The sequence below is a fragment of the Streptomyces sp. TE5632 genome, assembly GCF_054061295.1.
This window is the reverse complement of sequence record NZ_JBSSEA010000002.1, coordinates 344,689-457,485: the sequence shown is the minus strand read 5'-3', so window position 1 is coordinate 457,485 and position 112,797 is coordinate 344,689. Positions and strand designations below refer to the sequence as shown.

The 112,797-nt window shown below is 71.0% G+C and carries 103 protein-coding genes and 8 pseudogenes (2 of these 111 cut by a window edge); 55 read left to right on the top strand and 56 right to left on the bottom strand.

Annotation, left to right across the window (positions count from 1 at the left end; translation table 11 throughout):
• Positions 1–819 carry the 5' portion of a SchA/CurD-like domain-containing protein gene (locus ACVW19_RS04180; RefSeq protein ID WP_457456665.1) on the bottom strand. Its footprint begins 339 nt before the window's first position, so only the first 819 of its 1,158 coding nucleotides appear in the window; its start codon is at positions 817–819; its stop codon lies beyond the left edge, outside the window.
• Positions 820–1,066: 247 nt separating this feature from the next.
• On the opposite strand from ACVW19_RS04180, the gene ACVW19_RS04175 reads away from it, so the two are divergent.
• Complete coding sequence (locus ACVW19_RS04175) at positions 1,067–2,722, top strand: FAD-dependent oxidoreductase (protein ID WP_457456663.1); 1,656 nt, start codon at positions 1,067–1,069, stop codon at positions 2,720–2,722.
• A gap of 21 nt (positions 2,723–2,743) precedes the next feature.
• Here the strand turns inward: ACVW19_RS04175 and ACVW19_RS04170 are convergent, their stop codons facing one another.
• Complete coding sequence (locus ACVW19_RS04170; RefSeq protein ID WP_457456661.1) at positions 2,744–3,718, bottom strand: hypothetical protein; 975 nt, start codon at positions 3,716–3,718, stop codon at positions 2,744–2,746.
• Between the two features lie 181 nt (positions 3,719–3,899).
• Positions 3,900–5,345 carry a glyceraldehyde-3-phosphate dehydrogenase gene (locus ACVW19_RS04165; RefSeq protein ID WP_457456659.1) on the bottom strand — a complete coding sequence of 482 codons (1,446 nt, stop codon included), beginning with the start codon at positions 5,343–5,345 and terminating at the stop codon, positions 3,900–3,902.
• Between the two features lie 197 nt (positions 5,346–5,542).
• Here ACVW19_RS04165 and ACVW19_RS04160 point away from each other — a divergent pair, with 197 nt between their 5' ends.
• Positions 5,543–5,947 (top strand): SseB family protein, encoded by a 405-nt coding sequence (locus ACVW19_RS04160; RefSeq protein WP_109382194.1) that lies wholly within the window; start codon positions 5,543–5,545, stop codon positions 5,945–5,947.
• 20 nt (positions 5,948–5,967) lie between these two features.
• Here the strand turns inward: ACVW19_RS04160 and ACVW19_RS04155 are convergent.
• The 4 genes and pseudogenes from ACVW19_RS04155 to ACVW19_RS04140 all read right to left on the bottom strand — a co-directional run bounded on the left by ACVW19_RS04155 (position 5,968) and on the right by ACVW19_RS04140 (position 11,091).
• Positions 5,968–6,840 (bottom strand): annotated as a pseudogene (locus ACVW19_RS04155) (IS982 family transposase).
• A 61-nt stretch (positions 6,841–6,901) separates the two neighbouring features.
• Positions 6,902–7,198 carry an ArsR/SmtB family transcription factor gene (locus ACVW19_RS04150; RefSeq protein ID WP_457456657.1) on the bottom strand — a complete coding sequence of 99 codons (297 nt, stop codon included), beginning with the start codon at positions 7,196–7,198 and terminating at the stop codon, positions 6,902–6,904.
• 200 nt (positions 7,199–7,398) lie between these two features.
• Positions 7,399–8,958 (bottom strand): glycoside hydrolase family 53 protein, encoded by a 1,560-nt coding sequence (locus ACVW19_RS04145; RefSeq protein WP_457456655.1) that lies wholly within the window; start codon positions 8,956–8,958, stop codon positions 7,399–7,401.
• A gap of 111 nt (positions 8,959–9,069) precedes the next feature.
• Positions 9,070–11,091, bottom strand: coding sequence for a beta-galactosidase (locus tag ACVW19_RS04140; protein WP_457456653.1), 2,022 nt, complete (start codon positions 11,089–11,091; stop codon positions 9,070–9,072).
• Between the two features lie 217 nt (positions 11,092–11,308).
• On the opposite strand from ACVW19_RS04140, the gene ACVW19_RS04135 reads away from it, so the two are divergent.
• From ACVW19_RS04135 to crcB, 8 genes and pseudogenes are all read left to right on the top strand, one after another.
• Positions 11,309–12,631, top strand: coding sequence for an ABC transporter substrate-binding protein (locus ACVW19_RS04135; protein WP_457456651.1), 1,323 nt, complete (start codon positions 11,309–11,311; stop codon positions 12,629–12,631).
• Positions 12,628–13,605, top strand: coding sequence for a carbohydrate ABC transporter permease (locus ACVW19_RS04130; RefSeq protein ID WP_457456649.1), 978 nt, complete (start codon positions 12,628–12,630; stop codon positions 13,603–13,605). Before ACVW19_RS04135 ends, ACVW19_RS04130 begins: the two co-directional genes overlap by 4 nt.
• Positions 13,602–14,507 carry a carbohydrate ABC transporter permease gene (locus ACVW19_RS04125; RefSeq protein WP_457456647.1) on the top strand — a complete coding sequence of 302 codons (906 nt, stop codon included), beginning with the start codon at positions 13,602–13,604 and terminating at the stop codon, positions 14,505–14,507. Before ACVW19_RS04130 ends, ACVW19_RS04125 begins: the two co-directional genes overlap by 4 nt.
• A complete protein-coding gene (locus ACVW19_RS04120) occupies positions 14,504–15,535 on the top strand; it encodes a LacI family DNA-binding transcriptional regulator (protein ID WP_457456645.1) in 1,032 nt (343 codons plus the stop codon). The genes ACVW19_RS04125 and ACVW19_RS04120 overlap by 4 nt, the downstream gene beginning before the upstream one ends.
• A gap of 69 nt (positions 15,536–15,604) precedes the next feature.
• Positions 15,605–15,994: a MarR family winged helix-turn-helix transcriptional regulator gene (locus ACVW19_RS04115; RefSeq protein WP_457456643.1), complete on the top strand. Its 390-nt coding sequence runs from the start codon at positions 15,605–15,607 to the stop codon at positions 15,992–15,994.
• A 166-nt stretch (positions 15,995–16,160) separates the two neighbouring features.
• Positions 16,161–16,600, top strand: a pseudogene (locus ACVW19_RS04110) (FluC/FEX family fluoride channel).
• Entirely contained in the window at positions 16,597–16,983 is a 387-nt protein-coding gene (locus tag ACVW19_RS04105) for a DUF190 domain-containing protein (RefSeq protein ID WP_457456641.1), read from the top strand. The pseudogene ACVW19_RS04110 and the gene ACVW19_RS04105 overlap by 4 nt, the downstream one beginning before the upstream one ends.
• Positions 16,980–17,348, top strand: a complete 369-nt coding sequence (gene crcB / locus ACVW19_RS04100) for a fluoride efflux transporter CrcB (RefSeq protein WP_457456639.1) — start codon at positions 16,980–16,982, stop codon at positions 17,346–17,348. Before ACVW19_RS04105 ends, crcB begins: the two co-directional genes overlap by 4 nt.
• Before the next feature lie 51 nt (positions 17,349–17,399).
• On the opposite strand, the gene ACVW19_RS04095 is transcribed toward crcB, so the two are convergent.
• Positions 17,400–18,446, bottom strand: coding sequence for a fatty acid desaturase family protein (locus ACVW19_RS04095; RefSeq protein WP_457456637.1), 1,047 nt, complete (start codon positions 18,444–18,446; stop codon positions 17,400–17,402).
• Between the two features lie 135 nt (positions 18,447–18,581).
• Between ACVW19_RS04095 and ACVW19_RS04090 the strand changes: the two genes are divergently transcribed.
• Together ACVW19_RS04090 and ACVW19_RS04085 are read left to right on the top strand one after the other, a co-directional pair.
• The gene (locus tag ACVW19_RS04090) at positions 18,582–19,319 is read left to right on the top strand and encodes a FadR/GntR family transcriptional regulator (RefSeq protein WP_457456636.1); all 738 of its coding nucleotides are present in this window, start codon (positions 18,582–18,584) and stop codon (positions 19,317–19,319) included.
• Complete coding sequence (locus ACVW19_RS04085; protein WP_457456634.1) at positions 19,319–20,335, top strand: asparaginase; 1,017 nt, start codon at positions 19,319–19,321, stop codon at positions 20,333–20,335. The genes ACVW19_RS04090 and ACVW19_RS04085 overlap by 1 nt, the downstream gene beginning before the upstream one ends.
• A gap of 21 nt (positions 20,336–20,356) precedes the next feature.
• Here ACVW19_RS04085 and ACVW19_RS04080 read toward each other — a convergent pair whose 3' ends face one another.
• The 3 genes from ACVW19_RS04080 to ACVW19_RS04070 all read right to left on the bottom strand — a co-directional run bounded on the left by ACVW19_RS04080 (position 20,357) and on the right by ACVW19_RS04070 (position 23,748).
• Positions 20,357–21,544, bottom strand: coding sequence for a D-alanyl-D-alanine carboxypeptidase family protein (locus ACVW19_RS04080; protein WP_457456632.1), 1,188 nt, complete (start codon positions 21,542–21,544; stop codon positions 20,357–20,359).
• An 83-nt stretch (positions 21,545–21,627) separates the two neighbouring features.
• Positions 21,628–22,779 (bottom strand): transcription termination factor Rho, encoded by a 1,152-nt coding sequence (rho, locus tag ACVW19_RS04075; protein ID WP_457456630.1) that lies wholly within the window; start codon positions 22,777–22,779, stop codon positions 21,628–21,630.
• Between the two features lie 570 nt (positions 22,780–23,349).
• On the bottom strand, positions 23,350–23,748 hold the full coding sequence (locus tag ACVW19_RS04070; RefSeq protein ID WP_279337423.1) for a nuclear transport factor 2 family protein: 399 nt from the start codon (positions 23,746–23,748) through the stop codon (positions 23,350–23,352).
• Positions 23,749–23,828: 80 nt separating this feature from the next.
• Between ACVW19_RS04070 and ACVW19_RS04065 the strand changes: the two genes are divergently transcribed.
• Both ACVW19_RS04065 and ACVW19_RS04060 read left to right on the top strand, forming a co-directional pair.
• Positions 23,829–24,557 carry a class I SAM-dependent methyltransferase gene (locus ACVW19_RS04065; protein WP_457456628.1) on the top strand — a complete coding sequence of 243 codons (729 nt, stop codon included), beginning with the start codon at positions 23,829–23,831 and terminating at the stop codon, positions 24,555–24,557.
• Positions 24,558–24,917: 360 nt separating this feature from the next.
• Positions 24,918–26,609, top strand: a complete 1,692-nt coding sequence (locus ACVW19_RS04060) for a multicopper oxidase family protein (protein WP_457456626.1) — start codon at positions 24,918–24,920, stop codon at positions 26,607–26,609.
• Positions 26,610–26,825: 216 nt separating this feature from the next.
• Here the strand turns inward: ACVW19_RS04060 and ACVW19_RS04055 are convergent, their stop codons facing one another.
• From ACVW19_RS04055 to ACVW19_RS04040, 4 genes are all read right to left on the bottom strand, one after another.
• Positions 26,826–27,893, bottom strand: coding sequence for a right-handed parallel beta-helix repeat-containing protein (locus tag ACVW19_RS04055; protein ID WP_457456624.1), 1,068 nt, complete (start codon positions 27,891–27,893; stop codon positions 26,826–26,828).
• Between the two features lie 136 nt (positions 27,894–28,029).
• Positions 28,030–28,998: an acetylxylan esterase gene (locus ACVW19_RS04050; RefSeq protein WP_457456622.1), complete on the bottom strand. Its 969-nt coding sequence runs from the start codon at positions 28,996–28,998 to the stop codon at positions 28,030–28,032.
• A gap of 190 nt (positions 28,999–29,188) precedes the next feature.
• Positions 29,189–29,908, bottom strand: a complete 720-nt coding sequence (locus ACVW19_RS04045) for a ferredoxin reductase (protein WP_457456967.1) — start codon at positions 29,906–29,908, stop codon at positions 29,189–29,191.
• Positions 29,909–29,981: 73 nt separating this feature from the next.
• On the bottom strand, positions 29,982–30,587 hold the full coding sequence (locus tag ACVW19_RS04040) for a sulfite oxidase-like oxidoreductase (protein WP_457456620.1): 606 nt from the start codon (positions 30,585–30,587) through the stop codon (positions 29,982–29,984).
• Between the two features lie 379 nt (positions 30,588–30,966).
• On the opposite strand from ACVW19_RS04040, the gene ACVW19_RS04035 reads away from it, so the two are divergent.
• Complete coding sequence (locus tag ACVW19_RS04035; RefSeq protein ID WP_457456618.1) at positions 30,967–31,866, top strand: putative protein N(5)-glutamine methyltransferase; 900 nt, start codon at positions 30,967–30,969, stop codon at positions 31,864–31,866.
• On the opposite strand, the gene ACVW19_RS04030 is transcribed toward ACVW19_RS04035, so the two are convergent.
• Complete coding sequence (locus tag ACVW19_RS04030) at positions 31,856–33,970, bottom strand: SpoIIE family protein phosphatase (protein WP_457456616.1); 2,115 nt, start codon at positions 33,968–33,970, stop codon at positions 31,856–31,858. The two genes, ACVW19_RS04035 and ACVW19_RS04030, sit on opposite strands and share 11 nt — an antisense overlap.
• 244 nt (positions 33,971–34,214) lie before the next feature.
• Here ACVW19_RS04030 and ACVW19_RS04025 point away from each other — a divergent pair, with 244 nt between their 5' ends.
• From ACVW19_RS04025 to ACVW19_RS04015, 3 genes and pseudogenes are all read left to right on the top strand, one after another.
• Positions 34,215–34,586 carry a hypothetical protein gene (locus tag ACVW19_RS04025; RefSeq protein ID WP_457456614.1) on the top strand — a complete coding sequence of 124 codons (372 nt, stop codon included), beginning with the start codon at positions 34,215–34,217 and terminating at the stop codon, positions 34,584–34,586.
• Positions 34,587–34,735: 149 nt separating this feature from the next.
• The gene (locus tag ACVW19_RS04020; protein WP_457456612.1) at positions 34,736–36,751 is read left to right on the top strand and encodes an FAD-dependent oxidoreductase; all 2,016 of its coding nucleotides are present in this window, start codon (positions 34,736–34,738) and stop codon (positions 36,749–36,751) included.
• A 31-nt stretch (positions 36,752–36,782) separates the two neighbouring features.
• Positions 36,783–37,328: pseudogene (locus tag ACVW19_RS04015) on the top strand (PadR family transcriptional regulator); the annotation flags it as partial.
• Between the two features lie 171 nt (positions 37,329–37,499).
• On the opposite strand, the gene ACVW19_RS04010 reads toward ACVW19_RS04015, so the two are convergent.
• Together ACVW19_RS04010 and ACVW19_RS04005 are read right to left on the bottom strand one after the other, a co-directional pair.
• On the bottom strand, positions 37,500–38,039 hold the full coding sequence (locus tag ACVW19_RS04010; protein WP_457456610.1) for a hypothetical protein: 540 nt from the start codon (positions 38,037–38,039) through the stop codon (positions 37,500–37,502).
• A gap of 164 nt (positions 38,040–38,203) precedes the next feature.
• Entirely contained in the window at positions 38,204–39,235 is a 1,032-nt protein-coding gene (locus tag ACVW19_RS04005) for a fibronectin type III domain-containing protein (RefSeq protein ID WP_457456608.1), read from the bottom strand.
• 298 nt (positions 39,236–39,533) lie between these two features.
• On the opposite strand from ACVW19_RS04005, the pseudogene ACVW19_RS04000 reads away from it, so the two are divergent.
• Positions 39,534–40,168 (top strand): annotated as a pseudogene (locus ACVW19_RS04000) (glycoside hydrolase family 75 protein).
• A gap of 26 nt (positions 40,169–40,194) precedes the next feature.
• Here ACVW19_RS04000 and ACVW19_RS03995 read toward each other — a convergent pair.
• Genes ACVW19_RS03995 through dhaK form a run of 3 tightly spaced genes read right to left on the bottom strand, consistent with a single transcriptional unit; the run spans position 40,195 to position 42,265 of the window.
• Positions 40,195–40,605 (bottom strand): PTS-dependent dihydroxyacetone kinase phosphotransferase subunit DhaM, encoded by a 411-nt coding sequence (locus tag ACVW19_RS03995; protein WP_457456606.1) that lies wholly within the window; start codon positions 40,603–40,605, stop codon positions 40,195–40,197.
• Entirely contained in the window at positions 40,598–41,224 is a 627-nt protein-coding gene (dhaL, locus tag ACVW19_RS03990) for a dihydroxyacetone kinase subunit DhaL (RefSeq protein WP_457456604.1), read from the bottom strand. Before dhaL ends, ACVW19_RS03995 begins: the two co-directional genes overlap by 8 nt.
• Before the next feature lie 48 nt (positions 41,225–41,272).
• The gene (dhaK, locus tag ACVW19_RS03985) at positions 41,273–42,265 is read right to left on the bottom strand and encodes a dihydroxyacetone kinase subunit DhaK (protein ID WP_457456602.1); all 993 of its coding nucleotides are present in this window, start codon (positions 42,263–42,265) and stop codon (positions 41,273–41,275) included.
• Between the two features lie 657 nt (positions 42,266–42,922).
• Between dhaK and istA the strand changes: the two genes are divergently transcribed.
• Together istA and istB are read left to right on the top strand one after the other, a co-directional pair.
• On the top strand, positions 42,923–44,422 hold the full coding sequence (gene istA, locus ACVW19_RS03980; protein WP_457456966.1) for an IS21 family transposase: 1,500 nt from the start codon (positions 42,923–42,925) through the stop codon (positions 44,420–44,422).
• Entirely contained in the window at positions 44,419–45,180 is a 762-nt protein-coding gene (gene istB, locus ACVW19_RS03975) for an IS21-like element helper ATPase IstB (RefSeq protein WP_457456600.1), read from the top strand. Before istA ends, istB begins: the two co-directional genes overlap by 4 nt.
• A 71-nt stretch (positions 45,181–45,251) precedes the next feature.
• Here istB and ACVW19_RS03970 read toward each other — a convergent pair whose 3' ends face one another.
• The 6 genes from ACVW19_RS03970 to ACVW19_RS03945 all read right to left on the bottom strand — a co-directional run bounded on the left by ACVW19_RS03970 (position 45,252) and on the right by ACVW19_RS03945 (position 49,893).
• On the bottom strand, positions 45,252–45,962 hold the full coding sequence (locus ACVW19_RS03970; RefSeq protein ID WP_457456598.1) for a hypothetical protein: 711 nt from the start codon (positions 45,960–45,962) through the stop codon (positions 45,252–45,254).
• A 172-nt stretch (positions 45,963–46,134) separates the two neighbouring features.
• Entirely contained in the window at positions 46,135–46,482 is a 348-nt protein-coding gene (locus ACVW19_RS03965; RefSeq protein WP_457456596.1) for a hypothetical protein, read from the bottom strand.
• A 55-nt stretch (positions 46,483–46,537) separates the two neighbouring features.
• Complete coding sequence (locus ACVW19_RS03960) at positions 46,538–47,203, bottom strand: hypothetical protein (RefSeq protein WP_457456594.1); 666 nt, start codon at positions 47,201–47,203, stop codon at positions 46,538–46,540.
• On the bottom strand, positions 47,200–47,664 hold the full coding sequence (locus ACVW19_RS03955) for a DUF2199 domain-containing protein (RefSeq protein WP_457456964.1): 465 nt from the start codon (positions 47,662–47,664) through the stop codon (positions 47,200–47,202). The genes ACVW19_RS03960 and ACVW19_RS03955 overlap by 4 nt, the downstream gene beginning before the upstream one ends.
• Before the next feature lie 181 nt (positions 47,665–47,845).
• Positions 47,846–48,844 carry a hypothetical protein gene (locus tag ACVW19_RS03950; protein ID WP_457456592.1) on the bottom strand — a complete coding sequence of 333 codons (999 nt, stop codon included), beginning with the start codon at positions 48,842–48,844 and terminating at the stop codon, positions 47,846–47,848.
• A gap of 314 nt (positions 48,845–49,158) precedes the next feature.
• Positions 49,159–49,893: a dienelactone hydrolase family protein gene (locus ACVW19_RS03945; protein ID WP_457456590.1), complete on the bottom strand. Its 735-nt coding sequence runs from the start codon at positions 49,891–49,893 to the stop codon at positions 49,159–49,161.
• 358 nt (positions 49,894–50,251) lie between these two features.
• Here ACVW19_RS03945 and ACVW19_RS03940 point away from each other — a divergent pair.
• A pseudogene (locus tag ACVW19_RS03940) lies at positions 50,252–50,857 on the top strand (transposase family protein); the annotation flags it as partial.
• Between the two features lie 29 nt (positions 50,858–50,886).
• Here the strand turns inward: ACVW19_RS03940 and ACVW19_RS03935 are convergent.
• Positions 50,887–51,030: pseudogene (locus tag ACVW19_RS03935) on the bottom strand (IS5/IS1182 family transposase); the annotation flags it as partial.
• A gap of 68 nt (positions 51,031–51,098) precedes the next feature.
• Between ACVW19_RS03935 and ACVW19_RS03930 the strand changes: the two are divergent.
• The gene (locus ACVW19_RS03930; RefSeq protein WP_457456588.1) at positions 51,099–51,545 is read left to right on the top strand and encodes a hypothetical protein; all 447 of its coding nucleotides are present in this window, start codon (positions 51,099–51,101) and stop codon (positions 51,543–51,545) included.
• Positions 51,546–51,683: 138 nt separating this feature from the next.
• Positions 51,684–51,869: a hypothetical protein gene (locus ACVW19_RS03925; RefSeq protein WP_457456586.1), complete on the top strand. Its 186-nt coding sequence runs from the start codon at positions 51,684–51,686 to the stop codon at positions 51,867–51,869.
• 71 nt (positions 51,870–51,940) lie between these two features.
• Here ACVW19_RS03925 and ACVW19_RS03920 read toward each other — a convergent pair whose 3' ends face one another.
• From ACVW19_RS03920 to ACVW19_RS03910, 3 genes are all read right to left on the bottom strand, one after another.
• Positions 51,941–52,375 (bottom strand): SRPBCC family protein, encoded by a 435-nt coding sequence (locus tag ACVW19_RS03920; protein WP_457456585.1) that lies wholly within the window; start codon positions 52,373–52,375, stop codon positions 51,941–51,943.
• Between the two features lie 193 nt (positions 52,376–52,568).
• A complete protein-coding gene (locus ACVW19_RS03915) occupies positions 52,569–53,669 on the bottom strand; it encodes an ISAs1 family transposase (protein WP_457456584.1) in 1,101 nt (366 codons plus the stop codon).
• 377 nt (positions 53,670–54,046) lie between these two features.
• Positions 54,047–55,396, bottom strand: a complete 1,350-nt coding sequence (locus ACVW19_RS03910; RefSeq protein WP_457455537.1) for an IS30 family transposase — start codon at positions 55,394–55,396, stop codon at positions 54,047–54,049.
• 69 nt (positions 55,397–55,465) lie between these two features.
• On the opposite strand from ACVW19_RS03910, the gene ACVW19_RS03905 reads away from it, so the two are divergent.
• Positions 55,466–55,795 (top strand): contact-dependent growth inhibition system immunity protein, encoded by a 330-nt coding sequence (locus ACVW19_RS03905; RefSeq protein WP_457456582.1) that lies wholly within the window; start codon positions 55,466–55,468, stop codon positions 55,793–55,795.
• 508 nt (positions 55,796–56,303) lie between these two features.
• On the opposite strand, the gene ACVW19_RS03900 is transcribed toward ACVW19_RS03905, so the two are convergent.
• Positions 56,304–57,398 carry a hypothetical protein gene (locus ACVW19_RS03900; RefSeq protein WP_457456580.1) on the bottom strand — a complete coding sequence of 365 codons (1,095 nt, stop codon included), beginning with the start codon at positions 57,396–57,398 and terminating at the stop codon, positions 56,304–56,306.
• Positions 57,395–59,062 carry a M48 family metallopeptidase gene (locus ACVW19_RS03895; RefSeq protein ID WP_457456578.1) on the bottom strand — a complete coding sequence of 556 codons (1,668 nt, stop codon included), beginning with the start codon at positions 59,060–59,062 and terminating at the stop codon, positions 57,395–57,397. The genes ACVW19_RS03900 and ACVW19_RS03895 overlap by 4 nt, the downstream gene beginning before the upstream one ends.
• Positions 59,063–59,268: 206 nt before the next feature.
• Here ACVW19_RS03895 and ACVW19_RS03890 point away from each other — a divergent pair, with 206 nt between their 5' ends.
• Positions 59,269–59,403, top strand: a complete 135-nt coding sequence (locus ACVW19_RS03890) for a hypothetical protein (protein ID WP_457456576.1) — start codon at positions 59,269–59,271, stop codon at positions 59,401–59,403.
• A 37-nt stretch (positions 59,404–59,440) separates the two neighbouring features.
• Here the strand turns inward: ACVW19_RS03890 and ACVW19_RS03885 are convergent, their stop codons facing one another.
• Positions 59,441–59,950 carry a transposase family protein gene (locus ACVW19_RS03885; RefSeq protein WP_457456575.1) on the bottom strand — a complete coding sequence of 170 codons (510 nt, stop codon included), beginning with the start codon at positions 59,948–59,950 and terminating at the stop codon, positions 59,441–59,443.
• On the opposite strand from ACVW19_RS03885, the gene ACVW19_RS03880 reads away from it, so the two are divergent.
• Positions 59,944–60,147, top strand: a complete 204-nt coding sequence (locus ACVW19_RS03880) for a hypothetical protein (RefSeq protein ID WP_457456989.1) — start codon at positions 59,944–59,946, stop codon at positions 60,145–60,147. The two genes, ACVW19_RS03885 and ACVW19_RS03880, sit on opposite strands and share 7 nt — an antisense overlap.
• A gap of 9 nt (positions 60,148–60,156) precedes the next feature.
• Here ACVW19_RS03880 and ACVW19_RS03875 read toward each other — a convergent pair.
• Positions 60,157–61,342: pseudogene (locus ACVW19_RS03875) on the bottom strand (IS3 family transposase).
• Between ACVW19_RS03875 and ACVW19_RS03870 the strand changes: the two are divergent.
• The 3 genes and pseudogenes from ACVW19_RS03870 to ACVW19_RS03860 all read left to right on the top strand — a co-directional run bounded on the left by ACVW19_RS03870 (position 61,235) and on the right by ACVW19_RS03860 (position 65,509).
• A complete protein-coding gene (locus ACVW19_RS03870; RefSeq protein ID WP_457456573.1) occupies positions 61,235–63,385 on the top strand; it encodes an RHS repeat-associated core domain-containing protein in 2,151 nt (716 codons plus the stop codon). The pseudogene ACVW19_RS03875 and the gene ACVW19_RS03870 overlap by 108 nt on opposite strands.
• Before the next feature lie 5 nt (positions 63,386–63,390).
• Complete coding sequence (locus tag ACVW19_RS03865; protein ID WP_457456571.1) at positions 63,391–63,861, top strand: hypothetical protein; 471 nt, start codon at positions 63,391–63,393, stop codon at positions 63,859–63,861.
• 132 nt (positions 63,862–63,993) lie between these two features.
• A pseudogene (locus ACVW19_RS03860) lies at positions 63,994–65,509 on the top strand (ISL3 family transposase).
• Between the two features lie 12 nt (positions 65,510–65,521).
• On the opposite strand, the gene ACVW19_RS03855 reads toward ACVW19_RS03860, so the two are convergent.
• Positions 65,522–65,779: a transposase gene (locus ACVW19_RS03855; protein WP_457456569.1), complete on the bottom strand. Its 258-nt coding sequence runs from the start codon at positions 65,777–65,779 to the stop codon at positions 65,522–65,524.
• A gap of 99 nt (positions 65,780–65,878) precedes the next feature.
• On the opposite strand from ACVW19_RS03855, the gene ACVW19_RS03850 reads away from it, so the two are divergent.
• A protein-coding gene (locus tag ACVW19_RS03850) for an IS5 family transposase (protein ID WP_457456963.1) occupies positions 65,879–66,678 on the top strand; the annotation gives its coding sequence in 2 pieces (ribosomal slippage) (positions 65,879–66,214 and positions 66,217–66,678; 798 coding nt in all).
• Between the two features lie 9 nt (positions 66,679–66,687).
• Here ACVW19_RS03850 and ACVW19_RS03845 read toward each other — a convergent pair.
• A complete protein-coding gene (locus ACVW19_RS03845; protein ID WP_457456567.1) occupies positions 66,688–67,311 on the bottom strand; it encodes an Lsr2 family DNA-binding protein in 624 nt (207 codons plus the stop codon).
• A gap of 856 nt (positions 67,312–68,167) precedes the next feature.
• A complete protein-coding gene (locus ACVW19_RS03840) occupies positions 68,168–68,470 on the bottom strand; it encodes a hypothetical protein (protein ID WP_457456565.1) in 303 nt (100 codons plus the stop codon).
• Between the two features lie 44 nt (positions 68,471–68,514).
• Here ACVW19_RS03840 and ACVW19_RS03835 point away from each other — a divergent pair, with 44 nt between their 5' ends.
• Together ACVW19_RS03835 and ACVW19_RS03830 are read left to right on the top strand one after the other, a co-directional pair.
• The gene (locus tag ACVW19_RS03835; RefSeq protein WP_457456563.1) at positions 68,515–68,742 is read left to right on the top strand and encodes a hypothetical protein; all 228 of its coding nucleotides are present in this window, start codon (positions 68,515–68,517) and stop codon (positions 68,740–68,742) included.
• 61 nt (positions 68,743–68,803) lie between these two features.
• Positions 68,804–70,657, top strand: a complete 1,854-nt coding sequence (locus ACVW19_RS03830; protein WP_457456562.1) for a peroxidase family protein — start codon at positions 68,804–68,806, stop codon at positions 70,655–70,657.
• A 71-nt stretch (positions 70,658–70,728) separates the two neighbouring features.
• Here the strand turns inward: ACVW19_RS03830 and ACVW19_RS03825 are convergent, their stop codons facing one another.
• The 4 genes from ACVW19_RS03825 to ACVW19_RS03810 all read right to left on the bottom strand — a co-directional run bounded on the left by ACVW19_RS03825 (position 70,729) and on the right by ACVW19_RS03810 (position 75,023).
• Complete coding sequence (locus tag ACVW19_RS03825; RefSeq protein ID WP_457456560.1) at positions 70,729–70,989, bottom strand: hypothetical protein; 261 nt, start codon at positions 70,987–70,989, stop codon at positions 70,729–70,731.
• A gap of 162 nt (positions 70,990–71,151) precedes the next feature.
• On the bottom strand, positions 71,152–71,457 hold the full coding sequence (locus ACVW19_RS03820; RefSeq protein ID WP_457456558.1) for a transposase: 306 nt from the start codon (positions 71,455–71,457) through the stop codon (positions 71,152–71,154).
• 142 nt (positions 71,458–71,599) lie between these two features.
• Complete coding sequence (locus ACVW19_RS03815; RefSeq protein WP_457456556.1) at positions 71,600–72,991, bottom strand: cytochrome P450; 1,392 nt, start codon at positions 72,989–72,991, stop codon at positions 71,600–71,602.
• A gap of 439 nt (positions 72,992–73,430) precedes the next feature.
• Positions 73,431–75,023, bottom strand: coding sequence for a Na+/H+ antiporter (locus ACVW19_RS03810; protein ID WP_457456554.1), 1,593 nt, complete (start codon positions 75,021–75,023; stop codon positions 73,431–73,433).
• 60 nt (positions 75,024–75,083) lie between these two features.
• On the opposite strand from ACVW19_RS03810, the gene ACVW19_RS03805 reads away from it, so the two are divergent.
• Positions 75,084–75,344: a UBP-type zinc finger domain-containing protein gene (locus ACVW19_RS03805; protein ID WP_457456553.1), complete on the top strand. Its 261-nt coding sequence runs from the start codon at positions 75,084–75,086 to the stop codon at positions 75,342–75,344.
• 181 nt (positions 75,345–75,525) lie between these two features.
• Here the strand turns inward: ACVW19_RS03805 and ACVW19_RS03800 are convergent, their stop codons facing one another.
• Complete coding sequence (locus tag ACVW19_RS03800) at positions 75,526–76,389, bottom strand: RecB family exonuclease (RefSeq protein WP_457456551.1); 864 nt, start codon at positions 76,387–76,389, stop codon at positions 75,526–75,528.
• Positions 76,390–76,759: 370 nt separating this feature from the next.
• Between ACVW19_RS03800 and ACVW19_RS03795 the strand changes: the two genes are divergently transcribed.
• From ACVW19_RS03795 to recA, 8 genes are all read left to right on the top strand, one after another.
• Positions 76,760–77,335, top strand: coding sequence for a crossover junction endodeoxyribonuclease RuvC (locus ACVW19_RS03795; RefSeq protein ID WP_457456549.1), 576 nt, complete (start codon positions 76,760–76,762; stop codon positions 77,333–77,335).
• Positions 77,332–77,958 carry a Holliday junction branch migration protein RuvA gene (ruvA, locus tag ACVW19_RS03790; RefSeq protein WP_457456547.1) on the top strand — a complete coding sequence of 209 codons (627 nt, stop codon included), beginning with the start codon at positions 77,332–77,334 and terminating at the stop codon, positions 77,956–77,958. The genes ACVW19_RS03795 and ruvA overlap by 4 nt, the downstream gene beginning before the upstream one ends.
• A 14-nt stretch (positions 77,959–77,972) precedes the next feature.
• Entirely contained in the window at positions 77,973–79,064 is a 1,092-nt protein-coding gene (gene ruvB / locus ACVW19_RS03785) for a Holliday junction branch migration DNA helicase RuvB (protein WP_457456545.1), read from the top strand.
• Between the two features lie 397 nt (positions 79,065–79,461).
• Positions 79,462–80,409: an ATP-binding protein gene (locus ACVW19_RS03780; protein WP_457456543.1), complete on the top strand. Its 948-nt coding sequence runs from the start codon at positions 79,462–79,464 to the stop codon at positions 80,407–80,409.
• A complete protein-coding gene (locus ACVW19_RS03775) occupies positions 80,406–80,918 on the top strand; it encodes a hypothetical protein (protein ID WP_457456541.1) in 513 nt (170 codons plus the stop codon). The genes ACVW19_RS03780 and ACVW19_RS03775 overlap by 4 nt, the downstream gene beginning before the upstream one ends.
• Before the next feature lie 224 nt (positions 80,919–81,142).
• Complete coding sequence (locus ACVW19_RS03770; protein ID WP_457456539.1) at positions 81,143–81,847, top strand: zinc finger domain-containing protein; 705 nt, start codon at positions 81,143–81,145, stop codon at positions 81,845–81,847.
• Between the two features lie 11 nt (positions 81,848–81,858).
• The gene (locus ACVW19_RS03765) at positions 81,859–82,347 is read left to right on the top strand and encodes a single-stranded DNA-binding protein (protein WP_457456537.1); all 489 of its coding nucleotides are present in this window, start codon (positions 81,859–81,861) and stop codon (positions 82,345–82,347) included.
• A 339-nt stretch (positions 82,348–82,686) separates the two neighbouring features.
• The gene (gene recA / locus ACVW19_RS03760; protein ID WP_457456536.1) at positions 82,687–83,793 is read left to right on the top strand and encodes a recombinase RecA; all 1,107 of its coding nucleotides are present in this window, start codon (positions 82,687–82,689) and stop codon (positions 83,791–83,793) included.
• Here recA and ACVW19_RS03755 read toward each other — a convergent pair.
• Positions 83,765–84,094, bottom strand: a complete 330-nt coding sequence (locus ACVW19_RS03755; protein ID WP_457456534.1) for a hypothetical protein — start codon at positions 84,092–84,094, stop codon at positions 83,765–83,767. The genes recA and ACVW19_RS03755 overlap by 29 nt on opposite strands.
• Positions 84,095–84,403: 309 nt before the next feature.
• Here ACVW19_RS03755 and ACVW19_RS03750 point away from each other — a divergent pair, with 309 nt between their 5' ends.
• Positions 84,404–85,660, top strand: a complete 1,257-nt coding sequence (locus ACVW19_RS03750; protein WP_457456962.1) for a M20 family metallopeptidase — start codon at positions 84,404–84,406, stop codon at positions 85,658–85,660.
• A gap of 4 nt (positions 85,661–85,664) precedes the next feature.
• On the opposite strand, the gene ACVW19_RS03745 is transcribed toward ACVW19_RS03750, so the two are convergent.
• The gene (locus tag ACVW19_RS03745; protein WP_457456960.1) at positions 85,665–86,024 is read right to left on the bottom strand and encodes a DUF6479 family protein; all 360 of its coding nucleotides are present in this window, start codon (positions 86,022–86,024) and stop codon (positions 85,665–85,667) included.
• Between the two features lie 160 nt (positions 86,025–86,184).
• Here ACVW19_RS03745 and ACVW19_RS03740 point away from each other — a divergent pair, with 160 nt between their 5' ends.
• The 4 genes from ACVW19_RS03740 (at position 86,185) to ACVW19_RS03725 (ending at position 91,157) form a co-directional block, all read left to right on the top strand.
• Positions 86,185–86,556: a ferredoxin gene (locus ACVW19_RS03740; RefSeq protein ID WP_457456532.1), complete on the top strand. Its 372-nt coding sequence runs from the start codon at positions 86,185–86,187 to the stop codon at positions 86,554–86,556.
• Positions 86,557–86,728: 172 nt separating this feature from the next.
• Entirely contained in the window at positions 86,729–86,980 is a 252-nt protein-coding gene (locus ACVW19_RS03735) for a hypothetical protein (protein WP_457456530.1), read from the top strand.
• Between the two features lie 236 nt (positions 86,981–87,216).
• Positions 87,217–89,511, top strand: coding sequence for a tetratricopeptide repeat protein (locus tag ACVW19_RS03730; RefSeq protein ID WP_457456528.1), 2,295 nt, complete (start codon positions 87,217–87,219; stop codon positions 89,509–89,511).
• A gap of 83 nt (positions 89,512–89,594) precedes the next feature.
• Positions 89,595–91,157 carry a phytoene desaturase family protein gene (locus tag ACVW19_RS03725; RefSeq protein ID WP_457456526.1) on the top strand — a complete coding sequence of 521 codons (1,563 nt, stop codon included), beginning with the start codon at positions 89,595–89,597 and terminating at the stop codon, positions 91,155–91,157.
• 43 nt (positions 91,158–91,200) lie between these two features.
• Here ACVW19_RS03725 and ACVW19_RS03720 read toward each other — a convergent pair whose 3' ends face one another.
• A complete protein-coding gene (locus ACVW19_RS03720) occupies positions 91,201–92,988 on the bottom strand; it encodes a serine hydrolase (RefSeq protein ID WP_457456525.1) in 1,788 nt (595 codons plus the stop codon).
• A gap of 171 nt (positions 92,989–93,159) precedes the next feature.
• Here ACVW19_RS03720 and ACVW19_RS03715 point away from each other — a divergent pair, with 171 nt between their 5' ends.
• Positions 93,160–94,656, top strand: a complete 1,497-nt coding sequence (locus tag ACVW19_RS03715; RefSeq protein WP_457456523.1) for an acyl-CoA synthetase — start codon at positions 93,160–93,162, stop codon at positions 94,654–94,656.
• A 46-nt stretch (positions 94,657–94,702) separates the two neighbouring features.
• Here the strand turns inward: ACVW19_RS03715 and ACVW19_RS03710 are convergent, their stop codons facing one another.
• Positions 94,703–96,523, bottom strand: coding sequence for a sulfatase (locus ACVW19_RS03710; protein ID WP_457456521.1), 1,821 nt, complete (start codon positions 96,521–96,523; stop codon positions 94,703–94,705).
• A 248-nt stretch (positions 96,524–96,771) separates the two neighbouring features.
• On the opposite strand from ACVW19_RS03710, the gene ACVW19_RS03705 reads away from it, so the two are divergent.
• The 3 genes from ACVW19_RS03705 to ACVW19_RS03695 all read left to right on the top strand — a co-directional run bounded on the left by ACVW19_RS03705 (position 96,772) and on the right by ACVW19_RS03695 (position 98,669).
• Entirely contained in the window at positions 96,772–97,014 is a 243-nt protein-coding gene (locus tag ACVW19_RS03705) for a DUF397 domain-containing protein (protein WP_202280582.1), read from the top strand.
• A gap of 158 nt (positions 97,015–97,172) precedes the next feature.
• Complete coding sequence (locus ACVW19_RS03700; protein WP_457456518.1) at positions 97,173–98,090, top strand: universal stress protein; 918 nt, start codon at positions 97,173–97,175, stop codon at positions 98,088–98,090.
• 81 nt (positions 98,091–98,171) lie between these two features.
• Entirely contained in the window at positions 98,172–98,669 is a 498-nt protein-coding gene (locus tag ACVW19_RS03695; RefSeq protein ID WP_457456517.1) for a hypothetical protein, read from the top strand.
• A 65-nt stretch (positions 98,670–98,734) separates the two neighbouring features.
• Here the strand turns inward: ACVW19_RS03695 and ACVW19_RS03690 are convergent, their stop codons facing one another.
• Together ACVW19_RS03690 and ACVW19_RS03685 are read right to left on the bottom strand one after the other, a co-directional pair.
• The gene (locus tag ACVW19_RS03690) at positions 98,735–100,744 is read right to left on the bottom strand and encodes an N-acetylmuramoyl-L-alanine amidase (protein WP_457456516.1); all 2,010 of its coding nucleotides are present in this window, start codon (positions 100,742–100,744) and stop codon (positions 98,735–98,737) included.
• 257 nt (positions 100,745–101,001) lie between these two features.
• The gene (locus ACVW19_RS03685; RefSeq protein WP_457456514.1) at positions 101,002–102,126 is read right to left on the bottom strand and encodes an aminoglycoside phosphotransferase family protein; all 1,125 of its coding nucleotides are present in this window, start codon (positions 102,124–102,126) and stop codon (positions 101,002–101,004) included.
• A gap of 235 nt (positions 102,127–102,361) precedes the next feature.
• Here ACVW19_RS03685 and ACVW19_RS03680 point away from each other — a divergent pair, with 235 nt between their 5' ends.
• On the top strand, positions 102,362–103,858 hold the full coding sequence (locus ACVW19_RS03680) for a DNA-binding protein NsdB (RefSeq protein WP_457456512.1): 1,497 nt from the start codon (positions 102,362–102,364) through the stop codon (positions 103,856–103,858).
• A 20-nt stretch (positions 103,859–103,878) separates the two neighbouring features.
• Here the strand turns inward: ACVW19_RS03680 and ACVW19_RS03675 are convergent, their stop codons facing one another.
• The 4 genes from ACVW19_RS03675 to ACVW19_RS03660 all read right to left on the bottom strand — a co-directional run bounded on the left by ACVW19_RS03675 (position 103,879) and on the right by ACVW19_RS03660 (position 109,037).
• Entirely contained in the window at positions 103,879–105,285 is a 1,407-nt protein-coding gene (locus ACVW19_RS03675; RefSeq protein ID WP_457456511.1) for a PP2C family protein-serine/threonine phosphatase, read from the bottom strand.
• A 272-nt stretch (positions 105,286–105,557) separates the two neighbouring features.
• On the bottom strand, positions 105,558–106,652 hold the full coding sequence (locus ACVW19_RS03670; RefSeq protein ID WP_457456510.1) for a baeRF3 domain-containing protein: 1,095 nt from the start codon (positions 106,650–106,652) through the stop codon (positions 105,558–105,560).
• 72 nt (positions 106,653–106,724) lie between these two features.
• Positions 106,725–108,299 (bottom strand): alpha/beta hydrolase, encoded by a 1,575-nt coding sequence (locus tag ACVW19_RS03665; protein ID WP_457456508.1) that lies wholly within the window; start codon positions 108,297–108,299, stop codon positions 106,725–106,727.
• Between the two features lie 252 nt (positions 108,300–108,551).
• Positions 108,552–109,037 carry a nucleoside deaminase gene (locus ACVW19_RS03660; protein WP_457456507.1) on the bottom strand — a complete coding sequence of 162 codons (486 nt, stop codon included), beginning with the start codon at positions 109,035–109,037 and terminating at the stop codon, positions 108,552–108,554.
• Between the two features lie 140 nt (positions 109,038–109,177).
• Between ACVW19_RS03660 and ACVW19_RS03655 the strand changes: the two genes are divergently transcribed.
• A complete protein-coding gene (locus ACVW19_RS03655) occupies positions 109,178–109,963 on the top strand; it encodes a GNAT family N-acetyltransferase (protein ID WP_457456505.1) in 786 nt (261 codons plus the stop codon).
• Positions 109,964–110,110: 147 nt separating this feature from the next.
• On the opposite strand, the gene ACVW19_RS03650 is transcribed toward ACVW19_RS03655, so the two are convergent.
• The 3 genes from ACVW19_RS03650 to ACVW19_RS03640 all read right to left on the bottom strand — a co-directional run bounded on the left by ACVW19_RS03650 (position 110,111) and on the right by ACVW19_RS03640 (position 112,036).
• On the bottom strand, positions 110,111–110,374 hold the full coding sequence (locus tag ACVW19_RS03650) for a GlsB/YeaQ/YmgE family stress response membrane protein (RefSeq protein WP_457456503.1): 264 nt from the start codon (positions 110,372–110,374) through the stop codon (positions 110,111–110,113).
• A gap of 156 nt (positions 110,375–110,530) precedes the next feature.
• Positions 110,531–110,971: an SPW repeat protein gene (locus ACVW19_RS03645; protein WP_457456502.1), complete on the bottom strand. Its 441-nt coding sequence runs from the start codon at positions 110,969–110,971 to the stop codon at positions 110,531–110,533.
• Positions 110,972–111,037: 66 nt separating this feature from the next.
• On the bottom strand, positions 111,038–112,036 hold the full coding sequence (locus ACVW19_RS03640) for a LysR family transcriptional regulator (protein WP_457456500.1): 999 nt from the start codon (positions 112,034–112,036) through the stop codon (positions 111,038–111,040).
• A gap of 137 nt (positions 112,037–112,173) precedes the next feature.
• On the opposite strand from ACVW19_RS03640, the gene ACVW19_RS03635 reads away from it, so the two are divergent.
• Positions 112,174–112,257, top strand: a complete 84-nt coding sequence (locus tag ACVW19_RS03635; RefSeq protein ID WP_367869752.1) for a putative leader peptide — start codon at positions 112,174–112,176, stop codon at positions 112,255–112,257.
• 201 nt (positions 112,258–112,458) lie between these two features.
• A protein-coding gene (sfnG, locus tag ACVW19_RS03630) for a dimethylsulfone monooxygenase SfnG (protein ID WP_457456498.1) crosses the window boundary here: on the top strand, positions 112,459–112,797 show its 5' portion. 780 nt of this gene lie beyond the right edge of the window; only the first 339 of its 1,119 coding nucleotides appear in the window; it begins with the start codon at positions 112,459–112,461; its stop codon lies beyond the right edge, outside the window.

Genomic DNA, 112,797 nt, shown 5'->3' with positions numbered 1-112,797 from the left:
GTACAGCGCGTGCCGCCGCAGGTCCGCGGGCCGGGGCCCGTCCCTGTCGACGTGGTGCACGGCGGGGAGCGCGGCCCTGGTGAAGAACACCCGCATGGAGCCGGGATCGCTGAGATCCCGGGCATCCTCCAGAGAGGGGTTGATGGCCTCTTCGGCCGCTTGGGTCTCGGGCTGGTCGGCCACGTGGCGCAGCGCCGTGGCCAGGTCGCCCTCCACCTCCATGGCCCGCACCACGCGGTTGCCGTGCATGAACACGGAGGTGCGGCGCAACCGCGTGGTACCGTCCAGCGCGACCTTGGGGGACGCGTACCCGGCCAGGTGCTCCGCGACCTTGGACTCGGTGCCCGGCTTGACGGTGAAGGTGAGGGCGTGCCGGGCCACGCCCTCACCGACGCGGGCCTGCGCCTGGAAGTCCGCGGCGGCCTTCCCGGTGAGCGGCCGGCCCTCCCGCATCTCGCGCAGGACGCTGTAGCGCATCGACCGGGTGTTGCGGACGCAACTGTGCAGTGGGCGGACGGTCTCGATGTGCTCCTCGCTGTTCACCCAGGCGAGGAAGGGCGGGGCACTCTCCCACTCGCTGGTGATGAGCCACTGCGAGGGGTTCTCGATCGACTGGCAGAGTTGGTCACTGATGTGACCGGGGACGGACGCGATCATGCTGCTCATGTGCTCGTACGCGTCGAGGAACTGCTCCTGGGCCCCGTCGTACAGGTCGAGCATCAGGATCACCCGCAGCCTGGAGCCGTCGAACGCCGACTGCGGTATGCGTCCCGCCATACGGCCCGTCGTGCGGTCCGTCGTGCGTCCCGTGGTGGTCATCCGGCGCACCTCTCCTCTTCTTCACGGAAGGTTTTTCACTGGAGGTCGGGAACGGCCGCCGCATCCGAAGGTCCGGGGTCGCCCTGCACCGATCGTCGGCGTGCCCCGTGATGTGCGCGAGCGCCACGGGGCAGGTGGGTGAACCCCGCGTCAACCGGGTGCCTCCAGGACGCGGAACGGCCCGCACCGGGCATGGATCCGGCGTCCTTTTCCACCGCCCGTCGCGGGCGAGGCTGGAGGCAGTCCAATGAACCGTTCGGAAACGGCCGACGAGATCGGCCACCGCACGCCCGTCCTGATCGTCGGCGGCTCCCTGGTGGGCCTGTCCATGTCCGTGTTCCTGGGGCGTCTGGGCGTGCCGCACACGCTTGTCGAACGTCACCCGGGAACGTCGATCCACCCGCGCGGGCGCGGGAACAACGTGCGCACCATGGAGCTGTACCGGGTGGCCGGAGTCGAGCAGCAGATCAGGGAGGTCGCGTCGGTCCTCGCGGACAACCACGGGATCATGCAGACGCCGAGCCTGGTGGAGGGTGACGGCGAGTGGCTCTTCAAGGAGATCGACCCCGGCGGCGGACTGGCCCGGTTCAGCCCCGGCGGGTGGTGCCAGTGCAGTCAGAACGACCTCGAACCGGTGCTCCTCGAGCACGCCCGTGAACTCGGCGGCGACCTGCGCTTCGCGACCGAGATGATGTCGTTCGACCAGGACGGCGACGGTGTGACGGCGCGGGTCAAGAGCCGGGAGACCGGCGAGCACACCATCATCCGGGCGGACTACCTGGTCGCCGCGGACGGCCCGCGCAGCCCTGTCCGGGAGCGTCTCGGCATCGGACAGAACGGACCGGGCGACCTGTTCCACAACGTGAGCGTCACCTTCTCCTCCCGCGACCTCGCGGACATCGTCGGCGACCGGCGGTTCATCCTCTGCTACCTCACCAATCCGGAGGCCGACGGGGCGCTGCTCCCGGTCGACAACGCCGAGAACTGGGTGTTCCACGCCCCCTGGCACCCCGAACACGGCGAAACCTTCGAGGAGTTCACCGACGAGCGGTGCGTCGCCCACATCCGGCGGGCGATCGGGGCCCCCGACCTCGACGTCAAGATCACCGGCCGGGCCGCGTGGCACGCCGCCGAACGGGTCGCCGAACGCTACGCCGACGGCCGGGTGTTCCTCGCCGGCGACTCGGCCCACGAGATGTCGCCCACCGGGGCGTTCGGTTCCAACACCGGCATCCAGGACGCGCACAACCTGGCCTGGAAACTGGCCGCTGTCCTCGGCGGCTGGGCGGGACCCGGACTGCTGGACTCCTACGACGCCGAGCGCCGTCCGGTCGCGGAGGCGACCAGCGCCCGCGCCTCGAACCGCTCGGTCGAGCACAGCCACCCCGGCTACACACCCGCGGCGGACGCCGGAAGCAAGGGCCCGAAGGGCGGAATCCTCAACGTGGCGCTGGGTTACCGCTATCCGCGGGGCGCGGTCCTCGGCAGTGACCCGGCGGCGCCGGTCGTCCCCGGCGGCCTGCAGCTGGCGGGGGAGCCCGGCAGCCGGGCCCCCCACCTGTGGCTGGACCGCGCCGGCACCCGCGTCTCCACCATCGACCTCTACGAGCGGTCACTGGTGCTGCTCAGCTCCGAGGACGGCGCCTGGCACACCGCCGCGGAGCAGGTGGCGAAGCGCCTGCCGGCGCCGCTCGACTCGTACCGGATCGGCAGCGGTCCGACCGCGGACCTGACGCCGGACGCCGATGTGAACTGGGCGCAGGCCCACGGCGTCACCGAGGACGGCGCGGTCCTGGTCCGCCCCGACGGGTTCGTGGCGTGGCGCTCCGAAGGGGCCGTTCCGGACGCCGCGACGGCGCTGCACGACGCCGTCGCGGCCGTCCTGGCCCGGCGCCGGGGCTGACGAGACGCGTGGAGCGGGGCGTCAGGCTCCTCCGAAGCCGCCCTGCCGCCCCCGCTCCGCCTTGGCCTGGTGCTGTTCGAACCGCTGGACCGCCGGCCCGTCGTCGTTCCACGGCCACGGGGTCACCGTGCCCTGGAGCGCCTGGAACACCGGGTACGCGTCGGCGGCCCGGCCGGCCGCGCACAGCGCGTACGCCAGCACGTTCAGATCCGCCTGGGCCGCCGCGTGCTGGAAGAATCCCGGCTTCGCCCAGAGGGAGGCGGCCTGCTCCAGTGAGGCCGCGATCTGTCCGCCCCCCCACAGCTGGCCTGCCGTCATGGCCCGGACGCCGCCCTGCGCCACCAGTCCCTGGTACTGCCGCACGGCCGCGGTCACCTCGACCGCGGCGCACGGCGCGTTGGCCGGTATACGGGCGCGCACCACGTCGATGAAGTCGAGGACGGCCGCACTCGAACCGCCTTCCTCCGGCGACAGGTGGGCGAGCATCTGCAGATACGCCTCGCGGTGCCAGCGGTCGCGTCCGGTGGCCTCCCGCCAGATGGCGTTGACCTCGCTCTGCGCGTACCGCTCGATCCGGGCCATGCCGAGCAGGGTCACCCAGGGCAACGGATCCGCCGGATTCAGCTCCGCGGCCCGATGGCACTGGGTCACCAACCGCCCCGCGTCCTCCAGGTGCCTGTCCCGCAGGCCGCGGGCCAGGCCGACCCTGGAGTGGAACATCAGCGCGTCGGGGTTCTCCGGCTCCTTGGCCAGCCAGGCGGACGCCAGATCCGACCCCGATTCGACCGTGGAGTCGGCCAGTACGGAGACACGGTGGCCGCGTCGGTCCCAGTCGCCCCCGGTCTCCTCGAGAAGCGTGGCGACGAGTGTCACCTCCGCCTGCTTGACGCTTCCCCCGCGCTTGTTCAACTGCTTGAGGACGCGCGTGAGGTCGGCGTCGTCGAGGGCGGGGACGATTCGGGGACGTTTACTGGTACGGCTGCTGAAGAGGGACATGCCCGCAGACTAGGAACTTTACCGGGCCGGGCAACCGGTACGAGACGATCGTTACCGATCCGGCCCTTTGGGTCACGTTGTGCGTCCACCAGGTCGGCACATGGGGTCCGAGCAGGGCGAACACCGGCGGGGGCGGGGCCGGACCGCTTGCCGGTCCCGCCCCGCCCTGTCTGTCCGTCCGTCAGGGAGCCGGTGCCGGGAAGGTCGGGTACTCCACGCCGGAGACGTACTGGACGACCCGGACGACCTGGCAGGAGTAGCCGAACTCGTTGTCGTACCAGAGGTAGAGGATCGCGTTGTCGCCCTCGACCTTGAGGGCGCCGGCGTCGACGATCGACGCGTGCCGCGAGCCGATGAAGTCGCTGGAGACCGCGTCGGGGGCGCTGATGAAGTCGATCTGACGCTTCAGCGGTGAGGTGAGCGACACGTCGCGGAGGTGGTCGAGGACCTCGTCGCGGTCGGTCGCGCGGCCCAGCTGGAGGTTGAGGATCGCGATGGACACGTTCGGTACGGGGACCCGGATCGAGCTGCCGGTGATCGTCGCCTCGAGGTCGGGCAGCGCCTTGGCGACGGCGGAGGCGGCACCGGTCTCGGTGATCACCATGTTCATCGGTGCGGAGCGGCCCCGGCGCTCGGACTTGTGGTAGTTGTCCAGCAGGTTCTGGTCGTTGGTGAACGAGTGGACGGTCTCCACGTGGCCGCGCAGCACGCCGTACTCGTCCGCCATCGCCTTCAGCGGCGGGACGATCGCGTTGGTGGTGCAGGACGCGCAGGACAGGATCTGCTCGTCCGGCTTGAGGGTGTCGTGGTTGACGCCGTGCACGATGTTGGGCACGTCGCCCTTGCCGGGGGCGGTCAGCACGACCTTGTCGATACCCGGGCGCAGGTGCTGCGAGAGGCCCTCGCGGTCGCGCCACTTGCCGGTGTTGTCGATGAGGATGGCGTTCTTGATGCCGTACGCCGTGTAGTCCACCTGCGCCGGGTCGTCGGCGTAGATCATCTTGATCGTGTTGCCGTTGGCGACGATCGTGCCGGCCGCCTCGTCGACGGTGATCGTGCCCTGGAACTGGCCGTGCACCGAGTCGCGGCGCAGCAGCGAGGCCCGCTTGACGATGTCCTGCTCACCGCCCCGGCGGACCACGACGGCACGGAGCCTGAGGCCGTTGCCCGAGCCCGACTTCTCGATGAGCAGGCGGGCGAGGAGACGGCCGATGCGGCCGAAACCGTAGAGGACGACGTCGCGCGGCTCACGGCGGTCGATCTTGTTGGCGCCGGTGGCGCCTGCCACGGCCTCGGCGGTGAACTCCGCCACCGACAGTCCCCGGTCGTCGGTCCGGTAGGTCGCGGCGAGCAGGCCGAGGTCGATCTGGGACGGACCGAGGTCGAGCGTGGTGAGGGCCTGGAGGAACGGCAGCGTCTCGGTGACCGAGAGTTCCTGGCCGGCGATCTGGCGGGCGAAGCGGTGGGTCTTGAGGATGGAGACCACCGACTTGTTCACCAAGGAGCGGCTGTGCAGCAGGACGGTGACGTCCCGCTCGCGGTGCAGCTTCCCGATGATCGGGATCATCGACTCCGCGATTTCCTCGCGGTGCTTCCAGTTGGTGAACGAGTCTTCGTTGACAGTCACAGGATTATCTTTCGAGCTAGGCGGCGCTCATATGATAACCATGCGGGTCAAGGGGGCTCTCAGGGGGTGTCCTTCCGGCAGGGTTGCGCCCCGCGCGATCGGGTACGCGTGCAGGACCGTGCCCGAAGCGGATCTTGTTCCGATCACCGATCCGGTCCGGAGCGGTCCGTACGACCACCGCTACGAGGGAAACAGCCATGGAGACACCCGCGCACGAGAACAACGGACCCACGCCCGCCCAGCGGGCTCTGGACGCTCTCTCGGAGAACACCGAGGACACGGCGGCTCTGGACGCCCTCGCCAACAGTGACGTACTGATCCCCGTGCCCGACGACACGGGCGACGAGACGGCCGCCGACCCCGGCGCCGTCGCGCTGCCGGTGATGGAACAGCCGGACGGCATCCAGGTGGTGCCCGTGTTCACCTCGGAACTGGAGATGTCGGGACTGCTCCCGTTCGTCTCCCGCTACCGTCTGGTACCGCTCGGCGCCCTGGCCGCGCAGTGGCCGGCCGACGAGCTGTCCCTCACCATCGACGGCAGCTCCGAACACCGCCTCACGCTGACGTCCGAGGGGGTCCGCACCCTGCTGGCCCGCCCCTGAACGAGTCTTTCCGAACGCGTTCAGGGGTCGTAGGCGGTCAGTGAGCGGCTGACCGCCTGCCCGGTCCGGAAGCCGCGCCAGAGCACGGCGGCCGGCGCCAGGACGCGCCGCGCGCGGCCACGCCCGCACAGCCGCGACCGCCGCAACGTTCCAGGTCGAGCCGGCCCTTGAGGCTGTCGTTCACCGACTCGATCGGCCGGCGGACCTCCTGGGGCACCGGCCCTCCGGGGCGGGCGGCCCCGCGTTGCAGCGACGGCCGCGGGAGCGTGCGGCCCTGCTCGCCCAGCGACCGCGCAAAGACCCTGGACGCACACCCCTGCCGGTGACCGGCAGCAGGCCGGGCCGCTCCCGCACGAACTGGGCGGCCCTCCCGCATCGCCGCCAGGACCGCACGCCCCTCGGGCCCCGGGCCGGCCGGGGCCCGAGGGACCGGCACGCCCGACGAGGGTGCACGCCGGAAACGGCCGCGGCCCCCGGCAGAACCGTGAAGGTGGCGAGCAGCCGCCGCCGGGCCGCCTCGGACCGCTTCACCGTGGGCCGTGACATCCCGCAGGGCACCGGCGCGAAGTCGCCGAGCCACACGGTGTCGTGCCGGAAGCCGGTGTCCCCGGCGAGGCCCCGCAGCAGGCGTTCGCCCCGCGGCAGCGCGGCCCGTGGGCGCCTGCGGCAGCCGGCGTGCTGCGGGGCGTGCGAGCATGCCGCGGTGGCGGGCGCGTGCCTGCCGCAGCCGGCGGGCCCCGCTGCGAAAGCCGGGCAGGGCCCGCATGACGGCCGGGCACGGCGACTCGGAGGGATTCTCGCGGTGGCCCGCCCGGCAGCCGGGCGATCCCGGCCCGGTCGTCGCCGGCCTTCACACACGGCGCGGTCACGGGGGTGGTCGAGCTCGCCGTCACAAACGGATCTTGAGCACCCTCACTCCGTGCCCGCAGGCACCCAAAAAGACTCGCCCAGGGGTCACTGCACGCTGCCGTGGTCGTCGCGCGGTGGCGTGCGCCGCCAGCCCTTCTCGAACACCGCCGCGACCGCGGCGATCCGTACCTCGTCGCGCCGGTAGTACCGGCGTCCGGCGACGTGGCTGGTGCGCAGCAGGCCGATGGCCGTGAGCAGCCGGAGGTGGGTGAGGGCCACGGGGTGGGGCATGCCGAACCGGGCGGCGACGGCTTCCGCGGTGACGCCGTGTGCGGCGTGGCCGGGTTCTCTCAGCCACGTCAGGATGTGCAGTCGGGTCCCGTCGGCGGGAGTCCTCAGCATGCCGTCCACCTCCGCCCCGGCGTCCTCTCCGGGCACGTCCACTGTCCCGCGACCGGAGCCCTCGTGTCATGTGCTCCGGCACCTTGTCCGAGAGTCGGCCCACCCTGGCCACAAGGTGGTCGAACAGCCGTCGCCTCGAGGGACGGGCCCGGCCGCACAGGTACCGTGCGTGCGGCCGGGCCCCGCCGCGGCTCAGGAACTCACCGGTGGCGGAACCACGCCGTCGCGGGCAGCGCCCGGTCGTCGTAGCCGAACAGCGCCTGGTTCTCCCAGCCGTTGCCGGAGGCCGGGTCGGCCGGGTCCCAGCCGTTGCCGGTGCGGGCGGTCCAGGTCGCCTCCCAGTAGAAGACGCCGAGGCCGCGTCCGTTCGGGACGGCCTCGACGATGCTCGCCACGTCGTTCATCCACCGGGTCTGCCCCGCCGGGGACGCCGGGTAGCCGGGGACGAGTTCCTCGGCGAGGTCGATGATGTTCTCGAGGCCGTCCTCGCTGTCCAGGCGGAACGGGTAGGCCGTCTCGGCGACGAAGACCGGCTTGCCGTAACGGGCGGCCGCGTCGTCCAGGGTGGTCTGGAAGTCGTGCAAGGTGCCGTGCCAGTAGCCGTAGTACGACAGGCCGATGGTGTCGAACCGGACGCCGTGGGAAACGGCGTTGTCGAACCACCAGCGGGTGCCCTCGAGGTCACCGCCCTCGGCGAGGTGCAGCGCGACGGCGGTGGCCGGGGCGACCGCCTTCACCGCGTCGTAGCCGGAGTTGAGCAGGCCCGCGAGCTGCGTCCAGTTGCCGGTGGCCCCCTCGTTCCACAGCATGCCGCCGTTGATCTCGTTGCCGACCTGGACCATGTCCGCCGTGGTGCCCTGCGCCTTAAGGGCGCCCAGGACGTCGTACGTGTGCCGGTACACGTCCGTCTTCAACTGACCGTAGGAGTGCCCCGACCAGGCTGCGGGCTTGGTCTGCTTGCCCGGATCGGCCCACGTGTCCGAGTAGTGGAAGTCGACCAGCAGTTTCATGCCCTGGGCCTTGACGCGCTTCGCCATGGCGAGGACGCGCGCCTTGTTGTTGTAGCCGTCGGCCGGGTCGACCCAGACCTTCAGGCGGGCGTAGTTCATTCCGGCGGACTTCAGGATGGCGACGCCGTCACCGGCGACGCCGGAGGCGGTCCGGTAGACGCCGCCCCTGTCCTCGCTCTTGGGCAGGGACGAGATGTCGGAGCCCTTGATCGTCAGGCCGGAGGTGCCCGGAGTGAAGGTCAGGTCGTCGACGTTGATCCAGTTGCCCGCGTTCGCGTCGCTGGTGACGCTGATCGTGCACTGGTTGTTCGTCACCTTGACGGGCACGACGATCCGTATCCAGTCGCTCGTGGACACCGGCAGATCGGTGCGCTGTTCGGTGCCGCCGCAGTTCTTCAGGGCGAGGTGGGCGGCGTTCTGGCCGCCGCCGGAGCGCACCCAGGCGGTCAGCTCGTAGGCGCCGTTGGTCAGCCCGGACAGGTACTGGTACGTCTCCGCCCGGTAGGCCGAGGACGACCAGTGGGACAGGCGGTGACCGCCGTCGCGGCCGCCGGGCTCGGTGTACGAGGCGCCGGTGTCACCGTACTCGGACCAGCCGTCGGGGCCGGCCGCGCCTGAACCGTCGGCCTCGAAGCCGCCGTTGGTGAGCGTGCTCGCCGCGGTCGCGGTCTGGGCGGGGAGCGCGGTGAGGGAGAGTCCCGCGGCGAGCGGCAGCAGCAGTGCCCGGAGTGTGCGTCTGGGATGGAACATGGGTGTTCGTCGTCCCTTCGACGTGGGGAGGGGGCGCCCCGGCCCGGCGGGGGCCGGTGCCCCCTCCGCCCGCGGTGTGCGCTGTTCACGCGGGCGGAGGGGAGTCGTGGCTCAGCCGTCGAGTCGGACGACCCGGACGGCTCCGGCCGGGACCGCCAGGCGGCCCGCGGCGCGTTCACCCGTCAGCAGTTCGGTGCCGGGGGTGTCGAGCGGCACCTTGGTGTCGGTGCCGGTGTGGTTGACGGCGAACAGGAAGGTGCCCGACTCCCCGGTGCGGCGGACCACTTCCACGTCACGGGGCAGGTCGTCGCGCGGGGTGATCCGGGTGTCCTCGACGGCCCGGCCGAGCAGTGTGTCCAGGCCCTCGGCGCCCAGGCGGGTGGAGACGTACCAGGCGCTGCCCTCGCCGAGGCGGTGCCGGGTGACGGCGGGGCGGCCCGCGGTGAGGCCGTCGGCGTAGGTCCAGACGGTCTCGGCGCCGCGCGGCACCACGAACTCGGTCCACACGTCGGCACCGAGTTCCAAGCCGTCGGGGCCGGTGAGGCGGACCCGTCCGCCGGCCGGGAGCGGTGAGAACTCCTCGACGGTCAGGCCGAGGACGTCCCGCAGGGCACCCGGGTACGGGCCCTGGTGCACGGCGTCGTGCTGGTCGACGATGCCGGAGAAGTACGACACGACGAGGGTGCCGCCGTTCTCCACGTACTGCCTGAGGTTGTTCCCGGCCGCCTCGGTCATCAGGTACAGGGCCGGCACGACGACCAGGGGGTACGTCGAGAGGTCGGCTTCCGGGTGGGCGAAGTCGACGGTGAGATGGCGGTCGTAGAGCGCCTCGTAGAAGGCGTCGGCGCGCTCGCGGGCGTCGTGGTCCTCGCTGGGGCGCCAGTCGAGGTTCTGCGCCCACCAGGATTGCCAGTCCCACAGCACGGCGACGTCGGCCTCGGTGCGGGTGCCCCGGATGGGTGCCAACGCGTCGACGGAGGCGCCGAGTTCGACCACCTCGCGCCATACGCGGGTGTCGGTCCCGCCGTGCGGCAGCATCGCCGAGTGGAACTTCTCCGCGCCGCGCCGGGACTGGCGCCACTGGAAGAACATGGCGCCCTCGGAGCCGCGGGCCACGTGGGCGAGGGAGTTGCGGGCCATCTGGCCGGGAGCCTTGGCGGGGTTGCGGGGCTGCCAGTTGATGCCCGAGGTGGAGTGTTCCAGAAGCAGCCAGGGCGCGCCCCCGGCGACGGAGCGGGTGAGGTCGGCGGACATCGCCAGGTTGACGTGGGTGCGGCGGCCGTCGGTGATGAGGTAGTGGTCGTTGGTGACGAGGTCGACCTCGCGGCCCCAGGCCCAGTAGTCCATGGAGTCGCACTGGCTCAGGGCGGTCATGAAGTTGGTCGTGACCGGGATGCCGGGTGCGAGGCGGTGCAGGATGTCCCGCTCGGCGACGAAGTTCTCCCGCACGGTGGCGTCGGCGAACCGCCGGTAGTCCAGTGCCTGGGCGGGGTTGCCGACCGTCGGGGTGGCCCGCGGCGGGTTGATCTGCTCGAAGTCGGTGTAGTGCTGGCCCCAGAAGGCGGTGCCCCAGGCTTCGTTGACGGCGTCGACACTTCCGTGGGTCCGGGCGAGCCAGCGGCGGAAGTGGGCGGCGCATCCGTCGCAGTAGCAGGCGGAGACGGGGACGCCGTACTCGTTGTGGACGTGCCACATCGCGAGCGCGGGATGGTCGCCGTAGCGCTCGGCGAGCCGGGTGGTGATGTCCGCGGCGGCGGCGCGGTAGTCGGCGTTGCTGTGGCAGATGGCGCCGCGGGAGCCGAACTCGTAGCGCACCCCGTCCGCGGTGACCGGCAGCGCGTCCGGGTGGGCGCGGTAGAACCAGACGGGCGGCACCACGGTGGGCGTGCCGAGGTCGACGCGGATGCCGTTCTCGTGCAGCAGGTCCAGCACGCGGTCGAGCCAGCCGAAGTCGTGGACGCCGGGCGAGGGCTCCAGCAGGGCCCAGGAGAAGATCCCGACGCTCACCATGGTGACGCCGGCCTCCCGCATCAGCCGGACGTCCTCGGCCCAGACGCCTTCCGGCCACTGCTCGGGGTTGTAGTCCCCACCGAAGGCGAGCCCGGTGAGGCCCGTGGGGGTGGTCTCCGGCATGGATTCTCTCCCGGTATGTCGAGATGCTGGGAACGTGCACACACATTTTCGGCGGTACGGACCCAACATAACCGCACAGCAACAACCATTGACAAGCGTCCGGGGCGCTTCTCTACTGTGAACGCTCACAGAGCACCGCGAGCCGCGGTACGAACCGTGCAGTGCTTGGGCAGCAGGCCTTCGCGAGAGGCGGGGGCCCAGGTCAGGGGAGAGTTCGATGCCATACACGAAGCGCCGCCGCCTCGTGAGTTCCGCCGTCGCCCTCACACTCGGCGCCACCGCGCTGGCCGCCTGCGGCTCGTCGTCGGACGACGACGGCGGGACCCGGTCCGGCCCGGTCTCACTGACGTACTGGACCTGGACCCCCGGCATGGACAAGGTCGTGGATCTGTGGAACGAGGGGCCGGGCAAGAAGGAGCAGATCAAGGTCACGGTGAAGAAGCAGGCGTCCGGCGACACGCTGGTCACCAAGATCCTCACGGCGCACAAGGCCGGCAAGGCGCCCGACCTGGTGCAGGCCGAATACCAGGCGCTGCCCACCCTGGTCAGCAATGACGCGCTCGCCGACATGGGCGAGGACGTGGGCGACGCGAAGAGCAAGTTCGCCGACGGCGTCTGGCAGCAGACCACGCTCGGCACCGACGCGGTGTACGCGGTGCCGCAGGACATCGGTCCGATGATGTTCTACTACCGCGAGGACCTGTTCGAGAAGTACGGCCTGACGGTCCCGAGGACCTGGGACGAGTTCGCGGACACCGCGCGGAAGCTGAAGAAGGCCTCGCCCGAGACGGATCTGACCACCTTCTCCGCCAACGACTCCGGCCTGTTCGCGGGCCTCGCCCAGCAGGCCGGCGCACAGTGGTGGACCACCTCCGGTGACCGGTGGAAGGTCGGCATCGACGACGAAGCGACCAAGAAGGTCGCCGAGTTCTGGGGCGGCCTGGTCAAGGAGGGCGCCATCGACAACCAGCCGATGTACACCCCGGCCTGGAACAAGGCGCTCAACACCGGCAAGCAGATCGCATGGGTCAGCGCCGTGTGGGCGCCGGGCACGCTGACCACGGCCGCACCCGACACCCGGGGCAAGTGGGCCATGGCCCCGCTCCCCCAGTGGACCGGCCAGGAGAACCGCACCGGCAGCTGGGGCGGTTCCTCCACCGGCGTCACCACGGACTCGAAGAACAAGGAGGCCGCCGCGAAGTTCGCCACCTGGCTGAACACCGACGGCGAGGCCCTCAACGCGCTGGCGAAGGAGGGCGGCATCTACCCTGCCTCCACCTCGGCCCAGCTCAGCGGCGCCTTCACCACCCCGCCGGAGTACTTCTCCAACCAGCCGGACTTCTACCGGAAGGCCGCCGAGATCGCGCGGACCACCGTGCCGCCCGCCTGGGGCCCGAATGTGAACGTCGCGTACACGACGTTCAAGGACGCCTTCGGCGCCGCCGCGAAGAACAAGTCCGGCTTCGTCGCCGCCGTGGACGCCATGCAGCAGGACACGGTCGCCGACCTGAAGAAGCAGGGCTTCGAGGTCGCTCCGTGAAGTCCCCGGCACGTGGGAGGGGGTACGGGGCCGAGCGGGGCCCGTACCCCCTCCCGTCCCGCACCTCTGCGCTCAGGCGCACGCGAAGCGCCCCCTTCTTCTTCCTGATCCCCGCGACGCTCCTGTTCCTGCTCTTCTTCGCGCTGCCCATCGGGTACGCGGTCTGGCTCAGCTTCCGCAAGGTGCGGGTGTCGGGCCTGGGCCTGGGCCCGGGCGCCCGTGAGGAGGTCTGGGCCGGCCTGGAGAACTACACCGCCGCCCTCACCGACGGCGAGTTGCTGGACGGCGCGCTGCGCGTGCTCGGCTACGGCTGCATCGTGGTACCGGTGATGCTGGGACTCGCCCTGCTGTTCGCGCTGATGCTGGACTCCGAGAAGGCGCGGCTCGCCCCCTTCACCCGGCTCGCGATCTTCCTGCCGTACGCCGTCCCGGGCGTGATCGCGGCTCTGCTGTGGGGCTTCCTGTACCTGCCGGACGTGAGTCCGTTCCACTTCGTGCTCGACCGGCTCGGCCTGCCCCGGCCGGATCTGCTGGACGGCGGTCCGCTGTACCTCGCCCTGTCGAACATCGCGGTGTGGGGCGGCACCGGCTTCAACATGATCGTCATCTACACCGCGTTGCGGGCCGTCCCGGCCGAGGTGTACGAGGCGGCGAAGCTGGACGGCGCCGGCCCATTGCAGATCGCGCTGCGGATCAAGATCCCGATGGTGGCGCCGTCGCTGGTGCTCACCTTCTTCTTCTCGATCATCGCGACGCTCCAGGTGTTCAACGAACCGACCACCCTCAAGCCGCTCACCAACTCCGTCTCCACCACCTGGAGTCCGCTGATGAAGGTGTACCAGGACGCCTTCGGCAACGGTGACATCCACGCGGCCGCCGCGCAGGCGGCCCTGATCGCGCTCGCCACCCTGGTGCTGTCCTTCGGCTTCCTGCGGGCCGCGAACCGACGAAACAAGCAGGAGGCGGCCCGATGAGCTCTCTGGCCCTGCACAAGGCCGAGCCCGCGGCCGGCTCCACCCCCCGAACCGCCCAGGGCCCGGGGCGCCGCCGTCGGACCGCACTGATCCCCACCCTGACGCTGCTGCTCGGCGCGCTGTACTGCCTGCTTCCGGTCGCCTGGGTGGTCATCGCGTCGACCAAGTCCGGCAGTGAGCTGTTCTCCACGTTCACGTTCTGGCCGGGCACCGGTTTCACCGAGAACCTGTCCGACCTCAGCGCGTACCGCGACGGCGTCTACTGGCAGTGGATGGGCAACTCCGCCCTGTACGCCGGGCTCGGCGCCCTGCTGTCGACGTGCGTGTCGGCGGTCAGCGGCTACGCACTGGCGGTCTACCGCTTCCGGGGCCGCGAGACGCTGTTCAACGTGCTGCTCGCGGGTGTGCTGATGCCGCCGGTGATCCTCGCCGTTCCGCAGTACCTGCTGCTGGCCCGGGCGGATCTCACGGACTCCTATCTGTCCGTGCTGCTGCCGCAGATCCTCTCCCCGTACGGCGTCTACCTCGCGCGGATCTACGCCGCGGCGGCGGTGCCGTCCGACATCGTGGAGGCCGGGCGGATGGACGGGGCGGGCGAGTGGCGGATCTTCACCCGGGTCGCGCTGCCGATGATGGCGCCCGGTCTGGTGACGGTGTTCCTGTTCCAGTTCGTGGCGATCTGGAACAACTTCCTGCTGCCCTGCGTCATGCTCAGCGACGACGAGAAGTTCCCGATCACGCTCGGTCTGTACACGCTCCTCGAGCAGGGAGCCAACACCCCGGCGCTGTACACCCTGGTGGTCACGGGTGCGTTCCTGGCGGTGTTCCCGCTGGTCGCGCTCTTCCTGGTCATTCAGCGGTTCTGGAGCCTGGACCTGCTGTCCGGGGCCGTAAAGTCATGACCATGAGCGACACGGGGGGCAGGCGCAAGCCGCCGACGATCCACGACGTGGCGCGTGAGGCAGGTGTCTCGCGCGGCACCGTCTCACGCGTGCTCAACGGCGGCCACTACGTCAGCCCGGCCGCCGCGGAAGCGGTCAACGCCGCGATCCGCAGAACCGGATACGTGGTGAACCGGCACGCCCGCTCACTGATCACCGGCCGGTCGGACTCGGTGGGCTTCCTGCTGACGGAACCGCAGGAGCGGTTCTTCGAGGACCCCAACTTCAACGTCCTGCTGCGGGGTTGCACGCAGGCACTGGCCGCGCACGACATTCCGCTGCTGCTGATGATCGCCGGGACGCAGGACGAACGGCGGCGCATCGTGCGGTACATCACCGCGGGGCACGTCGACGGGGTGCTGCTGGTCTCCAGTCACTCGGGCGATCCGGTGGCCGAGGAGCTGCGGGCGGCGGGCGTGCCGCTGGTCGCGTGCGGCAAGCCGATCGGGTTGGGCTCCAAGGTGAGTTACGTGGCCGCGGACGACCGGGACGGCGCCCGTGACATGGTGCGCCATCTGCTGGCCCTGGGCCGGCGCAGGGTGGGCGTGGTGACGGGACCGCTCGACACCCCGGGCGGGGTGGAGCGCCTCGCCGGGTACCAGGAGGTGCTCGCCGAGGCCGGCCTCGAGGCCGACGAGCGGCTCGTCGTCTCCGGTGACTACAGCAGGGCCAGCGGTGAGGCGGGCGCGGAGCGGCTGCTGGCCCGCGCGCCGGACATGGACGCCGTGTTCGTCGCCTCCGACCTGATGGCACAGGGGGTGCTGACGGCGCTGCACCGCGCGGGACGCCGGGTACCGGAGGACGTGGCGGTCGGCGGCTTCGACGACTCCCCGGCCGCCGTCGCCGCCAGTCCCGGCCTCACCACGATCCGCCAGCCCTGGGACCGCATCAGCGCCGAGATGGTGCGGGTCCTGCTCGCCCAGATCGGCGGCGAGGACCCGGCCGCGGTGATCCTCCCGACGGAACTGGTGAAGCGCGAGTCGACGTAGCGCGCCGGCCCGGCCGCCGGTGGGAACGCACACGGTCGTTGAAAAACCAACGAGTGCTACCGTTCACCTATGGCAGCTGAGGCGGTGGACTCGCGGCTCGAGGAGCGGTGGCGGGAGATCCTGTCGGTGCACGCGCGCACCCTCGGCGAGATCGACCGCGCGCTGCATCCGTACGGTCTGGGGGCCTCCGACTTCGAGGTGCTCGACATCCTGGCGACCTCCCCGCCCGCGGAGGGCGAGCAGTGCAGAGTGCAGAACCTGGCCGGGCGGATCCACCTCAGTCAGAGCGCGCTGTCCCGTCTCATCGCCCGGTTGGAGAAGGACGGCCTGGCCGTCCGGAGCGTCTGCGCGGAGGACCGGCGGGGCGTGTATGTGACGCTCACCCGAAAGGGCCGCGACCTGCACGCCGAGGTACTGCCGCTGCAGCGCGCGGCCCTCACCCGCGCGCTGGGCGGATAACCCTCTCGCGCCCCGGGCGTTGGGGTGGCCTTCGGCCACGAGCACGTCTCGTGGCGCGGCGGTGGGGCCCGCCGTACCCGAACCGCGGCACGCCGCCAACGGTCCCTGCTTGTGGAGGCGCGCGCCCGCACGTGCGGGCCGCTCGACGAGTGGGAGACGCGCGCCCGTGACAGCCCCGCCCACCGAGGTTCTCCGCGCACACCGCCCCGCCCGGCGTGCCACCGCTCCCGTCGTCGCCGTGGTCGCCCTCGGCGGGGGAGCGGGCGCCACCGCCCGGTACGCGGCCGCCCTGTGGTGGCCGACACCGGCGGACGGGTTCCCCTGGACGACCCTGGGGGTCAACATCACCGGCTGCGCCGTGATCGGCGTGTTCATGGTGATCATCACCGAGGTCCGTACCGCCCACCCCCTGGTCCGCCCGTTCTTCGGCACCGGTGTCCTCGGCGGTTTCACGACCTTCTCGACCTACGCCGTCGACGGCCGGAACCTGTTCGACGGCGGCAGCCACGGCCTCGCCCTCACCTACCTCGCCGTCACCCCGCTCGCGGCGCCGTGTGGGCGGCCGCGTCCGCGACCCGTGGTGTTCTGAACAGGAGGCAGCCATGACAGGGCTGACCGGCAGTGCGCTGCGCCTGACCGTGTTCATCGGCGAGAACGACACCTGGCACCACCGGCCGCTCTACTCGGAGATCGTCCACCGGGCCCACGCGGCGGGACTGGCGGGCGCCAGCGTCTTCCGCGGCATCGAGGGATTCGGCGCCTCCTCGCTCGTCCACACCTCCCGGCTGCTCTCCCTGAGCGAGGACCTGCCGGTGGCGGTCGTCGTCGTCGACACCGAAGAGCGGGTACGGGCCTTCCTGCCCGAGCTCGACACGCTCGTCACCGAGGGCCTGGTGACCCTCGACGCCTGCGAGGCGGTCCGGCACCCGGGCCACGAACGCCCTCCCGGCCCTCCCGCCGCTCCCGGGACGAAGGGCGGAAGGCCGTGAACCGGCTGCTGGTCGTCCTCGGCGCCACCATCGGGGCACCCCTGCGCCACCTCACCGACCGCGCGGTGCAGTCCCGGTACGACCCGGTGTTCCCCTGGGGGACCTTCACGGTGAACGTGGCCGGCTGCCTGACGCTCGGCCTGCTCACCGGCGCGGCGGCGGCCGGCGCCGCGAGTTCGCACCTCCAGCTGCTGCTCGGAACAGGTCTGTGCGGCGCCCTGACCACGTACTCCACCTTCTCCTACGAGACCCTCCGCCTCGCCGAGGCGGGGGCCGTCCGCCATGCCGCCGCGAACGTCGTGGCGAGCGTCGCGGCCGGCCTGGGCGCGGCGTTCGCCGGCGCGGCCCTGGCCGGCGCGCTGTGAGCGTGACGGACGTCCCGGGCGCTTCCGCCGCCGCGTGCGAGTCGCCGTCCGTCAGCGGGCCTCGCGCAGTGGTTCCCCCACGCTCCTGAGGTGGCGCAGCGCCGTGCCGTACGAGGCGAACAGCCCTGTCCGGCAGTACGGGATGCCCAGCTCCGCGCAGTACCGCTCGGTGATGACCTGGGCCCGGCCGAGGGCGGGCGTGGGCATACTGGGGAAGAGATGGTGCTCGATCTGGTGGTTCAGCCCGCCCATGAAGACGTCGACGAACACACCACCCCTGACGTTGCGGGAGGTGAGCACCTGACGGCGCAGGAAGTCCAGGCGCGTCCCCTCCTCGATCATCGGCATGCCCTTGTGGTTGGGGGCGAACACCGAGCCGAGGTAGATCCCGAACAGACCCTGGTGGACGGCGAGGAAAGCGAGCGCCTTGCCGGGGGAGAGCACCGTGAACAGCCCGCCGAAGTACACGGCGAAGTGGGCGACGAGCAGCGTCCCCTCCAGCACCGGCCGCTTCACCGACGGGCCGCGCAACGCCTTGAAGCTGCTGAAACTCAGATTGAGGCCCTCCAGCGTCAGCATCGGAAGGAACAGCGCCGCCTGGTGCTTTCCGATGAACCGCGCGATGCCCTGGGCCCGGCTCGCCTGGCGTCGTGACCAGACCAGGAGGTCGGGGGCGACATCCGGGTCCTTCTGCTCGTGGTTGGGATTCGCGTGGTGGCGGGTGTGCTTGTTCATCCACCAGCCGTAGCTCATGCCCAGCAGTACGTCGGCCACCAGCAGACCGCCGGCTTCGCTGGGGCGCCGACGGGAGAACACCTGGCGGTGCGCCAGGTCGTGCGCGGCGAGTGCGAGCTGACCGAAGACCACGGACAAGGCTGCCGCGACGAGCAGTTGGCTCCAGCTGTCGCCCAGGACGAGGAAGGCGGTCACCCCTCCCGCGAGTGCGAGGGCCAGGGCCCCGAAGCGCAGGGTGTAGTAGAGCGGGCGGCGCCTGAGCAGCCCCTCGGCGGTGATGCGCCGCGACAGTTCGGCGAAGTCGCTCCCCCTCTCGCGGTCACATGTGGGCGGGGTTCCGGTGAGTACCGTCGGATTGGCCATGCACCTGAGTATGTGAACGGCTTCCCGGCCGCAGAATGACGTTGACCCCCAGAACGAGGGGGTGGTAGCCCCACCGCGCACACCGGGCCGCCCCCCCGCTTGACAGTCCCCGCGTTCGCCCGCACGATCACTTCCGTGAACCTGTCAGACAGCCAGACAGGTGGGTCGGGGCCGCGGCGCGTGAGCGCGATGGAAGCGGTTCTCTCCCACCTGCGCGACGCCATCGAGCGGGGCGTGTACGCGATCGGCGATAAACTCCCCTCCGAGGCGGAGCTGTGCCGCACCCTCGGGGTCTCCCGGCCGGTGCTGCGCGAGGCCCTGCGGGCACTGCAGACCATGGGCCTGACCGTGTCCAGGACCGGCAAGGGCACCTTCGTCGTGGCCGATGTGGTGGGAGAGCCCACATTCGGCGACTACGCGGCCGGTGACCTGCTGGAAGTGCGCCGCCACGTCGAGCTCCCGGTCGCCCGGTACGCGGCCCGGCGGCGAACCCCCGAGAACCTCGACCTGCTGAACCACCTGCTGGACCGGATGGACCGGGAGACCGACACCACCGCGTGGGTCGCCATGGACACCCTCTTCCACCTCGCCGTGGCCGAGGCCACCCAGAATCCCGTGTTCCGCCGGGTCATCGAGGAGATCCGGGACGCGCTGGCCCGTCAGTCCGCCTTCCTGAACCAGCTGGGGGACCGGCGCGAGCAGTCCAACCACGAGCACCGGGCGATCGTGGAGGCACTGACCGACGGCTCCGAGGACGACGCCCTCGCGGCGATGTCCCACCATCTCGACCGCGTCGAGACGACTCTCGCCGCCATCGTCCGCCCGCCGGGCGCGCACACTCCCACGGACACCACCACGGAAGACCGATCCTGATGAACATCCCTTCCCCCGCGGCCGCACCCCCGGTCCGTGAACCCCTCCACGCCCCCGTCGCCCACCTCGTCCGCGGCGGGGTCGTCGAAGGCGTCCACTACGGTTCCGTCGTCGCCCTCGGCGCCGACGGCGAGGTCAGGCTCCGGCTCGGCGACATCGAGGCCGCCTGCTACCCGCGTTCCGCGCTCAAGCCCGTCCAGACCGTCGCCATGGTGCGCGCCGGGCTGCCGCTCGACGGCGAACTGCTCTCCCTCGCCGCGGCCAGCCACTCCGGCGAGGAACGCCACCTCGCCGGTGTCCGGCGCGTCCTCGCGGGCGCCGGACTCACCGAGGACCACCTGCGCAACGTCCCGGACCTGCCGCTCGGCCCGGCCGTGCGGGACGCCTGGGTGCGCGACGGCCGCCCGCCCTCCCGGCTCGCCCAGAACTGCTCCGGCAAGCACGCCGCCATGCTGCTCACCGCGAAGCTCAACGGCTGGTCCCTCGACGACTACCTCGACCCCGCTCATCCCCTCCAGCGGGCGATCGCCGCGAGCGTCGAGGACCTCACCGGGCAGCGCGTCGCCCGGGTGACCGTCGACGGCTGCGGCGCGCCCCTGTTCGCCGTCTCCCTGCACGGACTCGCCCGTGCCGCCGCCCGCGTCGTCACCGCCGCGCCCGGCACCCCCGAGACCCGGGTCGCCGACGCGATGCGGGAACACCCCGAGATGGCCTCCGGCTCCGGCCGGGACGTCGCCTCCCTGATGCGGGCCGTCCCCGGGCTGCTCGCCAAGGACGGCTTCGAGGGCGTTCAGATCGCCGCCCTGCCCGACGGCCGCGCCGTGGCCGTGAAGATCTCCGACGGCGCGGGCCGGGCGCGTGTCCCGGTGACCGCCGCCGCCCTCGCCCGGTCCGGTGTCGACCCGGCCCTGCTCACCGGATTCGCGGGCGAACCGCTGCTCGGCGGCGGCCGCCCGGTCGGGGACGTCCGCCCCGCACCCGTGCTCGCCCCGCTCGACCGGTCCGGCGCGCGGTAGGAGATCCGTGCGGGCGGGGAATCACCCCGACACGGCCGGACCCCACCTGAGCCGCAGGAAAAGTGCCACGCCCGCCGCGCCCAGCAGCGCGGTGCACGTGACCGTCCACGCCACCGGCCGCTCCGGCTCGGCGTCCTGCACCGCGGGGGCCGAAGCCGGGGCCGGACCGGCCGCGGACCGGCCCCGGGGCCCCGGCATCGACGTGGTCCGCAGGGCGTCCAGCGACCCCACCGGATCGACCCGGCCGGACGCCTCGAACCCCCAGTCAAGCAGCGCGCGTGCCTCCTCGTACACGGCGTGCCCGCCCGACCGGGGGTTGAGGACCGTGACCACGAGGGTGTGCCCGTCCCTGCGGGCGGCCGCCACGAGGGTGTTGCCGGCGTTGCTGGTGTAGCCGTTCTTGACCCCGACGAGGCCCGGGTAGCGATCCACACCGTTGGCTCCGGTGAGCAGCCGGTTGGTGTTGAGGATTCCGTACGATCCACCGTCACGGCCGGGGAACGTCGCTTCCGCACGGGAGCAGTACCGCACGAAGTCGGGGTTGTGCAGTCCCGCCCGGCCGAAGACCGCCAGGTCGAACGCCGAGGACACCTGTCCGGGAGCGTCGTAGCCGTCGGGCGACTTCACCCAGGTGTCGTGGGCGCCCAGGGAGCGGGCCTTTTCCTGCATCCGCTCGGCGGTGGTTTGCCAGCCGCCGTTGAGCGCGGCCAGGACGTGCACGGCGTCGTTGCCGGAGCTGAGGAAGACCCCGTTCCACAGGTCGGAGATCCGGTAGGTGTGCTCCTCGGCGACCCCCACGAGGCTGCTGCCGGGGCCGATGTCCGCAAGTTCCTCCGCACTGACGGTGTGCCGGAGGCCGCCCGGCAGGACGGGCAGCACGGTGAGGGCGAACAGGGTCTTCAGCGTGCTGGCGGGCGGCAGCCTGCGGTGCGCGTCGTGCGCCGCGAGCACCTCACCGGAGTCGGCGTCGGCCACCAGCCAGGACCGGGCGGACAGCTCCGGGACCTCGGGTGCTTCGGCGCGGGGGCGCACCTGTGTGCCGGAGCGGTACAGCAGTGAGTCCGGCGCGGCGCGTGATCCGGAGCCGGCCGGCGGTGCGGGGTTCGGACGCGTACCGGCGGTCGCCGCGGCGGGCGCGAGCGCCAGCAGGCCTGCCGTGCAGAGGGCACAGGTGGACACGGCAGCCCGTGAAGCAAATCCGATAGCCATACCGCAAACGTAGGAAGGGAACCCCGGAGGGCCGTGATGACCGGGCCGGGGGCCCTTCGCGAGCACCCGGATGCCGCACGCCGTTACGTCGGTCGGCCATCGGGCAGGGTCGGCCGGACGCTCCGGAGGAAGGTCGCGTTGTCGGGGGTCTCCCGCATCCGCTCCAACAGGGTTTCCAGGCCGGCCACCTGCCCGTCCCGGGGCCGCAGAACCCGCCGCAGGCCGTGTACGGCGGTCAACTCCGCGGGGGTGAGCAGCAGTTCCTCGCGACGGGTGCCGGACGGAACGATGTCGACGGCCGGGAAAAGCCGGCGGGAGGCCGCTTCACGGCTCAGCCGGAGCTCCATGTTGCCGGTGCTCTTGAGCTCCTCGAAGTAGAACTCGTCGGCGCGGGAACCGGTCTCCACCAGGGCCGAGGCGAGAATCGTGAGCGAGCCGCCTTCCTCCGCCTTGCGGGCGGCGCCGAAGAACCGCTTCGGCCCGATCAGCGCGGACGTGTCGACACCGCCGCTCATGGTGCGGCCACCGGAGGGTGCGGCGTTGTTGTACGCCCGGCAGAGCCGGGTCAGCGAGTCGAGCAGGATGACGACGTCCTCGCCCGCCTCGACCAGCCGCTTGGCCCGCTCGATCACCAGCTCGGCAAGAGCGATGTGCTGTTTCGCGGGCCGGTCGAAGGTCGAGGCGTACACCTCGCCGCGCACCGAGCGCCGCATGTCGGTGACCTCCTCGGGACGCTCGTCGAGCAGTACGACCATCAGCCGGCACTCGGGGTGGTTGCCCGCCACGGCAGCCGCGAGCTGCTGGATCAGAACGGTCTTGCCGGTCTTCGGCGGGGCGACGAGCAGACCGCGCTGCCCCTTGCCGACGGGCGCGAGCAGATCGACGAGGCGCCCGGCCGGACCGGACGCGGGATGCTCCAGGCGCAGCCGCTCCCGTGGGTGAAGCGGCGTCAGGTCCCCGAAGTGCGGCCGGTGGCGCAGCGCGTCGGGCGTCCGGCCGTTGACCCGGGCGACCTCGGTGAGGCCGTGCCGGTCGTCGCGCAGCCCCTCGACGTGATCCCCCTTGCGCAGGCCGTGCCGGCGGACCAGCGCGAGGGAGACGGCGAGGTCGGACGGGGAGGGCAGGCAGGTGCCGGCCCGCAGCCGCGCCTTCCCGGCCGCATCGATGTCGACAACACCGCTGACGGCCTGGGGCTGCTGGTGGACGGAGGGGCGGGGGAGCGTGGTGGTGGTCACGGAGCTCGGACCTTTCGTGGACGACGGGGGAAGAGCATGCGGCGGAACGGACGTACGAAGGGAAGGGGGAGCCGTGCCGGAGGGTGCGTCTGCGCCCCTGGGCCGCGGGAAACAGCACCTCGGCCGTGGCGATGAAGCCCTGCTCACGAGGTGGTGGGGAAAGCCGGACGGCCGGTCGGAAACGACGGGCGGATCGGTGAACCGATGAACCGGTGAAAAGCGAGAGGAGAAAGAGAAGAAACGGCACCGAGGCCTGCGATGTGCACGGAGGCGCTGAACGAGTGCTGCCGCCAGGGTACCACGGGGCGCGCGAGCGCGGTCGAGGGCAACGGTGTACGAGCCGGAGAAGGGCCCGCCGGGACGGCCGGGCAGACCCTGGAGCCAGGGCCTGCCCGGCGGATCAAGCCGGAGGGTGCCGGCGGCGCCTTGCCGGGCATGGGTGAGCGAGGACTGGTGAGTGCAACTGCAAGGCGGAGGAGGGCGTGCATGCCCCGCGTCTTTGGCATGATCCGCCGGCAGGCCCTGAGCAGGTCGGGCGATCGAGCGGTGCTCCGCCGTTCCCGAGTGCGCTCAGGCCGAGCGGTCCCGCTCCTCACGCGCGATTTTCTCGAACTGCGCGCCCATGGCGGCCGCGAGTGCCTGCGCGCCGGACAAAGGGCGCACCATCACGGTGAATTCGTCGATACGGCCGTCGTCGTCGACATGGATGAAGTCGCAGCCCTCGATCTCGCGGTCGCCCACCCGCGCGGAGAAGACGAGCGCGTGGTCGCGGCCGTTCACGTCGTTGATCTCCCGCAGATACCGGAAGTCCTCGAAGACCTCCGCCACCGCGCGCAGGATCGCCGCCGTGATCGGCTTGCCGGTGTAGGGCTTGAAGACGACCGGGCTGGTGAAGACGACGTCCTCGGCCAGCAGCGCTTCGGCGGCGTCCATGTCGTGCGCCTCGACAGCCTCGCGGAATGCCCGCATCACAGCTCCTCACATCAACGGTTCGCACAGGTGTGCACGAGGCTAGCCCCTCGGGCGACGCCTGGGTCTAGGCTGATCCGATGTTCAGCCCCGAAGGCCCGCGTCTGCGGGAACTCGCCGTCCAGGCGCTGTCGTCCGTGGAGCGCGGCTACGACCTCCTCGCGCCGAAGTTCGACCAGACCCCCTTCCGTACGCCCGGCTCGGTGCTCGACGCCACCGCCGGGGCGCTGCGGAGGCTGGGGCCGTTCGACACCGGACTCGATCTGTGCTGTGGCACCGGTGCGGGCATGGACGTACTGGCGCGGGTATGCCGTCGAAGCGTCACCGGCGTCGACTTCAGCGCGGGCATGCTCGCCGTCGCGCGCGGGCGGACCCGGCCCGGGGGACCGCCGGCCGGTCATGTGCGGGCGGACGCGCGGGCGCTGCCGTTCGGGCCCGCCTTCGATCTGGTGGTGAGCTTCGGGGCGTTCGGCCACTTCCTGCCGCGCGAGCTGCCGGAGCTGTTCGCCCAGGTCCACCGCGTGCTGCGGCCGGGAGGACGGTTCGCCTTCCCGGTGGTCGCTCCGCCCCGGCCGGGCTCACTCGCGTACTGGATGCTGCTGGGCTTCGACGCGGTGATGCGGGTGCGCAACGCGGTGTGGCGCCCGCCGTTCGTCATGTACTACCGCGCCCTCCGCTTCGGCGACCTCCGGCGCGAGCTGGACCGGGCCGGATTCCGGGTCGAACTCCACCCGCTGCCCGAATTCGGGCAGCGGCCGGACGGCAGCCCCCGAGTCCGCCTGGTCGTCGCCCGGCGGCCCGAGGCGTAGCCGGAGCGCGACTCCTCGGCGCTTCAGCCGGACTTCTGCGGGTTCCCCGGTCAACGGCCCGGTGGTGGGGAGCGCGGCGAGCCGGGGCGGCGCGGGCGCGCCCTGGTCGACCTTGTCGAGGAGAAACGCTACGCCGACCGGGCAGCGACCGAACCAGTGAACCTGAAACCACGTCACCCCGCCCTGACCAGCTATTCAGCCACCCCCGCGCGGTGGGAGAACATCAGATCGTCATAGGCGTCAATTCGGGATGTACCGGATGTTTCGGGTGTTGTGCCCCATGCTGGATCGCGCTGCGTCCAACCCCACTCGAGGCCCTGGCGGGCAGGGGTGGGTACGTGTGCGACCGACCGGAGGGCCATGTTCAGTCAGGAACGCAACCGTCAGACTTCTTCTCGACCCCGCCGCACCGTACTCGGTGCCGGGATCGCCGCCGTGGGATCCGGCCTGCTCGCCGCCTGCTCGGACGGCGCACCGGACCGCAACCGCGTCGAGGGTGCTCCGGGCGCCGAGGCCGCGCGTTCCACCCCTTTGCGGGACGGCACGCAGGCACCGCCCGCAGAGACTCCGAGCTCCGAACGGCCGTCACGGGGGCTGACCCTCACGGCCACTCCCAGCACGGTCGACCTGGGGGGCGGGCAGACCGTCAGGACGTGGACGTACAGTGACGAGCTGCCAGGGCGCGAGGTCCGTGTCACCGCAGGTGAAACGCTCAAGGTGACCGTGAACAACCATCTGCCGGAAGCCACCACGGTGCACTGGCACGGCATCGCCCTGAACAACGACATGGACGGCGTGCCGTACGTGACGCAGCGGCCGATCGCCACGGGCAAATCGTTCACGTACCAGTTCCGCGCTCCGGACCCCGGCACATACTGGTTCCACCCGCACCTGGGCGTGCAGATCGACCGTGGTCTCTACGCGCCACTGATCGTGGACGACCCCCGTGAGCCCCTCTCCTACGACCGGGAGTGGGTCATCGTGCTCGACGACTGGCTCGACGGGGTGAACGGCTCGACCCCGGACGACGTGTTCGCGCAGCTCCGCAAGGGCAGACCCGCGATGGGGCACGGCCCGGGGCACGGCGAGCACGAGGGTGACGGCTCGCCTTCCCGTCCGCGGGGAGGCATCGACGTCGGGCACGGGCCGCCCCTGTCCTATGCGCCGGGGCGCGGGGACGACGACCCTTCGGAGCCGTCGCACGGCGGTAAGAGCACCTACCGGGTGCTGAGGGGCGCCTTCAGTAAACTGCTCGGCGGTCACGCGGCCAGCGTCGACCACCCGTACTACCTGATCAACGGGCGGACTTCGGTCGACCCCACGCAGTTCAAGGCCAAGCCCGGCGAACGCATCCGGCTGCGCATCATCAACGCGGGCGCTGAGACGGCGTTCCGGGTGGCGCTCGGGGACCACCAGCTCACCGTCACCCACAGCGACGGCTTCCCCGTACGGCACCACAAGGTCGACTCGCTGCTCCTGGGCATGGCCGAGCGGTACGACGTGCTCGTCACCGTGAAGAGCGGGGTCTTCCCGCTCACCGCGCTCGCCGAGGGGAAGGGCGGGTCGGCGATGGCCGTCCTGCGCGCGGGCAGCGGCGCCGCGCCGAAGCCGTCCGCGCGTCCGGCGGAGCTGAACCGGAACGTGCTGGCTTCGGCCGGGCGGCTCCAGCCGCACGAGTCCGTGGCCCTGGACCGGCGCAAACCCGACCGTCAGATCAAACTCGTCCTGACCGGCGGTATGAAGAAATTCGACTGGGGCATCGACCACCGGCCCTATTCGCCGGACCGCATCCACAAGGTCGAACGTGGTGAGCGGGTGCGGTTGATCGTCTTCAACGGCACGGACATGTGGCATCCCGTCCATCTGCACGGCCACACCTACGGCCTGGCCGACGGCGACTCCCCCGGTGCCCGCAAGGACACGACCGTGGTGCTGCCGCACCACAAGCTGGTAGCCGATTTCGACGCGGACAATCCAGGGTTGTGGATGCTGCACTGCCACAACATCTACCACTCGGAGTCCGGGATGATGACGACACTCGGCTACCGGTAGCCACGCCGCTGCCCCGTCGGGGAAAGCCGCGTCACCGGGCGAAGCCCGGGGCGGAACCTGCCAACGGCGAAGGGCCGGCCCGGAGGAGGGGTTCCTCCCCCGAGCCGGCCCTTTTGAGCCGGCCCTTCGCCGTTCCGGGCGCCGTGCCACACACATGCCGTTACGTCCGCTCGGCGTGCGGCTCCCCCCGCGGGACGGGAGAGGCTGACCGACCGGTCAGCACGCGCCGGCCGGTTCGGAGACCTGGCAGACGTTGTTGACGAACTTGTTGTCCTTCCCCTTCTCGTCGCGGGTGACCAGGTCCGCCGGGCCGTTGCCCAGGACGAGGTTGTCGCGGACTGTGTTCTGCTCGTTGGGGACGCCGTCCATGCTGCCGAACACGACGATCCCGCCGGAGTACGGGGAGTCACCCACGTTGTCGTGGACCGCGTTCTGCGTCACCAGCACCTTCTCCGTACCGACGAGGACGATGCCGACCCCCTGGAGGTGGGGCAGGCGCGCGGCGGCGGGGCAGTACTCGTTGTTCTCGTAGACCGCGTTGCGGCGGACGGTCAGGTCGCCCACCGTGCGCGGCAGCACGACGAAGACACCCGCGCAGTTCCCGGTGACGACGTTGTGCTCGACGGTGAGGTTCCTGAGCCGACGGGTGGTCATGCCGATCCGGTTGCCCGTCAGGCGGTTGCCGCTGATCACCGTGCCGCGGGAGTCGAAGGTCTTGCTCTCCGCGTCAGCCTCGAACACGTTGGCGGTGTAGAGCCCGGCGTCGCCGTTGCCGCTCGCGGTGTTGTAGCGGAACGAGGCGCGGGTGGAACGATCCTGCGCGATGCCCCACTGGCCGTTGTCCCGGGCGGTCACCCGGTGGACCTCCAGCTGGTCGGTGCGCGTGGCCGTGACACCGTTCCTCTTGAACCCTTCGACGGTCAGCGACTGGATCCGCGCCCCGGTGACGGGCTGTTCGTCCGTGCCGGTGACACAGACGCCGTCCCCCGCCTTGGCGCACGCGCTCTCCGCCTCCTCGTCCTTTCCGGGCACGATCACGGTCTGCTCGCCCGCGCCCCGGAGGGTCAGCGGCTTGGTGAGCGTGACGCTTCCGCGGTAGGTGCCCCGCGTCAGGACGATGGTGGCTCCGGGGGCGGCCGCGTCGACGGCCTCCTGGATGGACTGGTCCGGACGGACCACTTGCTCGGATCCGCTGCGGGCGGAGGCGGCCGGCGCGAGGGCGCCCATGCCGACGACGAGAGGCGCGATGGCGCAACTAAGGCACGTGACTTGGTATTTCCTCATGATCCCGACGTTATGGGCGCCCCCGCAGCGCCGCCACTCTTGGCGACCATATGGATACAGAAAGGAGCCGATCGGGCCTGTTCCCCGGCTTTGGCCGACTGCCCTGCCGGAGTACGGGCCGCGCACTTTCGCGAGGTCAGACGTGCGAGCGCATCCAGCGGAGCTTGGCCGCCTCCTGGAAGGGGCCGCCGCCCTCGTGGTCGTTGAAGTCGTACACCTCGATGGACTTGTCGTCGTGCGTCCAGGCGTTGAAGGCGGCGAAGACCGTCGAGGGCGGGCAGGTCTGGTCCTCGAGGGCCGCCGAGAACAGCGCCGGGGCACGGCCGCGGGCGGCGAAGTGCACGCCGTCGAAGTAGGACAGGGTGCGCAGGGCGTCCTCGGTGCGGCCCCGGTGCGTCCTGAGGAAGAGACCGATCTCCCGGTACGGGTGCCGGTCGGTGAGCGTCGCGGCACGCGGGAAGTCGCACAGGAACGGCACGTCCGGAGCGACGGCCGCCAGGTCCGGGACCAGGCCGCCCACCGCGAGGGCGACCCCGCCGCCCTGGCTCGCGCCGACGGCCGCGGTGCGGGCCGCGTCGGCCAGCGGGTGTGCGCGGGCCGCCTCCACCGCGCGCACCGCGTCCGTGAACACCCGGCGGTAGTAGTAGTTCTCGGGTGCGTCGATGCCACGCGTCATGAACCCGGGGTACGCCGGCGCGCCGCCCACCGGGTCCGCCGTACCACCGCCGGCGCCCCAGGCGCTGCCCTGGCCGCGGGTGTCCATCACGAAGTGCGCCCGGCCCGTGGACGCCCACAGCAGATGCTCGTGCGGCAGACCGCGACCCCCGCCGTAGCCGATGAACTGCACGACCAGCGGCAGCGGTTCCTCGGCCCCGGCGGGCAGCGTCAGCCAGCCCTTGACCGGGTGGCCCCCGAAACCGGCGAACGTCACATCGAGGACCCGCACCGTGGACAGGCCCGTGTCGACCGGCTCGAAGCGGACGTCCAGGTCGTGCTCGCGTGCCTCCGCGAGCGTCTTGGACCAGAACGCGTCGAAGTCCTCCGGGACGGTGGAGGCGCTCCGGTACTCGCGCAGTTCGTCGAGCGGTAGGTCGAACAGGGCCATGAGGGACCGCCTTTGCACGGAGACAGTACGAAGCGATCACACCGTACGTGGGCCGCGGGAGCAGTCGCCAGAGCACGTGCGGGGCTCCGTCCACGCCCGATGCGAGAACGGAGGCGCACAGGTGAAGGGTGCAGAAAGCGCTTGTGCCCGATGGGGCCGCCGTCCTGCGGCGGCCCCTGCGCGGCGCGGGTCAGCCGAAGCGCTCGATACGGATCCGGTCCACGGGCTGGCCGGCCGCGACAAGCAGCCTGGAGGCGTGCTCGGCAAAGGAGTTGGAACCGCACACATAGGCTTCCCACCCATCCTCGGGAGCGTCGGCCAGGAGCGGCGCCACATGTGCGGCCGTCATACGTCCCACGGTCACGTCCTCCGGCGCGCTCCGGGTGAACACGGGCAGGGTCTCCGCGCCGAACTCACCCCGGTAGATCAGTTCCTCGGGGCTGCGCGCCGACACCAGCAGCCGCAGGGGCAGTGACAGGCCCCGGGCCCTGTGGTGCCGCACCATCGACATCAGCGGGACCACACCCGAGCCGGCTCCCAGCAGCAGCGCGGGCCGGTCGCCCGGCCAGGCGAAGAAGCCGCTCAGCGGGCCGCGCACCTCGACCCGGTCACCGGGCCGGGCCACCGAGTGGAACCAGCCCGAGACCTCGCCGCCCGCCACATGGTCCAGGGTCAGCTCGATGTGCCCAAAGTCGTCCGGTGCGGACGCGATCGAGTAGTGGCGCTGAGCCACATAGCCGTCCTCGGCGGTCAGCCGCAGCAGCAGGTGCTGACCCGGCACATGCCCCGGCCAGCCGGGCACGGCGAAGCGGAAGGTCGCGGCGCGCGGGGTCTCGCGGCGGATCCCGGTCAGTGTCGCCGTCCGCCACACCGAGGCCGTCTGCTGGCTCACGCCGATGCGTCCGGGCACGGCGAACCGTGTCGGCGGGGCGAACCGGGCGGGCGGAGCCGAACCCTTCGGCCCCTGCGGCAGTGTCACTCGCTCAGTCACCGGAGTACCGCTGCTCCTCCCAGGGATTGCCGCGCGCGTGGTAGCCGTTGCCCTCCCAGAAACCCGGCTCGTCGTGGTCGAGGATCCGCAGGCCCGCGATCCACTTGACGCTCTTCCAGAAGTACAGGTGCGGCACGATCAGCCGGGCCGGGCCGCCGTGCTCGGGCGGGATCGGCCGGCCGTCGTACTCCCAAACGATCCAGGCCCGCCCGCCGGTCAGGTCGGCGAGCGGCAGGTTCGCCGTGTAGCCGGTGTGCGAGTAGGCGACGGCATGGGTGGCGGACCCGTCGGGCCGGACGAGATCCATGAAGGTGTCCAGGGAGACGCCGCCGAACCGCACCCCGAACTTCGACCAGCCCGTCACACAGTGGATCGCGCCCTCGTACGCCGAGGCCGGCAGGGCGTGCGCCTGCTCCCAGTCCCACGTACGGGGCTCGGCCACCAGCCCGTCGATCCGGAACGTCCAGTCGGCGGGCGCGAGGTCGGGGGTGACCTCGGCGGACAGCACGGGCCATTCGTCGCCCGCGTCGTACTGACCGGGCGGCAGACCGGGACGGTCCACGCGGGGGCGGCCGGTGAAGCCGCGGGTGATGTTCACGTGATCGGCGATTCCGTTGCGAGTGGTGCTCAGATGTTTCCGGTGTTTCCGGCTTCAACCGTACGGGGTGCCGGAGAACACCCGCACACCGATCTCGCCTGTCGGCCCCCGGCCGAACCGCCCGCGCCCCAGGCCTCCCCACCGGCCTCGGTCCCGCCACACCGTGTGCACCGCGCCGGACGGAAAAAGCCGTACGACCGGCAGCGTCGTCGGGTAGTGTGGCGACCCGGCTGCGGACGGTCCCAGCCGTCGACGGCCCGGGGAGGTGAGACCCATTACCGCTGTGTCAGGTCGGGTGCTCTCACCTCGAAGCGAAGCGGATCACCCGCAGTAGGTGACCGCGGGAGCGCCCTTCGGCTCCCGAAAGGCTCTTGCCGCCATGTCGTCCCCGTCTCCCTCGCCCGTCCCGCAGTCCTCTCGCCGGTTCTCTCCCGTCCGGCCGGAGCCCGCCCAATCGCAGCCCGCCGGGCCGCCGCCTGCCGGACCGCCACCCACCCCGCCTTCCGCGCCCGCCGACCGGGACTCCGTCGTCGCCACGCTGCGCGCCGCGGGCTGTGTCTTCGCCGAGGACGAGGCCGAGCTGATCCTCGCCGCCGCGCACACCCCGGACGACGTGACCGCGATGGTCGCGCGCAGGGTGCGCGGGCTTCCACTCGAACTCGTCGTCGGCTGGGCCGAGTTCAGGGGCCGACGGATCGCCGTGACCCCCGGTGTCTTCGTACCCCGGCGCCGTACCGAGTTCCTCGTGGCGCAGGCGCTCGCCCAGGCGCCCGACGCGGCCGTCGTCGTGGACCTGTGCTGCGGTTCGGGCGCCGTCGGCGCGGCGCTGGCCGACGGGCTCGGCTCGGTCGAACTGCACGCCGCCGACATCGACCCGGTCGCCGTGCGCTGTGCCCGCCGCAATGTCGCGGACGCCGGCGGACAGGTGCACGTCGGAGACCTGTTCGAGGCGCTGCCCGCAGCGTTGCGCGGCCGGATCGACATCCTCGCGGCCAACGTGCCGTACGTGCCCAGCGGCGAGATCGGTCTGCTCCCGCCGGAGGCCCGCGAGCACGAGCCGCGCGTCGCACTCGACGGCGGCACGGACGGACTCGACGTGCTGCGCCGGGTGGCCGCAGGGGCACCCGACTGGCTGGCGCCCGGCGGGTGCCTCCTGGTCGAGACGAGCCGCCGGCAGGCTCCCGGGGCCGCCGCCGTCCTCACCGGTGCCGGACTGCGGGTCCGCCGGACCGCGTCCGAGGAGGAGTACGCCCATGTCGTGATCGGCGTCAGACCATAGGACCGCCCGCGCGTTCCGTACCGACGAAAGTCGTCGCGCGGGCGATGAGCAGGGCCACGTCGTCGAAGTTGTCGGGCTCGTGCAGCGTACGCAGCAGCAGGTCGCACATGTCCTCGAGGGAGCGGTCGGGGCCGTGCAGCAGCGTGAGCAGGCGGTCGAGACGCTGGTCCAGCGGGTGCCGGCGGGTCTCGACGAGGCCGTCGGTGTAGAGCACCAGCCGGTCGCCCGGCTCGATCCCGACGGCGGTCGTGGAGAACTTGACGCCGCCCACACCCAGCGGCACCCCGGTGGGCAGATCGAGCAGTTCCGGGGTGCCGCCGGCCCGTACCCGTACCGGCGGCAGGTGTCCCGCGTTGGCGATCAGGCACTGGTGCTCACGGGGGTCGTGGACGGCGTAGACACAGGTGGCGATGGCATCCTCCAGACCGCCGACGATCCGGTCGAGGTGCTCCAGGAGCACCGCCGGATCGAGGCCGAGCGAGGCCAGCGTGTTCGTCGCCGTGCGCAGCTGTCCCATGGTGGCCGCCGCCGGGATGCCGCTGCCCATCACGTCTCCCACCACGAGGGCCGTCCTGCCGCCGCCCAGCGGGATCACGTCGAACCAGTCACCGCCCACCTCGCTGATGCTGCCCGCGGGCTGGTAGCGGGAGGCGACCTCGAGCCCGCCCGTGACGGGCGGATGGCTGGGCAGCAGACTGCGCTGCAGGGTGAGTGCGGCGTCGCGGGCGCTCTGGTACCAGCGGGCGTTGTCGATCTGCACCGCCGCGCGGGCGGCCAGTTCCCGGGCCAGCAGCAGGTCGTCCTCGTCGAACGGCCGCGGATTGCCGGTGCGCTTGAGGTCGAGCGCGCCCAGTACCTCGCCGCGTGCGATGAGCGGCACGGCCAGATACGAGTGCACACCCGCCCGGCCCAGCAGTTCGGTCGCCTGGGCGGAGCGGGCGATGCGGGCGAGGTCTTCGTTCCTCACATGCGGCAGCATCACGGGCAGGCCGGTGCGTACGCACTCGGTGACCAGCCGGTCCGGGCCGTACCGGGCCACCTGGCCCGGCGGATCGGCCGCCCGCAGGGCGTCGTCCGCGCCCGCGCCCGCGCCCCGGACCGCCAGCGCCCGGATCATCGCCGGTTCGGCCGGGGCGAGGGTGCTGCGGTGGCCCCGGACCACCGCGTCCAGCAGGTCCACGGCCGCCACGTCGGCCAGTTCCGGCACGGCCACGTCGGCCAGCTCACGGGCCGTACGCTCCAGGTCCAGGGTGGTGCCGATCCGCACCGAGGCGTCGGCGACGACGGCCAGCCGGCGCCGGGCCGTCTCGGCCTCCACGGCCGCCCGGTGCTGCTCGGTGATGTCCACCACGGACACGGCCACGCCCAGCACCGAGCCGAGCGCGTTCTCCAGCCGGTAGAGCGAGACCGACCAGGCGTGGTCCACCTCGGGGTCGGCCGGGGTCCGGCCGATCATGGACTGGTCGACGACCGGTTTCCCGGTGTCCAGGACCCGGAGCGCCGCGGCCTCGACGGCGTCGGCGTCCAGCCGCGGCAGCACCTCGCGGACCGTGCGGCCCAGATGGTCGTCGGCCGGCATGCCGTTGATCTGTTCCAGCGCCGGGTTGACCGAGACGTACCGCAGACCGGTGTCCAGTACGGCCAGCCCGATCGGGGACTGGGCGACGATCCGGGTGGACAGCGCCACGTCCCGCTCCATCCGGCGCACGGTCGACTGGTCGACCGCGAGGCCGAGGGCGTAGACGGCGCCGCGGTCGTCCGTCAGCCGCATGTTGCGGAACTCCACCATCCGGGTGCCGCCGTCCTTGCGCCGGATGGGGAAGGCCCCGGCCCAGCTCTGCCCGGTGCGCATGACATCGGAGAACAGCTTGACCACCAGGTCCAGATACCGCTCGTCCACCATGATCCGCGCGGCGTACCGGCCCAGCGCCTCCTCGGTGCTGTAGCCGAACAGTTCCTCGGCCTGGGGGCTCCACAGGACGATCCGCCCCTCGGGGTCCAGCACCACCGAGGCCACACGCAGCACGTCGAGCAGCCCGCTGGGACGGACCGGCCCCGGTGCCGCCCCGCCGCCCTCGATCAGGGGTGACTCGGCTGAACTCATCGCACGCCCCGCCTTCGCCGATTCTCACGGCACGCCGTCGCGGTGCCGTCATCCCTTGTTCTACCGCGCGTGGGGGCGATTTTCCGCCGCTCCGACCGTCTCCTGTCACCTTCTTCCTCTCATCCGGCGGGTGCCCCGCGATCCCCCGGGCACGCCGGTGGTGCGCGGGTGGTGCTCCCGCGCGTGCGGTGTTTCCCCGGGGAGGGGTGGGGAAGCCGGTGGGGCGACGAGAGGAGCGATCACGATGGGCAGTGAACGAACGCACCCGGAATCCGTCTCGGTCGAGATCAGCGGGTGCGACAAGCATGACGCGCGGATCGTCTTCGACACGCTGTGCGCGTGCTTCACGTCCGACCGGTGCTCCGACGACGTACCGGAGAAGTTCCACGAGACCCGCCCGATGGTGTGGCTCGGCACGTTCGACGTCGCCGCCCCGCAGGAGGGCGGCGCCCGCCCGGCCCGGTTGTCGTCGTCGGTCGACGCCGACGTGTACGGCGGCTACTGGGCCGTCGACCGGTTCCGCACCACCCTGGACTCCCTGTTCACGGTGCACGATCTGAGCACGGTCTCGGGCGACCAGGAGGAGGAACTGCACATCCGCCTCGAAAGCCGGTGACCCGCCGGGGCACGGCGGCGCGCACGGACACCCCGACGGTCCTCCGCGCCGCCGGCTCACCGCGCCCTCCGTCCTGTTTGTGCAACTAGTTGCACAAACAGGTGCGCGTCCTCTACAACAGAGGCACCACACCGCGCACGGAGGGCCCGATGAGCCGATACCCGCACCTGCTGACCCCCCTCGACCTGGGCTTCACGACCCTGCCCAACCGGGTCCTCATGGGCTCCATGCACATAGGCCTCGAGGAGGCCGAGGGCGGCTTCACACGCATGGCCGAGTTCTACGCGGCCCGTGCCCGCGGCGGCGTGGGACTCATCGTCACCGGCGGCATCGCACCCAACGACGAGGGGCGGGCCTTCGAGGGCGGTGCGAAGCTCACCACCGACGCGGAGGCCGAGCAGCACCGGACCGTCACCGAGGCCGTGCACCGTGAGGGCGGGCGGATCGCCCTGCAGATCCTGCACTTCGGCCGGTACGCCTACCACCAGGACCTGGTCGCCCCCAGCCCGCTCCAGGCGCCGATCAGCCCCTTCACACCCCGCGAACTCACCGACGCCGAGGTCGAGCGCACGGTCGACGACTACGTCCGCACCGCCCGCCTCGCCCGGCAGGCCGGCTACGACGGCGTCGAGATCATGGGTTCCGAGGGTTATCTGATCAACGAGTTCATCGTCGAGCAGACCAACCGGCGCACGGACCGCTGGGGCGGCTCGTACGAGAACCGGACGCGCTTCCCCCTCGAGATCGTCCGCCGGGTGCGCGAGGCGGTCGGTGAGGACTTCATCGTCATCTACCGGCTCTCCATGCTGGACCTCGTCCCCGGCGGTTCGACCCTGGACGAGGTGATCGCACTGGCCCGCGCCGTCGAGGCGGCCGGCGCCACGATCATCAACACCGGCATCGGCTGGCACGAGGCCCGCATCCCCACCATCGCCACCTCGGTACCCCGCGGTGCGTACACCTGGGTGACGAAGCGGCTCATGGGTGAGGTCTCGGTCCCCCTCGTCACCACCAACCGCATCAACACCCCCGAACTCGCCGAGGAACTGCTCGCCGAGGGACACGCCGACATGGTGTCGATGGCCCGCCCGATGCTCGCCGACCCCGACTTCGTCGCCAAGGCCGCGGACGGCCGGTCCGAGGCGATCAACACCTGCATCGGCTGCAACCAGGCCTGCCTGGACCACACCTTCAGCGGACAGATCACCTCCTGCCTGGTCAATCCGCGCGCCTGCCACGAGACCGAACTGGTGCTGTCACCGACCAGGCACCGCAAGCGCGTCGCGGTCGTCGGCGCCGGCCCGGCCGGGCTCGCCTGCGCCGTCAGCGCCGCCGAACGCGGCCACGAGGTCACCCTGTTCGACGCCGCGAGCGAGATCGGTGGCCAGCTCAACGTCGCGCGGAAGGTCCCCGGCAAGCAGGAGTTCGACGAGACCCTGCGCTACTTCCGTACCCGGCTCGCCGAACTGGCCGTGGACGTACGCCTGGACACCCTGGTCACGGCCGACGACGTCACCGGCCACGACGAGGTCGTCGTCGCCACCGGCGTCAGCCCGCGCGTGCCCGACCTCCCCGGCATCGACCACCCGAGCGTGCTCGGCTACCTCGACGTGCTGCGCGACGGCGCCCCCGTCGGCGACCGGGTCGCGATCCTCGGCGCGGGCGGCATCGGCTTCGACGTCGCCGAGTTTCTCACCGACGGCGGCGACAAGGCGCACGAGCACCCCGAGACGTACTTCCGTCAGTGGGGCGTCGACATGGAGCACCGCACGCCCGGCGGTCTTACCGCACCCCAGCGGCCCGCCCCGCCGCGCACCGTCCACCTGCTCCAGCGCAAGACGTCCAAGGTCGGCGCGGGGCTCGGCAAGACCACCGGCTGGATCCACCGCACCGAACTCCGCCACCGCGGCGTCACCATGGTCCCCGGGGTGCGCTACGACCGTATCGACGACGCCGGTCTGCATGTCACCGTCGACGGCGAGAGCACCGTTCTGGAGGTGGACACGATCGTCCTGTGCACCGGCCAGGAACCGCGCCGCGACCTGTACGAGGAACTGGTCGCCGCCGGGCACGCCGTCCACCTGATCGGCGGCGCCGACCTGGCCGCCGAACTGGACGCCAAACGCGCCATCAAGCAGGGCACGGAGCTGGCGGCGGCCCTGTAGAGCGGCGCATTCCGTCCCTAGGATCGATCCCATGTCACTCCCGCACGCCATCCTCACCGCCCTGCTCGAGAAGCCGTCGTCCGGACTGGAGCTGACCCGGCGCTTCGACAGGTCGATCGGCTACTTCTGGTCCGCGACGCATCAGCAGATCTACCGCGAGCTGGGGAAACTGGAGGCAGAGGGGCTGATCCGGGCGCTGTCCGCCGAACAGCCCGCCCGCGGGCAGAGGAAATCCTACGAGGTCCTGCCGGCGGGCCGCGCCGAACTGGCCCGCTGGACCTCCGCCTCGCAGGACCCCAAACCGCTCCGTGACGCGCTGTTGCTGCGGCTGAGGGCGGCGGCGGTGGTCGGCACCGGAGGGCTCGAGGCAGATTTTCGACGCCATCTGGAGCTGCATGAAAGGCAGTTGGCGGAGTACAAGGACATCGAGCAGCGCGACTTCCCGCCCGGCAGGGACGGCAGGGAGGACCGGCTCCGGCATCTGGTGCTGCGGGCGGGCATCGACCTGGAGACCTTCTGGACCCGGTGGCTCGAGCACGCGCTGACGGAGTTCGCGGAGCTGCCGGACACCGAGGGGGCGGGGCGGAACGAGCGGACCGGGCGGGCCGAGCCGACCGACTCGCCGGGCTCCGCCCTCACGGATCCGTCCGGCTCCGGGCGTGCGGAACCGGACGGATCGGGTTCCGGAGGGAAGTGACGCCGACCGCCCGACCGGAGCGCGTCGGACGTGATGGCGGCCGGCGCCGTCTCAGAGGCGGTTCGGCTTGCCGCGCCGCCGCAGGTACCAGGCCGTGGCGAGGAGACCGGTGCCGACCAGCGCGCCGCCGGCCACCAGTGTCACCGTGCCGTAGTCCGTGGAGCCGCCGCCGATGCCGCCCATCACCCCGCGGGTCGGCGAGGGCGGGTCGGAGACCGCCGGGCTGGGAGCGGGATCGGCGGCGACGACGACGGACTGCGTGCCCGCGGTGGTCCCGTTCGAACACACCACGATCACCGTGTGGGTTCCCGAGCCGACGTCCGACCAGGCGGCGGACTGTCCCGAGCCGGTCCCGGACAGCGCCACCTGGCGGCCCTGGGAGAAGTTCGACTGGCCGCCGTCGAGCAGCGAGGCGGTGCCCCAGCTGCCGTTGAGCTGGGCGCACGCGGTGGTGGTGACGGAGACCGTCGAACCGGTGGTGCTCACGGAGATTCCGGGGCCCGAGGCGGCCGGGCCCGCCAGGGTCAGGGGCAGCGCGGCGGCGGCTGCCACGGTCAGACCGGAACGGAGCAGTGGCTTCGAATAGCGCATGTGAACTGCCTTCCGGCGGCACGGCTGGCGGTACATCCCTTGCGCCGCCGAGGATCGGGGAACGCCCGTGCTGCCACGGGCCCAGCCAATGCGCACCCGGCCCGCGGCGCATTCCGGCCGCCGCCGGGCAGGTGACGACTGCCGTCGCCCGGACGAGGACGGGCTCAGCGGCGCGGGCCCGTCGTCACCGTGCGCTCCGCCGAGAAACCGCCCCAGGTCCCGTCCGGCAGCTTGGCCCGGATCCGGACCCGATGGGTGACCCCCGCCTCCTCGCCCGCGTAGAAGCTGTACGTCGCCCGGTCGCGCGGTGCGTCCCCTCCGTAGACGAGTGAGGTGGCCGCGCGGCCGTCCAGCCGCACCTCGTACTCGGTGATCACCCCGTCCACGCGCGGCGGCACCCAGCTGAGGCCGATGTGGTACGCCCCCTCGAAGCGGTGACTCGTGGCGCGGAAGCCGGTGGGCGCCGTGGCGCGACCGTCGTCACGGCCCGGTGTGGTGAGGCGGACGGGGGCGCCGGCGGGGGAGAGATTGTCGGCGGCGTCCCGAGCCCGGACGGTGAAGGCGTAGCGGGTGCCCGGCCGCAGCCCCGTCAGCACGGTGGCGGTCTGACCCCCGCCGACGCTGTGGATCTTCGTCTCTCCCTGGTACACGTCGTAGGAGAGCACGCCCCGGTCGTCCGTCGAGGCCGACCAGGACAGCTGCACCGCCCGGCTGCCGGCCGCTGTGCCGCGGACGTCCGTGGGACGGCTGGGCGCGGACCGGTCGGCCGCCGTGGCCGCGGGTGTCGTCGCCCGGACCTCCCGGCTGCGCGGTCCGAGCCGCCCGTCCGTGTCCCGCGCCCGCACGGTGAAGGCATATGTGGTGGCGGGCCGGAGCCTGGTGACATCCACCATGTGTTCGGAACCGGGCACTTCCTTGACCTTTGTGGCGCCCTGATACACCTCGTACCGGCTCACCTCGGCGCTCGCGGCGGCGACGGTGTTCCACATGACATGCACGCTGGTGGCGCTGCCGGCCTCGGCCGTGACACCCGTCGGAGCTCCGGGCGGCCGTTCGCCGTCGTTCCCGCTTCCGTTCCCGGATCCGCTCCCACCGCAGGAGACGATCAACAGGAGTCCGCCGCAGAGCGTGCCAAGGAGCACCCCGCGCAGCGTGCCACGCCGGCGAGGGGGCACGGCAACAGGAACGCCTCGCACGGCTCTGCCTCCCGAAGGGCACAGGGAACGGTGAAATGGTCCGTACCAATATGGCGTGGCTGACGCGACCACATCAAGAGGGTGTGGCGGGGCCCTTGTGAGGCGGCCGAAGGTGCGCCGTACGGCCCTGCCTCGGTGGCCGCGGCACCACTCCGGGATGAGATTGGCCGAGTGCTCGTCAGTGTCCCCTGCGAGAGGCCCGCACACCGTGAACCCCGTCCAGTCGCTCGCACTGGCCGTGGCCGGCGTCTCCCTGTTCGCCCCTGCGACGCTCCACGACACCTCGTCCCAGGCCCGCATGGAACAACCGGCCGCGCAGCAGGAGGACGCCGGCAGCACTGCCGGCACTGTCAGCGCCGCCGACCTGCTGGCCGAGGTGCGTGACTGCACCCCCGTCTCCCACGGCAACCACCGGAGCGACCTGGGCGCCCGCGCCACCATCCCGGTGTGCGGCACTCGCGACGTCGTGTTCCGGGAGGCCGACATGGACATCGACTGCGACGGACAGCCGGGTGTTCGTCGCAACACCCGTACCGACCCGCACTTCTCCGCCGCCACCGCCTTCACACAGTCCGACGGCCGCCCCCTGAAATCCGAGACCCTGCCCTTCGTGGTGGTGCCGGCGCCGAGCGTGCTCTGGGACCACCGGGCGCACGGCGTCCGAGGCGGCTCGGTGGTGGCCGTCGTGTATCGCGACCGGGTGCAGTACGCGGTCGTCGGCGACACCGGACCCGCGGGCATCCTCGGTGAGGCGTCCTGCGCGACGGCCGAAGCGCGCTCGGTATCGATCCCGACCCGCGGGGCGGCGGCACCTCCTCCGGTGTCACCTACATCGTGTTCAGGGACAGCCGGGTGACCCCCGTCGAGGACCGCCGGGCGGCGGTGACGACGGGGGAGAGGCTCGCCCGGCAGTTCGTGAACGGCGACCGGTGAACGGCGACCGCGCCGAAGCCCGACCCTCACACCTTCCGGTACGTGTATGCATCCGCCGCGGCGGCCTCCACCGCCGTGAGGTCCGCTCCCGTCGCTGCCGTGACCACCGCGGCCACCGCTCCCTCCACGAACGGCGCGTCCACCAGTCGGGTGTGCTCCGGGAGTTCGTCGCCCTCGGCGAGCAGTGCCTTCACGGTGAGCACCGCGCTGCCCAGGTCGGCCAGGACGGCGATCCCGGCGCCGCCGTCGACGGACGCCGCCGCGGTGGCGACGAGTTCGGCGCTCGTACCGAGACCTCCGTCCTCCGTACCGCCCGCCGGGGCGACGGCCACCGCGGTACCGGCGCCGGCCAGGCCCGTCGCCAGCTCGGCGACCGAGGCCGCCACCTGCGCGCTGTGCGACACCAGGACGATCCCCACCAGCTTCCCCTCACTCATCGGCAGCCTCCGCGCCTCCGGCGGGGCCGGAGGCATCGGCGAGGCCGGCGATCAGCAGCGCCGACGACGTGGCCCCGGGATCCTGGTGCCCGATGCTCCGCTCGCCCAGGTAACTGGCCCTGCCCTTGCGGGCCCGCAACGGCGTCGTGGCCACCGCACCCTCCTCGGCGGCGGCCCGCGCCGCGGCGAAGGAATCACCGAGCGCGTCGACCGCGGGTACCAGGGCGTCGATCATCGTCTTGTCGCCCGGCGCCGCGCCCCCGAGCTGCCGGACCGCGTCCACTCCGGTGCGCAGCGCCTCGGCCAACTGCTGCCTGCTCACCTCGGTGGCCTCCCCGAGGGCCTTGCCGGTGCGGCGCAGCAGTGTCCCGTACAGGGGCCCGGACGCGCCGCCCACGCTCGAGATGAGCAGGCGCCCGGACAGGGTCAGGACTGCGCCGGGCGTGGTGGGCGGTTCCTTCTCCAGCGCGGCCCGCACCGCGGTGAACCCGCGCTGGAGGTTGCTGCCGTGGTCGGCGTCACCGATGGGCGAGTCGAGGGCGGTGAGCCGCTCCGCCTCACGGTCGACGGACGCGGCGGTCACCGTCATCCAACGGCGGAAGAATTCGGCGTCGAGCACTGGAACTCCTTGCGAGATAGGCACTGTGAACCGATACCCCGGTGTCCGTCAGACGCCCCAGCGCAGTCCCGGGGTGTTCACCGGCGCGTCCCACAGCCGCAGCAGCTCCTCGTCGATCTGGCACAGGGTGACCGAGGCACCGGCCATGTCGAGCGACGTCACGTAGTTGCCGACGAGGACCCGGGCGACGGGGACACCGCGCTCGCCGAGCACCCGCTGCACCTCGGCGTTGAAGCCGTACAGCTCCAGCAGCGGGGTCGCACCCATGCCGTTGACCAGGACCAGGACCGGATTGCGAGGGGTGAGGTCCTGGAGGATCGCGTCGACGGCGGCCTCGGCGATCTCGCCCGAGGTCATCATGGGCCGCCGCTCCCGGCCCGGCTCGCCGTGGATGCCGATGCCCAACTCCAGCTCGCCGGGCGGAAGATCGAAGGTGGGGCTGCCCTTGGCGGGCGTGGTGACGGCGCTCAGGGCCACGCCGAAACTGCGGGAGTTCTCATTGACCTGACGGGCCACGGCCTCCACCCGCTCCAGCGGCTGCCCCTCCTCGGCCGCCGCGCCCGCGATCTTCTCCACGAACAGCGTCGCCCCGGTGCCGCGCCGGCCGGCGGTGTAGAGGCTGTCGGTCACCGCGACGTCGTCGTTGACCAGTACTTTCGCGACCCGGACGCCCTCGTCCTCGGCGAGTTCGGCGGCCATGTCGAAGTTGAGCACGTCACCGGTGTAGTTCTTCACGACGAACAGCACCCCGGCCCCGCTGTCCACGGCCGCCGCCGCCCGCACCATCTGGTCGGGCACGGGGGAGGTGAACACCTCGCCGGGACAGGCCGCCGAGAGCATCCCGGGGCCCACGAACCCGCCGTGCAGTGGCTCGTGCCCCGATCCGCCGCCGGAGACCAGACCCACCTTCCCGGCCACGGGAGCGTCCCGCCGGACGATCACCCGGTTCTCCACATCCACCGCGAGTTCGGGATGAGCCGCCGCCATCCCACGCAACGCGTCCGCGACAACGGTCTCCGGCACATTGATCAGCATCTTCACGGGTGCCTCCTAGAGGGCTTGGCAGATGGGTCTTCCACCTGCGTTTTTGCTGGTCAGAGTAGGTAGGGGAAGTTCTCGATCTTGACGGTCCGCAGCGGCCCGAAGCGGGCTGTGACGGTACTGATGCTGACTTGACGCTGACTTTGATGGCGGGCCGTCGGGTCTGCTGGGTGGTCGGATGCGGGCCGACTGAAGTCCTCTTGTCTGAAGTATTGACCTTGCGGGAGCGAAGGTCACGTACGCGGGCGCTCAGGTGTGCCCGGGAGGCGGGGCGGACCGCGATGCGGACGGGGTCCGCGCGGCCGACGCGGCGGTGCCGGGGAGGGGCTCTGCCGTGAAATTCAGGAAGTGTCAGCGGTCATGCAATTCCCCACGATCTGCACGATCAGCGTCACGTAATTCCCCACCCCCGTGGTCACGACTCCCCGCCGGGACGCTGACCACCGGGGATGCCGCCGACCGCGCTCGAACTGGCGCATTGTTCCCTGTTCAGGGTGGCTTGAGTAGCTACGGGTCACTCCCTGTGAATCGTTCGGGTTCCCCATGGGCATGCCGGTGCCGGGTTGAGGACCTGGGACCTCTCGGAGTCGTCGCGGTCCCTCGACCTGCGAGCCGAGAGGCCGACGGACGCACCGGATGGCAAGGAGAACGTTCACCGTGGTCGACATCGTCGAGATCTACGTGCACTGGTACGCGGGCCGCTCCAAGAGCCAGGTGGCCGCCTCGCTGGGGGCGGACCGCAAGACGATCAGGAAGTACCTGGCGCCGGCGGAGGCGGCCGGGATCACCCCGGGCGGGCCGCCCATGAGCGAGACGGACTGGGCCAAGCTGCTCAAGAGCTGGTTCCCGGAGCTGGCCGGCCGGAAGCTGAACCAGGTCAGGTGGGCAGAGATCGAACCGCACCGCGACCACGTCAAGGAACTGCTGAAGACGACGACGGTCACCACGATCCACCAACGCCTGCGGGACGAAGGCAAGGCGACGGTGTCGCTGTCGACGTTCCGCCGCTGGGTGCACGAGAACCTGCCCGACGAGGCGGCCCGCTCCAAGGTCACGGTGCTGCGGGACGATGTCGAGCCGGGCTCGGAGGCCCAGATCGACTACGGCTTCCTGGGGCAGTGGATCAACCCGGCCGGCGGGAAGCGGCACCGGACCTGGGCGTTCGTGATGGTGCTGCCCGCCTCACGGCACATGTTCGTGCGCCCGGTGGTGCACATGGACCAGCACGCCTGGACCCTCGCGCACGTGGAAGCGTTCCGCTTCTTCGGTGGTGTCCCGCGGCGTCTGGTGCCGGACAACCTGAAGACCGGGGTGGACAAGCCGGATCTCTACGACCCGCAGGTCAACAAGTCGTATGCCGAACTCGCCGCCTACTACGGCACGTTGGTGGACCCGGCGCGCGCCTCGAAGCCGAAGGGCAAGCCGCGGGTGGAGCGGCCCATGCCCTATGTCCGCGATTCGTTCTGGAGCGGGCGGACGTTCACCTCGACCGAGCACGTGCAGGCCGAGGCCCTGCTGCCCCTGCCGCCCGAGCCGTTCGTGCCGGCCAGATGGTCGAGGGCGATGGTCGGCCCGGACATCCACGTCAAGGTCGGCCGCACTCTCTGCTCGGTGCCCTGGAAGCTGATCGGACGCCGCGTCGATGTCCGCTCCACCGCCACCATGGTGCAGATCTTCCACGAGGGCGAGCTGGTCAAGACCCATGCGGCACTTGAGCAGGGCAAGCGCACCGACAGAGGCGACTACCCGCCCGAGAAGATCGCCTTCCAGATGAGGACACCGATCTGGTGCCGCGGCCAGGCATCCCAGGTCGGCGACGCCTGCCGGGAAGTGATCGACCAGCTGCTGGAGGTCAACGCCCTCTACCGGCTCCGCGCGGCCCAGGGGGTCCTCGGGCTGCGGAAGAAGTACGGCGACACCAGACTCGAGGCCGCCTGCCGGAAGGCGGCCTCGGTCGCTGATCCGTCCTATCGCACCGTCAAGGGCATCCTGGTCGCCGGCACCGAGACCGACCCGGAACCGGAGACCGGCGATGCCGGGGCCGCGGCCTTCCTGCACGGGCCCGAGGGCCTGTTCGCCGCCACCGTCCCCACCCAGATGCCGGGCGATGTCCACGACGACCAGGACCGCGGTGACGCCGAGGAGGCCGCCCGATGAGCGTGATGACCACCGCCCTGCGCGACTCGCTCAAGACACTGCGGCTGTCCGGGATGCTCGAGACCCTCGACGCCCGCCTCACCCAGGCCCAGGGCGGCGAACTCGGGCACCTCGACTTCCTCCAGGTCCTTTGCCAGGACGAGATCAGCCGCCGCGAGAGCGTCGCGCTCGAACGCCGCCTGCGCAAGGCCAGGTTCGAGCAGCAGGCCACCCTGGAGGGCTTCGACTTCACCGCTTCCCCGAAGCTGCCGGCCGCCCAGATCCGCGACCTCGCGGCCCTGCGCTGGCTCCACTCCGGCGAGTCCGTCATCCTGTTCGGACCCGTCGGCGTCGGGAAGACACACGTCGCCCAGGGGCTCGGCCACCAGGCCGTCCGCCAGGGAGCCAATGTCCGCTTCACCAAGACCAGCCGCATCCTGGCCGAGCTCGCCGGCGGCCACGCGGACCGCACCTGGGACAAGCGGATGCGCGAACTCATCCGCCCCGACCTGCTCATCCTCGACGACTTCGCCATGCGCCAGCTGACCGCACCCCAGGCCGACGACCTCTACGAACTCGTCTCCGAACGGCAGGCCCGGTCCCTGATCATCACCAGCAACCGGGCGCCCAGCGACTGGTATCCCCTCTTCCCCAACCCGGTCGTCGCCGAGTCGTTGCTGGACCGGCTGATCAACGCCAGCCACCAGGTGATCATGAACGGCCCCAGCTGCCGGCCCAACAAGCGGCCCAAGGGCCCCACCGAGCCCCCAGTTAAGTAACCCAAACGACAACAGAGTTGGGGAGTTACATGACCACAGTCCCTGCGGAAACGCTGACCGTCGACAGTCGGTCAGCTCTGCAGCCAGATCCGCAGCGGGCCGATCGTCTCGAACCCGTGGCGGATGGCAGCATTCAGGTCCTCACCGTGCTCATAGCCGACCACGGGCAGGCCGGGGAACAGCCCATGCACCGCGTTCAGCACCACCGGCCAGACCGCGTCACCGCTACCCTCCCGCGCGAAGACGTTGGAGATCCCGACCACCTGGTCGCTGCGGCTCGCCACCGCCCCGGCGGCCACGTGACCGTCAGCGGAGCGACCGGCAAGCACGAAGGTGGCCGGATCGTCGAGCAACTCAGGCCGGAACAGGTCCGCGTTGCCCGCCCCGCCGTCCCAGGCGAGCGCCCAGGCCCGCAGCATCTTTGGACTGCGGACCGCGTCCCAGGCAAGGTCCGGAGCGGCGGCCGGAGCGCCCGCCGGGCGGTGGATCCACTGCGCGTCGAACAGTACCTGGAAGCCCGCCCGCGCCAGGTCGAGGTCGGCGAAGCTGTCCTTGACGCAGGCGCCGGGCACCCCCATATCGATCCGGGTCAGCAGCGCAGCCTCATCGGCACCCGGCACCAGCGCCACCGCGTCGGGGTAGTACAGCGGCGTCCGGACCGGAGCGGACCATGCCTGCCGACCGAACTCGCTGCCCACACCGTGCGATCGGCTCATCACCGCACACCACTCTGCGTTGTTGCGGGCAGCCGCCTCGACCAGGAACCGCTTCGTCGCCGTCACGAGTGTGGATCATGGCCCGTCCGGGCCTGTGCCGTCGAACAATTTTGTTGCGGCCGCAGGGCAAACGCTCCGCGCTCTCTCACCAGTTCCTGGGGAATTACGTGACCACACCCCCTGGGGAATTGCGTGACCGTCGACACAAGTTGGTCCGCCCGCTGAAAAAACAGGCAGCTCACGGCCGGAGGCATTCGCCCTGCGGGTCGAAGCAGACGAGACCGTGCTCACGAGCCAGCGAGGCGGCGTACTCGGAGACTTCCTCAGCCGTTCCGTAGGACATGAGCAGGTACACGACCGGACCCGATGCCTCATCGAGGATCGGTGACGACGCCCACACGACACTGCGATCGACGTCGTCCGGGTATCGCTCCACGAGAGCTTCGACGTAGGCGACGATGCGTGGCGCCGGGGGCACGACGTCGTCCGACTCGAGGTAGCGCTCGTACAGCTCGTCGTAGGTCGCACCCGCTTGATGGTTGTCGAGTGGACGTTCGCCGTCCCACACAGCAAGGTCATAGCTCACCGGCGAATCGTCGCAGGTAGCGGTTCCACCGGGGCCAGCAGGCCCTGGGACTGCGTCAGCCGCCGCGAAGGCCCCACTCGTCGAGGCCGCCGTACACGTGAGCTTCAAGGCATCGAGGTGCGTCAAGGCCGACGGCCTCACCGCGGTAGATGGCGATGAGCGAGTTCTGACCGCGCCACCAGGTGTCGGTGATGCCCTGTACTTCAGGTATCGGCTCGTACCCGTTCAGATCCAGGGACTCGACAGCACTTCCGGTGATCTTTGTGACTGTCTTTGCCCAGCGTCCCGCGTGAAAGGCCAGCGCCAACGATTCCACCCATCCGTCTGTGCCGGCATGCAAGGGTGTCCAGCGGTAGGCATCGATCCCGAACTCACCTTCAGGCCCGATCATGAATCCGTAGGCCATGGACACCCGGCAGCCCCCAGCCGGGAACGACCAGCCTTCCGCGGCCGAGCCCTCGGGACAGCCGACGGCCAGGATGCGCGGGCCGCCCTCGTAGAACGGGGCCGGCGGCAGGGCGAGGCCGCCCCAGCGGTCCTGGAAGGCCGAGGCCCGGTCGATCTCCGCAGCGGGGATCCCGTGCCCGAGCCATGCATCGCGGTGGTGCCGGATGCCCTGCCGGGGAACACGGATGCCGTGCACCTCGACGAAATTCCGGGCTCTGCGGCTCAGGCCACTTGGTGCGACGGGGACCGGCGATACGGAGGTGCCTGCCTTCACCGCTGCTCGCTGCCGTCGGAGTGGAGCACGGCCGCGGCGATCTCCCGCACGCGGTCCAGGGTGATTCCCGTGCGCTGCTCGACCGCGAGGGGATGGTCGGTGGGCTCGAGCTCGACGTAGGGTCGCTCGCCGACCGGGCGGGTGTGGACATGGGTCTTCAGGTTGAGGGTCGTGGGCGAATAGGCCTGCAGCTCGGTGGTGAGCCAGCCGAAGTGCGGCTTCTCGGACTCGCGGCCAGGGGTGTCCCACAGGTCCGCGGCGCGGGAGAAGTTCTCACGGCTGAGCGAGACCCAGACTCCCCAGGAGAACACCTCGTCGCTGCCGATGACCGGTATCTCGATCAAACCCTTGACGAAGTAGTGCTGCCCGCGCACCACGCACTGGTCGGACGAGAGCAGGCAGTCGTCGGCGCCGGCGAAGGCCGGATCCCACACCGCCGGGGCCTCGGCCGTGTAGTTCATCGGCAGCTCGTGGTGGTGCGCACCGCAGCAAGAGCAGGTGAATCCGTGATCACTGGTCATGCCGCCGAGCCTAGTGACGGGTTCGATGCCACCGCGGCCGGGAGCCCAGCAGCGCGATGAGGACATTGCGTGGCTCGTGACGGGCCGACAAGAACGCTCAGGGGCCGTCCACAGCGCTCAGTCACAGGAGGGAGCGTCCATCAGGCTTTCCGGGCGCGGCGGGTGAGGACGGCAGCGGAGCGCGCGACCAGCGGACGGGGTTGCCGTCGGGGCCGTCGGTGAGCCAGGAACCGTCGCCCAGGGGCACCAGTTCGTACGGGTTGGCCGTCTCGACGGCGACCTCGCCGCTGAGCGTGCCCGTGCGTACGTCGATCAGGTGGTGGCGGAACCACTCCTCCTCGTCCTGGCCCTCACCGCCCAGGGTGACGACGGCCAGGTCCGGTGTCAGGTAGCCGCCGCTCCATTCGACGAAGGTCTCCTCCGGGTCGAACCCGAAGGCTTCGACGGGCAGGGTGAAGAGTACGTCCCCGCTGGGATGGCGGTGGAAGGCGACGTCCGCCTGCCCGTGGTCGACGGTCATGAACTGCTGCCCGTCCGGCGCCAGGTCGATCAGGCAGCGATCCCGCCACGGGTACGTCACGAACTCCGCCTCGCCGTCGGCCCCGGCCGTACCCCGAAGAATGACGGAGCCGTCCTGACCCTCACCGATGTCGAGGTAGATGCTGCCGTCCACGGGGTGCACGTGGTGGCCGGCGCCGTGCCCGACGGCCTCCAGCTCACGGCGGGCGAGGACCGCCCCGCTGCCGGCGTCGTGCACGACCCACTGGTCTTTGCCCCCGCGTCCCGCCATCACGTCCGGCCGGTAGACCCACACGGTCCGGCCGTCCGCGGACAGCGCACAGCCGGGCCGGTGGCCATGAGGCCGGTCGGAATGCGGCTCGAAGTTCGATGCCCACACCGGGGCACCGGCGCGCGTGAGGCAGACGACGCCGTTCAGCGTCGTATACACGACTCGCTCCAGATCGGGCCGGACTGCCGATTGCACGACCTCGTCGCCGGGCCGCGGCCGGAACACCGCGGCGGGCTCCAGCGCCCCGAGAACGCCGGAGTCCACCACGTAGGCGTAGATCCACCCGTCGCGGTGGCGTGTGATCATCCTCGGTTGCCGTGCAGGAATCATCCGCCGAGGCTAACGCGCGGTCCAGGCCGGCTGAGATTCGGGATCGGCGGGCGCGATGCCTTCCAAGGCGACCGCCTCCGACGGAAAGGGCCGATCCGGTGTCCTGTCGCACTGCGGCTGTCAGATGGTGGGCCGCTGACGAGCCGGGATGCCAGGTCGTTTGCGACCGCGGAGGATCGGGGTTCGCAAGCGACCTGGCTTTCACGGAAGTCTCGTTCGCGATAGAAGCGGGCCACGGCCATGGAGACCTCGGTGTGGCCCGCCATGCCGCCTGCTGTCGCGGCCGTTTCAGGCTTGATTTCCGGGCTGGAGCCTCAGCTGTTGGCCAGGATGCGGTCCAGGAGGGGGAGCAGGCTATCCCAGTGGCGCTTCAGCCCGGAGGCGCTGAAAGCGTCGGTGTCGGACATGGTGAAGCCGTGGACGGTGCCGGGGTAGATCTCGGAGGTGTAGCCGACACCTGCGGCGTCCAGGGCCTGGTTGAGCTCGCCGAGGGCCTCGGGTGTCATGTCGCCTTCGGCGTGGCCGAGGTGGACCTGGGCGGTGAGCCGGGAGAAGAGGTTGGCCCCATCGACGCCCACGGGGCCGTGGAATGCGGCGACGGCGGCCACTTGGCCGGGGTGGGCCGCGGCGGTGCGCATCGCCAGGAGGCCGCCTATGCAGTAGCCGGTCACCGCGACCGGTCCGGCGCCGACCTCGGGCTGGGTGGTGAGGAACCTGAGGTAGGCGTCGGCGTCGCGCAGGACACGTTCGGCGGTGTGCGCCTCGATCAGGGGCATCAACTGGGCCATGACCTGGGGCCGGACCTCTTCTCCGATGTACTCGGGAAGCTCGACCAGTGGTGCCGGGCCGTGCCGGTAGAAGAGGTTGGGGACGAGCACGTAGTAGCCGTGCCCGGCCAGTTCGCGGGCCATCTCCCGCAGCACGGGCCGGATGCCGAAGCCGTCCGCGTACATCAGCACCCCTGGGTGCCGCTCGCCGTGGTCGGGAAAGGCGGCGAAGGCGTCGGCCTGGCCGTCCATGGTGGGAATCCGCAGCGTCTTGGTGGGCATGAATGCTCCTGTCGTGGTTGATGCGCAGAGCCTGTGATCAACACGACGGAGGCGGAGCCCGCGCAGCAGCGCAAGAGCCTCGATCAAACAGCGGGCCCGCACCGGCCCGTACGGCGCTCAGAAGAGCCCCGGGTCACCGATCCGTGTGTGGCGCAAGGCCGTCCCGGTATTCATAGCCGCACAGCGTAGCCCACCGGATATGAGCCGACGCCAGCACTCCAGCCCGAGCGGATGCCTCGATTGGATGAGAACCGACACGCGCCGCATGCGACACACTGAACCTCTTTCATCCTGTGCTGGCGGGTGAAATGGGCTGGTCAGCGGGCGTGGTGACGAGGCAGGGCCCCTCGTCGTCGGCGTGGTGATTCCACTCAGCACACCGGCGACCGAAGGGGCCCTGTTGGTTCCGTATCCTGCCACGCTCGACGTCCCGCATGAGCTCGTCGAGCATGGTGCCTGGCTGCTGTACGAGCACCGCCGCGCACGCAACACCCGCCGGCGGACGCTCGGCTGCTTCGACCAGGCACTGCTCACGCTGGTCCACCTGCGCAAGAACGAGACGTTCGCCCGGCTCGGCGCCGGGTTCGCGATATCGCAGGCCACCGCCAGGCGCTCCGTGGACGAGGCCCTGGAAGTGCCGGCTTCCTGGGCCCCAGGCCTCCACGAAGCCCTCACCGGCCTCGGTGAGGGCGAGCACGTCATCGTTGACGGCACACTGATCCCCACCGACCGCGTCCGCGCCGATCAGCCGTACTGCTCGCAGAAACACCAGAAGCACGGCATGAACGCGCAGGTCATCGCCCGCCCGGACGGCACACCCCTGTGGTTCTCCCGCGCGACACCCGGCCGCACACATGACCTGACCTCGGCCCGCGCCCACGGCATCGTCCAGGCCTGCCTGACCCGGCAGATCCTTGTGCCGGCAGACCGCGCCTGCCAGGGCGCCGGCGCCACCTTCCGCTCGAGTGCCCCGCTCACGTCAGTGAACCTCTTTCATCCTGAATAGTCGCAGGTCAGTAGTACGTGGATGGCTTGGACGGTGCGGCTGATGCGGCGGGTGGAGGAGCGTGCTCTGCGCATGATGCGCCAGGACTTGAGTCGGGCGAAGGCGCATCCTCCAGCTGCGCCTCGCCGCGCCGCAGGACCGGGAACGGAAGCACTGGGAACTGATCCCGGGCACCGGTGCAGGCCCGTTGCGCCTCGGGATGTCGCCGGCCGAGGTCGCCCACGCGCTCCAGGAGCCCGCGACACCGGTGGGCGGCCCCTACGCGCAGGAGGACTTCGCCACCGCGGGAGTGAGTGTCTTCTACGACGACGCGGGGCACCTCGCGTGCATCGCGCTCGGCGCGGCCACCGGTCCCCAGACCACTCTCGCCGACGTCCCCTTGGCCGGGCAGGATCCCGAGCAGATGGAGCAGTGGCTTTTGGAAGACTACGCCGCCGAGCACGGGGCAACGATCCTGTTCACCCTCGACGGATCGTTCGCCCTGACCGACCTCGGCCTCCTCATACGGACGCAGCAGATCGGCGACACACGCCTCACGCGGCCGCTGATCGTGATCGAGGACTGGTTCGAGTCGACGTACTACCGCGATCACCTACCGCTGGAGGGCCCCCGACCGCAGGACGGGTACAGCGCGGGGCTCGGGTGACTGGCCGGGCTCACGACAAACACCGGAGCCCCGAAGCCGACCCTGGGAGGTTGCGTCCTGGGAACCCGTACACCACTTCCCTGGACGCAACCCTCAGGACGCAACCATCCGCGCGACACGGTCGTCGCGCTCGCACGCGTGGTGCCGCTCTGGCTCGCGCTCGGGCTGACGGTGTCACAGCCCGTCCACCTCGCCTCGGTGCTGAGCGGTGTCCGCGAGCTCGACCTGGTCGGCTGGGGGCTCACGGCGGTCGGCTTCGCGACCGGCCGAATGCTGCTGCGCATGCAGAACGACGGGTTCGACCTGCCGCCGCTGCGGGACTGAGCGCCCGGCCGGGCGGCGCGTCATCCCCTTCCCCTCATGAAGGCGGGGGGGGGGAAGAAGTCGACTCCGAGTCAGCCCTTCTGCCGCTCCACGAGATCCCTGAAGTGTTCCAGGTCGTCCCGGACCGTCCGCTCGACCGCGTGGACCTGGGCCATTCCCTTCGGACCGCCGAAGGCATCCTGGATGCCCTGTGGGTCGTACTCCATCCTGATATGCACCTGGCTGTGGTCCCTGTCCAGGGACCTGACCGAGAGGGTGCCCTGCAGCTCCGGGCTGCCCTGCGTCTGCCAGGTGATGGTCTGTTCGTCGGAGCGGTCGGAGAGAACGGCCTCGAGCGCCTGCTCACCACGGCCGGTCCGGACATCGAGACGGGCGCGGTCACCGCCGCGTGCAGAAGCGCGCTGTACCCTGTCCATGAACGACGAGTACTCCTCGACGCGGTGCAGCTGGTCCCACACCTTCTGTGCCGGGGCGCTGATGTCGATGTGCTCCTGGAGCCTGCTCATCGTGGACCTCGCCTCCTGGCCCGGCCACCCGGGCCCATGGTCCCTTCCAGGTTGCGCCGTGAGTCGGCCACCTGGCAACCAGACCGGGAAGCGTCCTGCCGATCACGAGCACGGCCGGCCCGTCAGCTCCTTGGCGCGCTCGGCCTTCGGGCAGGGCTGATTCAAAGTCGTGGTGATCACGCTGCGGCGCTGGTCAGCTGATGCCCAGGAGCTCGAGCGGGCGGGCGAAGGGTTCGTAGGACATCTCGCGGAGTCCGGCGGCGATGCTGCGGTGACCGGCGGCACGGAGAGCGTTGATCGCGAGGTTGCGGAGAGTGGCCGTGTTGGCCGGGCCGTGCCCGGTACGGATCTTGGAGGCGTCCTCGGCGAAGGCGGTATCACGGACATGGTGGAGCCGGTTTTCAATAGTCCATTGGGACCGGGCCGGTTGGGCGATCCTCTGCGGGGTGGCTTCGGCCGAGGTCAGATCGGTGATCGCATAGACGGTCTCGCGAGTGCACTTTCCGCTCGCGGTGCCAACGCCGTAGCGCAGGATGCGGGCGGCCTGAACGATGTAGGGAAAGTCCGGGCCCAGACCGGTGACGGTCAGAACCCGGTTGGCGCGGGTCTCACGGCGGCCGTGTCCGGCCTCGCGATCGTAGCGGCGGGCGGTCACCTCCTTCCACGGCAGCGAGCGCAAGGCCGCGAACAGTTCGGGCTGGTTGGCCTTGACCAGCAGCAGGAAGCGCGCCCACTTCTCCTCGACGAGGAAGCGGACATGATCGCGCTGGGTATGTAGGGCGTCGGCGGTCACCACGGTGCCGGTCAGGTCGAACGGGGCGAGCAGAGCGGTGAAACAGGTGATCTCGTTCGTCTCGTCCGGGACGGGCAACTGGGTGATGGTGCGTCCGTCACCGGTCATCGCTGCCAGCAGGTGCACGGCCGGCGCATCGCGGCGACGCGAGCCGCGGGCGGTCTTGCCGTCCACCGCCAGGGTGTCGGCGCCGGCGGGGTCCTGGCCGGTCAGATCGGCCAGACCGCCCGGGCACACCGCGCCGACCACCTGGCGGATCGTGGACAGCGACGGCGCGACACGCACAGCGAGGGCCCCGGTGGTGCGGGCGCCGAGCCGGACCAGGGTTTCCTGCGGGGCCGACCGTGCCCACTGGCCGATCGCGGTCCAGGACCTGGCCCCCGAAGTCACTGCACACGCGGCGACCAGCAGCACTGCCACGAACGGGTGACGCACCCTGCGCCGTCGGCGTGGATCGGGCAGTAAGTACTGCCAGCCGCTCGGCCAGCGACGGCAGTGCACGGTGCTGACGCGAGGGCGACTTGATCAAGCAGACGGTGGCAGACTGACGACACATCGAAGCTCCGGTTGCGGACGGCGACTTGGCAAGGTCATCCGTCTTCAACCGGAGCTTCGATGCTTTCATCGCGGCTTCCGCCCCGACCGTCACACTGCCGTGACCAGGCACCTCGCAAGATCACCACGACTTTGAATCAGCCCTGCACCTGATCCGGCCTGAGAGTGCACAGCGGTCTGGTGAGAATGGAGCGCATGGACCGTCTGCTGCACCTCGACCGCACGCTCGACGACCTGGACCCACCCCGGTGGACGCCTCCTGCCGCTGACGCGACCTGTCTGGTGCGTACAGACCAGGTTCAACCAGTGGATGCAACACCGGCTTATTTCATCGATAGTAGACGGTCGTTGAGGGCTTCGGCGGGTGTCTTCCAACCGAGGCTCTTGCGGGGGCGACTGTTGAGCGTGGCTGCGACCGCCTCGATATCCTCCGCCGCCCATCGAGAAAGGTCGGTTCCCTTCGGGAAGTACTGGCGCAGCAGGCCGTTCGTGTTCTCATTCGTGCCGCGCTGCCAGGGGCTGTGCGGATCGGCGAAGTAGACCGGGACGCCGGTCTCGATCGTGAACTGGGCGTGCGCCGAGAGCTCCTTGCCCCGGTCCCAGGTAAGCGACCGCCATAGTTGCTCGGGCAGGGTGCCGATCGTCGCCGCAAGCGCATCTTTCATCGTCACCGCGCCGTAACCGGCCAACGGCGGCCCGTTCTTGGTACGGGGAACGATGCCGTAGCCGTCCTGGCGGGGCAGGTGGACAAGCACCGTGTACCGGGTCGTGCGCTCGACCAGCGTGCCGATTGCCGATCGTTCAAGTCCGATCAGGAGGTCGCCCTCCCAGTGTCCCGGTACGGCGCGGTCGTCGGCTTCGGCCGGCCGTTCGCTGATCAACACCTCGGGCGTGACGTGGGCCCACGCCTTCCGCTTGGACCGGGCACGAGGCACCCGCAGGGCTCTGCCGGTGCGCAGGCAGGCAACGAGCTCACGCTTGAGCGCTCCACGGCCTTCGATGAACAGGGCCTGGTAGATCGCCTCATGGCTGATCCGCATGGACTCATCATCGGGGAAGTCGACCTTCAGCCGGTTCGCGATCTGCTCCGGACTCCACGCCATGACCCATTTGCGGTCGCCGCGGTGCGGCTTGTTCTTCCCCTTCCACCGCGGGCCCTTCGGCCCCAGTTCTGTCCCGTCCGGCCGGCTGACCTGGCCGGACAGCCTTTCCTGCACGTAGTCCCGCAGCCGGTCGTTCGCGGCCAGCTTCGCTGTCTTCGGGCGCCGGGCCACGAGGTCGGCCTTCCACTGCGCGACCGAAGCCCGGTAGTCCAGCCGGCCGCCACGGGTCGCGGCGTTGCGCCGCAGCTCCCGGGATACCGTCGATGGATCGCGGCCGAGACGTCGCGCGGCCTCCCGGACTCCGATGCCCTGCGCTTTGAGGATCGCGATCTCTTCACGCTCGTGAAAGGACAGGTACCGGCCGGACTGCGGAGCAAGATCCATTGGTGGCATGCCGCCACCGTGACGGAACCACCTGCAACCCGCCGCCTGGGATACGCCAACCGCAGCTGCCGCCTCCTCGGCGAGCAACCCCTTCGCGATCTCCCGCCAGAACTGACGTGCCACTTCCCGCCGAAGCACCGGCGCACCCGGGGACTTCATCGGCGACCGTCCAGTCAACGCCGCCATCCACCCTGCTGGCCTGCCCATCAACACCTCCGAGGACGAGGTGTTGCAACGACCGATTGAATCCGCCCAGTGCACGAGCTGCGGAGTGTGCCCTTGGACGAACTCGGTCCCGCGGATCTGCGCATCCTCATTGCACAGTGGGCGGCACTGCCCTACGTCCTTCCACTCGCCGTGCGCCTGCTGATCGAGGAGCCGCTGCTCGACGCCTGCTTCTACGAGGGCGACCTGCTGCTCGCCGCCGTCAATGCCCCTGCCTCGGCCTGGGCCCTGCTGCCAGAGCTCGGTGCGCGGCTGCGGACCGTCATCACGGCATTGCCGGAGACCGCGGTCGCCGGCCTGCCACGCGGCGCCGCAGAGGAGCTTGCCCGCTTCGTCGGAGAGCCCGCACCGCGTCTTTGAGCTGAAATCGGAAATTCGGGCTACGGCCTGCCCGGCGTCGGAGGCCGCCCTGAAACGCGATGTGACCTGGGAGGTTCCGGCTCTCGTGACATGGTGCCGTCCGCCTTCCTGCAAGTCCCCGTGATGGAGGCTTCTGTGAGACGACGGAACTCAGCTAAGGCGGCCGACGGAGCTCAGTATTCACCGGTTGCCGGTACCACCTGCAGAGGGGGCTCACGGTGCGCAGCGCGTCAAGCAGTAGCGCGCGCCTCTCGCTGCACGGCCGCATCCGGACGTCGCCGGACTCGGCGTGCGATCTCCAGGCCCTTGGGGTAGGGACCGGGGAGCGGGGCGCCGAGGACCGTGTGGCGCTCGGGGACGGCTGCGGGCAGCCCTCCAGCGCTTGCTCGGGGGTGGGCAGGGCGGGGTACGGCCGAACAGCATGGCGGAACTTCGTTTTCCCGGGACGGAGCGGGGGCGGCACTCGGTGAACGATTGAGTGCCGCCCCCCCCCGCATTCCGGCCGTCGTCAGTCCATGGCGGCGACCACCTGCGCCGACGAGTTGCGGATCTTGCAGTAGTAATCCGTCATGTCGGCGCCGCTGCCCCGGTAGCGCCAGGGCAGCGCGTTCACATAACCGTCCACGAGCCGGAACTGCTCGATCGCCATCTCGTCCCGGTCCTGGAGCGAGAGGTAGTACGCCAGCAGGTGGCGCAGTTCCGGCAGCCGCGGATGGGTCGGGTCGGCCGCGGCGGCGTCCGCCAGGCCCGCGTCCACCTGCGCCACCACCTTGGGCGTGCGGTCGGCCTCGGCGTCGTCCGACTCATCGTGCTCGAAGTGGGCGATCAGCGGGAGCACGGTCAGCAGGCTGCCCAGCGGTGCCTTCGCCGAGGCCTGCTCGGCGAACTCCATTGCCAGCTGCTCGGAGCCGCGCCACTTCTTGCACCAGTACTGGAGCGCCCGCCAGTGCCCCTCGTAGTGGTGCGGGGCGCGCGCGGTGATCTCCGTCCACAGCTTGTCCATCTCGGAGTGCGGGTAGCCCAGGCCGAGAGCCACCGAGATCTCCGTGACGTACGGCGTGGGGTCGTCGGGGTTGAGCGCCGCCGCCCGGGCTATCTCGCCGCGGGAGCGGTGCAGCATCCGGTGGAAGCCGGCGAACTGCTCCTCCGTTGTGTAGCTGGCCCGCTTGGCGCCGCGGATCTGCCCGGCGAGGGTGATCGTGCTGCTGGCCCGGACCACGGCGGCGTCCGGGTCATCAGGGTGGGCGGCCTCCCAGGCGAGCAGCCAGGTGTCGTCCTCCACCGCCAGCCCGCCCAGCGCCCCGACGGCCATCGACCGCCGGTCCCAGTTTCGCCCGATGCCCCGCAGCAGCTCGGCCGCCGCGTGCCAGTCGCCGCCGCCCACGCGGCTCAGCGCCGCTTGCCAGCCCGCGGGCAGCGGGCCGGCGTACTCGGTGTTCTGTCGGCCGGCGGGCAGCAGACCGAGCTTCTCGGCCGCCTCGGCGGCGGCGTCCTCGGCATGACTCGGGGAGAAGAACTCCTTGAGGAACACCCAGGCCAGCCACCCGAAGAAGATCAGGGTGGGTACGGCCAGGATTGCCAGGATCCACAGAACTACGGTCATCGTGGACTGTCCGTTTCTCGGTTCGCGGGGTCGGTCGGAGTGGAGGACAGCAAGGCGTGCAGCGGGCCGGTGTCCGGGTGGTCGGCGATGGCGGCTCCCACGGCGGGGCCGATCAGGTCGCTCAGAGCCGCGTCGGACGGCGGCGCCGGTTCTCCCGGCGCGGGCAGCAGCCGCGCGGTCGCCCCCCGCTCCCAGGAGAACTCCCAGTGCAGCCGGCTGCGTGCACTGAACTCGGCCAGCACCATGCGGTGCAGCGACTCGGCCAGGGCCGGCCGCACGAACTCCCGGAAGGCGCGCCCCTTCGCGGCCACCGCCTCGTCGGACAGTGGCAGCCGCCGCGCCAGCTGCCACAATCGGCCGTCGTCGATCAGGTCGAGCAGCGCGGGCAGGGTCGGGCGCGCCTTGGTGTACCGGGCCAGGACCCGGTGCAGGGGGGTGTTGAGGCCCGCGAGCTGGGTGGACATCGAGCCGTTGAGCAGCTCCGGCCAGTCGGCCGTACGCCGGAACCGCCGCACCTCCTCCGTCAGGACCGCGTCCTCCAGGGCCGCCAGGGTCCGTTCGGGGTCGGACAGCAGTCCGAGGGCCGCGCCCCTGCCCTCGTCGGTGCGGTGGTCGGCGGGCAGCGCCTCGATACGGCGGACGCGGTCGGCAATCGGTGGGTGGGAGTCGTACGGTGAGGAGGGCTCGGTCGACAGCTCGGTGCGCAGCCCGGCCAGTTCCAGCTGGCGGGCGCTCAGCAGCCGGCCGAAACCGCCGAACACCTCACCGCGCGGCGGCAGCAGCTCGGCGTCCTCGCCCAGGATGACGTAGTGGTGCATGTAGAAGCCGAACGCGGCGTCCAGCACCGGGATCTCGCGCAGAGCCGAGGCGGTGGCGTCCCTGCCGGCGATCCGGGCGGCCGCGGCGTCGGCGGCGTACTCCTGGCCGCGGGCGCCGGCCAGCGTGGCGCGGAAGTACAGCTTGGCGTACCCGGTGTAGATCCGGGCCATCGCGCGGTACGTGACGCCTGGGTGCCGGGTGTCGACCTCGCTCGTCTTCTTGCCCTTGGCCGCGGCCTTGGCGTTCTTCTCCTCCTGCCGGGCCTGTTCGCGTGCCGCGGTCTTCCCGGCGAGCCTCTCGAAGTGCCCGATGGTGCGCAGGACCTGGGCGCGGCCGCGCACGGTGAGGGCGGCGAGGCGGGTGTCGGCGTTGGAATAGTGGCCTAGTTCGTGCGCGAGGACCGATCTGAGCTGGGCCTCCGTCAGCCCCTGGAGGAGAGGCACGCCGAGGTAGAGGCGGCGCGGGCCGGGCAGCAGGCCGAGCAGGCGGACGTCCTCGGCGACGGCCGCGTTGACGTCCGGCGTCAGCAGGATGCGGGATGGCGCGCGGGTGCCGATCCGGTCGGCCAGCTCCCGCACGATGCGCCACAGCACGGGCTCGTCGGCCTCCGTGACGGGCAGGCCGGGGGCCTCCTCAGCCTTCGGGGTACGCAGCATGAACAGGCTGCGGACCAGCGGAATCGCCAGCAGCGCGGAGACGAGGTACAGCTTCGCCGCGAGGCCCGACGGGACGTACAGATACAGCAGGTAGTCGATGCCAGCAAGCACCGCCAGCAGCAGGACGCCGAGCAGATAGAAGCCGGCGAGCAGCAGGAAAGCGCGCAGCGCGCGCAAGGTCGCGCCCATTGGGCAGGGGCCCCCACGGGATGTCCGGTTGACGAAATCGGGTGCGGCAACACGGGTGCCGCAGCTGATCGCGGCCGGTGTGAGGCGGGCTCACGGACGGTCGTGATCAGTGGTGGTGGGGGGAAAGCGGAGTATCGCCTACCGGGGGGTTAACGCGCAAGGCGCGTCCATGGCAGGCCGGTCGGTGCCGGCCTGCCCGGGGCGGCGTGGCTGGCGCGTGGCGGGCCGGCGGACAGGGCCTGACGACGGCCAGTGGATACATCGAGATGGCGTCCCGCTTCTCCGAGCCGGTCCTGCTCGGTCTCGCGGCGCTCGCCACCCGGGGACGGGCGAAGCGGTAGCCCGGGGACGTTGTCAGTGAGGTTTTCTCAATGAAGATCACCTCCAGCGGTTGGTGAGGACCAAGGCAGCGCGGGCAATATCACCGATCCGTGTGGGGCTGAGGCTGATGCGCTTCACAGTGCGCCAGCGTTCCTTGAGTTCGGCGGCGGTGCGTTCGCCGAGGGCTCGGACGTGTCTGATCAGGGCGTTCGTCATGCGGGTGTCGATGTCCAGAGTCTTCTCCGAGCGGCCCTCGGGGCGGCGAACAGGGACACGGATGCCGATCCCGGCACCGATGTACCCCTTGTCTGTCAGGGTGGGCAGGCCACCGGCGGCGGCCTTGTACAGCGCCGGCAGCACGTGCAGTCGCGCGGCCGTGATGTCCGGTGTGGAGCCCGGCTCCACATCCGAGATCCACAAAGGCGTGCCGTCCGGAGCGGACAGGAACTGAATGTTGCCGCCAGAACTCTTGTGTTTCTGGCTGAACCACAGGTCGTTGCCGTTCTCGCGGACACCGGCGACCCGGTCGCATGCGATCAATGTGCCGTCCAGTACCAGGTGTGTCATGCCCTCGGCGCGGCAACGGTCCAACACCGCAGGAGGTCGGGGGCATCTCCCACTTCGAGTACACGCACTTCGACCTGCTCGCCGCACGTACTCACCCCGATGGTGCCCGCTACGAGTTCGAGCACGACAGCGATCTACGGCTCGCCCAGGTCACCGCTTTCCAAGGGCTTACGTGGGACTGCTGCATGATCGGGTGACAGCGGGGTTTATGCAGCCAGGGCTGCTGGTGGGGTCATGATGGTCTCGTACTCGACGGGGGTCAATCGGGCCAGGCGTTTCTGGCGTCGGCGGCGGTGGTAGGTGCGCTCGATCCAGGTCACGATAGCGATCCGCAGTTCCTGGCGGGTGGTCCAGGTGCGGCGGTCGAGGACGTTCTTCTGCAGCAGCGCGAAGAAGCTCTCCATCGCGGCGTTGTCACCCGCCGCACTGACCCGGCCCATCGAGCCGGTCATGCCGTGACGGAGGAGAGCGGCGACGAACTTCCGTGAGCGGAACTGCCCTGCGAGCCGCGGTCCGAATGCACCACGCATCCGGCCACCTGACCGCGGCGGGCGACGGCGGATTCCAGGGCTTGCACCGCGAGGCCGGACTTCATCGGGGCGTCGATGGAGTAGCCCACGATGCGGCCGGAGTACACGTCCTTGACGGCGCACAGGTACAGCTTGCCTTCGCCGGTGGGGTGTTCGGTGATGTCCGTGAGCCACAGCCGGTTCGGGCTGTCGGCGGTGAAGTTGCGGCGCACCAGGTCGTCGTGGACAGGCGGGCCGGCCTTGGCGTTCTTGCCGTGGCCTTTTCGTTTGCCGAAGGTGCTCCACCAGCCGTTGTCCCGGCAGATCCGCCAGGCGGTCCGCTCGGCCATCGGCTCGCCGGCGGCGCGGGCCTCGTCGAGGAGGAAGCGGTGGCCGAACTCGGGATCGTCGCGGTGAGCGTCGAACAGGGCGTTGGCCCGGTATGCCTCGGCGAGCTCTGTGTCGGTGACCGGTCTGTCCAGCCACCGGTAGTAGGGCTGGCGGGCCAGCCCCAGCACCCGGCACGTCACCGCCACCGGCACCCGATGAGAGGCATCGGTGGCGGCCAGCTCGCGGACGAGCGGGTACATCATTTTGCCGGCAGGTTCGCCTGCGACAGATATGCCGCAGCCCTTCTGAGCACCTCGTTCTCCTGCTCCAGCAGCCGGATCCGTTTGCGGGCCTCGCGCAGCTCGGCCGACTCACCAGATGCCGGTGCGGGCCCGGCGCCCTCGTCGGTGCCGGCGCGGCGCAGCCACTTCGACAGAGTCATCGGGTGGACGCCGAAGCCGGCGGCGATCTGTTCCAATGTGACGCCGGGCTCGCGGTTACGCGCGACCCGCACGACGTCCTCGCGGAACTCCTTCGGATACGGCTTGGGCACTGCAACATCCTTCCAGGCCGCCTCTCAGCAAGCCAGGTCAGGTGTCACCCAACCCTGCAGCAGTCCCCGTGGTCGTACGAGTACGACAAGGCTGGTCGGCTCATCTCCGAGAGTGACTTCGACGGTCGCACCCTCACCTACCGTTATGACGCTGCGGGGCAGCTCACCGCCCGCACCGACGTGCTCGGCGGTGTCATCTCCCACACCTACGACCAACTGGGCCAAGTAGTTCGTAAAGACGTCGCGGGCAAAGTGACCACCTATACGTACGACCGGGCCGGACGCCTGCTGCAGGCAGTCGGACCGGACAGCGAGGTCGCCTATGTGTACGACCGGCGAGGGAGGATCAAGACCGAACTCGTCGACGGCCACGCCATGAACTACGCCTACGACGCCCTGGGGCGACGCATCCGCCGCACCACAGCGACGGGCGCGATCACCAAATACAGGTACGACGACGTCGGCCGCCCCGTCCGGATGACCATCGGCGGCCGCGAGGTCGCCTTCACTCATGACGCGGCTGGCCGGGAACTCGAGCGCGTCTTCGGTGACGCACTCACTCTGACCTCCGCCTGGGACGAGGCTGGCAGGCTCTCCGCACAGCGTCTGACGATCAGCGACCGATCACTCAACCACCGCCGCTACTCCTACCGCTCCGACGGCCATCTCGTCTCCTTGTCCGACGAACTGTCGGGCTCCCGCGCCTTCGCCCTGGACGCGGTCGGCAGAGTCACCACCGTCCACGCACAGGGGTGGACCGAGCAGTACGCCTATGACGCGAGCGGCAACCAGACCGAGGCATCATGGCCGGCTTCTCACCCCTACACCGAAGCCACCGGCCCGCGGACTTACGTCGGCACAACGATCACCCGCGCCGGATCCGTCCGCTTCGAGCACGACGCCCTCGGCCGCATCATCCTGCGGCAGAAGACCCGGCTGTCCCGCAAGCCCGACACCTGGCGCTACGAATGGGACTCCGAGAGCCGCCTCACCTCAGTCATCACCCCGGACGGCACCCGTTGGCGCTACCGCTACGACCCCTTGGGCCGCCGCACCGCCAAGCAGCGCCTCACCGACGACGGCGAGAAAGTTGCTGAGGAAACTCGTTTCACCTGGGACGGCAGCACCCTGTGCGAGCAGACGGTCCACACGCCGGACCTGCCGCACGTGGTGGCCTTCACCTGGGACCACCGTGGATTGGTTCCGCTGTCCCAGACGGAACGTCTCCTTACCGCCGACCTCCGCCAAGAAGAGATCGACCGGCGGTTCTTCGCCATCACCACCGACCTCGTGGGCACGCCGACCGAACTCATCGACGAATCGGGGGAGATCGCCTGGCGTGCCAGAAGTACTCTCTGGGGAGCCACCGCCTGGACTCGCTCCAGTACCGCCTACACTCCCCTGCGCTTCCCCGGCCAGTACTACGACCCTGAGACCGGCCTCCACTACAACCTATTCCGCCACTACGATCCGGGGACCGGCCGTTACGCCTCCCCCGACCCTCTCGGTCTCGGCCCTGCGCCGAATCCGGTCGCCTACGTGCACAATCCGTTCACCGTCTGCGACCCACTCGGCCTGTCGCCTTACTCACGGTTCAAGGGTTTGGGCTGGCTGACCGACAAGCAGCTCGAACGCCCGTCGTTCCGATACCAGCGACTCGTCACCGACCAGAGCTACGAGCAGCAATGGATCCTGCCGGACGGCCGAGAGGTTCATATCGACGGCGGTCCACGGGACGGCTGGGTCACGGAAGCCAAGTGGACCGGCGGCGACAACTACGGAGAGTGGGAAAAATCCCCGTACAATCCTGATTTCGAGTTCTACAACGAGAGTCGGCTCACCACTCAGACCGAGAAGCTGCTCGCCCTCAACGAGGATCTCAAGGGCAAGGGTGTCCGCTATATGGTGTCCAACGAATGGGGCGCCGCGCATGTGAACGAGGTGCTGTCCAAGGCCTTCCCCGAGGCCTACGCCAGCGGACAGCTGAAGGCGTATCACGTGCCGGGCAACGGCATGAGTGGAATGAGTTCATGGCTGCAGTGACCGCAATGTTGGAAGAGCTCCTGGGCCTGGCCCCGCTGACCGCCGAGGGCGCAGCAGGAAAGTTCGCGGCCCAGGAGTGGATCCCCGGGGGCAAGCCCCGCGACGGCGTGGAGACCTCTTGGCGCAAGGACGGCATCCGGGGGTGGATCCAGAAGTTCCGCAGCGGAGCGGTCCGTGTCTCGTTCGCCGTCTGGATCCGCGATGTCGACGAGTCGGGTTACTTCGACGACCTGGACGCCGTCTACGAGCAGGGCGAGCAGGCACTGGCCGCCTTCCTCCCCGAGATCGAGAACTCCCCGCTCGCCGGCCACCTTGACGAGGCTGAGCTGACGACCATGGACCAGGACGAGTTCATCGCGGCCCGTAAGTGGACCCTTCACGGACGGGCTCTGACCGCCGGAGTGGTACAGCAGGACACCGATCTTCCGGTGATGGTCGTGGTCGCACTGGAGGAGCCCGCGTATCCCTCGGCATGACGCAGCGTCGCCGGCGGCCTGAGGTATCGGTCGGGGGTCTGCCAAAACGAGCGGATCTGGATCAAATCCGGTGGTAGCTGAGTGTGAGGGTGCTCGTTGACAAAGCTGCGAGATGCCAACGAGCTTGTGGCTATGGTGTTTTCGGGCCTGCCCCCGCTGGCCGTCGAGAATGTGGTGGACGGGGGCGAGCGGATCTGGGTGCGGGCGCGGACGCCCGAGGGGCCGGTCGCGTGCCCGGACTGCGAGGCCGAGACGGTGAGGGTCCATGGCTACCACGAGCGCACGGTCGCGGATGTCCCAGTCGATGGTCGCCGGGTGGTGGTCCGAGTGCGTGTGCGGCGACTGGTGTGTCCGACCCGAGGTTGCCGTCAGACCTTCCGGGAACAACTGCCGGGAGTGCTCGAACGGTATCGGCGGCGCACGCCCCGGCTGGCATCTCAGATCGGTGTGGTGGTGCGGGAGTCAGCCGGCCGGGCGGCCGTGCGCGTGCTGTCGGTGCTGCCCGTGCGGCTGTCGCGTCACACCGCGCTGCGTCTGCTGCTGCTGCGTCTGCCCCTCCCTCGACCGACAGGTGCCCGAGGTCTTGTGCGTGGACGACTTCGCGCTGCGCCGCCGCCACCGCTACGGCACCGTCCTGATCAACGCCCGGACCCGGGAGCGGATCGACGTGCTGCCCGACCGGGAGGCCGCCACCCTGGAGGCGTGGCTGCGCGATCACCCCGGCGTGAGGGTCGTGTGCCGGGACGGCTCGGCCACATATGCCGAGGCGATCCGCAGAGCCCTACCCGAAGCGGTGCAGGTCGCCGATCGCCGGCACCGTGGAACGGCCTGTGTGAGGCCGTCGATCGCGAGGTCAAGGCGCACAGTTGCTGCTGGGCACCTGTGTTCGGGCAGCAACTGTACGAGGGGCCGCGGGCGCAGAGCACCCTCGAGCGCTGGCATCAGGTCCACGACCTGCTCGAGCGCGGGGTGGGACTGCTCGAGTGCGCCCGCCGTCTGCAGCTGGCCCTGAACACCGTCAAGCGCTACGCCCGCGCCGATCGGCCCGAGCAGATGCTTCGGGTGCCCAGGTACCGGCCCACCCTCGTCGATCCCTACCGCGACCACCTGCGCCGACGCCGCGACGAAGAGCCCGGCGTGCCCGTCAAGCACCTCTTCGAAGAGATCAAGACCCTCGGCTACACCGGCAGCCTCAACCTGCTGCACAAGTACATCGACCAAGGTCGCGTCGAAGCCGACCGCAGCCCCACATCCCCGCGCCGGCTGAGCCGGATCCTGCTCAGCCGCCCCGACCACCTCACCGACACCCAACGGGAACTCGTCGGCAAAGTGGCTGCCAGCTGTCCCGAGAGGAGCATCCTGCTCGAGCACGTCCGCACCTTCGCCGCACTCCTCGCCCCCCCCCCGCGACGACAACGCTCAGCACCTTGCCGACTGGCTCGAGAGCAGTCGTGCCGCCGACCTGCCCCGCCTGCACTCCTTCACCCGCGGCCTGCAGCAGGACCTCGACGCCATCACCGCAGCCCTCACCCGCCCTGACCACAACGGCGGCGCAGAAGGAGTCAACAACAAGACCAAGCTGATCAAGCGTCAGATGTACGGCCGAGCCGGATTCCCTCTCCTGCGTCACCGCATCCTCCTCGGATGACGTCACGCTCAGCTACCACCGGATGTAAGCCGGATCCGAACGTTCTACAGTCCCGCCGTCCAGCGCGTAGCGGCGGAAGCGGGTGTGGACCGTCTGCCACGGTCCGTGGCGTTGGGGCGGGTCACGCCACGAGATACCGGTGCGGATCTTGTAGACCATGCCGTTGATGACCCGTCGGTCCTCCACGCGAGGCCGGCCTGTGGCGGCCCGCGGTATCAGGGGAGCGGGCAACTCCCACTCATGTTCAGTGAGTTCGTGGCGGCGTATCACGCCACCATGATTCACCAGCTAACGATCTTTGAAGACGGGCCCTAAAAGATCTTTAGAGGTCATCTCATTTGGCTCGGTAGGCTGTCGGCCGTGGCAGGGATCGTTGAGCGGCTGGTGCCGGATGAGTTGTGGGAGCTGTTCCAGCGCGTGGTGCCGGAGGCACCGACGCGGCCCCAGGGCGGCGGTCGGCGCCGGCACGGCGACCGCGAGGTGCTGGCCGCGATCGTGTTCGTCGCGACCTCCGGCTGCACGTGGCAGCAGCTGCCGGCAGAGTCGTTCGGGCCGTCCGGCGCCACGGCGCACCGCCGGTTCACCGAGTGGACCAAGGCCCGGGTCTGGGCCAAACTGCACCGCCTGGTCCTGGACGAACTCGGAGCCCGCGGCGAGCTGGACTGGTCACGGTGCGCGATCGACTCGGTGAACATGCGGGCCCTGAAAAGGGGGAGCTGACGGGTCCGAATCCTGTCGATCGGGGCAAGTACGGGTCGAAGATCCATCTGATCACGGAGCGGACCGGTCTGCCCATCTCCGTGGGGATCTCCGGCGCCAACGTCCACGACAGCCAGGCCCTGATCCCGCTGGTGCAGGGCATCCCGCCGATCCGCTCCCGGCGGGGACCCCGCCGGCGCAAGCCGGGAAAGCTGCACGCCGACAAGGGATACGACTACCGCCACCTGCGGCGATGGCTCCGCGGACGCGGCATCACCCATCGCATCGCCCGGAAAGGCATCGAGACCTCGCAGCGGCTGGGACGGCACCGCTGGACCATCGAACGCACCATGGCCTGGCTGGCCGGCTGCCGCCGTCTGCACCGCCGGTATGAGCGTAAGGCCGAGCACTTCCTGGCCTTCACCAGCATCGCCTGCACCCTGATCTGCTACCGCCGACTCGCCAATTGAGATGACTTCTTAAGGGCGGTGGGCGTGTTCCCAGGCTTCGCGGACTGTGGGAGGGATTCGTCCCCGGAGCGGTACGTCGTATCCGTTGTCGCGTGCCCAGGCGCGGATCGCTGCGGTGTCGACGGGCTGGACGTCGCTGGGGGGTTCTGGTTTCCACAGGGTGGGATGTGAGGGGGTGAAGCGGGCGGGGGCGCCGAGGAGGCCGTGGGGGAACTGGGGGACGGAGGTCTGCCCGCTGAGGGCGGAGATGAGGAAGCCGGTGAGGGGTCCGTCGTAGGTGAACCAGCGGGGGCCGGGGGCTTCGTTGACCGCGATGCGCCAGAGGTCGGGGTCGGTTACTGGATGGGTGATCCAGAAGAGGTATTCGCCGTTGTCGGTGGAGCCGCAGGCGAAGAGCTTGTCGGGATCGTAGGGGACGGGGTGGGTGCCTTGGTCGTGGTCCTTGCGCAGCTGGGCGCGGATCCGGCCGGGCATGGGACCGGTGAGGTTGACGAACTCGGTCACGCCGTTCGGGTGGAAGAGATGGAGGTAGTCGTTGAAGGTTCCGGGCCCGTAGCGGTCGGCGAGCTGCTTGTAGTCCTGTGGCAGTGACATGTCGAGGCTGGCTTCGACCGTGTCCCAGCGGGTGCTCATGGCCTGGCCGGGTGGCGGGCAGATCCGGGTGAGAGCGGTGAGGTCGGTTATGGGATCCCTAAGCGGCGTCGGTTCTGCTGTGCTGCGTGGTCAGGGTTGGCGAAGTCAGTGTCGAGATGGAATCCGTTGGAGCCGTCTGCCTGCATGTGGATACGTGATGGTACGGAGTTTTTGAGCAGCCCCGGGTTCGGTAGAGATCTCAGGTTGTGGTTGTGACCTGGAGTTTCGCGGATCCCTGCAGTGGTCGGCCTCGTACTCGACGGGCGGGACGTGGCCTGTCTCACCGTGGAGTCGGCGGTGGCAGTGCCAGTCGATCTCGGGTATTCCGACTACTCGCGAGTCCATGCCGGGATGGTCGCAGCCCACTGAAGCGGTCCACAAGAAACGTTGACGATCTTTTGAAGAATCGGAGATCCGCTGGGAGGCGGCCTCGCGGGCACACGCTCGAGTAACTGGGCGGGCCGGCGGGAGATCAGCGGCTTGTCGCCTGTGGTCTGGGCCAGACGTTCAGCAAGTTGGAAAGGGCTCACGGCCATGCCCTCGAGGTGCAGGTGGTTATTGGTCACCATAATGTGGCACTTGGATTGTTTTCCGGGGGTTTCCTATCCACTGTCGGGAGGGTCGGCGGTATTTCCCGTCGCCGTAAGAGTCACCGCACCTTCGGGAGACAGGATGGCCACACAGCGTGCATCCCCTCGCCCCGCCTCGGTTTACGCACTTGCCGGGGTCCGGCTCTTCAACGGCGCTACCGGACTGCTGGCACCGGCCCCGCTCGTCCGGTGCCTCGATCCCGGCCGCGGGAGCTTTCAACACGCCGCAGATGCTGATGCTTCCGGGCATCGGACCGCGTGTGGAACTACAGCGGCACGGCATACCCGTACGGGTCGGCCTGCCGGGCGTGGGCGCCCATGTGCAGGACCGTTACGAGGACGGCGTAGTCAGCCAGACAGACCGCGAGTGCCCGGTGATCAAGGACTGCGACTTCCACGCGCCGCAGCCCGGAACCGAACCGGACCGCTGTTACCGGGTCCGGCAGCGCGGTGAGGGTCTGTACACGACCAGCGGCGCCGCCGTCGGTATCACCCGCAAGTCCCATTCTGAGCTGGACGTTCTCGACCTGTTCGTCTTCGGCGGCCCCTTCGACTTCCGGGGCTGCCACCCCGGACACTCGCTCGCCCTGACCCGCCACAAGGACCGCTTCACGTGGGCCGTCCTCAAGAGCCGCACCCACAACACCGGGGCCGGGTGCGGCTGTGCTCCATCGACCCCCGTGACATCCCGCTGGTGGACTTCCACTGCTTCACCTACTTCACCGAGGGCACGGACAAGGACGGCCCGGACCTGGAAGCCATGGCCGATGCCGTGGAGTTCGTGCGCGGAACGAACCGCAAGACCGGCTCCGTGATCCTCGGCGATGCCGCCCGCGCCTGAACCGCCACGGCCTCGTTGTCCCCCACACGAAACGACCAGAAGCCACCTGAGGAGTGTCCCGATGAGCACGCAACGACGCGCCGCACGGCGTTCCACGGCCGGATACCGTATGTCACTCCCCTGGCGGATCGTCACTGGCGTCGCCGAATTCCTGGACCGGCGCACCGGCTGGGACAGGCTGCCCGTCGTTGCGGGCCTGCTGACGCTCCTCGGGCTGCGCGTCAGGCTCCGGCAGAAGAACCTCCACGACACCGGCCACTTGCCTTCGTTCAATCCGCCCGACCCGGCACCTCCCTCCGCGAGCCACAAGGTCAACCGGACGGCCGACGGCAGTCACAACGACCTCGACGAGCCGCGCATGGGCATGGCGGGCAGCCGCTTCGGCCGGAACATCCCGCTGGGCCGGATCGTCCCGGCCGCGCCCGCGGACGTACTCGCGCCGCCGAACCCGCGCGAGGTCAGCCGCGCCGTGCTCACCCGCGACTCGCTGATCCCGGCCGAGTCGGTCAACTCCCTGGTTGCCGCCTGGCTGCAGTTCATGATCCGCGACTGGTTCAGCCACGGCACGAGTCCCACGGATCAACCTTGGGAAGTACCGCTCATGGATGACGATCCGTGGCCGGAGAATCCCATGCGGATCATGCGGACACCAGAGGACCCGACCCGCGACCCGCAGGCGCCGGCCGGGACGCCCGACACCCGTGTCAACGTCTCCTCCCACTGGTGGGACGCCTCCCAGATCTACGGGTCGAACGAGACGGAACAGCGGCTGATGCGCACCGGCGAGCTGGGCAAGCTGCATCTGTGGGACGACGAGCAGGCGCCGTTCCCCTCGGACCCCTCCCGCGACCCCTCACGGGTGCCCGGCTTCTGGCTGGGCCTCGCCATGATGCAGGACTTGTTCACCCGCGAGCACAACACGATCTGCGGCCACCTGCACGCCGCGTACCCGTCCTGGAGCGACGAGGAGCTGTTCCAGCGCGCCCGGCTGGTCAACGCCGCCCTCCTCGCCAAGATCCACACCGTGGAGTGGACCCCAGCCGTGATCAGCCATCCCACCACCGTCAAGGCGCTGCGCGCCAACTGGTGGGGCGTCGCGGGCGAACGCGTCCACAACCTCTTCGGCCGGATCATCGACAGTGAGGTCATCAGCGGCATCCCCGGCGGCGAGACGGACCACTACGGTGTCCCGTACGCGCTCACGGAGGAGTTCGTGGCGGTCTACCGCATGCACCCGCTCATCCGCGACGCGTGGCACCTGCGTTCCGTCGCCGACGACGCGTCCCTGCGCCACTGCACTCTCCGCGACATCTCGGGTCCCGGGGCGCTGAAGGTCCTGGAGACCACGGGGATGGCCGATCTGCTCTACAGCTTCGGCACGCTCCATCCCGGACTGGTCACCTTGCACAACTTCCCCAAGTTCCTGCAGGAGTTCGAGCGTCCGGACGGGCGTCTGCAGGATCTCGCCGCCACCGACATCCTGCGCTCGAGGGAGCTGGGCGTCCCCCGTTACAACGAGTTTCGGCGGCTGCTACGGCTGAAGCCCGCAGAGAGCTTCGCGGACCTGACGGACGATCCGGCGTGGGCCGAACAGATCGAGCTGCTCTACGACGGCAACATCGAGAAGGTCGACCTCATGGTCGGGCTGTACGCGGAGAAGCTGCCGGCCGGATTCGCCTTCAGTGACACGGCGTTCCGCATCTTCATCCTGATGGCCTCACGCCGGCTGAACAGCGACCGCTTCTTCACCGAGTACTACACCCCCGAGGTGTACTCCAAGGCCGGCATGGCCTGGATCGACGACAACAGCATGATCACGGTGCTCCTGCGCCACCACCCGGAGCTGCGTACGGCCCTCGCAGGGCTGACGAACGCCTTCGTGCCGTGGCACACCGCCGGAAGGACGGGGAACTGACATGGGAACGGTGGACAGGGCCCGCGAGGAGCGGGAGCGCCGGCTCGCGGGCGGCCGCCGGCGCACCGGGCTCATCCCGCGACAGCCGGCGCCTCGGAGGTGAGGCGGCCGAAGACATTCAAAATCACCTCCCGCACCCAGCCCCGGTCGGCCAGACGTCGCATCCTGCCCCGCACGCCCTCCAGCCCCGACGGGGTCACCCCGCCGCCGATCCGGCCGAGGATCTGCGGCGCTCGCAGCCCGTCGGCGGGTGCGGCGGCGAGGACCGACAGGATCAGCTGGTACGCCACCGCCGGCGCCCGCGCGTCGATGCCCGGGGACCACGGCGGCACGACCCGCCCCGGCACCACCCGGCCCGGCGGGCCCGCGGTCGGAGCGGGTCTGCTCGCCGGCCGACCAGGCGTAGAAGGAGGACCGGGCCACCTTCAGCAGCCGGCACAGCAGAGCGACCGGGTGGGTGGTCTTCCCCGCCTCGATGAACGCGTACACGTCGTTCATCGATCGCTCTCCTTCGCGAAGAAGACCGCCGCTTTTCGCAGCACCTCGATCGTCTCGGCCTGCTCGCGGTTCTGCCGCCGCAGCCGGCGCGACTCTTCCCGCTCCGCGCTCGTCAGCTCGCCCGGCGCCCCCTGCCCGCGGTCGATCGTGTCCTGCTTGACCCGGTTCCGCAGTCCCTCGGCGCTGACCCCGATCTCCCGGGCGGCCTCGGTGACGGTCTTGCCGGAGGAGCGGACCAGCGCGACCGCGTCGCGTTTGAACTCCTCCGTGTACCGCCTGCTGCGGTTGCTCTTGCTTCCCACCCGGCACTACTTCCTCCGGAACCTCACGTCCCAGTCTCCAGGTGTCCACCGTCAAGGGGAAGCTTCAGTCCTGCCCGGCTTGGAGAGGCCGGACACGCTCTTTGGCGACTGCGGCCGGAAAGCGACGTTGCCTCCTGTCGGTTCACGCCCCGGGGGAAGCCGTGTCTCGGTGAGGAGCGGCCTCCCGGTGCCGCACCGTCATCTGCAGAGTCCCGGGCCGTACGGTGGCTCGTGCGACCGGTTTGACGACCTGGTCCCCGGCGAGTTCGAGACGTACCGTCCGTACGATCGTGGCGATCGCTGTGACCAACTCGGTGCGGGCGTAGCGGTCGCCGATGCACTGGTGCTTGCCGACACCGAACGGCAGGAAGGCGCCCGTCGGGGGGCGCTGGGCGTCGTCGAGCCAGCGGTCGGGGTCGAAGCGGAGTGGATCGGGGTGGAGCCGGGGGTCCCGGTGCAGGGCGTGTTGGCAGTAGGCCAGTTCGGTGTCTGCGGGGATCGTCCACCGGCCGAGCCGGGTGGCGGTGGTGGTGCGGCGGGTGACGAGGTAGCCGGTGTGGTGCAGGCGCAGCGCTTCGGTGACGACGCGGTCGAGATACTCCAGCCGGGGCAGGTCCTCGAACGCGATCGGCCGTCCCGCCAGGACGGTGTCGAGCTCTGCCAGCACGTGGGCCTCGACCTTGGGGTTGCGGGCGAGTTCGTACAGGATCCAGGAGAGCACGCTGGCGGTGGTCTCGGTGCCGGCCACGGCCAGGGTGAGGATCTCCGAGCTGATTTCGTGTCCGCTCAGCGGCCGGCCGGTGTCCGCGTTGCGGGCCCGCAGCAGCATGGAGAGCATGTCCCCGGAGTCGTGGCCGGAGGCCTGGAGGTCGGCGACGGCGGCACTGACCCGGGCGCGCACCGCATCCCGGGCGCGGTTGAAGCGGCGATTGACCGGCAGGGGGAGCCGCTCCGCCCAGTCGGGCAGCATGACGCGGGCCCCGACGCCGTTCATCACCACCGACAGGTCGCGGCGCAGTTCACGGAAGGCGGTGTCCTCGATGCTTCCGCCGAAGACGGTCTTGGCGAGGATGTCCAGGGACAGCTGCACCATCGCGTCGCGGACGTCCAGTTCCTGGCCGGGCTGCCACGCGGCTGTCGCGCCGGCGGTGGTGGTGCGCATGATGTCGACGTAGCGGGCGATCTCGGTGTGCGCGAACGCGGGCTGGAGCTGGCGGCGTTTGCGGACGTGGGCCCGGCCCGCGGCCGTCACCACGCTGTCGCCGCCGAGCAGATGGCCCATCTTCTCGAAGAAGCGGCCCTTGTCGAGGCTGGGGCCGAGTGTGGTGAGCATCTCCTGGATCAGGGCCGGGTCCTGGACTACGAGGGTGCGGGTGCCGGGCTGGAGGGTGATCTCGATCAGCGGCTCGCCCGTGTCGCGCAGCGAGGCGAGGAAGGCGAGCGTGTCGCGGACGAGGTGGGGGGAGTGGCCGAGGAGGGGAAACGAACCTGCTGCCCGAGGTATGGGGGTGGGGGAAGGCGCAGCGAGCGTCACGGTGAACCCTTTCCGGGGGATCAGGCGGGGCGCCCTATGACTTCCCTGGCTCTTCCCGTCGGTAATCCATCCACGGACGTGTCCTGCACCACGCGATCACCCGGAAACAGCCAAAGTCATATGGGACCGGTGTGACAACACAACTGCCCCGGACGCCGCCCGGGGCGCCGCCATCCGACAGCAGCTCCTCGAACTGCCCGCTCCCGTCGTCGCGAACGCTCTCGGCCACGGAGAACTCACGACCGCTGGCTGCGCGAGCACCGGCGGGACGCTCGCCGGACTGGGCCCTGGGGGCGCCGGGCGTTCTCGGTGCCGGAGGGCGGCTTTCTCCGGTCACGGGTGTACGGGCGCTTCAGGCCGAATGCTCGGCGGTCCGCGCGGGAGCACGGTCGCCGCGGTCGTCACCGGCCGCTCCTTCCCGTGAGCACGGGGAGTCGTTCTATGCCGTCTCCCGATACGCCGCCGCCTCCTCCAGGTCCAGCCTCCGCAGCAGGGTGCGCAGCATCTCGTCGTCGAGGTAGCGGGCGTCGCGGAGTCTGACGAACACGTCACGCTCCGCGCTGATCATCTCCCGCGACAGCCGCCGGTAGGTGTCGTCCACGGACTCCCCGGTGACCGGGTTGGCCTGGCCCAGACGTTCCCAGACGGCGTTGCGGCGGCGCTCCAGGACGGTGCGCAGACGGTCGGCGAGCGGGGCCGGAAGAGCGTTGCGCTCGTCGGACAGGAGCTCGTCCAGCCGCTGCTCGGCGACCCGCGAGGCCTGCGCCTGGGCGTTGGCCTCCGCGAGGGTCTCGGCCTGGACGTCGCGCCCGGGGATCCTCAGCAGACGGATCAGCGGGGGCAGCGTCAGACCCTGCACCACCAGCGTGCCGATGACCGTGGTGAAGGTCAGGAAGAGCAGCAGATTGCGCTGCGGGAAGTCGGTGCCGCCGGCGGTGAGCGGGATCGAGAAGGCGATGGCCAGCGAGACCACGCCGCGCATGCCGGCCCAGGAGATGACGAACGGCGACTTCCAGCCGGGTCTTCCTTCGCGTTCCCGGATCCGGGCCGACAGCAGCGGTGGCAGAAAGGTGGCCGGGTACACCCACACGAACCGCGCGACGACGACCACTGCGAAGACGGCCAGCGCGTACCAGACGGCCTCGGCGCCCGCGTACTCCCCGAGCCCTCTGAGGACGATCGGCAGTTGCAGTCCGATGAGCGCGAAGACCGCGGCCTCCAGGACGAATGCGACCATTTTCCACACCGCCTCCTCCTGGAGCCGGGTGGCGAAATCGACCTCCCACGCGCGGTGTCCCAGATAGAGCGCGACGACCACGACCGCGATGACCCCGGAGGCGTGCACCTGCTCGGCGGCGGCGTAGGCGACGAACGGGATCAGCAGGGAGAGCGTGTTCTGCAGCAGTGCCTCCTTCACATGGGTGCGCAGCCAGTGCAGCGGAACCATCAGCACCAGACCGAACACGAGGCCGCCGAACGCCGCGAGCAGGAACTCGCCGATCCCCCCGGCCCAGGTCGCGCCCTCGCCGACGGCCGCCGCCAAGGCCACCCGGAACGCGGTGATCGCGGTGGCGTCGTTCAGCAGGGACTCGCCCTGGAGGATCGTGGTGATCCGGGACGGCAGTCCGACCCGGCGCGCCACCGCCGTCGCCGCGACCGCGTCCGGCGGGGCCACCACGGCACCGAACACCAGAGCCGCGGTGAGCGACAGGCCCGGCACGAGCAGGTACAGGGCCCAGCCGACGACGAAGGTCGCGAACAGTACGTACCCCACCGACAGCAGCGCGACCGGCCGCAGCTGCGCCCGCAGACCGAGGTAGGAGCTGTCGGTGGCAGCGGTGTGCAGCAGTGGGGGCAGGATGAGCGGAAGGACGATGTGCGGGTCGAGCGTGTAGACGGGCACACCGGGCACGTAGCTGACCGCGAGACCGGCGGCGACCACCAGCAGCGGGGCCGGCACCGGAGTGCGTCTGGCGGCGGCGGAGATCGCGGCACTGCCCGCCACCAGCAACAGCAGCGGCATCACGTCCATGTCGTGCCCACCTCCGAATCTCCACGTTGTGATCTGTGCAACCGTCGTAATCTGGCCATCATGAAACAGTGCACGCACGCCGACGCGCTGCCGCTCCCGGAACCCGCCCCACTCACCGAGACGTGTCCGGAGTGTCTGCGGGACGGCACGGATCCGGTGCAGTTGCGCCTGTGTCTCAGTTGCGGTCACATCGGCTGCTGCGACTCGTCGCTGGGACGGCACGCGACGGGGCACCACCGGGAAACGGGCCACCCCGTGATGCGGACCCATGAACCCGGAGAGAACTGGCGCTGGTGCTTCGTCGACCAGGTACTCGTGTGACCGGACGGTCCGACCGCCCGACGCCCGGGTACGTCGATCCGGCGCACGCTCTTCCCGTTGATCGTCAACGGGACGCCTGGGGCAGCCCGGGCGAGTCGCTGTCAGGCGCACCGCACGGATCGGCGCCCTCACACCCCCTACCGTGTCGATACAGACGCCGACGCCGAACGGCCGGCGGGCGTCAGGCCAGGGGGTAGGGCGGCGGGGTGCCGCCGAACACGGGGCAGAAGGCCTGATAGCCGCACCAGTCGCAGAGCCGGCTCGGGCGGGGTTGCCACTCGCCCGTCGCCACCGCCCGCTGGATCGCCGCCCACAGCGCCCGCAGCTTCCGCTCCACCGCCCGCAGGTCCGCCTCGTCCGGGTCGTACGTCACCACGTCGCCGCTGCCCAGGTAGACCAGTTGGAGGCGGCGCGGGACCACCCCGCGCCGCCTCCACAGCACCAGGGCGTAGAACTTCATCTGGAACATGGCCCGCTGCTCGAAGTCCGGCGGGGGCGCCCGGCCGGTCTTGTAGTCCACCACACGGACCTCGCCGGTCGGGGCGACGTCCACCCGGTCGATGATCCCGCGCAGCTTGAGACCCGACTCCAGCACCGTCTCCACGTGCAGCTCCCGCCCGGCGGGCTCCAACCGGTTCGGGTCCTCCATCCGGAAGTACTGGTCGAGCAGCTGTTCCGCCTCGGCCAGCCAGGCGGCCAGCGACGCGCCGTCCGTGTCCTCGGGGAAGAGGCCTGCCAGCTCGGGCCGTCTGCCCAGCAGACGCTCCCACTCCGGGCGCAGCAACGCGCGGGCACGGTCCGGGGTGCGCTGCCCGGCCGGCACGTCGAAGAGCCGCTCCAGTACCGCATGCACCACGGTGCCCCGGGCCGCCGCCTCGCTCGGTGGCTCCGGCAGCTTGTCGATCACCCGCAGCCGGTAGCGCAGCGGGCAGGTCATGAAGTCGTCCGCACGCGACGGCGACAACGACGACGGCCTCCTCGGGGCGGGCCGAGGTGTCGGGGGCGGGGCCGCGTCCGATGCGGCGGAACTCTCGGACGGAGGCATATTCCGACCCTACGCCGGGTCCTTCTCGAGTCCACCGGAGCAGTGGACCCGGTGGGTTCGGGGCACCGGCCGCAGCCGGTGCAGCGGCAGGACGGGCGATGCACGGGCGTCGTGCGGCTCCTGGCGGCCATGACCTTTCATCGCACATCTGTTCGAGTTACCATGAAGTCCGGGCCAAGCCGGACATATGCGCAAATCCACGTGTCGCCGGCCGGAGCCCACGGAAAATCTCCCCATGTCCGCATCGGGCTTCGCAAGCGGACTCCGCTTGCGAAGCCCGATGCGCCCGGAGGGCCCGCCCCGCGTCCGCAGGGAGGACTCGCCGCCCGACCAGCGCCACCACGACCCCATGTGCAGGCTTGGCTCGATCATGAAGACTCCGCCCGTCGGGGAGGGCGCCGAGCGGGTGCTCGGCGTGGACCCCGGACTGACCCGGTGCGGCCTCGGGGTGGTCGACGGCACCGCCGGACGGCCGCTCGCGGTGACGGCCGCCGGCGTCCTCCGCGCCCCGGCGGACGCGGACTTCGGCCACCGCCTCCTCCTCGTCGAGCGCGGCATCGAGCGATGGCTGGACGACTACCACCCCGGAGCCGTCGCCGTGGAGCGGGTGTTCAGCCGGTACGACGTGCGCACCGTGATGGGCACCGCGCAGGCGAGCGCGGTCACGATCCTGTGCGCGGCCCGGCGCGGCCTGCCCGTCACCTGGCACACCCCCAGCGAGGTGAAGGCCGCCCTCACCGGCAGCGAAAGCGCCGGCAAGGCCCAGGCCGGCGCGATGGCCACCCGCCTGCTGCGGCTCGACGCCCTGCCCGAGCCGGCTGACGCCGCCGACGCCCTGGCGCTCGCCATCTGCCACATCTGCCGCACCCCGGCGCTGAACCGCCTGCAGCGGGTGCACGCCGACGGCCCCGCTCCCGCACGACTTCGGAAGGACACGATCCGATGATCGCTTTCGTCAGCGGCACGGTCGCCGCGCTCGCCCCCGACGCCGTGGTCGTCGAGGTCGGCGGCGTCGGCATGGCCGTCCAGTGCACGCCGAACACGCTGTCCGCGCTGCGCGTCGGCGCGCACGCCAGGCTCGCGACGTCCCTGGTCGTGCGCGAGGACTCGCTCACCCTCTACGGCTTCGCGGACGACGACGAGCGGCAGGTCTTCGAACTGCTGCAGACCGCCAGCGGCGTGGGCCCGCGCCTGGCCCAGGCCATGCTCGCCGTGCACACCCCGGACGCGCTGCGGCGCGCAATCGCCCAGAGCGACGAGAAGGCCCTCACCGCTGTGCCCGGCATCGGGAAGAGGGGCGCCCAGAAGCTGTTCCTGGAGCTCGCCGGCCGGCTCGGCGAGCCGGCCGGGGCCGCCGAGACCGGCCGCCCGGCCGGCGTCGCCGCTCCCGCGCCCTGGAGCGAACAACTGCGCGCGGCGCTCGTCGGCCTCGGGTACTCCGCGCACGAGGCCGAGGAGGCGATCGCGGCCGTCACCCCCGCCGCCGAGGCCGCCGCGGCCGACGGTGCCGCCCCGAAGGTGTCGCAGTTGCTGCGCGCAGCCCTGCGCACCCTGAACCGCGCCCGCTGAGAGGAGTGGACCGCATGACCCGGGACGAAGCCGAAACCGCTGCCCTCATCGGACGGCTCGTCAGCCCCGCCGCCGCGGAGCGGTTGGTGGGATCTGTCGCCGACGGGGAGGACCAGGCCGTCGAGGCCGCCCTGCGGCCCAAGGACCTGGACGAGTTCATCGGCCAGGAGAAGGTCCGCGAGCAGCTCGACCTGGTGCTGCGCGCCGCCCGCGCGCGGGGCGCCACCGCCGACCACGTGCTGCTGTCCGGTGCCCCCGGCCTGGGCAAGACCACCCTCTCGATGATCATCGCGGCCGAGATGGGCGCCCCCATCCGCATCACCTCGGGACCGGCCATCCAGCACGCCGGCGACCTCGCGGCGGTCCTGTCCTCCCTCCAGGAGGGCGAGGTGTTGTTCCTCGACGAGATCCACCGGATGTCCCGGCCCGCCGAGGAGATGCTGTACATGGCAATGGAGGACTTCCGCGTCGACGTCATCGTCGGCAAGGGCCTGGGCGCGACCGCCATCCCCCTCGAGCTGCCCCCGTTCACCCTGGTCGGCGCCACCGTGCGGGCGGGCCTGCTGCCGCCCCCGCTGCGCGACCGCTTCGGCTTCACCGCGCGCATGGAGTTCTACGAGCCCACCGAGCTGGAGCGGGTTGTCCACCGCTCGGCCCGGCTGCTGGAGGTGGAGACAACGCCCAAGGGCGCCGCGGAGATCGCCGGCCGCTCCCGCGGCACGCCCCGCATCGCCAACCGCCTCCTGCGCCGGGTCCGGGACTACGCCCAGGTCAGGGCCGACGGGCGGATCACCCGGGAGATCGCCTCCGCGGCCCTGGCGGTCTACGAGGTCGACGGCCGCGGCCTGGACCGGCTCGACCGGGCGGTGCTGGAGGCCCTGCTCAAGCTGTTCGGCGGCGGACCGGTCGGCCTGTCCACGCTCGCCGTCGCGGTGGGCGAGGAACGTGAGACCGTCGCGGAGGTGGCCGAGCCGTTCCTGGTCCGGGAGGGCCTGCTGGCCCGTACCCTGCGCGGCCGGATCGCCACGCCCGCCGCGTGGGAGCACTTCGGCCTCGTGCCGCCGCGGCAAGGTGGTCCCGTCGGCGGTCGGGAAGGCCCGCACTGAAACAGCAGTTCATCGAGCCGGAGCTCAACTCCGGCCGGGCGGACCGGGCCCGAATCAACCGGTCCGCACGGAGTCGGCCGCGTGGAGCGCGCAGAGCGACCCGGGCTGCTCACCCGCGCACTCTCCAGCTTCACCTGGGGCGATCCGGCCACGGCACTGGTGCAGGCGCGCTCACGCCGGGACTTGAAACCGACATCCAGGTCGTTAGCTATTTTTATGGGCAAAGTGTTGATTTCTGCCCCTGTTCGCGCCTAGCGTGGGATTCCAGTCGGTTTCGAACAAGTATTCGAACTGAGGCGTCGGCCATGTGGGTGCACGTCTTGCCGGGTGAGGACCGTGTCCCGTCCCTCCCCAAGCCCACCCCGAACCGCCGTCGGATGTGCCAGAGGAGAACGGCGTGAACAGCTTCACCTTCACCCCCGCGACCAAGGAGCAGGCCAAGGCCCGCATCGCGCTCACCGGGCCCACCGGGTCGGGCAAGACCTACAGCGCGCTCGTCATCGGCACCGGGATCGGCGACCGGATCGCCCTGATCGACACCGAGCACGGCAGCGCTTCCAAGTACGCCGACGAGTTCGCTTTCGACACCCTCCCGCTCGCGACGTTCGAGCCCCCCGCACTCGTCGAGGCGCTCGCAGTGGCCGCACACGAGGGATACGACGTCGTGATCGTCGACTCGCTCACGCACTTCTGGTCCGGCTCGGGCGGAATGCTGGAGCAGGTCGACAACGCCGCGAAGCGCGTCGCGGGAGGCAACACCTTCGCCGGCTGGAGGGAGGCCCGTCCCCTGGAGCGGGCGATGATCGACGCCCTGCTCGCCTACCCCGGCCATCTCATCGCCACCATGCGCACCAAGACCGAGTACGTCGTGGAGGCGGACGAGCGCGGGCGCAAGGTGCCGCGCAAGGTCGGGCTCAAGCCCGAGCAGCGGGAGGGCATCGAGTACGAGTTCGACATCGTCGGCGATCTCGACCACGAGAACACCCTGGTGATCTCCAAGTCCCGGGCGAAGCCGCTCGCCGGGCTCGTCGTCCGCAAGCCGGATGCGGCGTTCGCCGAGGCCGTCCTGGATTGGCTCAACGCCGGCAAGCCCACCCCGAGCGCGTCCGACTACCTCACGACCGCCACCGCCCCGCACACCACCTACGAGGAGCTCCGCGGCCTCTACGAGGAGGTGCGTCGGCACAACCTGCTCGCCGCCGCCGTCCTGGACCCCGCCGGGGGTTCGACCACGCTGGGCGAGCTCATCGTGCGCCGCGGCACCGAGGCGAAGAAAGAGGCCGGAAAACAGACCGGGCAGACCGAGCAGACCGGGCAGACCGAGCGGAAGGGTGAGGCAGCGTGAACCTCCGGGACCGGGCCACCCGGGTCGTCGTGCTCAGGGTGCTGCGCGACGCGGTGGAGGCCGAGTACCGGGCCGAGCGCCGCGCGGTCCTCGACGGGCTGCGTGCGGCTCGTGCCGAGCTCGCCCTCAAGTCGATGCGGGTGACCCTGCCGGACGACATCCCGATCGCCACCCTCACGCTCATCGACCCCCAGCCGGCGGTCGTGGTCGCCGACGAGGACGCCTTCACCGCCTGGGTGGCCGCGAACCACCCCGGCGAGGTGGAGACCCTGGTCCGGGTACGCCCCGCCTGGAAGCGGGAGTTCTTCGGCCGGCTCGCCTGCTTCGACCCGGTCGCCGACCCGCACACCGGCGAGGTGATCCCGGGACTGGCGGTGGCGCCGGCCTCCGAACCGCGTTCGTTCAGCCTGCGGCCCGTGCCCGGCGGAGCGGAACGGGTCGCCCGTGCCTGGCACACCGGCGAGATCGACCTGCGCAGGCTGCTCGCCCTCGGCGGTGGCGAGACGTGATGACCACCGTCACGGCGCGCTCCGACAGGGACTTGCCCGCCACTCTGTGGTTCCTGATCTCACAAGCCGGTCACCTCGGCTGCGGCCGCTGGAGCCTCGGGAACGACGGGCGGCTGCGCTGCGCCTGCGGGACCGTCCTGTACCTGTACCAGCAGCCGGCGGACGGGGCGGGAAGCGGGGCACCGACGTCACCCGGGACGCGCTCCCGCGGAAAGGAGGAACGGGTGACGCCGACTGAGACCGCGGAGCTCGCCGCCCTGGTCGCGGCGATGTGCCCGTCGATGCATCTGGAGGAGACCGCGACGGACGCCTGGCACCTCCTGCTCGCCGACCTGGACATAGCCGACACGCGGGAAGCCGTGATCCGGCTGGGCCGCAGGCAGTCCCACATCCACGCCGCCGACATCCGCGCCGAGGTGCACGCGATCCGGGAGGAGCGGCTCGCCCGCGACCCACTGCCGCTCCCGGACACCGACCCGGACGATCCGCACCGCTATCGCGCGGAACTCCTCGCGATCGTGACCGCGATCGCCTCGGGGCAGCGCGTCAAGCGGGCACCCGCCGTCCCGGCCCAGCCACCGCCCGCCCCCGTCGGCCGCTCGAGGAGCGCCCTCCGCGTTCACGCCCTCCGCGTGCCCTGCCCCTGGTGCCGGGCTGCCGTCGGCCGTCCCTGTACCGTCCCCCGGCTCGGCATCCCGATGAAGAACGCTCCGGCTCACGCTTCGAGGCTCATCGCGGCGGGGCCTGTCGAACGAGAAGAACGAGAAGAACCAGGAGAGCGAGAAGAGCGAGAAGAGCAAGAGGAACGAGAGGAGCAAGAGGAACGAGAGGAGCAAGGCGAAAAGGGGCCTGGTGGTGAGCCCGAGGACACCCCGGAACGGCGGCGTTGTCGTCGGACAGCCAACTCCCCCCGTCCGTTCGTGCGTTAGGAGTACCTCTCATGGTCGGCGAGACCGTCGTCACCGTCGTCGGCAACCTGACCGACGACCCCGAAATCCGCAACACCCCGTCCGGCGACGCGGTCACACACTTCACCGTCGCCTCCACGCCCCGCACCTTCGACCGGCAGAGCAACGAGTGGAGGGACGCCGACACGCTGTTCCTGCGCTGCTCGGCCTGGCGGCAGATGGCGGAACACGTCGCCCAGTCCCTGGCACGCGGCACCCGCGTCATCGTCCAGGGGCGGCTGCACCAGCGGACGTACGAGACCAGGGAAGGCGAGAAGCGCACCGTCATCGAACTGGAGGCCTTGGAGATCGGCCCCTCCCTGCGCTACGCCGCCGCGACGGTCAGCAGGATTCCGCGCGTGGGCGTGCCCGGCGACACCCTCTTCGACACCGCCCCGTCCGCGCCGAACGACGCGCCGGGGGCTCCCGACGGGGACAACAGCGCCTCCCGCGACCACAACAGTCCCACGTTCCCTTTCTGACCCGGTTGAAGTATTGCCGGGTGATCGTCATGAAGGACCTCCCGCCAAGCGGCCAGGCGCGGCTCGAGAGCTGGACCCCGGCCGCCGCCATCGGCCTGACCTGCACCGACTGCCATCCCGAATACCGGGAGACCGTCCCCGAAACCCGGCCGGACAGCGTGAGCGAAACGGCCTGTCGCGGAGCCTTGCGGATCGCTGCCGTCCCGTCCTCCCCGCCGACGCGGGGGGAGACCGTCGGTGCCGGGTGGGGCCCTGAAGGAGTGGACCGGGAACTGCCGTGATCCAACAAATATCCGATATGTGTGCAGGGGGGCGCACAGGACCCCCAGGGTGGCGACCATGAAAGAACAGGACCGCGAGCAGGCGCTCGAGATCGCCCTCGCCCAGATCGAGAAGCGGTTCGGCCAGGGCTCGGTCATGCGCCTCGGCGACGACCCCTGGGCTCCCATCGAGGTCATCCCCACCGGCTCCCTCGCCCTCGACGTGGCCCTCGGTATGGGCGGCCTGCCGCGCGGACGGGTCGTGGAAATCTACGGCCCGGAGATGAGCGGGAAAACCACCGTCGCACTGCACGCCATAGCCAACGTGCAGCGGGTCGGCGGGACCGCGGTGTTCATCGACGCCGAGTACGGCCTCGACATCGAATACGCGAAAAGGCTCGGCGTCGAGACGGACAACCTCATCGTCTGCCAGCCCGACAACGGCGAGCAGGCGCTGGAGATCGCCGACACGCTGATCCGCTCCGGCGCCGTCGACCTCATCGTGATCGACTCCGTCGCGGCGCTGGTGCCGCGCGCGGAGATCGAGGGCGAGATGGGCGACTCCCACGTGGGTCTGCAGGCCCGGCTGATGAGCCAGGCGCTGCGGAAGATCGCCGGCGCGCTCAGCCAGTCGAGGACCACGATGATCTTCATCAACCAGCTCCGCGAGAAGATCGGCGTGATGTTCGGCTCCCCGGAGACCACCACCGGTGGCCGGGCGCTGAAGTTCTACGCCTCGGTGCGCATCGACATCCGCCGGATCGAGACCCTCAAGAGCGGCACCGAGGCGGTCGGCAACCGCACCCGCTGCAAGGTCGTCAAGAACAAGGTCGCGCCGCCCTTCAAACAGGCCGAGTTCGACATCCTCTACGGCCAGGGCATCAGCCGCGAGGGCGGGCTGATCGACATGGGCATCGAGCACGGCTTCGTCCGCAAGGCCGGTGCCTGGTACACCTACGAGGGCGACCAGCTCGGCCAGGGCAAGGAGAACGCCCGCACCTTCCTCAAGGACAACCCCGACCTCGCCGACGAGATCGAGCAGAAGGTCAAGGAGAAGCTCGGTATCGGGGTGCGGCCGCAGGATCCGGTGGCGGAGCCCGGCGCCGGCGCCGTCCCCGCTGTCTCCATCGGCCTCATGACGACGCCGGCCGCGCCCACTACGCCGCCGACAACGGCACGGACGTGACCACCGTGCTCAACGTCGCGTGGCCGCCGATCAAGCCACGCCGGCCGGCCTCGACCAGGATCGAACGGGTGTCGAGCCCGTAACGTCCGGCCGCCGCCTCGGCGTGGCGCAGGAAGCCGGAATACACGCCCGCGTACCCGAGGCTCAGCGTCTCCCGGTTCTCCCGGTTCTCCCGGTCCACCCGGTCCACCCGGTCCACCCGGACCTCGCGGTCCTGCAGCGGCCGTACCAGATCGTCGGCCGCGTCCGCCAGCGGGAACAGCGCGCAGCCGTGGTGCCGGTCCATCAGGGTGGAACGCATCCACGGACACGAAGCACTCCAGTTGCCCTCTCGCGTCGGCGGCACCCTGACCTCGGGCCTGGCTTACGAGGAGCAGGAGGCGGCCCTGGGCCTCTCCCGCGCCCCGCGCGGCGGCGCGTAGCCGCATGTGCCGCGGCGGGACGCCTGGCCGAGGCACGGCTCGCCCCCGTGTGGTCGAATCGTTCGTGTAGGGGAAGGACGAGATCACGGAGGGGCGCGGAGCCGACCGTGCGCCGCGCCCGCCTCGCGGTGGCCGGATTCCGGGCGGTCACCGGTGACAGCAGTGCCACCCGCGCCAAGGAGTCACCCATGAGCGACCGCGCCCCCGTCGTGCCGGCCGGCCTCGACGACATCCGCACCCACCTCGAGGAGGTCTACCAGGACCTGCACCGGCACCCCGAACTCGGACTGCGGGAGCACCGCACCGCAGGAAAGGTGTCCGGTGCCCTGCGGTCGTTCGGCTACGAGGTCACCGACGGTGTCGGCGGAACCGGCGTGATCGGGGTCCTGGACAACGGGGACGGCCCGACCGTCATGGCACGTGCCGACATGGACGCCCTCCCGGTGCGCGAACAGACCGGCCTGCCCTACGCCTCCACCGCGACCGTGACCGCCCCGGACGGCACCGAGCAGCCCGTCATGCACGCCTGCGGACACGACATGCACGTGACCTGCCTGCTCGGCTGCGCGCGACTGCTGGCCGAGAACCGCGACAACTGGCGGGGCACCTTCGTGGCGCTCTTCCAGCCCTCGGAGGAGAACGGCGACGGAGCCGATGCCATGATCGCCGACGGGCTGACATCCAGGTCGCCCCGGCCCGACGTGGTGCTGGCCCAGCACGTGCTGCCCTATCCGGCCGGATACGTCGGCACCCGCGCCGGGCCGTTCCTGTCGGCGGCCGACAGCCTGCGCATCACCGTTCACGGACGGGGAGCGCACGGTTCCATGCCCCAGGCCGCGGTGGACCCCGTCGTGATGGCCGCGATGATCGTCGTACGTCTGCAGACCGTCGTCTCCCGGGAACTGGCCGCCACGACCCCGGCCGTGGTCACGGTCGGCAGCATCCACGCGGGCACCGGCCCCAACGTCATTCCCGACAGCGCCGTCATCGAGCTCAACGTGCGCACCTACGACGACGCCACGCGCAGCCACGTCCTGGACGCGATCACCCGGATCGTCCGTGCCGAGTGCGAGGCGTCCCGCTCGCCCAAGGAGCCCGAGATCGAGCGGACCGCCTCCTTCCCGCCCACCGTCAACGACGAGGCGGCGACCCGTCGGGTCGCCGAGGCGTTCGCCTCGCACTTCGGGGACGACGCACACACCATCGACCTGCAGACCGCGAGCGAGGACATGAGCGAGATCCCCGGGGCGTTCGGCGTGCCGTTCACCTACTGGGGCATCGGATGCGTCGACCCCGCCCGCTACGCCGAGGCCTCCCACAAGGGCACCCTCGACCAGGACATCCCCGTCAACCACAGCCCCGCCTTCGCCCCCCTCGTCCAGCCCACCCTGGACATCGGCGTCCGCGCCCTGACCGTGGCCGTCCTCGCCTGGCTCGGCACCTGAGCCGTCAGTGGCGGCCCGGCCCGCCGCTGCCGCCCTCCTCCCAGCGGGGTCGGTCCTGGGAGGTACCGGTACGACTGCCGGAGCTGCCGCCGTGCAGGTCGTGCGGCAGCAGGCGCTCGTCGCTCCGGGGCATCTCGTCGGGCTCCCGGCGTTCACGGGTCTCACGCACCGGGCCGCCCTCGGGCATCCGGGGCTGTTCATCGGGGCGTGGCCTGGGCGAGTCCCCGCGCCTGACCCGGCGGCTGCCGACCGTGAACAGGCCGATCAGCAGGCCCACGACCAGCACGGCCACCACGATCAGTCCGATACCGATGGTGCCGCGGCTCGCGGCGAGGTCGGCCGACTCGGTCCGGGAGGTGTGCATCAGCGTGTTCACCGCAGTACTCAACATGGTTCCCGGGTGCCCCGGACCTGCCCGCCGAACCCTCACGGCCGGCCCCCACGGGGCGCCCCGTGGGGGCCGAACGACGAACCTCTGGAGTGCGGCGGGTTTGACCGCCCGCGGCCAGGGCTACCCGCGCGGCGTGACGACGACATCGCAGCAGGAGCTGTTCCGGTTCCTCGAGGACCGTTTCGCCTGTGCGCAGGCGTGCACGGAGTGTGCGCGGGCCTGCGCGGTGCGGGCGAGTCTCGTGGATCCGGACAGCGGCAGGGACCAGGAACTCGTGCGGCGCAGGGGCATCATGTGCGCGGAGGTGTGCGACGCGACGTGCCGTGTGCTGTCCGAGGACAGCCAGGTGGACGAAACGACCATCCGGCTCCAGGTGGAGTGGTGCCGGCAGGTGTGCCTGGAGGGCGCGCACGTCTTCGACGGGCACCCCGGCGCGGAGCGCACGGCCGAGGCGTGCCGGGCCTGCGCGCGCGCCTGCACGGACTTCCTCGCCATGCTGAACTGACGGCGGGGGCGCTCTTCAAGAAGCACGACCCTCGACGGAGCGTGCTCTTCGTCGAGGGGCGTGCTCCATCGGCGGGTGCAGAACTTGTGACACCTCGGCATGCGCCTCCGTGATCGGGCCGTGACAGCAGCCGGGCTCGGTCGATCCGGCCGATCTCGCGGTCGGCCTGCACGTGGACGGCGAGGCGGTGGCGACCGGTTCGTCGGCCGGCACCCTCGGTCACCCGGAACGGGCACTGGAAGCGATCAAGCGGATGGCCCGGCTGCACGGGATCGCGCTGCCGGCGGGTGCCGTAGTGCCGGCGGGTGCGACCACGGCCGCCGCCCCGCTCACCGCGGGGGCGGAGGTCGTCGCCACGGTCGCCGACCTGGGCAGGGTGTCGGTGCGCACCGCCGATACGGCGCGTATGCCCTCGGACGCGTGAAGAGCGGGCCGGGGCGGATGTGGACAGAGCCGGGAGCCCGGTGGCCGTTGCGGTCGCCGGGCTCCCGCTTCTCGGGGCTGCGGGACGCCGGGATCGCCGCCGCACCGGGCGCCCCGGAGGAGGGGCGTGCCGCGAGGGGGCGTGCCGCGAGGGGGGGCGCCGTACAAAATCGGGCGAGACATCGCCATACTGGACGGGCCAGGGGAGGGCGCGTTGGACATCGACGGGGGCGGGAGATGGGGGACAGCAGGCTGATCCATGGCCGGTACCGGCTGCTCGATCCGATCGGGCGGGGCGGCATGGGGGAGGTGTGGCGGGCACGCGACGAGTCACTCGGCAGACAGGTCGCCGTGAAGTGCCTCAAACCGCTGAACGCCCACCACGACCACGCCTTCAGCCGGGTACTGCGTGAGCGGTTCCGGCGGGAGGCCCGGGTGGCGGCGTCCCTGCAGCACCGCGGGATCACCGTCGTGCACGACTTCGGCGAGTCCGACGGAGTGCTGTACCTGGTGATGGAACTGCTGCAGGGACGTGACCTCAGCCGGCTCCTGGAGGACAACAAGCAGCACCCGCTGCCGGTCGACGAGGTCGTGGAGATCGCCGAGCAGGTCGCCGCCGCCCTCGCGTACACCCATGACCAGGGCATCGTGCACCGGGACCTGAAGCCCGCCAACATCGTGCGGATCGCCGACGGCACCGTGAAGATCTGCGACTTCGGCATAGCCCGCCTCGGCCACGACATCGGATTCACGTCCCGGCTGACCGGCACCGGTGTCGCGATGGGCACGCCGCACTACATGTCGCCGGAGCAGATCAGCGGCACCGAGGTGGACCGGCGCAGCGACCTGTACTCCTTCGGCTGCGTGCTCTACGAGATCGCCACCGGGGTGCCCCCGTTCGACCTCGACGACGCGTGGGCGATCCTCGTCGGCCACCGTGACACCCCGCCCCGGCCGCCGCGCGGCCACCGCGCCGAACTGCCCGAGCGGCTGGAGCGGATCATCCTCGACCTGCTGGCCAAGGAACCGGGCCGGCGCCCCGACAGCGCACGCGAACTGGCCCGCCGGGTCGGCGCACTGCGGGCCGCGCCGACCCGGCTGCCGGTGCCGGCCGCGGTGACGGTCTGGCCGGAGCCCGCGGGCCCGACCGGTGCGGGCGAACGTGTGGCCCTGCCACCCCCGGCGGCCCCGGCGCCCGAGCCGGTGGCGGGTGCGCCACGGCTGCCGTCCTGGACCCGCGGCATGACCGGCGGCCGCAAGGCGGTCGTCGCCGGAGCGCGCACCACGCCCCCGGATCCGGCGGCCGGACTGTCCGGCGAGTGGATCGCCCGCCCGGTGACCGGCCGTGCCGAGCCGCCCCCGCAGGGGGAGCGGCCCGCCCCGCCGCCGGAGGCCCTGACCGCCCTGGCCGGACGGCACAACGCGGGCCTGAGCCTCGGCCGCCTCGGCCGCTGGACGGAGGCGGGGGAGGTGCACCGCGCGGTCGCCGCGGAGCGCGAACACCTCCTCGGTCCGGACCACCCCGACACCCTCGCCAGCCGCTACGAGGTCGCCTTCACCCTCAGCCGCACCGGCCGCGCCGCCGACGCGCTGCGCGCGTACAAACACGTGGCCGAGGCCCGTATCCGCGCGCTCGGGTCCGACCACCCCGACACCCTGGCCGCCCGTCAGGAAATGGCGTACGTCATGGCCCAGTTGGGCCGGCCCTTCGACGCCCACCAGGTCTATCTGTCGGTGCTCTCGGCCCGCGAGCGCACCATGGGGGCCGAGCACCCCGACACCTTGCGCTGCCGGCACAACCTCGCCTTCAACCTCTCCAGGCTCGGCCGCCTGGAGGACTCGTACAGCATGGCGTGCGAAGTGGCCGCCGCCCGCGCCCGGGTGCTCGGCCCCGAACATCCGGACACCCTGGTCACCCGCTACGAAGTCGCCTACACGCTCGGACAGTTGGGCCGGTGGGCGGAGGCCCTGGAGACCTACCGCGAGGTCGCCGGGGCCCGCGCGCGGGTCCTCGGCCCGGACCACCCCGACACGCTCGCCGCCCGCTACGAGACCGGCATCGGCCTGGGCCGGCTCGGTCGCACCGCACAGGCCCTCGACCTCTACCGCGGTCTGGTCGACGACCGCACCCGGGTCCAGGGCCCCGCCCATCCAGAGACCCTGCGCGCCCGGCACGGTCTGGGCGTCAACCTCGGCCGGCTCGGCCGCTGGGCGGAGGCCCTCACCGAGTCCCGCGCGGTGTGCGCCCTGCGTGAGGGGGTGCTCGGCGCCGACCATCCGGACACCCTGGTCAGCCGCCGCGAGGTCGCCGTCGGTCTGGGCTGGCTGGGCCGCTGGGCGGAAGCGCTCGCCGAGTACCGCAAGGTGGCCGCCGGCCGGGAACGCGCCCTCGGCGCGGACCACCCCGACACCCTCACCGCCCGCGACGACGAGGTCCGCTGTCTGGAGCAGCTCGGCCACGGCGCCGCGGCCGCCGCGTTGCACCGCGAGGTGGCGGGACTGCGGCGGCAGCGGGCCGCGGGCGGAGCCTGACGGCACGGCGGTTCGGCGCGACGCCGTGGCCGACGGGGCCGCTGCCTGGTCGGCGCGGATCCGTACGTGCTACGAAGAACCACATGAGCGCAGACGAGGGAACCCGGACGTACGACGCCGTCATCGTCGGCGGAGGCCACAACGGTCTCGTCGCCGCCGCCTATCTGGCCCGAGCTGGACGCTCCGTCCTGGTGCTGGAGCGGCTGGACCACACGGGCGGGGCGGCGGTGTCCACCCGGCCGTTCGCCGGTGTCGACGCACGGCTGTCCCGGTACTCGTACCTGGTCAGCCTGCTGCCCCGAAAGATCGTCCAGGACCTGGGGCTCGACTTCCGGGTACGCGCCCGCACCGTCTCCTCCTACACCCCGGTCGAACGCGACGGGCGGCCCACCGGGCTGCTCGTCGGCGGCGGCGAGCGGCGCACCCGCGAGGCGTTCGCCCGCCTCACCGGATCCGACCGCGAGTACCGGGCCTGGCAGCGTTTCTACGGCATGACCGGCCGCGTCGCCGAGCGGGTCTTCCCCACCCTCACCGGGCCGCTGCCCACCCGCGAGGAGCTGCGTGACGCGATCGACGACGAGGAGGCCTGGCGGACCCTGTTCGAGGAACCGATCGGTGTCGCCGTCGAGGAGCGCTTCACCGACGACCTCGTGCGGGGGGTGGTCCTCACCGACGCCCTCATCGGCACCTTCGCCGACGCACACGACCCCACGCTCCAGCAGAACCGCTGCTTCCTCTACCACGTCATCGGCGGCGGCACCGGCGACTGGGACGTGCCGGTCGGCGGCATGGGCGCCCTCACCGACGCGCTGGCCGCCGCCGCGCGCGAGGCGGGTGCCGTCATCGCCACCGGTCACGAGGTGGTACGGATCGACACGGACGGGCGCACGGCCGAGGTCACCCACCGTACGGCCGACGGCGAGGGGGTCGCCGCCGCCCGGCACGTCCTGGTGAACGCCTCCCCGCGGGAGCTGGCGGTGCTGACCGGCGACACACCCCCCGCCCCGGCCGAGGGCGCCCAGCTCAAGGTGAACATGCTGCTCAAGCGGCTGCCCAGGCTGCGCGACAGCTCCGTCGACCCGCGCGAGGCGTTCGCCGGGACCTTCCACATCGCCGAGGGATACGGGCAACTGGCCGCCGCGCACGCGCAGGCCGTCGCCGGTGAACTGCCCGCCGCGCCGCCCTCCGAGATCTACTGCCACTCGCTCACCGACCCGACGATCCTCGGCCCGGACCTCGCCGCACAGGGATACCAGACGCTCACCCTCTTCGGCCTGCACACCCCGGCCCGGCTGTTCGAACGGGACAACGACGCCGTGCGTGAGGAGCTGTTGAAGTCGACGCTCGCCCAGCTCGACGCCCATCTGGCCGAACCGCTCGCCGACTGCCTGGCGACCGACGCGGACGGGCGGCCGTGTCTGGAGGCGAAGACCCCGCTGGACCTGGACCGCGACCTCGGGCTGCCCGGAGGGAACATCTTCCACCGCGCGCTGTCCTGGCCCTACGCCCAGGACGGCACCGGCCGGTGGGGCGTGGAGACCCGGCACGCCAACGTCCTGCTGTGCGGTGCGGGCGCGGTGCGCGGCGGCGGGGTGAGCGGGGTGCCGGGGCACAACGCGGCCATGGCGGTCCTGGAGGCGGGCTGACGGGACGGGCCGAGGGGGAGGACAGGTGGAAGGCGGCCGGGCGTCAGTCGGCCGACCGGCTCCACCCCGTGGCCCGGACGCGTGCCGCGTCCGCCGGGCGGGCCTCGTCGAACAGCACGCCGTCACCGGTCGCGACGCGCATCCCGTCGACGTACGCACCGCGCCCGACGTACAGCCGGTCCGTCGCGTAGCGCCAGCGCAGGGTGAGGCTCCGTGCGGCGGGCAGACCGGCGGCGAGTCCGTGCCAGGCACGGCCCGACCAGCCGGTGGCGGTGCCCGAGGGGTGCCACTGCGGCTCCCCGCCCCGGCGTTCCGTGGTGAACGGCACCGGCTGCCAGGTCGCGCCGCCGTCCGCCGTGGCCTCCAGGGTGAGGACGTCGGAGCGCGGCTCGGTGTCCCACCACAGGGCGCAGCGCAGCCGCGCGCCGCCGGACGACGTGTCCACCGCGGGCAGGGTGAGGGTCGCCGTCGCCGAACTCGCCATCCCGGAGAACCAGGCCGTGCGTCCCTGCGCGGGGCGGACCGGGACCGCGCGGGCCAACCGGTTCGCGGCGGCCACGCGAGGAGCCGACCCCGAACGCCAACTGCGCACAGGATGAACAGAGTTGCCGAGCACGACGAGGAACGAGTCGGTGGTCGGATCGAGCACCAGCGCGGTGCCGGTGAAGCCGGTGTGACCCGCCGTGCGCGGGGTGGCCATCGCACCCATGTACCAGTGCTGGTACAGCTCGAATCCCAGGCCGTGCTCGTCCCCGGGGAAGCCGGTGTTGAAGTCGGTGAACATCAGGTCCACCGACTCCGGTCTCAGCACGCGAGCCCGGCCGTAGCGGCCGCCGTTGAGCAGGGTCCGCCCGAGCACGGCCAGGTCCCAGGCGCACGAGAACACGCCCGCGTGGCCCGCGACCCCGCCCAGGCTGTAGGCGTTCTCGTCGTGCACCTCGCCCCACACCAGCCCCCGGTCGAGGCCGGACCAGGGCAGGCGGGCGTCCTCGGTGGCGGCGATCCGCGGCTTCCAGGAGGCGGGCGGGTTGTAGCGGGTGCGCCGCATGCCCAGCGGGCCGGTGATGTCGTCATGGAGCAGGACGTCCAGGGTGCGGCCCGTGACCTTCTCCAGCACCAGCTGGAGCGAGATCAGGTTCAGGTCCGAGTACGCGTACGCCGTGCCCGGAGGGCTGACCGGTGCCTCGTCGAGGACGAGCCGGATGCGCTCCTCGTACGTGGGCGCGTTGTAGAGCGGGATCCAGGGACGGAAACCCGAAGTGTGCGTGAGCAGTTGACGGATCGTCATGTCGGTCTTGCCGGCCCGGCCGAAGTCCGGCAGATACGAGGCGACGGTCGCCTCCAGCTCCAGGGTGCCCCGTTCGATCTGCTGCACGGCGAGGATGGAGGTGAACAGCTTCGACACCGAGGCCAGATCGAAGACGGTGTCCTCGGCCATGGGGATCTGCCGGTCCGCCGGGAACTCGACGCCGGTGTCGGTCTTCTCGTCGTACGCCCGGTAGCGCACGGCCATGCCGACGGGCCGGTGGAGTGCGACGGTGCCGCCGCGTCCGGCGAGCAGCACGGCGCCCGCGTACCAGGGGTGTTCGGGGGACGGGCCGAGGAACGCCTCGGCGTCGGTGACGAGCCGGCCCAGGTGCTCCGCGAGCAGGCCGGCCTGCCGGGCCGATCCGTGCCGCAGGGTCGGGCGCCCGCTGCCCGGCGCCGCCGACGGCGAGACCGCTGCCGCGGGGCCGGCCGGGAGGGAGGCGAAGGTCAGTGCGCCGCCCAAAGCCAGTGCGCGCCCGCCGAGTTGCCGGCGAGTGAGACCGCTCGACCCTGCGTCCGTCATGAGGGTTCCTCCCGTGTCGTGGCCGCGGGCGGCCTGAAAGAATCTTTCGGGGATCGCCTTGCGGGGTGAAACTTTCCTGTCAGGTGCGGGATGTGTCAATGGGGCGTACGCGGTCGCGGGAGAAGTCGAAGACCTTGACCTCCCCGGCCGATCGACCGAGGATCATCTGTCATGACGCCCGGACACGGAAGCACGGTCGACGGACTCCTGCGACGCAGCGCCCGGCGTACTCCGGCGCGTACCGCAGTCGAGTACGGCGACCGCACCTGGACCTACGACGCGCTCGACACCGCCGTCTCGGCGGCGGCGAGTGTCCTGCGGGCGGAGGGGCTGTCCCCCGGGGACCGGGTCGGCGCCTACGGCCACAACTCCGACGCCTATCTGATCGGCTTCCTCGCCTGCGCCCGCGCGGGCCTGGTACACGTACCGGTCAACCAGAACCTGACCGGCGACGACCTCGCCTACCTGATCGGCCAGTCCGGCAGCACACTCGTCCTCACCGACCCCGACCTCGCCGGACGGCTCCCGGACGGGGTGCGGACGCTGCCCCTGCGCGACGCCGACGGTTCGCTGCTCGACCTGCTGGCCGGGGCGCCCGCGTACGACGGCCCCGAGCCGCGCTCCGAGGACCTGGTGCAGCTGCTGTACACCTCCGGCACCACCGCCCGGCCCAAGGGCGCGATGATGACGCACCGCGCACTGGTGCACGAGTACCTGAGCGCCATCACCGCCCTCGACCTCGGCGCGGGCGACCTCCCCGTGCACTCGCTCCCGCTCTACCACTCGGCGCAGATGCACGTCTTCCTGCTGCCCTACCTCGCGGTCGGCGCGACCAGTGCCATCCTCGACGCGCCCGACGGCGACCGGATCTTCGACCTGATCGAGGCGGGCCGCGCGGACAGCCTGTTCGCCCCGCCCACGGTCTGGATCGCCCTGTCCGACCGCCCCGACTTCGCCACCCGCGACCTGAGCGGACTGCGCAAGGCGTACTACGGGGCGTCCGTCATGCCGGTGCCGGTCCTGGAGCGGCTGACGCGGCGGCTGCCGGACCTGGCGGTCTACAACTGCTTCGGGCAGAGCGAGATCGGCCCGCTGGCCACCGTCCTCGGCCCCGACGAGCACAAGGGGCGCATGGACTCCTGCGGGCGGCCCGTCCTGTTCGTGGACGCGCGGGTGGTCGACGAGGACGGCAAGGACGTGCCCGACGGGACACCCGGTGAGATCGTCTACCGGTCGCCGCAGCTGTGCGAGGGGTACTGGGACAAGCCCGAGGAGACCGCCGAGGCCTTCCGTGACGGCTGGTTCCACTCCGGGGACCTCGCGGTGCGCGACGCCCACGGCTACTTCACGATCGTCGACCGGGTGAAGGACGTCATCAACTCCGGTGGCGTCCTGGTCGCCTCACGGCAGGTCGAGGACGCGCTGTACACGCACGAGGAGGTCGCCGAGGCCGCCGTGATCGGCCTCCCCGACGACCGCTGGGTGGAGGCCGTCACGGCGGTCGTCGTCGCGCGCGGCGAGACGACGGAGGAGGAACTGATCGCGCACGCGCGCGAACGGCTCTCGTCCTTCAAGGCGCCGAAGAGGGTCCTGTTCGTGGACGAACTGCCGCGCAACGCCAGCGGGAAGATCCTCAAACGGGAGCTGCGCCACCGCTTCACCGGATGAGCGTGGTCCGGCCCGCGCCGGTGCGGACCGGACCGGGGAGGCCTGCTCAGTCGGCGGGGCGCGGCGCGGTGCCGCTTCCGGTAACGCTGCCGCCGCTGCCGCCCTGTGGCCCGTACGCCGTCATGAAGCGGTCCCGGAAGGTGTCCATGCCCCAACGGGGTGCGGCCGGGGCGGGTTTGAGGCCGTCGGTCCAGTTCCAGTCGGCCACCCGGTCCAGGACCTTCGGGTCCTTGGCGACGATGCTGATCGGCACGTCCTTGCTGGTGCTCCCGGCGGTGACGGTCGGGACCGGCTGGTGGTCGCCGAGGAAGACCAGGACCGTGTCCTCGTCGCCGTACCGCTCCATCCACCCGATCAGGCTCCGCAGCGAGTACTCGACGGACTTGCGGTACTCGGTGCGTACCCTCTCCGGGTCCTGCCAGACCTCCTTGGGATCGGTGCCCTCCTTCTTGATCTCGTGGAACACGGAGCCGTCACCGAGGTCGTCCCAGTCGATCATGCGGGCGTTGGGGGACCACGGGTTGTGGCTGGAGGCGAGGATGATCTCCGCCATGATCGGCTCGCGGTCCTTCCTGCCGTGCTCCAGGCGCTCGAAGGCCTCCATGCTGAACTGGTCGGGCACCGGCGTCCAGCTGAAGTACGGCCCCTGGTAGCCGAGGTGCTCGGAGTCGTAGATGTGGTCCAGGCCGAAGTACTTGCCCTCCGGCCAGGCCCGCCGCACCCCGGGCACGATGCCGACGGTGCGCCAGTCACCGGCCTTGCGGAAGTAGTTGGTGAGGGTCATGCGGTCGCTGGTGGTGAGGCTGCGGTAGCGCTGCTGGTTCTTGATCCACAGGCCGGACAGGAAGGTGGAGTGGGCGAGCCAGCTGCCCGCGCCCGTCACCGGTGACTCGAGCCAGCCGCTGCGCGCCTCGAAACCGGCGGCCTCCAGGGTGCCGGTGCCCTCCTTCAGTACCGCGTCGACCGGCTCCGCCATCGCCGGGTCGTCGATCGCGACCCGGCCGTAGCTCTCGATGAACGTGAACAGGACGTCCTTGCCGCGCAGTCCCGTGAACAGCTGGTCGGGCGGAGTGTCGGCGAAGGCGTCGGCCGCGGCCTGCTGTCTGAAGACCCGCCCGTCCTTGATGCCCGCGCGCATCTGCTCCACCCGGTTGCCCAGCATCTCCGCGGTGCCCTTGGTGGCCAGCGGGACGCCGGTGACCTGCACGCCCAGAGTGACGCAGGTGATCCACGCGACGCCGAGGACCAGCGTGGTGCGGGCGGCGGCGGGGCGGTGGCGCACCATCAGGTTCGTGATCCGTACCGCTGCCAGTGTCATCAGCACCAGCAGGGCGACGAACAGGACGATCAGCCCGATCACGGCGAGGATCTGCCCGCCCCGGCCGAACGACTCCCGTACGAACTCCGCCGCGTGCTCGAGCAGGATCCAGTCGAGCACCAGGTCGAACGGCCGGGCCAGTACCTGGTAGAAGCCCATGTCCACCATCTTCAGGACGGTGAGCAGTCCGAGGAGGACGCCCGAGACCACCGCGGTGATCCGCCGGGGCTTCGGCGGCAGCGCGAGCAGCAGGGTAGCCAGCAGGATTCCCTCGGCCGGTACACGGAGGAACGCCTCGAACGTGAGCCGCTCCACGCGGTTCGGCACGAGGAGGGCGAAGAGCAGGAGCGCCCCGGCCATCACGGTCGTCCCGACCGTGATGCCGCGGGCCGCACGCGGGTGACGCCGGCGCAGGCGCTTCCACCGAGCGGGTGCCGTGCCCTCCGGCGCCTCCCCGGCTGTTTCGCCGGAGGCGGTGGGGCCGTCGTCCGGGTCCGCTCGGCTCCCGGTGGTGTCCGACAGCTGACGGGAGCGAGTGAAGAGCTGCACCCGGGGGTCCTTCCGTGCGGTACTGCGATGGCATGGCAAACCGGGCCCGGTGGACGGGCCTGCTGCCATCAGTACGTTCGCATGTCACCCCGCGTTCAATCGCGCCCGCGTGATTCACCGGCCCGGATTCGACGGCCCGGATCCACCCGCCCGCCGCGCCCCGGAAACGGGCGCCGACGTGACCTGTCGGGGGCCGGAACCGATCGCTAGGCTGGCCGCGGACGACGGAAATCGGGAGGAGCACGGACGTGGCCGACAGCACCACCCAGCAGCGACCGCTCACCGGCTGGGACAAGCCTGACCTGGACCTCAGCAACGCGCAGTGGCAGTCCGGCAGCCGAGGCCTGGGGGATGTCCAGATCGCCTTCGTGGAAGGCTTCATCGCCATGCGGAACAGTGGCCGCCCGCAGAGCCCTTCCCTGATCTTCACCCCGGCCGAGTGGGGCGCATTCGTGTCGGGAGCCCGGGAGGGGGAGTTCGACCTGACGTGAGCCGGGCGCGTACGCCCTGCCGCGGAGCGGAACGGCCGTGGCGCCGGGTGTGGCCGCCGATACTTCCGGACATACGACCAGGGATACCCTTCCGGGACCGGGCCTGAGCCAGGCCGGCCCGGGAACGTGCGGGTCGTGGTCCGGAAGTGAGGAACCCCATGAGCACCCAGCCGGTCGTCGCGGCGGTCGACGGTTCGGACGGCAGTCTGCGCGCCCTGGAGTGGGCCATCGACGCCGCGCGCCGGCGTGAGGCCACGCTGAGGGTGGTGCACGTCCGTCAGTACGCCGCCTGGGGCCAGCCCGAGGTGCTGGCCGCCGGACCGCCCGCCCCCGAGGAGGACCCGGTCCTCGATCTGGCCCGCGCCCGGCTGGCGGGACGGACCGGGCTCCCCGCCGTCGATTTCGTCGCCCTGGACGGGGCTCCCGGCGCCGTCCTCCCCGAACTCGGCGCCACCGCGCAGCTGCTGGTGCTCGGCTCCCGGGGCCGCGGCGGGTTCGCCAGTCTGCTGCTCGGCTCCAACTCCCTGGCCGCGGCCCGGGACGCCGAATGCCCCGTCGTCGTGGTGCCCCGGCCCGGACGGGGGTCCGGGACCGGCACCGACACGCCCGTCGGCACCGACAAGGACGGCCCGTTCGTGGTCGTCGGACTGAACGTCGACAGCCCCGACGAGGCCGCCCTCGCTCACGCCTTCGACGAGGCCGCCCTGCGCGACGCCCGGCTCCGGATCGTCGCCGCCTACCCGTGGCCCCCGCAGACCTGGATGCTGCCCGGGGAGATGCCGGCGCCGCAGATCGACCAGGGCGCCGTCGAGCACGAGTCCCGGGCCCTCGCCCGCGGATGCCTCGCCCCGCACCGCGAACGGCACCCCGGAGTCGTCGCCGAGGTCCTGGTGCTGCCCGGTGATGCCGCCGGACATCTGGTCGCGGCCTCCGAGAACGCCGAACTGGTCGTCGTGGGGCGCCACCGACGACGCCTGCTGGTACCGGCCCGCATGATGGGCTCCGTCACCCAGGCCGTCCTGCTGCACGCGGCCGGCCCCGTCGCGGTCGTCCCACCGGCGCCTCCGGAGGAGTAGCTCCCGGAGCGTGCCCGCCCCGGGGAGCAGCGGGCGTTGCCCGGCCGCCCGTCGGCGGGTGCGGGCACGTACCATTGCGGCATGTCGTTCCTCCGCCGCCGCAGCGCCACTCCCGCCGGGCCCGACTTCGACGTACTGGCCATGGACCCGGGCGACTGGCCCGGAAACCTGGGCGCCGGCCTGCTGCCCGCCCCCGACGGCACCTGCCAGGGCGTCTTCCTGCGCTACGACCTGTTCGGCGGTCGTGGCCCCGCCATGATCATCGGCAATCTGCCGGAGGGCTCCGCGGCCCGTGAGGTCGCCGAGGGCGAGGTCCCCTTCGAGGTGGCGCAGCTGCTGCTGGCGCTGGAGAACGACGAGGAGGTGACCGTCGTCGGCACCGAGGACGTGCCCGTGATGCAGGGCGACAACCTGCTGATCGTGCGCCGCGTGAAACTCTCCGAGAGCCGGATCTCCTGCGTGCAGTTCGACCGCAGCGACAACGTCCTGGTCACCATCGCCGCCTGGGACCGTCCCATCACCGACGACCTGTACACCCTCCTCAAGCCGCTGCCCGCGGAACTGTTCCAGCAGGGCTGACCCGGACCGGCTGATTCGTTTCCACCCCGGTCCCGGCCCGGGTACGGGCCGGGACCGGGGCGGTGCTACGAGGACTTCACCGTCACGTCCGCCGCCCGTACGAAGGCGATCCGGTGGCCGTACTGGATCTGGTAGTACAGGTCCTCGCCCCTGACCACCCGGTGCGAGGCCTCGTCGAAGGTCACCGCGTACAGGTACTCACCGGGCACCTTGCCCGCGGTGACGTACTCCTGGCCCTTCGGCAGCCTGTACGGCAGCGGGGACACCTTCTGCACGGGCACCTCCGCCGGGTAGGCGGCCTCCTCCGGGTAGGCGCGCCCGTACACCGGCACGGAGTCCAGACCCTTCCTCGGGGTCACGACCCGGCCCGCGGCGGGCACCGCGGTGGGCCGCTCCTGCGGGTTCCTGAACCAGGCCTTCTGCCCCAGGTACCAGATGGCGGTCCAGTCGCCCCACCGGTCGGCGACCGCGTACTGCTGGCCGGTCGACACCCGTGAGGACAGGTCGTTCACCCCGGTCGTCGGGGCCGAACCCAGACCGCCGTCCCTGATCAGGGGGGACTTCTCGTCGTGGTCGGAGTGCAGGCGCACCGCGCTGGACCCGTGCACCGCGCACGGGTCGACGGCGCTCCCGCAGCCCGTGAACACCGGGCCGTGGGTGGCGTAGTCGGGACGGATCGTCACCAGTGCGCCGTCCTCGCCGGCGGTGGCCTCGAAGGGCCGGCCCAGCAGCGCGAAGTAGTGCGCCCAGTCCCAGTAGGGCCCGGGGTCGGTGTGCATGCCGGACACGGCCTCCGTGGTCGGACCGGGCACGGTGTCGTGGCCCAGGATGTGCTGCCGGTCCAGGGGGATGTCGTACTTCTCGGCGAGATACCGCACCAGGCGGGCCGAGGAACGGTACATGGCCTCGGTGTACCAGGCGTCGGGCTCCGCCAGGAAGCCCTCGTGCTCCAGCCCGATCGACCCGGCGTTGACGTACCAGTTGCCCGCGTGCCAGGTGATGTCCTTGGCCTTCACATGCTGGGCGATGTGGCCGTCGGTCGAGCGCAGACTGTAGTTCCACGACACGTAGGTGGGATCCCGCACCATGTCGAGAACGCCCTCCCAGGCGCCCTCGGTGTCATGGACGACGATGTACCGGATGGGCTGCGAGGCAGGCCGGTCCCCCAGGTCGTGGTTGCCGTAGTCGCCGTCCCCGAACTCCTCGTACGGTGCCGGGACCCACTCGCAGGACACCGTCTCGGGACACTCCGTGGTGGCGGCGGAGGCGGTACGCAGACCGGTGCGGGCCGGCGCGGACCGGTCCGGGACGAGGTCCGCACGGGCGGTCAGCGCGACCTCTTGTCCCGCGTCCGTGACGCGCCGCGCACCGGCGCGGATCACCGCGTAGACGTCGTTCGCGTACGCAGCCGCCGACGCCGTGTCGTCCGCCCCGGAGAAACGGGCCACCGCGCCGTACCAGTCGGCCGGGTCCTCGCTCGGCGGCTCGCCCAGCTCCCGCTGGGCCTCGGCCAGCAGCGCGGCGCCGCCCGCCACGTTCGCGGCAGGGTCCTCACGCAGCCGCGCGGCGCTCAGCCCGGTCAGCTCGGCCGCCCTCGGCAGGGTGGCCAGACGGTCCGGGACCGAGCCGGTGCGCGGCGGCAGCGCGGCGAAGCGCAGTGCCTCGGCACGCCGTTTCCCGGGCCGCAGCGCGGGGCGGGCGGCGTCACCCCGGGGGTCCTCCGCCCCCTCGTCGTGATGCGACGTCGCCGCCAGCGCGGTACGGGCGTCCGTGAGGTGCATCGGGCCGTAGCCGCCGGTCACACTCGGCGCTCCGGCGTGCGTGTCCCAGCGGGACTGGAGGTAGGAGACGCCCAGCAGCACGCTCCGCGGTACCTCGTACGTGGCGGCCGCGGCACTGAACGCCTGCTGCAGCCGGGTCGCGTCCGGTGGGGTCGGGTCCGGGCGGGCCCCGGACGGGGCCGCGCCGAGCAGCGGCAGCGTGAGCGCAGCCGCGGCCAGGGCGCCGGTGGTACGGCGGGAACGGCGATACCCGGCCGCCGCACGGCCGGATTCGGTGGGGGGAGATCCTCGCAACACAGTCTCCTGGGGACGATCGGTCGGGATGAACCGTGCGGGATCGGCGGTCGGATGGTGCTACCGGCGTGCCGATGATCCGTCAATCATGCCCAGAAGGAGCGGGATTCCCCGGCAATCGGGCCGCGGGTCGTGGCGGCGAGCCAGGGCCGCGGCGCGGTCGAAGCGCGGGGCACACGTGGGGAACACATAGGGACGGGTGAGAGGTCCGCGGCGCTCCCCTTCGGGAGATGCCGCGGACCTCTCACCCGTCCCGGTCAGCGAGTGCCGACCGCCGCGCGCACGGCCCGGCGGGCCATCTGGCAGTCGTCGTGCAGGCGCCGCAGCAGCAGCCGCTGCTCCTCACCGTGCTGGGCCGGGCCCGGTCCCACCGGGCCCCCCTCGCGCATCGAACGCTGCACGGCCGTCTCGTAGGTACGGATCTCACGCGTCAGCACCAGCATCAGGTTCACCAGGAACGCGTCGCGTGAGGCATGGCCCGCCGACTGCGCGATCTGGCTGATCTGCCGCCGGGCCGCCGGCGCGTCCCCGAGCACCGCCCACAGGGTCGCCAGGTCGTAGCCCGGCAGGTACCAGCCCGCGTGTTCCCAGTCCACCAGCACTGGACCGGCCGGTGAGATCAGGATGTTGGAGAGCAACGCGTCGCCGTGACAGAACTGGCCCATGCCGTGGCGCCCGGCCGCGTGCGCGATGCCGTGCAGCAGTTTCTGCAGATCGCCCATGTCCCGGTCGGTGAGCAGGCCCAGCTCGTGATAGCGGGCGATCCGTGCCGCGTAGTCCAGCGGGGCGTCGAAGGTCCCGGCCGGCGGGCGCCACCCGTTCAGCCGGCAGATCGCGCCGAGCGCCGCCTTGATGTCCGCTCGCGGTGGTGCCTCCACCGGGTGCCGCTGGAGCGCCGCCGCCCGGCCGGGCATCCGCTCGATCACCAGGGTGCAGTTGTCCGGATCCGCCGCGATCAGCCGGGGCGCCCGCACGGGGGGGCGATGCCGGACGAACGAGCGGTACGCCGCTATCTCGTGCCGGAACCGCTCGGACCAGGCGGGGGAGTGATCCGTTAAGCACTTGGCCACCGCGGTGCTCCGGCCGGTCGTCCCGACCAGGAGGATGGACCGGCCGCTGCGGCGCAGCACCTGCACCGGTGCGAACTCCGGACAGATACGGTGCACCGACGCGATCGCCGTGCGCAACTGGGCGCCCTGGGGCCCGGACAGGTCGAGCCTGCCACTGAGCGGCTGGGGGCCGGCGCCCGGAGCGCGCCGTACCTTGCCCGGACCAGGCACGGTGGCCGCCGGGCGCGCGGGGGCGAGGTAGGGGCCGTTGTCCGACGGACGCGGACGCAGTGGCCTGGGCGGTGCGGACACGGAGGACGATGCTGCGTACATGGGCGATACAGATCCCTTCGTGTGCCTGCGACGTCATCGCGCCACCCGGCCCGGTCGCCCAGGCGCACCCTGGGGAATGCCCCCGGCGGAGACCGGGTCGTGGTGGCGCGTTCCTACTCGACACCCGATGCCCCCTGGCACACCATCTGGCGAACCCTGGCGAACCCTGGCGAATAGTCGCCCGGCAACTCGCACGGGGCTACTGTCAACTCAGCCGAGAACCTGGGGGCTTGACGTGAGCGGACAACCCAACACCCGGCTCTCGGACCTGTTCGGCCTGGCCGGCTGGTCCAAGGGCGAACTCGCGAGGCTGGTCAACCGGCAGGCGGCGGCCATGGGCCACCCCCAGCTGGCGACCGACACCTCCCGGGTGCGGCGGTGGATCGACATGGGAGAGATCCCGCGCGATCCCGTGCCGAGGGTGTTGGCGGCCCTGTTCACCGAGCGTCTCGGCCGTGTCGTGACCATCGAGGATCTCGGTCTGGTCCGGCACGGGCGTACGGGGAAACGGCCACGCGGCGGGAGTGCGGAACATCCCGACGGAGTGCCGTGGGCGCCCGAGCGGACAGCCGAGGTCCTCACCGAATTCACGGGAATGGACCTCATGCTCAACCGACGCGGCTTGGTGGGCGCGGGCGCCGCGCTCTCCGCCGGATCCGCACTCAGCAGCGCCATGCACGACTGGCTGCACACCGATCCGGCACTGACCACCGACGCTCCCCGAATCGACCATCCGCTGCACGCCGACTCCGTCGGGTTCGACCGCTACGAGGCCACTCCCATCGGGTCTCAGGAGATCGAGGAACTCGAGCGCTCCGTGGAGGTGTTCCGCGCCTGGGACGCCGCCCGGGGCGGCGGCCTTCAGCGCAAGGCGGTGGTCGGCCAGCTCAACGAGGTGGGCGGCATGCTCGCCTACCACCACCCACCCCATCTCCAGCGGCGCCTGTGGGGCGTCGCCGCCAACCTCGCCGTCCTGGCCGGCTGGATGTCGCACGACGTCGGCCTGGAACCCACGGCCCAGAAGTACTTCGTCATCGCGGCGCACGCCGCCAGAGAGGGCGGTGACCGGCCGCGCGCGGGTGAGGCGCTGTCCCGTGCGGCCCGCCAGATGGTGCACCTGGGCCGGCCCGACGACGCCCTGGACCTGCTGAAGCTCGCCCAGTCGGGGTCGGGGGAGGAGTTGCTGCCCCGCACCCGCGCGATGTTCCACACCATCGAGGCCTGGGCGCAGGCGTCCATGGGCAAGGGACAGGCGATGCGCCGCACCCTGGGCCGGGCCGAGGACCTGTTCGTCTCCGACCGGGGGGCGGATCTGGAGCAGCCGGACTGGATGCAGACCTTCAAGGACGAGGATCTGTACGGCATGCAGGCCCTGGCCTACCGCACGCTGGCCGAGTTCGAGCCGGGGGCGGCCGCGCACGCTCAGCACTACGCGGAGAAGGCGTTGTCCCTGCGCATCGACGGCCGGGAGCGGTCGAAGATCTTCGACCATCTCTCCATGGCCTCCGCCTGCTTCATCGCGGACGACCCGGAGCAGGCCGACCGGTACGCACGTCTCGCGCTGATGTCGATGGGCTCCAACTCCTCGCGCCGCACCTGGGACCGGCTGCGCCAGATGTACCGGCTCACCGCCGAGTACTCCTCGTACCCGAGGATCCAGGAACTGCGGGAGGAGATCAGGCAGGCCCTGCCGAGGCCCAGGGGGAAGGGCGGCAACAGCACACCGGCATAACGGAGTTGTGGAGGGTCTTCCTACGAGGTCACGCGGGCGACGAGCACGCAGGCCTCTTCCTCGCGCGGGGTGTCGCCGAACTCCCGCAGAACGACCGACAGGCAGTCCCGCGCGGTGCGGTCGCCGGTGAACTGCGGGGCCAGCCCGAGGAGATGCGGCACGGCACCGGCCCGCCCGGGCACCAGCCCGTCGGTGTGCAGCACCAGCACATCGCCGACTTCGAGGGTCTCCTCGGCCTGCCCGCAGCGGGCGGCCGGGGAGGCGCCGAGCCGGTCGCCCTCCGGGGTGACCAGGGCGCGCCCCCTTCCGCCGCGGAACAGCAGCGGGACGGGGCGTCCGGCCCGCGCCCACACCAGCGAGCGGGTGTCGGGCCGGTAGTACAGGCAGAGGCCACTGCCGAGGGCCGGTTGCCCGGTGGCGTCGAGTAACCGGTTGAGGCACGCCAGCAGCGGACCCGGTGCGGTGCCGGCCATCGCCAGGCCGCGCATCGCGCCGAGCAGCATCGTCATGCCCGACGACGGGCCGGCGTCCTGCCCGGTCAGCTCACCGACGCTGAGCAGGGCGGTGCCGTCGGACAGTTCGAGGGTGTCGTACCAGGCGCCCCCGGCCGGTGCTCCGGCAGGCGACGGGAGGTGCCGGGCGGCGAGGTCCAGGGTTCGCGGGCCCCGGTGCGGGAGGGGCAGGGAGCCGTGCCATGGGGGCGGCACGGCTTCCTGCGGCTCGATCGCGGGCCGTTGCCCGGTTCGCGCCGCGGCCTGTCGGTGGTGGTGCAGCGATTCACGGGTCTCGTTGACCGCGCCTCGGTAGCGGCGCAGTTCGCTGACGTCCCGCAGTACGGCCCACATCGAGGCGGTGCTGCCGTCGGCCCCGAGGACCGGTTCGCCCATCATGTGCACCGTCCGGACGCTGCCCTCGGGACGTAGCAGCCGGAACTCCCCGTCGATGGGCCGGGCGTCGACGAGACAGCCCGTGACCATCGCGGTGAGCTTCGGCCGGTCCTCGTCGTGCACGAGGGACGGCAGTTCGTCGAGGGTGAGCGGGGGAGCGGCCGGGTCGCGGTCCAGGATGCGGTACAGCTCCCCGGACCAACTGGCCTCATCCGTCAGCAGGTTCCACTCGGCACTGCCGACCCGGCTGAGCAGGGATTCGTGCCGGGGCGGGGCGGCGGGCCCGGTCGGCGCCGGTACGGGCAGCGGGCCGTCCCGCAGTTGGGCCAGGTGCTCGTCCAGGTCGTTGAGCTGGTGCAGCGCCAGGTCGTACAGTGCGCGTTGCCAACGGTCCTTCGGGTCCGAGGTGTCGGCCGCGGTGTCGCGCCGTACGGCGTCCACGTCGCCCCTGAGCCGCCGGGTCTGCGAGATGAGCGCGTCGACCGGGCCGCGTCCTGACGGCTGGGCGGCTGAGCGGTCCGCGGAGAGGTGGGACGGCATGACGCACTCCGATGTGGGACGGTTCGGGCCAGAGGCGGACGGAGGGACCGTTACGACTGTGGCACAGCACGCCACGCCCTGTAAGGGATTCGGCAAGACGCCCCAAGGTCATGTCGGTGGCATATGCCACCGTCTTCGTGGAGTTACCCGGAGGTAGGTGCCGGATGCCCATTGGGCGGAGCAACTCCGTTGATGCGAAGGTTACTTGAAGGTGCGTTCGGCGCCCGTCCGTCGTTCACTCGCCTGTTCGACGGACGGGCGTCTGTCCGCACTCAGTACCGCAGTGCGCCCGCGATCCGGTCCGCGTTCCCCAGTGTCCCGTCCGGGACGAAGCGGACCTCGGCGCCGGTCTCCAGGCACTGCTCGACGATCTCGTCCACGATGTCCTCGCGGGCGTCCAGGTCGCCGGTCTCGGCGAGGACCAGATGCTCACCCGTGTCGCGCACCGTCACCCGGAAGTTCTCCTCGACGGCCAGCAGCCGGACCCGGCCGTCCCGGGCGTTCTGCCACAGCTCGTCGATGCCGGCCGCGAACTCCTTGCGCCCGCGGGCCGTCTCCAGGGCCCGGACGACCTCCTCGGTGCTCTTGCGCGCTTCGCTCTCGAGTACCGGACGCAGGGCCTGCCACACCGCGTCGGGCGTGCCGTGCGCGAGCCCGCCGTGCTGGACGTGCACCGCATCCCGGGCCACGCCGCCCACCTCGCCCAGCAGGGACAGCGCGGCCGGTTCGCCGGTGACGTACAGAGGCCGGGGATGCTCACGCAGCACCGCGCGCATCGCGGTGTCGGTCTCGCGAAGGAACCGGCGGGTGCCCTCGTCCTGGTAGGAACTCGGCTGGTCGCCGACCCGCTCCAGGCGCTCGGGGTCGAAGTTCTCCACGGTCCGGACCAGCGGGAAGGCGCCGAGGTGCTCCTCGGCGACCCGGTCCACGCCGCCGCTCCACAGCGTGGCCCGGTCGGGGGAGAGCGACAGCGCCCAGAAGGGGCGCTCCGCCGTGTGGGCGGACACCAGGTTGCGGGTGAGGAAGGTGTCCGAGAGCACCACGCGCTCCGGTACGGAACGGGCGAGTGACCACACCTGGTGCTCACCCGGAGCGGCGAAGATGACCAGCCCGTCCTCGGTGTGCGTCAGATCGACCTCGGCCAGCGCCCGGTCGAGCTGCAGGGCGACCTCGCTGCGCCGGTCCCGGGTGACCGCGGGATCGGCCTCCAGCTGTTTCTTGGCCTCGGCCACCACGTTGCGCAGCCGCACCGGATCCTGGGCGTTGAGGGGCTCGCGCCGGTGTGTCGGTGTCAGTACCGACACCGCGGGGTAGGGGCGCGGGCGACGAAGCTCGGCAAGGGTCGCGGGACTCAGATCGTGCTCCATGAGAGAACCATAGAACCGATTCACCGAGAGGGCATTTGGGGCAATCCCGCCGTCGATGCACCGCGATCGGACTCACCCGCGGAGGTCGTCCTCGGAGCCGCACGAGCTGCCGCTGGGCGGCAGCGAACCGTAGAGCAGGAAGTCGTCGACCTTGCGGTGCACGCAGTCGGACGATCCGTAGCCGGTGTGGCCCTCGCCCCGGTTGTCCAGCACCACCGCCGAGGAGCCGAGCCGCTCGGCCGTCTCCACCGTCCACCGGTACGGCGTGGCCGGGTCGCCCCGCGTACCGACCAGCAGCATCTTCGGAGTGTCGACGTTCTTGACCTCCTCGCGGATGTAGTCGGTCCCCTTGGGGCGGCCGTGGCACATCAGCACCTGGGCGAGCCGGTAGCGGCCGAAGACCGGTGAGGCCTTCTCGTAGGCGGTGCGCAGTCGGGAGAGGTCCCGGGTCACCTGCTCGGCGGCCGGGCGGTCGGGATCGTCCGCGCAGTTCACCGCCATCAGTGCGGCGGGGAGGTTGTCCAGGGGGACGTCCTCCTCGTCGACGAGCGGGTCGTTCTCCCGCTGCGGTACGGGGAGCGTCACCCCGCCGGTGGCGAAGGCCTCCACCCCGCGCGTGTCCCCGTCCTCCATCAGCTGCGCGAGCGCCCGTTGCAGCAACGGCCACAGTTCCCTGCTGTAGAGGCCCTGCGCCATGGCGCCCGCGAGGTCCTGGCCGGTGAACTCGTGACCGAAGTCCGTCGGTACCGGGTTCTCGTCGAGCGAGGCGACCAGCTTCACGGCCAACTCCCGTGCTCCGCGCGGGTCCTGGCCGAACGGACAGGCAATGTCCTTTGTGCACCAGGTCAGGAAGTGTTCGAGCGCGAGCTGCTGCCCCCTGACGCTCGCCAGCCCTTGCTCGGCCAGTGGTTCGGTCAGGGTGTCCACCCCGTCCAGTACCAACCGCCCCACCCTCTCGGGGAATCGGGCGGCGTACACCGAGGCCAGCCGGGTTCCGTAGGAGAACCCCAGGTAGTTGAGCTTCTTGTTGCCGAGCACCTCGCGCAGCACGTCCAGGTCCCGCGCGACGTTCACGGTGCCGATGTGCGGGAGCACCGGGCCCGAGTGCTCGGCGCACTCGGCGGCCACCTCACGCAACCGGGTGAGTACGTCCCGCGGATCGGACGTGTTCTCGCCGCCGGTCGCCTCCAGCGCCTGACCGGTGGCCTGAGTGCCGCAGCTGACCGGTGAGGAGCGGCCGACACCGCGAGGGTCGAAGGACACCACGTCGTACCCGTCGGTGAGACCCATGAACTCCTTGCCGGCACGGGCGAGTCCGAGGACGCCCGAGCCCCCCGGCCCGCCGAAGTTCAGCACCACCGAGCGGCGCGGGTCGCCGGTGCCCCGGTAGCGGGCGAGGGCCAGGTCGAGGGAGCCCTCGTCGGGCTCGGCGTAGTCGACGGGGACGGTGATCTTCCCGCACTGCAGGTCCTCGGGCATGTCCGTGCTCTCGCACGCCGACCACTTGATCTTCTGGTCGTAGAACCGGTCGAGGTCCCCGTCCGCGGCAGCGGCGGCCGGGAGACCCATGCTCAGCAGGGCCAGTCCGACTGCTCCGGTGACCACGCAGCGCCGGACCGAGGGTCGCGTTGACGGCTTGGCCAGCATCGATGCCTCCAGGGACGCCCCAGAGCGGACCGGACACGGCGCCCTCGATCACCATAAGGGGGCCCCGGAGGCCCCGCCTGTCGGCCGGACGGCCCCGCCCGGTGGCGGGCCCGGCGTTTCCGGGGTCCGCCGACACGGGAGCGGCGCTCCTCCTGGGCGAAGGCGCCCTGCACCGTCGCAGCCGCCGTCCGCCGTCCGTCAGCCGCCGACCACCGGCCGGTTAAGGCCGGGAAGGGGGCCGGGTCCCGCCGCTCAGCCGCGGACGCTGTGGAACCTCCTGTGCAACTCCCTTACTTCCCCAGCCAGTTCGGGAACCGGACCGTCCACGGTCACGCTCGGTGCGATCTCGCCGACGGGCAGTGGCCGTACCGGTGGGGCGGGCACTTCCAGCTCGGCGAGCCAGGTCAGCAGCTGCGCCGAGGAGGCGACGTAGACGATCCGGCCGAGGCCCACCCAGGCATGTGCCGCCGCACACATCGGACAGTGCTCGCCGGAGGTGTACACCGTGGCGGCGGCCCGTTCCTCGGGCGTCATGTGGGCGGCCGACCAGCGCGCCAGCTCGAACTCGGGGTGCCGGGTGCGGTCCCCGGCGGCCGTCCGGTTGCGGTCCTCGGCGAGCACGGACCCGTCGCCGGCCACCAGGACCGAACCGAACGGATCGTCCCCGGCGTCCAGCGCCTCGGTCGCCAGCTCGACGCAGCGACGCAGGTGGGGCAGTTCGGAATCCTTGACAGTCACGGGTGCCGCCCTTCTCACGACTACGGCTCGATCACCAGCCACGGCAACCTTAGGCTCAGGCGATCACGGACGCGAAGCCGGTGTGCCGGCGCTCCGTAAACCCGTTGCCCGGGCGTCGGACCGGTGCTGGAGTGAGAGGCATGGATCACGCCGCGGTACTCGCCCTGTTCGATCGTGACCTGCGCGAAGGAGCGCGGCCCGACGGCCCCGGAGCCCGCGTCGAGCGCACCGGCCGCGTGGTGCGGCAGACCGCACCACGACACGGCTGGAACGGCGTCGTCTGGTCCGCCCTGGACGACACGGACGCGGACGCGGCGATCGCCGGGCAGATCGCCCACTTCACCGGGCTGGGCCGTGAGTTCGAGTGGAAGCTGTACGGCCATGATCTGCCGGTGGACCTCGGGCAGCGGCTCGTGGCATCCGGGTTCACGCCCGGACCGGAGGAGACACTGATGGTCGGCGAGATCGGCGAGCTGCTCCTCGACACCCGGCAGGCTGCGCTGCCCGAGGGTGTCCGCGTCGTCCCCGTCACCGACCGGGCCGGTGTCGATCTCATGGCCGAGGTGCACGAGCAGGCCTTCCACGCCGACGCGTCCTGGCTGCGCCACCAATTGCCGGACCGGCTCGCCGCCGGACCCGACACCGTTGTCGCGGTGGTGGCCCTGGCCGGCCGGGAGCCGGTGAGCGCGGCCCGGATGGAACTCGTGCCGGGCACCCGGTTCGCCGGGCTCTGGGGCGGCGGCACCGTCGAATCCTGGCGGGGGAGGGGCGTCTACCGTGCGTTGGTGGCCCACCGGGCCCGCGTCGCCGCCGAGCGCGGCTTCCGTTACCTCCAGGTCGACGCGTCCGGGCAGAGCCGCCCGATCCTCGAGCGCCTGGGCTTCGTCCCGCTCGGCACGACGACACCGTACGTGTACGTCCCGTAGGGCCGCCCGGCTCGCGGGTTCTCCGTACCGCCACCCGGCCAGGGGCCTTCGTCGGGAGGACGGGTCCGGCGGGTCGGCACCCCTGCGGTGCTTCCCACCGGACCCGTCCTGCGCGTCTGCACCGTCCCGGGCCACCGCACCGCCCAGTCAGCGCGGGGCTTTCGCACGGTCCAGCGCGGCCACCCCGAGTGCGGCGAGGCCGATCTGGATGAGCCACTCGATCCAGTCGACGCCCTTGGTGTCGGCCACCCCGATCGCCGCGGCGAGCGCCGAGCCGATCAGCGCGGCGACGATGCCGACGAGGATCGTCCACAGCACCCCGATGCGCTGACGCCCGGGGACCACGAGCCGGCCCAGGACGCCGATGACTATGCCGATGACGATGGCACTGATGATGCCGCCGATCTCCATTTCGCCCCTCCTTCTCAAAACCCCCGCTGAAGGACTTGTGCCCGCGCTCGGCGGCGACAGTCGCCCGTGCCGGGGAGGGCCGGTACGGGCAGGGCGGGGCCCGGCCCGCGGGGGACGCGGACCGGGCCCCGCCCTCGGTTCCCTTTCCGGCCGCGATCAGGTCCTGGGGGTGCTCCTGGCTGCCGTGGCGACGCACATGACGCCGAGCAACAGGGTCAGCGCGCCGATGACGACGTTGTTCCAGATGACGCCGGCGTCCGGACCGGTGCCGACGATCCACGGCGAGATGATCATCCACACGCCGAGGGCGCACATGGCTCCGCTGAGGCCGTACATGCGTGCCGGAGCGGCGGTGAACCCGAGGGCGAGCAGGCAGATCGCGATGCCGATGATCAGGTTGTGTGGCACGAGCGCGGGCTGGCTCGCCGTGTAGTGGAGCACCCAGGGGGACACCGCGCAGTAGAGGCCGAGCAGGAACACCGGTCCGTCGACCAGTACCACATCACGACCGCCGAGCATGCGGTCGTACCGTGCCCGCATTTCTGGAGCATCGGGGTGGCTGGTGATGTCACCGCGGGGATGCGAGACGTTGGCCATGAGCCGCCTCCTTCGACTAGCAGGCCTGACCGCCTCTGGGCGGTATGCGGCAAACGTCGCTTGGGGTCATTCTGCGCTTATTTCCCCTTTATGTGTAGAGGTCGGGGCGGGGTGGCCGCCCCGACCTGCCCCGTCCCCCTCCGCACCGCGGGCCCGGCCGATGCCGCCGCCCAGTCGCCGGGCCTGGCGCACGAAGGCGTCGTGCAGGGCTCGGGCCGCCAGCGGTGCAGCCTCCGACCTGCGCCTTCGCAGCATGAGCAGCACCCGCCCCCGGTCGTCCGCCAGCGGCCGGCACACGATCGCGCCCTGCCGCTCCAGCGGGTCCCCGACGACACTGAACTCCGGCAGCACCGTCACGCCGAGCCCTTCGGCGACCATCAGCTTGCCCATCTCCGCGCCGTCGGTGGAGTACGCGAACGTCGGTGAGCGGCCCTCCAGGAGCCGGTGCACATAGCGGTGCATCACATAGCCCGAGCGCATCGCGATCAAAGGCTCGGCGAACAACTCGTCCCTGGAGACCTCCGCCCGTGCCGCCAGCGGGCTGTCCGCCCGCAGGCACACCACGGGCCGACCGCGCAGCAGCTCGGTGGACTCGAACCCAGCCGGCATGTCGTCACCCTCCAGGTGGTTCACCAGCCCGAGATCGAAACCGCCCTCCAGCAGCGCCCGGTGGATGTCCGACTGCTGTGTCCCGACCACCTCGACCTGGGTGAGCGGATGCTCGGTCCGGAACTCCCGCACGACCGGCATCAGCAGGGGCACGGTGGCCGCGTTGACCGTGCCGACGCGCACCATCCGCCGGATGCGGTGCTGTTCGCCCGCCGCCGCGCGCAGCCGGTCCACCGCGTCCAGGATGTCGACGATGTGGGGCAGCAGTTCCCGCCCCGCCGCGCTCATCGTCGCTCCGGAGCGTTTGCGTTCCAGGAGATCGACGCCCAGTTCGCGTTCCAGATTTCGTACGGTCTCGCTCAACGCGGGCTGAGAGAGCCGCAGTTCCTCGGCCGCCCGGCGCAGTGAACCCAGCCGGGTCACGGCCGCGATGTATTCCAGCTGTTCCGTCCGCATGGCAACAGAATGGGAAGGCATTCCCGGCCTGTTCAAGGGTTTCCCTGTCACATGTTCGTGAAATCCAATGGCCCGTCATGCGAGACCGGTCGGGTTTTCCTTGACGGCCACGACCGAGGGCTGCCACGATCAACGGCATGACGAAGCGACTGGACCTCACGCGGCGACGCCACGTCGACCTCGCGCGCGTTTCCAGTGCCTCCTGTCGCGTCACGGCCTGATCCATCCGATCCGCCGTCCGTTCCGCACGCAGCAGCCGCCTTCGGCGCCCTCACGTGTGCTCTTCCCGCACACCGTCTGAATTCCGCGCTCTTTCGCGCTGAATGAGTTCGGCGTGCTCACACACTTTCCTCGCGCGTTTTCCTCGTGCACCTGCCTCACCCCTGATGTGCACACCTCTGTATTCGCCACAGGAGTTCCGCATGCCCGCAGATCCCGTGAAGTTCGCCTACTGGGTCCCCAATGTCAGCGGTGGCCTGGTCACCAGCACCATCGAGCAACGCACCGACTGGGGATACGAGTACAACCGGGAACTCGCTGTCCTCGCCGAGAACAACGGCTTCGACTACGCCCTCAGCCAGGTGCGTTACATGGCCGGCTACGGTGCCGAATACCAGCACGAGTCCACCGGTTTCAGCCTCGCGCTGCTGCTGGCCACCGAGCGCCTGAAAGTCATCGCCGCCGTCCACCCCGGGCTCTGGCACCCGGGGGTCCTCGCCAAGTTCGGCGCGACCGCCGACCATCTGTCGAACGGCCGCTTC

Coding starts and splice junctions, on each gene's coding strand:
- ACVW19_RS04175 (WP_457456663.1), top strand. CDS start 1,067: ATGAACCGTTCGGAAACGGCCGACGAGATCGGCCACCGCACGCCCGTC.
- ACVW19_RS04170 (WP_457456661.1), bottom strand. CDS start 3,718: ATGTCCCTCTTCAGCAGCCGTACCAGTAAACGTCCCCGAATCGTCCCC.
- ACVW19_RS04160 (WP_109382194.1), top strand. CDS start 5,543: ATGGAGACACCCGCGCACGAGAACAACGGACCCACGCCCGCCCAGCGG.
- ACVW19_RS04150 (WP_457456657.1), bottom strand. CDS start 7,198: ATGCTGAGGACTCCCGCCGACGGGACCCGACTGCACATCCTGACGTGG.
- ACVW19_RS04145 (WP_457456655.1), bottom strand. CDS start 8,958: ATGTTCCATCCCAGACGCACACTCCGGGCACTGCTGCTGCCGCTCGCC.
- ACVW19_RS04140 (WP_457456653.1), bottom strand. CDS start 11,091: ATGCCGGAGACCACCCCCACGGGCCTCACCGGGCTCGCCTTCGGTGGG.
- ACVW19_RS04135 (WP_457456651.1), top strand. CDS start 11,309: ATGCCATACACGAAGCGCCGCCGCCTCGTGAGTTCCGCCGTCGCCCTC.
- ACVW19_RS04125 (WP_457456647.1), top strand. CDS start 13,602: ATGAGCTCTCTGGCCCTGCACAAGGCCGAGCCCGCGGCCGGCTCCACC.
- ACVW19_RS04120 (WP_457456645.1), top strand. CDS start 14,504: ATGACCATGAGCGACACGGGGGGCAGGCGCAAGCCGCCGACGATCCAC.
- ACVW19_RS04115 (WP_457456643.1), top strand. CDS start 15,605: ATGGCAGCTGAGGCGGTGGACTCGCGGCTCGAGGAGCGGTGGCGGGAG.
- ACVW19_RS04105 (WP_457456641.1), top strand. CDS start 16,597: ATGACAGGGCTGACCGGCAGTGCGCTGCGCCTGACCGTGTTCATCGGC.
- ACVW19_RS04095 (WP_457456637.1), bottom strand. CDS start 18,446: ATGGCCAATCCGACGGTACTCACCGGAACCCCGCCCACATGTGACCGC.
- ACVW19_RS04085 (WP_457456634.1), top strand. CDS start 19,319: ATGAACATCCCTTCCCCCGCGGCCGCACCCCCGGTCCGTGAACCCCTC.
- ACVW19_RS04080 (WP_457456632.1), bottom strand. CDS start 21,544: ATGGCTATCGGATTTGCTTCACGGGCTGCCGTGTCCACCTGTGCCCTC.
- ACVW19_RS04070 (WP_279337423.1), bottom strand. CDS start 23,748: ATGCGGGCATTCCGCGAGGCTGTCGAGGCGCACGACATGGACGCCGCC.
- ACVW19_RS04065 (WP_457456628.1), top strand. CDS start 23,829: ATGTTCAGCCCCGAAGGCCCGCGTCTGCGGGAACTCGCCGTCCAGGCG.
- ACVW19_RS04060 (WP_457456626.1), top strand. CDS start 24,918: ATGTTCAGTCAGGAACGCAACCGTCAGACTTCTTCTCGACCCCGCCGC.
- ACVW19_RS04055 (WP_457456624.1), bottom strand. CDS start 27,893: ATGAGGAAATACCAAGTCACGTGCCTTAGTTGCGCCATCGCGCCTCTC.
- ACVW19_RS04050 (WP_457456622.1), bottom strand. CDS start 28,998: ATGGCCCTGTTCGACCTACCGCTCGACGAACTGCGCGAGTACCGGAGC.
- ACVW19_RS04035 (WP_457456618.1), top strand. CDS start 30,967: ATGTCGTCCCCGTCTCCCTCGCCCGTCCCGCAGTCCTCTCGCCGGTTC.
- ACVW19_RS04030 (WP_457456616.1), bottom strand. CDS start 33,970: ATGAGTTCAGCCGAGTCACCCCTGATCGAGGGCGGCGGGGCGGCACCG.
- ACVW19_RS04025 (WP_457456614.1), top strand. CDS start 34,215: ATGGGCAGTGAACGAACGCACCCGGAATCCGTCTCGGTCGAGATCAGC.
- ACVW19_RS04020 (WP_457456612.1), top strand. CDS start 34,736: ATGAGCCGATACCCGCACCTGCTGACCCCCCTCGACCTGGGCTTCACG.
- ACVW19_RS04010 (WP_457456610.1), bottom strand. CDS start 38,039: ATGCGCTATTCGAAGCCACTGCTCCGTTCCGGTCTGACCGTGGCAGCC.
- ACVW19_RS03995 (WP_457456606.1), bottom strand. CDS start 40,605: ATGAGTGAGGGGAAGCTGGTGGGGATCGTCCTGGTGTCGCACAGCGCG.
- istB (WP_457456600.1), top strand. CDS start 44,419: ATGAGCGTGATGACCACCGCCCTGCGCGACTCGCTCAAGACACTGCGG.
- ACVW19_RS03955 (WP_457456964.1), bottom strand. CDS start 47,664: ATGAACTACACGGCCGAGGCCCCGGCGGTGTGGGATCCGGCCTTCGCC.
- ACVW19_RS03950 (WP_457456592.1), bottom strand. CDS start 48,844: ATGATTCCTGCACGGCAACCGAGGATGATCACACGCCACCGCGACGGG.
- ACVW19_RS03945 (WP_457456590.1), bottom strand. CDS start 49,893: ATGCCCACCAAGACGCTGCGGATTCCCACCATGGACGGCCAGGCCGAC.
- ACVW19_RS03930 (WP_457456588.1), top strand. CDS start 51,099: ATGTCGCCGGCCGAGGTCGCCCACGCGCTCCAGGAGCCCGCGACACCG.
- ACVW19_RS03920 (WP_457456585.1), bottom strand. CDS start 52,375: ATGAGCAGGCTCCAGGAGCACATCGACATCAGCGCCCCGGCACAGAAG.
- ACVW19_RS03910 (WP_457455537.1), bottom strand. CDS start 55,396: ATGGCGGCGTTGACTGGACGGTCGCCGATGAAGTCCCCGGGTGCGCCG.
- ACVW19_RS03900 (WP_457456580.1), bottom strand. CDS start 57,398: ATGACCGTAGTTCTGTGGATCCTGGCAATCCTGGCCGTACCCACCCTG.
- ACVW19_RS03895 (WP_457456578.1), bottom strand. CDS start 59,062: ATGGGCGCGACCTTGCGCGCGCTGCGCGCTTTCCTGCTGCTCGCCGGC.
- ACVW19_RS03885 (WP_457456575.1), bottom strand. CDS start 59,950: ATGACACACCTGGTACTGGACGGCACATTGATCGCATGCGACCGGGTC.
- ACVW19_RS03865 (WP_457456571.1), top strand. CDS start 63,391: ATGTTGGAAGAGCTCCTGGGCCTGGCCCCGCTGACCGCCGAGGGCGCA.
- ACVW19_RS03845 (WP_457456567.1), bottom strand. CDS start 67,311: ATGAGCACCCGCTGGGACACGGTCGAAGCCAGCCTCGACATGTCACTG.
- ACVW19_RS03830 (WP_457456562.1), top strand. CDS start 68,804: ATGAGCACGCAACGACGCGCCGCACGGCGTTCCACGGCCGGATACCGT.
- ACVW19_RS03810 (WP_457456554.1), bottom strand. CDS start 75,023: ATGGACGTGATGCCGCTGCTGTTGCTGGTGGCGGGCAGTGCCGCGATC.
- ACVW19_RS03805 (WP_457456553.1), top strand. CDS start 75,084: ATGAAACAGTGCACGCACGCCGACGCGCTGCCGCTCCCGGAACCCGCC.
- ACVW19_RS03800 (WP_457456551.1), bottom strand. CDS start 76,389: ATGCCTCCGTCCGAGAGTTCCGCCGCATCGGACGCGGCCCCGCCCCCG.
- ACVW19_RS03795 (WP_457456549.1), top strand. CDS start 76,760: ATGAAGACTCCGCCCGTCGGGGAGGGCGCCGAGCGGGTGCTCGGCGTG.
- ruvA (WP_457456547.1), top strand. CDS start 77,332: ATGATCGCTTTCGTCAGCGGCACGGTCGCCGCGCTCGCCCCCGACGCC.
- ruvB (WP_457456545.1), top strand. CDS start 77,973: ATGACCCGGGACGAAGCCGAAACCGCTGCCCTCATCGGACGGCTCGTC.
- ACVW19_RS03765 (WP_457456537.1), top strand. CDS start 81,859: ATGGTCGGCGAGACCGTCGTCACCGTCGTCGGCAACCTGACCGACGAC.
- recA (WP_457456536.1), top strand. CDS start 82,687: ATGAAAGAACAGGACCGCGAGCAGGCGCTCGAGATCGCCCTCGCCCAG.
- ACVW19_RS03755 (WP_457456534.1), bottom strand. CDS start 84,094: ATGCGTTCCACCCTGATGGACCGGCACCACGGCTGCGCGCTGTTCCCG.
- ACVW19_RS03750 (WP_457456962.1), top strand. CDS start 84,404: ATGAGCGACCGCGCCCCCGTCGTGCCGGCCGGCCTCGACGACATCCGC.
- ACVW19_RS03745 (WP_457456960.1), bottom strand. CDS start 86,024: ATGCACACCTCCCGGACCGAGTCGGCCGACCTCGCCGCGAGCCGCGGC.
- ACVW19_RS03730 (WP_457456528.1), top strand. CDS start 87,217: ATGGGGGACAGCAGGCTGATCCATGGCCGGTACCGGCTGCTCGATCCG.
- ACVW19_RS03725 (WP_457456526.1), top strand. CDS start 89,595: ATGAGCGCAGACGAGGGAACCCGGACGTACGACGCCGTCATCGTCGGC.
- ACVW19_RS03720 (WP_457456525.1), bottom strand. CDS start 92,988: ATGACGGACGCAGGGTCGAGCGGTCTCACTCGCCGGCAACTCGGCGGG.
- ACVW19_RS03715 (WP_457456523.1), top strand. CDS start 93,160: ATGACGCCCGGACACGGAAGCACGGTCGACGGACTCCTGCGACGCAGC.
- ACVW19_RS03700 (WP_457456518.1), top strand. CDS start 97,173: ATGAGCACCCAGCCGGTCGTCGCGGCGGTCGACGGTTCGGACGGCAGT.
- ACVW19_RS03695 (WP_457456517.1), top strand. CDS start 98,172: ATGTCGTTCCTCCGCCGCCGCAGCGCCACTCCCGCCGGGCCCGACTTC.
- ACVW19_RS03685 (WP_457456514.1), bottom strand. CDS start 102,126: ATGTACGCAGCATCGTCCTCCGTGTCCGCACCGCCCAGGCCACTGCGT.
- ACVW19_RS03675 (WP_457456511.1), bottom strand. CDS start 105,285: ATGCCGTCCCACCTCTCCGCGGACCGCTCAGCCGCCCAGCCGTCAGGA.
- ACVW19_RS03670 (WP_457456510.1), bottom strand. CDS start 106,652: ATGGAGCACGATCTGAGTCCCGCGACCCTTGCCGAGCTTCGTCGCCCG.
- ACVW19_RS03665 (WP_457456508.1), bottom strand. CDS start 108,299: ATGCTGGCCAAGCCGTCAACGCGACCCTCGGTCCGGCGCTGCGTGGTC.
- ACVW19_RS03655 (WP_457456505.1), top strand. CDS start 109,178: ATGGATCACGCCGCGGTACTCGCCCTGTTCGATCGTGACCTGCGCGAA.
- ACVW19_RS03650 (WP_457456503.1), bottom strand. CDS start 110,374: ATGGAGATCGGCGGCATCATCAGTGCCATCGTCATCGGCATAGTCATC.
- ACVW19_RS03645 (WP_457456502.1), bottom strand. CDS start 110,971: ATGGCCAACGTCTCGCATCCCCGCGGTGACATCACCAGCCACCCCGAT.
- ACVW19_RS03640 (WP_457456500.1), bottom strand. CDS start 112,036: ATGCGGACGGAACAGCTGGAATACATCGCGGCCGTGACCCGGCTGGGT.
- ACVW19_RS03635 (WP_367869752.1), top strand. CDS start 112,174: ATGACGAAGCGACTGGACCTCACGCGGCGACGCCACGTCGACCTCGCG.